Below are 115,343 nucleotides of genomic sequence, written 5' to 3' on the forward strand. Positions count from 1 at the left end.
TCGGGTCCGCCGATGTCGAAGGTGCGGTTCACCTCCCGGGGCATGCCTGCCCCGCCCACCAGGTAGCGCAGCACGTCGCGCACCGCGATCGGCTGGATCCGGGTCGACACCCAGCTCGGCGTCACCATGACCGGCAGCCGCTCCGTGAGGTAGCGCAGCATCTCGAACGAGGCCGACCCGGAACCGATGATGACCGCGGCGCGCAGGGCGGTGGTCGGGACGCCGGAATCCAGCAGGATGCGGCCCACCTCCGCCCGCGAGCGCAGATGCGGCGACAGCTCACGCGCCGGCGTGCCCTCGGGCGTGAGCCCGCCGAGGTAGACGATGCGGCCGACGTCCGCCGCCCGCGCCTGCTCCGCGAACGCCGAGGCGGCCCGCCGGTCGGTCTCCTCGAAGCCGGCCCCGGTCGTCAGGGCGTGCACCAGGTAGTAGGCGACGTCGATGCCGCGCATCGCCGGGGCCAGGGACTCCGCGTCCGTGACATCGCCCCGGACGACTTCCACCTCCCCGGCCCACGGATAGTCCCGGAGCTTCTCCGGGGTGCGGGCCAGACACCGCACCCGGTGCCCCGCCGCGAGGAGTTCCGGCACCAGCCGGCCGCCGATGTACCCGGTGGCGCCGGTGACCAGACAGCGCAGCGGCGCGTTCGCGTGGTCGCCCGTCATAGGACCTCCGCATCGGTTCGTTTCCCGCCGGACGCGCCGGCCTTCCGCGACCGGCCCACTGCGACCAGTCTGACGTCCGGATCCGGTCCCCGCACGGCCGCGCCGGGAGTGGCCCAGGCCTTCCGGGGCATCCGGGCTCCATGGACGCAGCAGCCGCGAGAGGTGAACGCGACACGACCCGGTCCAGGGGATGGGGGCGGCTTCTGCTGCGGGTCTGCCTACTGGTCCTGGCCTTCCTGGCCCTGGTCGGATTCTCCGTCGTCCTGGCGAAGGTGACGCTCACCCCGTCGCCCGCGTCCGAGGATCTCGTCACGTCGAACCTGCGACCGGGACGCTCCCTGCGCCAGTACGCCGAGGACTACACCTTCCTCGCCGCGTGCAAGCAGGCCGGGGGCAACCTTCTGCTGGGCATGCCGTTCGGTGTCCTGCTGCCCGTCCTCGTACCGCGACGGCTGCGGATGATCCGCATGATCCTGCTGACGGTGCTGGTCATCGCCTTCGTCGAACTGGCGCAGGGAGCACTCGTCGCGGGCCGCGCCTTCGACGTGGACGACGTCATCCTCAACACCGCGGGCGCGGCCCTGGCCTATCTGCTGATCGGGCGCCGCCTGAGCCACCGCTACCACGTCCTCGCGGACGGGCCCGGCCGTACGGCGAAGCCCGCCCCGGGGCCCCGCCCGAAGACGGCCCGCCGCCGTGCCCGGCCGAAGTCACGCAGCGGGCGGACCGGTTCGCGCTGGTCACGGATGCGGCAGGGCGTACGGGCCGCGGCCGCCCGCGGCCGTCGGCGCAAGCGCTGACCGGGACGAGCGGCGGGAGCCGGCGGATACCTCGATCGGCCCGTGGCCGATTGCGGAGGGCCTTCCCCGGGCCGACGGTGACAGGACACCGGGCGTGACATGAACAGGGGCCGCGCCGGTCACCGCCGAAGGGGAGCGACATGACGGACGCCCAGTGGAGCCCGGGGCGACGAGCCGGAGACGCCGCCGAATTCCTGCCCGTGCTGGACGTGGCCGAACCCGCGCGCCAGCGCAGGCTCACCGTCCTGTTCCGGCTGCTCCTGCTGATCCCGCACGCCGTCGTGCTGTTCTTCCTGGAGATCGCGGCCTTCTTCACCGTCGTGTTCGGCTGGTTCGCCGCCCTGGCGCTCGGCCGGCTGCCCGCTCCCGTCTACCGCTTCCTCGCCGGGGTCCTGGCCTACCGGACGCGGGTGGGCGCGAGCGGCATGCTGCTCATCGACAGCTACCCGCCCTTCACCCTGACCCAGCCGCCGCACTACCCGGTACGCATCGATGTCCGGCCGACCCGGCTCAACCGGCTCGCCATCCTCTTCCGCCTGATCCTGGTGATCCCCGCGGCGATCGTGCAGGGGCTCGCCACATCCGGCTGGTCCGCCCTGGCGATCCTGTGGTGGCTGATCACGCTGATCCTCGGGCGCATGCCCCGGCCCCTGTTCGAGGCCACGGCGGCCACCCTGCGCTACGAGATGCGGGTGTCCGCCTATCTGTCGATGCTCAGCCCCGCCTACCCCAAGGGCCTGTTCGGTGAGGACGCCGCCCTGGTACCGCAGGAGGAACCGCGCTCCGCCACCAGGCCGCTGGTCATGAGCACCGCGGGAAAGGCGCTGCTGGTCCTCTTCCTCGTCATCGGGGTCATCAGCGGCGTCACGACGTCCGTGACCCGCTCCTCCCCGGACGACAGCGGCTACAGCATGCGGCCGTAAAGGGTTCGTGCGCACGCCCGCTGCCCGGGCATGATCGCCGGATGACATGGACAGCCCCTGAGGCCACACGGACGCCCGGCTCGCTCGTCGCCGGAGAGCGGGAGACGCTCACCGGATTCCTGAACTGGTTCCGCTCCACCCTGCTCCAGAAGTGCGCCGGCCTGACCGGTGAGCAGCTCGCCGAGCGGACCGTCCCGCCGTCGAACCTCGCGCTCCTGGGGCTCGTACGCCACATGGCCAAGGTCGAACGCACCTGGTTCCGGCAGCGGTTCGCCGGCCAGGAGCTGGAGCCGATGTACGACCCCGCGAAGGGCAAGGACGCGGACTTCGAGGACCTCGACCCGGCCCGAGCCGCCGAGGACTACGCCCGGCTGGTCGAGGAGTGCCGGCTCGCCGACGAGATCGTGGCGGGCGCCTCACTGGACGACACCTTCACCCACAACGGCGAGGTCCACTCCCTGCGCTTGGTCCACGTCCACATGATCGGCGAGTACGCGCGCCACATCGGCCACGCCGACCTGGTACGGGAGCGGCTGGACGGCGTCACCGGGGCGTGAGGCAGGCGGGTGACGGCGTGCGGTGACCGGACCGTACGCTCCCTCGTGCAGCGGCCGGCGCAGGTGTTGCGGCCTCCGGCGTGAATCCGGCCGGCCCCGCCCGCCCCTGGCCCCGCCGCCCCAACTCGCGCCTCCGGCAGGGCTCTTGACGCCCACTGCTCCCTGGGTATGGTCTAGTCCAAGTGCAGGGCCCGGCCCCGGCCACCCCCTACGCAGGGGTGTCCGGTCATGGTTCTGCCGTGCCCTTCGCGCCTCTTGGCCCCACACCTGAGAGGCCGGTCTGCCGCTTTCGGGCTCCCCACAGTCCGGGCGCGCAGCGACGCCTCATGTGAAGGAGAAGCATGCACGCGAAAAGGAAGACCGCCGCGGCCGTCGGAGCCGTACTCGCCCCGGTGCTCGCGCTCACCCTGCCGACCGGCTCCGCCAGCGCCCACGGCTACATCTCGTCACCGCCCAGCCGGCAGGCCCAGTGCGCCGCCGGGACCGTCAGCTGCGGCTCCATCACGTACGAACCGCAGAGCGTGGAGGGTCCCAAGGGGCTGACCAGCTGCAGCGGCGGCAACAGCGGCTTCGCCGAGCTGGACGACGACTCCAAGGGCTGGCAGGTCACCCCGGTGAGCCGGAGCACCTCGTTCCAGTGGGTACTGACCGCACGCCACGCCACCAGTACCTGGCAGTACTTCGCGTCCGGCCAGAAGATCGCGGAGTTCAACGACAACGGCGCCCAGCCCGGCGCGACCGTCACCCACCAGGTGGACTTCGGCAACCTCTCGGGCAAGCAGAAGGTACTCGCGGTCTGGAACATCGCCGACACCGCCAACGCCTTCTACGCGTGCATCGACGTCAACGTCAGCTGACGACATCCGTCACCGGAACCCACCGGGAACAGGAGCCCCCGCCCTGCATAGGGTGGGGGCTTCAGCGGTCGCACGGAATCCGGCACGGGTGGAGGGCGGAACATGACGGACCACTGGGTGCGGCTCGAACTCGACACCACGACCTTCGACGCCGAGCGGTTCGGCGCCTACGTCACCCGGTGCCGGGACCAGGGCATCCGGCTCACCACGCTCGCGGAGCTGGGCGACACCCCGGAGCACCGCCGCGCGCTGTACGAGCTCAACAAGGAGTGCTCCGCCGACATTCCGGAGCGGGGCGAGTTCTTCACGTACGAGGAATTCTGCGCACGCCGGTTCGGCGTACCGTCGTACGACCCGCGCGGTGTCGTGATCGCCCTCGACGGCGAGGACTGGATCGGACTGGCGGCCACGTCCCGCCACACCGGCTTCGTGTTCAACGAGATGACCGGGGTGAGGGCCCCCTACCGGGGCCGTGGCATCTCCATCGCCATGAAGACGTTCGGGATGGACTTCGCGCGCCTGTGCGGTCTGCACCGGATCCGTACGTTCCACCACCCCGCGAACGCGAGCGCGATCGGGATGAACCGCACCATGGGTTTCGTCGACACCGAGTGAACCCGGCCGATCCGTGCGACACGTCGACCGGGCGGACTTTCGCGGAGGCCGAAGTCGTTGAAGCCATGATGAGGTGCCGCGGCCGATGAGATGCCCCGGCCGGATGTCGACGATGGGAAAGACGCATGCCTCTTCAGGGCGAGTACCAGCCGAGCCCCGCACAGTGGGTCCGTGACCAGGTCGAGCAGTACGAGAGCTCGGGGGGAACGGAGGGGACGACGATGCGCGGCATGCCGGTCATCGTCCTGACGACCGTCGGCGCGAAGAGCGGGAAGATCCGCAAGACGCCCCTCATGCGCGTCGAGCACGACGGCCGGTACGCGGTGGTCGCCTCCCAGGGCGGCGCCCCGAAGCACCCGGTCTGGTACCACAACCTCGTCGCCGACCCGCGCGCGGAGCTCCAGGACGGGCCGGTGCGCCGGGACATGACCGCCCGTGAGGTGACCGGCGAGGAGAAGGCGCTCTGGTGGGAGCGCGCGGTCGAGGCGTTTCCCGACTACGCCGACTACCAGAAGAAGACGGACCGGGAGATCCCCGTCTTCGTACTGGAGCCGGTCGACGGCGGCCACTGAGGAGGCGGAATCACGGCGGCCGGTGGGCGCCGCCCCGGGGCGGCGCCCACCGGCCGGCGCGGGACCCGGACCGCGGGGCGCGGGCAGCTGCGGGACCTGGCGCGCGTGGCGGGATAGTGTCCAGCTCGGCCCCTGAGGGGTGGGGTCGAGCGGAAGGATGCAGAACCTATGACAGACAACTCCGGCCTCGTCGCGTTCGTCCGGGCACGCCTCGACGAGGAAGAGCAGGCAGCGCGGGCAGCGGGCGGCGAGGGGTGGCGCTGCCCGGCCGAGGTGCCCGGCGAGATCCACGACCGCGGCGGCGCGATCGCCTTCACCCTGCGCAACCACGGCTACGACCGTCACATCGCCCGGCAGGACCCGGCCCGGACCCTCCAGCGCATCGAGACCAACCGGGTCCTCCTGGACGAGTACACCGAGGTCGCCGCCCTCGACATCGACCGGCCGCAGCGCGATTTCGCCTCGGGCCGGGCCTTCGGCCTGGGCTTCGCGGTCCGGCAGATGGCCGCCGAACACGCGGGTCACCCCGACTACCAGGTGAAATGGCTGCCCCGTTTCACCCAGTGACCCCCGGGCCGCCGGGCCGCTCCGGCGGCACCCCGGGTCAGAGCGGGTTCGTTCCGTGATCGCCCTTGGTGGTCACCTGGTCGCTCCGCTCCCGGAGCCGGCGCGCCTTGTCCTGGAGGCGCCGGCGCTCCTGCGGGTCGGATGCGCGATCGGCGGCCTCCTGCATCTCCCGCGCCTTGGCCCGGATCCGCTCGGCGCGGCCGCCGGTTTCGTCCGCAACGCTCATGATCACTCCTGGTTCTCGATGGAGAGCCGACCACTCCAGCGAATCAGCGCCGCCCCGCACCCGCATCTCGAACGGCCGCCGCCCCGGGGCCGCCCGGGTGCCCGGCCGCCCGGTGTCCGCATGTCCGGATGTGACAGTCAACCGTCATTGCGGCCACCCCGGATCCTGACGACGATGGGTCCATGCCCACCCCACACCGTGTCGTCATCGCGGTCTTCCCAGGCGTCGACCTCCTCGACGTCGCCGGCCCCGCCGAGGTCTTCGCCCTGGCCAACCGGTCCGGCGGGGACCGCGCCGGCTACGGGGTCCGGCTCGCCGCCCCCGAAGCGGGCGCGGTGCGGACATCGGCGGGTGTCCGGCTGGTCCCCGACCTGACCTTCGACGAGGTCGGCGGGCAGGTGGACACCCTGCTGGTGCCGGGCGCGGTCGACATGACCGACGACGGCCCCGTCGCCCGGATCGACCAGGACATCGTGGCGTGGGTCAAGGAGACCGCCCGGCACGCCCGTCGGGTGGCGTCCGTGTGCGTGGGCGCACACCTGCTGGCCGCGGCCGGACTCCTCGACGGCAGAAGGGCGACCACCCACTGGTCGACGGCCGCCCAGCTCGCCGCCGCGCACCCGGAGGTCACCGTCGACGCGGACCCGATCTTCGTCCGTGCCGACCGGGGCCGGGTGTGGACCGGGGCCGGCATCAGCGCCTGCCTGGATCTCGCACTCGCCCTGGTGGCCGAGGACCGGGGCGAGGACGTCGCGCTGGCCGTGGCGCGGCAACTGGTGATGTACCTCAAGCGGCAGGGCGGGCAGAGCCAGTTCTCCGTCCCCCTCAGCAGGCCGGCCTCCTCGCGGCGCGACATCGACGACCTGCGGCTGTGGATCGCCGACCACCTCGACGCGGACCTCCGTGCGGAGGTGCTCGCCGGGCGGATGTGTCTGAGCGAGCGGCATTTCGCCCGGGTCTTCAAACAGGAGACCGGCGTCTCCGCGGCCGCCTATGTGGAGGCCGCCCGGGTCGAGGCGGCCCGCCGGCTGCTGGAGACGACCGATGACCCGCTCGACCGTGTCGCGGCAACGGCCGGGCTCGGCTCGGCGGAGACCCTGCACCGGGTGTTCCGACGGCAGCTCGCCACCACCCCCGCCGCCTACCGCCGTCGCTTTCGCACCGGGCCGGCCTGAAGCGCCCGCCGCCTACCGCCGCCGCTTCCGCGCCGGGCCGGCCCGAAGCGCCGGCCCTCCCACCGTCACCTGCGACTTCCTCCCGCCCACGCGGGGAGGACAGCTCCGCCCTGCCCGCATCCCCGAGAAAGGCACACCATGAACACCGCCACCCACCAGCCGTCCCCGACGCTGCGCGAGGTCACGGGCGCGGAAACCCGGCTGCCCCGGCTGAGTGAGTCCGTCCTGATCCTCATCGACGTCCAGAACACCTACCGCACCGGCGTCATGGCCCTGGAGGGCGCCGAGGAGGCCGTCGCCGCCTGCGCCCGCCTGCTGGAACGGGCCAGGGCCGCCGGCACCCCCGTCATCCACGTCGTCCACGACGGCGGTGAGGGCTCCGCGTACGACATTCGCGCCCGCATCGGCGCCATCAGCGACGAGGTGGCTCCCAGGGAGGGCGAGGCGGTGGTGGTCAAGCACTTCCCCGACTCCTTCCACCGGACCGGACTGGAGAGGACCCTGACCGCTCTGGGCGCGGCGCCCGGCAGCGGCAAGGAGCTGGTCCTCGCCGGCTTCATGACCCACATGTGCGTCAACTACACCGCTCAGGGGGCCTTCAACCTCGGCTACCGGCCCGCCGTCGTCGCCGAGGCCACCGCCACCCGCAGCCTCACCGCACCCGACGGCACGGTCCTGCCGGCCGCCGCCCTCAAGGCCGCGGCCCTCACCGCCATCGGCGACCTCTTCGCCCCCGTCGCCCTCACCGTCGACGCACTCCCCGGCTGACGGGCGCACGGGAGAGGAAGGGGGCCGCCGAGCCCGCACCGGCGGCAAGACCCGCTACGGGGACGTCCGACGTCCTCGGGCGGCTCCGGCGGCGTGGAAGGTCAGGGCCCGCGCCACACGTTGGCGAAGGCGGCGTTCTCGATGGAGCGCCTCTGGCGCACGGCCTCCAGCTCCATCACCGCGTCATGGACGCCGGCGACCACGACCGTCACCTCGTCACCGAGATCGGTCTCCTCGTCGGACCCCTCGCTCTCGATACCCACGGCCGAGGCGAGAGCGGTCAGGACGGGCTCCCTCTCCTCCCAGCGGGCGGCCGCCCGGCGGCGCGCGGGCGTATCGGCGGCCTCCACGCGTTCCGCGCCGAAGGACAGCCGGCGGCCCCGCTTCGGGTTCAGCTCGCCCTCCGCCTCCAGGGCGGCCTGGTACGCGGCCGCGAGATCCCGGCCCCGGCGCCACAGCCAGTCGTCGATCCGCTCGTGGGGCTCCTGCCGGGTGAGCGCGGCGGCGGCCTCGGCAAGGAGCCGGTCCTCCGGCTCCGGCGGACCGCCCGCCACGATGCGGTCACCGTCCAGGCCGGCCGCTCCCGCGTCGATGAGGTCGATCAGTTCCGCTCCCGCGAGTGCGAGTGAGAGGTCCCCCTGTCCGACGGGGTGTTCCGCCTTCGGGTTCATGGCGGTGATGAACAGGTCTTTCGCCGTGGTCATGAACGGCTCCCCTCAGAGACGTCGGCAGAGCTCTGTCCCAGTCGGTCCAGCCGGCATCCGAACCCGGTCCACCGGCGGGACGACCGTCACGATCAGTATCGCCCCACCGGGCGGCGAGCCACCCCGTACGGCGTCACGTCGAGGGCGAGGTAAGCGGAAGGACCAATCGATGGTGTGAGAAGGAAGTCCTTCCATGGCCTCGCCGGGGCCGACGCTACCAGTCACGTGGGGAGCAGGTCGCGCTGGTTGCCGGAGTGACGATCACGGAGTCCGGGTGCACGCCGTCCGGGCGTTCCGGACGGGTGTACGTGACCGGGCCGTCCGCAACGTTACCCCGTTCCACAGCGCGGTGGCCGCTCCACGCCCCGCGGCCTCGCAGCCGGCACACCGTCTCGTAGCCGGCGCCGAGCATCAGAAGCGGAGCAGTTGCTCGATCGCGCCGGCGCCCGAGGCGCCGGCGGTTCACCGCGTGGCGGGTTCCCAGGCGAAGCCGTCCGGGTCGGTGAACGAGTCGCTGCCGCCACCGACGACCAGCCGGTGCGAACCGGTGCCCTCCGGAGGCACACCGGCGTCCTTGGCGAGGGCGCGGCGCGGGTAGAGAGCCAGCTTGACCGCGCTCTGCGGCGTCGCGAACTCGACGTACTTGCGCCCGTAGCTCTTGCCGACGGTGAACCCGCGGCCGATGTAGAACTGCTTGCTCGCGACCATGTCCCCGACCCCGAGCAGGAGCACGAACTGGTCGATCCTCCCGGTGTCCGGGCCCTTGTCCTTCTTCGCCGAGCTCGCGACCTTCCACAGCGCGCCGTCGGGAGCCCGTACGACCCCGCCGTAGCCCCAGAACGACTTGCCGGCCGGCTTCACCGGTGTGGCCCCGGCGTCGAGCGCCGCGTCGATGAGGCTTCGCACGGTGGCCGGCTGGGCGACGGTGAGTGACAGGGTGCAACCGCGGAAGCCGGTCGTCGGTGCTTCTGCGGCCCGCGCCCGGATCTGCGAGTCGAGACCGAAGGCCGCCTTGTAGAAGCGGAGGGCGGCGGCCGGGTCCTCGGCCTCAAGGGTGATGTGTTCGATGGAGGTCATGCGTCGAGGCTATTTCCGCCCCGCGCGCCACGCTTCTCGATTCCTGACCGGTCGCGTCCACCGGGGGTCAGCCACCCACCGAGCTGGTCGTGAAGCGGTCGCCGCAGATCCGGAGCTGCGGGTCGCGCAGGGTGAGCGCCTCCTTGGAACCGGGCGGGTACACGCGGAGGTAGTCGGCGCCGGCCCAGCACCCGGAACCGTTGATGTGCTGGTTGAGTGTGTGCAGGGTGACGTTCGCCGCCTTGCCCGGGGCGATCACCCTGCGCCCCTGCGCCGCGCCTTCGCGCTTCGCGGGGACGCCGATGACGCTGCCGTCGCGCTTGATCAGGGAGACCCCCGGGAAGCCGGTGAGGGTGCAGGAGTGTGCGGACTTGTTCACGAAGGTGAGCCGGTAGTAGAGGTGGCCCGCGCCCGCGTCGGCGCGTCGCACACTCATGGTCAGGCCCTCGGCCGTGCACCGTGCGGAGCCCGAAGCGGAACCGGGGCCGCCGGCCGTGGCGGTGGCGGAGCCGGGCGTCGTGGCGGGCGTGGTGCCGGGGGAGGACGGCGGTGTGGCGGGTGCCGACGAGGCCGCGTCCGGAGGGGGCGCCGGGGTCTGCTCGGAGCCGGGGCTTCCGGTGTGGGCCGCGGTCCCGGCCGGGGCGCCGGACGACGAGGTGCCGCCGCAGGCCGCCGCGACGAGCGCGAACGACATCACGGCGACCGGGGCCAGGAGGCGTCGGCGGAGCGTCCGGGCTCTCCCGGAGGCCGTGCGGCCCCGTGGACGGAGCGCGCGCTCGGACGGTGAGGGGGTGGCGGTGGCGCGTGAGAGTGAACCCATGACGGACGGCTGCTCGATTTCCGGCGGTCCGAACCTGATGATCTTACGAAATTGTCGCGGCCGGTGCCGTCCGGCCCCGAGCGGTGGCCGGCCTACTCCGGGGCGGACCCTACGACGGGCAGCCCGGCCGTCCGGGCCGCCTCGGCGAGCACCTCGCGGAACATCGCCGCGGTGAGCCGGCCGGTGAAGACATTGCGCTGGCTGACGTGGTAGCAGCCGAACACCGTCAGCGCGTCGCCCGCCCCGTCGGCGGGTGCGAGCGTCGTACGGACACCGTGGCCGAACACCGGCCGAGGCTTCGGCACCTGACGGCCGGCCCGCTCCAGGGCCGCGAGCGCCGCCTGCCAGCCGAAGCCGCCCAGCACGACCACGGAACGCACCGTCGGCCGCAGCAGTTCGAATTCCCGGGCCAGCCAGGGCCGGCAGGTGTCCCGCTCGCCGGGTGTCGGGCGGTTGGCGGGCGGTGCGCAGTGCACGGGCGACGTGACCCTCACCCCGTACAGTTCGAGGCCGTCACCCGGACCCGTCACCGTCGGCCTGGAGGCCAGACCGAGTTCGTACAGCGTCGCGTACAGGAGGTCGCCGGCCCGGTCCCCGGTGAACATCCGCCCCGTCCGGTTCCCACCGTGCGCGGCGGGTGCGAGGCCCGTGATCGCCAGGGAGGCGTCGGAGGGCCCGAAACCGGGCACCGGACGTCCCCAGTACTCCAGGTCGCGGTACGCCGGACGCTTGGCGCGGGCTGTCTCCTCCCGCCATTCCACGAGGCGGGGGCAGGCGCGGCACCGGATCAGCTCCGCGTCGAGGCCGGCCAGCGTGCGGGAGCGGGCCGCGGCCCGTACGGGGTAGTCCTCGGCGGTGCACATGCCCGACCCGCTTCCCGTCCGTGCCGACGCTCCTCGGGGCTCGCCCGGTGGCGGGCCCTTCGAAATGAGCGTACCCAGGGCTGAGGCGGCGAAGGCCACGGACCTGGCCCGCGTACCGCGAGAAGAAGTGACCTGGGCGAGGTGGCGTGAGGTGGCGCGGTGAACAGGATCTGCACGGTCGGGCACTCGACGCGCGAGTTCGACGAGCTGCTGGAGCTGCTGCGCGAAAACGACGTCACCTGTCTCGCCGACGTGCGCTCGTTCCCGTCGTCGAGAAGGCTGCCGCAGTGGAACCAGCAGGCAATCATCGATGCCCTGCCGCCCGGCATCGGATACCGGTGGATGCCGAAGCTCGGAGGACGGCGGCACACCCCGAAGGGCGTGGAAAGCGTGAACGGCGCCTGGCGGGTCAAAGCCTTCCGCGATTACGCCGACTACATGGCGACCGGTGAATTCCGGGAAGGTCTCGACGCATTGCTGGAACTCGCGGCGCACGAACGGCCCGCGATCATGTGCAGCGAGGCCGTCCCCTGGCGCTGCCACCGCAGACTGATCACCGACGCACTGATCGTCGCGGGCGCGGAGGTCGTCGACATCCTGTCGCCCACCTCGACGCGGCCCGCGGTCCTGAACAAGGACGCGCGGGTCCGCGACGGCCGTCTCGTCTACCCGCCCCACGACTGAGGCGGCCCGCCTGCGCCGGGCGCGCCGGCGCCGTTCCCGGGCCAGGGCCGCAGTTTCTCCGGGTTGCGCACCGCCCAGACGCGGTGGACGCGGTCCCCGGCCAGGCCGAACGCGGCCACCGTGACGGTGGCGCCCGCGTGCTGGGCGACCAGCCCCGGCCGGCCGTTGACCGTCCGCTCCAGGAGCACCAGCCCGGGAGCCTTCTCCGCGAAGTGGACCAGGTACCGGGCGACGCGCTCGCCGCCCTCCACCGGACGCAGGGCCGCCCCGGCCAGTCCGCCCCCGTCGGTGATCAATGCGGCCTCCGGGTCGAGCAGACCGACCAGCGCCTCGATGTCCTTCGCCTCCCACGCCTCCTTGAAGTCCCGCACCAGCACGGCCTGCTCAGCCGACGGACCCGTCTGCGCCCGCGCTTCACGGACACGCCGACGGGCCGAAGCGGCGAGCTGCCGGCAGGCCGGGGCGCTCCGGCCGACGATGCCGGCGACCTCGGCGAACGGGTAGCGGAAGACGTCGTGCAGGATGAACGCCACCCGCTCGGCCGGTGTCATCGACTCCAGCACGACGAGGAACGCCATGTTCACGGACTCGTCCAGGGTGACCCGGTCCGCGGGGTCCACCGGTCCGTCCCCACCGCCCGCGGCGCCCCCGCCGACCCACTCCGTACGGTCGGGCAGCGGTTCGGGGATCCACTCGCCGACGTAGCGCTCGCGCCTGACACGCGCCGAGCCGAGCACGTCCAGGCAGACCCGGGCGGCCACGGTCGTCAGCCACGCGCCGGGGGACGCGATGGCCTCCTGCCGGCTCCGGGGCATCGCGTACCAGCGGGCGTACGTCTCCTGCACGGCGTCCTCCGCCTCGGCGAGCGAACCGAGCATCCGGTAGGCGAGGTTGATGAGCCGGCGGCGTTCGCCGACGACCGCGCTCAGGCTCGGCTCCGGGCGTGCGTCGGACCGCTCGCCGCCCGGCTCGGATGGTGTGCTCATGATCGTGACCGTCCCTGATTCATCTCGTCCGATTCCGTCCCCCCCCCGCCGGTTCGACGGAACAGCGCACCCGAATGTGAGGTCCACGCCGGTCCACGCCTCACAGCCGGGTGCGGCGCCGCCCGTTGATCCGGACGATGGCGGTACGCGCGGTGGGCCCCCACGAAAGGACGCCGCGTGTCCCCACAGCGCAAGAACATCCTCGTACTGGGCCTGGACGATGCGAACCTGCCGTCGTCGGCGACCGGTGGCGCGAGATGTGGCACGAACGGCTGGACCCGGCGCGCTCTGGCTCCTGGAACGGTTGCGTCCCAGGAACGCGAAGACTGCTGGCGCCATGCCTCGCTCAGCGAGGACTATGGGGCGCTCGGCTGCCCCGTACTCGCCTCCAGCGGCTGGGCTTGTGCGACCGGGGCCCGATCAGCCCCCTGGCGCAAGCCGGGGGAGCGGAGGCGGAGGAACGCGTCCACACGCCCCAGTCACCGCTGTCCGTGGGCCGGTCCGGCGGGAAGGGGGCCTCGTGCAACACCCCGCCGGACCTGCCCACGACCAGCGGGATGAGGACGGCGGCTCCCTCGTCTTCGAGACCGAGCCGCTCGCGGGACGCGTGGAGATCCTCGGCGCACCCTCGGCGGACCTGCTGGTGTCCTCGTCCAGGGAGACCGCCCAGGTCGCCGTGCGGCTGTCCGACGTGGCACCCGACGGCAGCGCCACCCGGGTCACCTACGGGGTGCTCGACCTGGCCTGTCGCTCTCCACCTCCTACTGGCCGCGTGCCGCGCGTCGGCCCTAGGGAGCGGGAGCGGGCCGGCGCCACTCCAGCATCAGGATGGTGGCGTCGTCGTTCAGCCTGTCGTGCTGGGACTCCCTGATGGAGTGGATGAGCTGCCGGAGGGCTTCCGACGCGGGCTCTCCGGCAGCGGTGGCCCGGATGACGAAGGCCGTGAAGCGGTTCAGCCCGAACTGGCTGCCGTCCGCCATGCGGGCCTCGGTCACCCCGTCCGTGTAGAGCAGGATGCGGTCGCCGGGCCGCAGGGGCACCTGGTGCACCCTCCGGTCCGCTCCGGCGAGCTTTCCCGGTGTGCCCATGGGGGGTTCGCCGGGGCGGTCGAGCACGTTGTCCAGGACGCGGTTGTCCCGGATGAGCAGAGGAGGCGGGTGGCCACAGTTGACCCAGCTCAGAATCCCGCTGGACATGTCCAGTTGCAGGGTGATGCCGGTGCAGAACTGGTCGGGCAGCCACTCGGCCAGGACATCGTCGACGGTCTCGACGAGTTCCCGCAGCCCCGCGCCCTTGCGGCGGGCACTGCGGCAGCCGGCCATGGCGATGGCGCTGGTCATTCCCGACGCGAGGTTGTGGCCCATCGCGTCGAGGATCACGGCGTGCAGGGTGGACTCCGTGAGGGAGTGGTCGAAGGCGTCCCCGCCGAGCTCGTAGGCCGGTTCGAGAACCGCTGTCGACACCGCGCGCTCCTCACCCACCGCGCGCGGGGGCAGAAGGGCCCGCACCATTTCCGCGGGCAGCGTCATGGCTTCGGTACGCGCCCGCTCCACGAAGCGGTCGCTGAACGCACGTTTCGACGTGACGGCCATCGCGATGACGGTCGCGAGACTGTTGCACCGCTCCAGTCGCGTCTTGTCCAGCGTGTCCACGGACACGCCGATCACGCCCAGCCGCTCCACCCCGTCCACGAGGGGCAGCCACGCGATCAGCGTGCCGGTCTCGGTGGTCTCGACGCGCAACTCCAGGGAACGGTAGGCCGCTCCTGCCAGCGACGCGTCCACACGCAGCTCCGTTTCGCCGGAGAGCGGTGTCAGGAGTTGCTGCTGAAGGTCGACGAGGTAGATCTCGACGCGGCGCATCCCCAGCAGCCCAGCGTACCGGTCGACGAGCGCGGGCAGGTCGGTCGGAGCGGTGGCGTGCACCTGCGCCAGGAACCCGTGCAGCAGCCGCTCGCCGCCGCTGGTGGGGGAGTGCGTCATGGGGGTATCACCCGTCCGGCAGATGTGCGCGCTGGGGACAAGCCAACCGTCCAGGGGCCGGGGGGTGCCAGTCCGGGACGCCATTCGGCTGACGGTCCGAGTGAAGGACGACGGAAAGGAGGGGCCGTCCGGGAATTCCCGGACGGCCCCTCCTTTCCGCGTACGAGCTCCGTACGGACCGGTCAGATGCCACGGTGCCCGTGGTAGTAGCCACCGATCTGCTCGTGGTATCCCGGGTCGTCGGTGTGCTTTTCCTTGTCGAATTCGGGCGAATCCTTGATCTGGGCCTTGGTGAGGTCGACGAAGATCTTGCGCTCGTCCGGATCGACACTGCGTACGGTTCCGGCCGGCAGCAGGACGTGCCTGCCGAATATCCATACACCGGTGTCCACGACCAGGTACGAGGAGTCGACTTCGTCCGAGTGCTTGTCGACCTTGCCGATGCTCCCGTCGGTGGCTTCGACCTTGAATCCGATCAGGTCGGCGCCGGCGGTGTGGCCCGCGGTCGGCTGGTAGCCCCAGATGTTGTCACTCATGAAATGGCTCCTTCGTCGAGATGCAGTGCTTCTCGGAACTCCACGTGCCCGGCATCCCGGGAGTCACACACAGGGGCCGAGAACAAGAAAATGGGCTGGGACATGACCGGCGGTCATGTCCCAGCCCATTTTTGTTGGCTGCGGGAATTATTTACCAGCGGTACCAGCGGCCGCGCTTTCCACCGCCGCCCGCCGGGCGTACGACGAAGCCGAGCAGCCACACCACGAGGACGGCGATGGCTATCCACCACAGAGCCTTCAGGGCGAAGCCGGCCCCGAAGAGAATGAGCGCAAGCAGAAGAACCAGAATGATGGGAACCATGGGTATCAACCTCCGAGGCTTCACGTGCCCCGGCCTCCGTTCTGTATTCCTGGAGAATTTCACGACTTTCCTGTGCGCGAACGGGAAGGCGACGTCCCCACCCGCTGTGCCGGGCGGGCAGCACGTGGAACACCCATAGTGGAAAGGGTCCCCGTACCCCCGTACCCCCGTACCCCCGTACTTCCGTACAGAAGGAGACCGATCATGACCCGAGCATTCGCGCTCGTCTGCACCCTCTCCCCCTCCCCGAAGCCGTCGAGCAGCCAGCTCCTGGCCGACCAGATCATGGCCGAACTCGTCGGACTGGGTGTGCGGGGGGAGACCGTGCGGGTCGTCGACCACGACATCCGGCCGGGAATCGCCCCGGACATGGGGGACGGGGACGAGTGGCCCCAGCTGCGCGAGAAGGTGCTGGCGGCGGACATCCTGCTGCTGGCCACCCCGATCTGGCTCGGGCATCCGTCGAGCCTGTGCCAGCGGGTGCTGGAGCGGCTGAACGCCGACATTTCCGAAACCGACGGCGAGGGAAGGCAGTTGCCTTACGGAAAGGTGGCCATGGTGGCCGTTGTGGGCAACGAGGACGGCGCCCACAAGGTGAGCGCCGATGTTTTCCAGGGCCTCAACGACCTGGGCTTCACCCTGGCCCCCGGGGCGGTGAGTTATTGGGTCGGAGAGGCCCAGCACGGGACCGACTACCAGGACCTCGACGAGACGCCCGAGGCCGTCAGGTCCACCACGCATTCGATGGCCGTCAACGCCGTTCACCTGGCCCGGGTCCTGGCCGACGCCCCTTATCCGCCGCGCTGACCGGTGTCCGTCCGGCCTTCGTCCCCGTCCTTGCCGCCGTCGTGTCGGAGAACGGCAGCGGCACACCGTTCGGCCGCCGCGGGTGTGGAACGCATGGCTCCGGGTAGTCGCAGCTTCGCGTATGCGAAAGCATGTGCCGCTCGACGGAAGGGGAATGATCGCGATGTCGATACCCGTATCTGTGCAGGTGCCGGGGACCACAACAGGTGCGCCGGCGGAACTCCCGGAGATCGCCGACCCGTTGAAGGTCGCACCCAAGGACGCCCGCGCGCTCAGCAAGCTGTTCTTCGACCGGCTGCAGAATCTCGAAGAAGGCACGGCGGAGTACCAGTACGCCCGTAACACACTGATCGAAATGAACCTGACCCTGGTTCATTTCGCGTCCGCCCGCTACCGCAACCGCGGCAACGGCCAGATGGAAGACATCATCCAGGTGGGGACCATCGGGCTGATCAAGGCCATCGACCGTTTCGAACTCACCCGCGAAGTCGAGTTCACCTCGTTCGCGATCCCCTACATCGTGGGGGAGATCAAGCGCTTCTTCCGCGACACCACCTGGTCCGTACATGTGCCGAGGCGGCTCCAGGAGCTGAGGGTCACCCTCGCCAAGACCAAGGAGGAACTGGCCACCGCCCAGGGCCGGGAGGCCACGGTCGCCGAACTCGCCGAGCGCCTGGAGATCAGCGAGGAGGAGGTCATCGAGGGCCTCGTCGCCTCCAACGGCTACACCGCGCACTCGCTGGACGTGCCCCTTGACGGGGCGGAGACCGACAGCCCCAGCGGGGTGAGCCGCACCCACGCGGACATCACCGGCGAGTGCGACCCGGGCATCGAACTGGTCGAGAACCTGCACGCCCTGGCGCCTCTCCTGGAGACGCTGGACGACAGGGAGCGCGCCATCGTGGAGATGCGCTTCGGGCAGGAGATGACGCAGTCCCAGATAGGCGAACGGCTGGGGTTGTCCCAGATGCACGTCTCACGGCTCATCGCCCGCATACTCGGCAGGCTCCGCGAAGGCATCCTCACCGAGGACTGAACCGAGGACTGAACCGAGGACTGACCGGAGAACCGGGCAGGGGTCGAGCGGCCTCACCTACTGGACGCGCGAGGTGCTCCCGGACGACTCGTCCTCGTCCTCGTCGTCGTCCGATCCCGGCACGTGGACGTCCGTGACGTTGATGTTGATCTCGACCACTTCGAGACCGGTCATGGTCTCGACCGCGTCCGTGACGTCCGTACGGATGTTGTGCGCGGTGTCCAGGATGGGGATGCCGTAGTCGACGACGATGTCGACATCGATGGCGGTCTGCTTCTCGCCGACCTCCACCTTGATGCCTCGCCCGGGATCGTTGGAGCGGGAGACCTTGTCCTTGACGGCACCGAGTGCCCGCGACGGTCCCGAGCCGACGGAATGGACACCGTCCGTCTCCCGTACCGCGATGCCGGCGATCGTGGAGACCACGCTGTCCGCGATGGTGGTCGTTCCTCGGGAACCGCTCGAATTGCCGCTTTCCAGCCGGGTGCCGCTGACACTTTCGTTGGTCGCCATGAGTTCCTCACATGGAAGCTTGTCGGGAGGGGGATTCGTCCGGGCGGATCACCTTCCGCCACGGTCCGGCCCGTCTTCCACTCTCCTCCGGCCCCCGCCGACCCGCCATTCGGGTGGCCGGCGAGATCTGTAGACAGTGTCTACGGCGACCTGGTAGACACGGTCCATGGATTCTGGAAACCCCTTGCGGGAACGGCTGATCGACGCCGGTGTGGAACTCGTCATGACCGAGGGCTCCGCGTCGCTCGGGCTGCGCGAGATCGCGCGGCGGGCCGGCGTGTCCCACGGGGCCCCGCGCCGCCACTTCCCCACGCACCACTCCCTGCTCTCCGCCATCGCGCGACGGGGCTTCGCCGATCTCGCCCACCGCTTCGCGACGGCGGCCGACCCGGCGGATTCCCCGCGAGCCCGGCTGCGGGCCCTCGCGGACGCCTACCTCGGCTACGCGTGGGAGCACCACGGCATGTTCGAGCTGATGTTCCGTCACGACCTGCTCGACAGCGAGAGTCAGGAGCCGTCCGGCGGGATCCGGGACCCGGAGCGGCCCCGCCTGCGCGAGTCGACCCTCCCGCTCTTCGCGCATCTGGTCGAACTCGTCGCCCAGGACCGCGAGGAGAACGCGGAACGCGGGACCGGCCCCTCCCGCGAGGCCGCCCCGCCGCCGGCCGTGACCGCCGCCGCGCTGTGGACCAACCTGCACGGCTTCGCCGAACTCCGTGCCCGGCGCAGCCTCCAACTCGCCCTGGGCGCCTCGTCGTCCGACGGCGGCGACCTGCTGGAGCCCCTCGTCGCGGCGGTGCTCGACGCCCACCTCGGCCGGGTGAGTCCGTGACGGTGACCGCCGCCCCCGCCCTGCGGCCCCGCGTCGCGCTCGTGGCCTCGGTGGCGGGTGCCATGATCGTGGCGCTGGACGGCACGGTGCTGCTCGTCGCGCAGCCGGATCTGCAACGCGACCTCGGGGCGGACGTGACCCAGGTCCAGTGGACCAGCACCGGCTACCTGCTCGCGGTCGCCGCCTTCCTCGTCATCGCCGGGCGGCTGGGCGACCGGTACGGGCACAAGCGGCTGCTGTTCATCGGCGTGCTCGGCTTCGGCGCGGCCTCGGCGGGCATCACCCTCGCCCCGGGAGTCGGCTGGGTGATCGGCCTGCGTGCCGCCCAAGGCGTGTTCGGGGCGCTCCTGCAACCGGCGACGCTGGCCCTGCTCAGGCTGGTGTACCCGGCCGACCGGCTCGGCGCGGCGGTCGCCGCCCGCACCAGTGCGATCGGGGTGGCCGCGGGGGCCGGCCCGGTGCTCGGGGGAGTGCTCGTCGCGCACTGGGGCTGGCGTGCCGTGTTCCTGATCAACATCCCAGCAGCCCTCGCCATCGCCGCGCTCACCCTCGCCGTACGGACACCTGCGTCGCCGCGCACCGCGTTCCGGCGGTTCGACCTGGCTGCCGGCGCCCTGCTCGCCGCCGCGCTCGCCGTCCTGGTCCACACCCTGGCCGGCGTCCCGGACCACGGGTGGACCGGCGTGCGGACGGTCCTCGGGCTGCTGCTGGCCGTGGTGTTCGCGGCCGGGCTCGTCGCGTACGAACGCCGCAGCGCACAGCCGGTCGTGCCCGCGGTGGTGACGCGCTCGGTGCCCGTGATGGCGTCGATGGCGCTTCTGCTCGTCACCTCGGGCGGCATGTTCGGCGCGCTGTTCGTAGCCACGTTCTTCCTGCAGCAGGGGCTCGGCCTCGACCCGCTCACCACAGGTCTGCGCGTCCTCCCGCTCACCGTGCTCATGGTCCTCGGAGCGCCGGCCGCCGCGGCCGGGGCCCGCAGATTCGGGCCGCGCCGCACCGCCGTCGCGGGTCAGGCGGGCGTCGTCCTCGCCGTCATCGGTCTCTCCCGGCTCTCCCCGGACAGTGCCTGGCCGGAGACCGGCGTGCTCTTCGCGGTGCTGGGCGCCGGGTTCGCCACCGTGATGGTCACCGCCACCGGCACCGTCGTGGGGGACGCGCCGCCCGGCCACGCCGGGGTCGTCGGCGGGCTCAAACAGACGGCCATGAACGTGGGTCCGACCCTCGGGATCGCCGTCGCGGCCGGTCTGATGCCCCTCACCTCGTCCGCCGTCGCCGCCCCGGCGGAGCCGGCCCTCGCGATGTCGGGGCCTGCCATGGGCCAGGCCTTGATGGCGGTGGCGGCACTCGCCGCGCTCGGCCTGGTCCCGGCGTCGGTGCTGCCCGGACGGTGACGTCGCCCGAACGCGCGGTGTCCGGGCGGGGGCACACGGCCCTGCCCGGCCCGTGCCCCGCCCGCGCGGGGCCGTCACCGCGCGGCCCGACCCGCGGCACTCCGCGAAGCGCTCGCGTCGTCGCCCGAGCCGTGCGCCAGTACGCTGCCAGAGGATCACGGCCCGTGAACGAGGAGCAGACCGATGGACCTCCGTTTGAGGACGATCAGCCGGGACGAGCACATGGCGTTCATCGACGGCCTGCCGTCGGCGAGCCACATGCAGGTTCCGTCCTGGGGCGGGGTGAAACCCGACTGGCGGGCGGAGAGCCTCGGATGGGTCGACGCCGAGGACCGGATCACCGGCGCGGCCCTCGTGCTGTACCGGCCGCTGCCGAAGCTCGGCCGTCACCTCGCCTACCTGCCCGAGGGTCCGGTCATCGACTGGTACGACGACGACCTCGGCCGGTGGCTGGATCCGCTGCTGGGCCACCTCAAGAAGCAGGGCGCGTTCACCGTGAAGATGGGTCCACCGGTCGTCGCCCGGCGCTGGGACGCGGCCACGGTGAAGGACGCGATCGCCGACCCGCGGGCCCACCGGCTCGGCGAGGTCGAACCCACCACCCGCGATCCCCGCGCCTTCGCGCTCATGGACCGCCTGCGCTCCCTGGGCTGGCAGCAGTCCGGCGGAGCCGGCGCGGACGGATTCGCCGCCGGACAGCCGCGCTACGTCTTCCAGCTCTCCCTCGCCGGCCGCTCCCCGGACGACATCCAGCGCGGCTTCAACCAACTGTGGCGCCGCAACGTCAGGAAGGCCGAGAAAGCCGGCGTCAAGGTGGTCCAGGGCGACTACGCCGACCTCGACACCTTCTACGCGCTCTACACCGAGACCGCCGCCAGGGACCGGTTCGTCCCGCGCCCGCCGGAGTACTTCCGGCGCATGTGGAAGGCCCTGACCGCCGAGGACCCCGACCGCATGCGGCTCTACCTCGCCGAACACGACGGGGAGGTGCTGGCCGCCGCCACCATGCTCACCGTCGGGCAGCACGTCTGGTACTCCTACGGTGCCTCGACCAGCCGAAGGCGCGAAGTCCAGCCCAACAACGCCATCCAGTGGCAGATGATCCGCGACGCCCACGCCATGGGCGCACACGTCTACGACTTCCGCGGCACGACCGACACGCTGGACGAGAGCGACCACCTGCTCGGTCTGCTCCGCTTCAAGGTGGGCACCGGCGGGGAGGCGGCCGAGTACGTGGGCGAGTGGGACTACCCGATCAGCAAGATCCTGCACAAGGCGTTCAGCCTCTACATGGCGCGGCGCTGAGCTTCACCCCGGGGGGCCGAACGTGCCCTGGGTCATACGGGTCCGGCGCGGCGGCGCAGTAGTCTGCTCGGCGATCCAGCACCCGAGGGGACGCCCCGATGCCCGCAGACCTTGCTCCGCTCATATCCGCCACCACCCAGTGGCTGACCCGCGCGTTCCCGTCCGGCGGCGGCGCGCTCACCGCTGCGCTGGCCGAGGCGCAGGCCCGCCAGGCCGTCACCGTCGCCGCCTGGCTGCGCTACCCCACGGACCTGGATGCCGCCCTGGTGACACTGGTCGGTCCCGGCGGCTCGGCGCGCCTCGACGCGCTCACCGGGGCCCGGGGCGACGGGGCGGCCGACCAGCGGGAGCCGGCCTGGCGGAGCTGGGTCGACGAGGTCGTCGCCAGCTGGGCGGCCCATCTGCTCACCGCACCGGAAGCCGCCGGGGAAGCGGTGCGGGCCCTCGAAACGTGCGAGCACACCTGTGCCGGACCCGCCGAGTTCCGCCGGCTGACCGAACCGAGCGCCCACGATCTGGCGGCCACGGCACTGCTGCGCCACCCCGATCTGCTGGAGCCGATGGCCCGCCTCCACTACGCCGGCCTGCTCGACCGCCTGGAGCGGGCCCGCACCTGCTGACCGCCCGGCGCGGCCACGGCGGGGTCAGCCCTTGCCGCGGCCGGAAAGAAGATCGCGGGCCCGGTCGACCAGCCCGGCACCGGGGCCGAGGACCTTGTTGCCGGGCGGGGTGTCGGGGGCGGAGGGGTGCGGACGGGTCGGGGCGGTCTTCTTGGCCGCACGGACCCTTTCCCCCAGCGTGTCCAGGGCCTCCGGGGAGCAGGCCGCCGCGAGCAGCGGGAACAGCCGGCCCTCCTCGTCGCGCACGTGCTCGCTGACCTCGAGCTTCAGCTTCGCCACCAGGTGGTCGAACTGCGGGTCGTCCGCGGGCAGCCCCTCCAGCTCCTTGAGGTGCTGCTCCACCTTCGCGTGGTCGGACAGCTCCTTGTCCGCCATGTCGTCCCCGTCGTCCACGAACCTGCGCACGGCCGGGTAGAGGTGCATCTCCTCCGCCACGGAATGGCGGACCAGTTCGATGGTCAGCTGGTCGGCCAGCTTCCTGCGCCGTTCGTCACCGACCGGCTGCTTCTCGATCTCCGCGAACAGTTCGTCGACCTCGCGGTGGTCCGTGGTGAGTTCCGCGATCACGTTGCCGCCGTGTCCCATCAGAGAAAACCCTCTCCGCTTGTGTGGTGCCCGTCGTGTTGGTGCGAGCCGAAGCCAGCTCACCGTTCCACAGGGGTACCCCCGAACCCCTCCAACACACGGAGCCACGCCTCACGCTGGGCAGCCTGGCGTAACCGCACCCGCCCGGGTCGCGTACGCGGGACGAACCCACCGGCCGGGAACGGCGTCGGCGCCTGCGCGGCGGATCAGTGCCGGGGCACGGCGTCCGTGGCCACGGCTTCCCTCAGCGCCGTGGCCGCCGTCCGCAGACACGACGGGAAATCGAGCTGTCCCCGGGCGTCGATCCATCGGCCGAACGCGTTCTGGAAGGCGACCACGGCGATCTGAGCGACCAGACCGGCCCTGTCGGGTGGTACGCCGCGCCGCGTCAGCCCGTCGCGTATCGCCATGGTGAGGGTGGCGAGCTTGGTGCGCTCGCGTTCCTGCAGCTCCGCGCTGCTGTCGATCACGGCGCGGCGCTCCGCGGCCTGATCGACGTGGGCGACGAGCCGGGAGCCGACCCGGGAGAGGGCGTCGAGGGCCGCGGCCAGCGGGGAGGCCGCCTCGTCGGCGTCGAGCAGCGCGTCCGAGACTGCGACGGGCAGCTGTTCGGATCCCGCGAACAGCACTTCGCGCTTGTCGGGGAAATAGCGGAAGTACGACCGCCGGGTGATCCCGGCGCGTTCGGCGATCTGGGTCACCGTCACGCCCTCGTAGCCATGCTCCTGGAAGAGTTCCAGCGCGGCCTTCTTGAGGCGCTCCTGCGTACCGGGATCCCATCTCGCCATGCCCCGACCCTAAGGGCTGTCCCGCAATTCCTGGCGGATCAGCGCGCGGCGTCAGATGCGGTGCATCGCAAGGCGGAGAGGCGCCCGCATACTGGATGTATTCGGGCGTTTCGACAACGCGGCGAGGTGCCGTAGCTGACGTCGTGCGCCCGCCAGGAATTGCGGGACAGCCCTTAGTGCCGTGGCAGCCAAGGTGTGCCCCGTCGCGACGCCCGGCACGCACTCTCGCCGCACCGGACGAAAGCCCGAGTGCGGTCCAGCACGAGGGCTTCCGGCCGGCACGCCGGGAGCACGCACCGGACGCCGCTCCCTCCGGGCAAACCTTGGCTGCCACGGCACTGGCAAGTGATGTCTCAGTGTGTCATCGGTGCTAGCCTGGGTGATGACACAGTGAGACATCACTTGGTGCGGGACGTGTGGGGCCCGGACCGGCGGAAGGAGCCGGCATGACACCGGACACGAGGACCGATGAGGTGTGGATTCTGGGAGCCACGGGCCGGATCGGCCGCGCGGTCGCCGCTCGGCTGGCGGCCAGGGGCATCGATCCCGTCCTGGTCGGGCGGGACCTCGGGCGCCTGCGCGAGGCCGCGACGGCCCTCGGCCGGGGCGGCGATTCGAGGATCGTGCAGGCCGATACGGCGGAGCGCATCGCCGCCCGGATCGGCCAGGAGCGTCCCGGGGTGGTCGTCAACACCATCGGCGACTACGCGGCGACGGCCGCACCGATCGCCCGCGCTGGCATGCCGGGCGGCCACTATGTGGATCTGGCCGCCGACCTGGTCGCCGTTCCCCGGCTGCTCGGCCTGCACCAGGACGCGACGGAGGCCGGCAGCGCACTGGTGACCGGCGCGGGCTTCGGCGTCCTGGCGACCGAGGCCGTGGTGGTGAAACTGTGCGAGGGCCGGCCCACCCCGCGCGAGGTGCGCGTCGACGCGCTCGCCTCGGTGGCCATGGAAGCCGGAGCCGTCGGTGCCGCCTTCGCGGCCACCTCCGTCGATGTGCTGACCAGCGGCGGACGCCGCTACCGCGAGGGCCGGCCGGTCAGGGCCCGGCTCGGCGCCGGCCCGCTCACCCACACCCTCCCGGACGGGCAGACGGTGAGGTCCGCCGGCCTGCCCTCGGGAGAGCTCCTGGCCGCCCAGCGGGCCAGCGGGTCTCCTTCCGTCACCGCGACCTCCGCTCTCGCTCCCGCCTCACCCGCCGTGCGGGCCGTGCTCCCCGTTCTCGGGGCCCTCCTGTCCATCCCGGCCCTGCGGCGTCTCGCTGTCAGCCGGATGGCCGGGATGCGCATGAAGGCCGCCCCGATGCCCCGGCGGCACTCCTGGGGACACGCCGTGATCACCTGGCCCGACGGCACAAGCCGCGAGGGCTGGCTGCGCGCCGGTGACGGCATGGACTACACGGCCGATGTCGCCACCGAGGCCGCCGTGCGGCTGGTGCGGGGCGAGGGCCGGCCCGGTGCGCACACGCCGGCCGCCGCGTTCGGCCCGGACCTCGCCACCGCGGCGGGCGGCGACTTCATTCTCGACTGAAGCCTCAGCCGAAGGTGAAGCTGAAGCAGAGGGTGAGGTGAGCTCGCGGCCGTCCGGCCGGTGCCGATGCCCGGGGCGTGGTCCGCGTGTCCGGTCCTCCCGTTTCAGCCCTCGACGCTCCGCGTACCACCGAGCGGCCACGCCGCCATGTCGCGGTAGCGGATCTGCTCCTGGCCGCGCCCCGCGTTGCCGCCGACCAGGTGGAGCCGCTCGGCGTGCCAGGTGTGGCCGCGAAACCCGTCGAGCCGCGCGGCGATCTCGGACGCCGAGGTGTGGTCGCCCCGGCGGACGCGGGCCAGGGTCAGGTGGGGCCGCAGGGGCCGGTCCTCCAGGGTGACGCCGCAGTCCTTGACCACGGACCTGACGCCGGCGGCGAGGAGATGCAGGGCGTCGAGGTCTCCGGCGATCCCGCTCCACGCCACCCGCTCGTCGAACGTCCCGCCGCCGTGCAGCGACAGACGGGGAGAGCGGTGGGCCGCCGCGAGGTCCGCGAGTGGAGGGCGGAGCAGCGGAACGGTCCGGACCGGGAGTTCGCCCAGGAACGCCAGGGTGATGTGCCAGTCCTCGACACGGTTCCACCGCACGTGGGGGTGTGTGCCGTACAAGGGGCGCAGCTCCTGGGCGAGTTCCTCCTTCGCCGGGTCGGGCGGGGCGAGGGCGATGAACACGCGAACGGTCGCGGGCGGGTTCTGTTCGTTCACACGGCATTCGTATCCCATGCTCTCCGAGCCGCTTCCGCCGGGCAGGCGGCACCACCACAGAGAACCTTACGCACGGTGATGGAAATGGCCATTGATTCGGAGCGGGGCGCGCAACCGGCGCACGGGAGCGCGATGTGATCGGCGTGTGTCCGAGGGTCTGGGGGCGTACGCCGGCGGTTATCCGGATTTGCGCGGGTCGTATTCAGCGAAACGTGAACAATCAGGACACGGGGTGGCTGAATGTTTTCGTAGAAGTGGGCCTGGCATATGTCTCCGGCCGGCCTGGGTGCGTGTCGCGGCCGTGTGCGGCCATAAGTAATGGGCTGAATTTGTCCCTTTGGCTGTCGGGCGTCATCTATGGTGATTGGCGTGAACGGGCGAAGCCGGGAAGCCGGCTCGGCCATCGGTGTTACGCCGGTATCCCGAGACGTAACGTATCTCCGCCCGTGCGGCCGAGATCGTGGCGGAAGGGGCGGGCGGCTCGGCGGTGGGCCGGGGGAAATCCGTACGGCAGGCCCGTATCCGTCCGAAGAAAATGTCGTGGCATGTGTGAAACAAGTGGGGGACGGTCGTGGCCAATCCTTTCGATGACGAGTCGGGTCGGTTCGTGACGCTGGTGAATGGCGAGGGTCAGTACTCGCTGTGGCCCGCGCACATCGAGATCCCGGGCGGCTGGAGCGTCGGCGGTCCGGAAGGATCGCGGCAGGAGTGTCTTGACGCGATCGAGGCCGCGTGGACCGACATGCGGCCCGCCGGCCTGGTGCGGGCGATGGAGGCCGACGCCGGATAGGGCGGTCTCGGGGGCTGTCGAGGGTGCGCAGGCCGCCCGGTCCGGGGCGGTCCCGCTACTTCTCCTTGATCTGATCGACACTGCTCGCATTCGAGCAAAATCGATCAAGTGAGCGTGCTGATCGGTCGCGCCTCGGCTGAAAATGTTCATGCCGCCTTCATGCGGCTTTCTCGAATCACTGATGGACTGCCCAGGGGCATGTCCTCAATACGCGAAGACAGCGGAGTTTCCTCGCGGGTACCGGAGCCGGAGGGTGCTCCGTCGGTGCCCGATGCCCGGGGCGGCGATGTCTCTCTTCGCTTTACCCGCCCGTTGTCGGCGAAGGGTGCCACACCGGCAAGACCGGCTTCGTCCTGCCCTCTTCGTCCCCCTGAAAACTCTCCCCAAAGGTGTGTCCCGGCATGCGCGAAAACAGATCTGTCGCCTCGGAATCGGTTCTCGATGAGTTCTTCGGTACGACCATCGCCCAGCGGGGCGTCTGGTACGGGCAGCTGGTCGACCCCGGAAGCCCGAAATACAACATCGGTGAATGCTTCGAGATCCGGGGCGACCTCGACGAGACGCTATTCGCCGCAGCGGTCGACCGGGCGGCCGACCTGTGCGACAGCCTGAACCTCGAGTTCGTCACGGAGAGCGACACCGTCCGCCAGCGCGTCGTCCGCCACCCCCGGGCCGACACCGGCCGGCTCCGTACCGTGGACCTGTCCCGCGCCGCCGACCCCGCCGCCGAGGTCGAGCGCTATCTCGCCGAGGACATGGCATCCGCCGACACACTCCACCGCCCGCAGCACCACTTCGCACTGCTGCGCGCCGGAGACGGGCTGCGCTACTGGTACGTACGCTTCCACCACATAGCCGTCGACGGTCTCGGCGGCGCCGTCTTCACCCGCACCGTGGCCGACCTCTACGGCCGGGCCGTCCGGGGCGAGGACCTCGCCCGGGTCACCCTGCCCGCCGCGCCCCTGCGCGAACTCGTCGCCGACGAGGCCGCCTACCGCGACTCCGGCCGTTACGAGGCCGACCGCGCCTACTGGACCGGCAGGTTCGCCGACCTGGCACCCGGCGCCGCCGGGGAAGGCGACGACGCGCACAGCGGCAGGACCCTCATCCGCCGGCGCACCGACACGCCCGCGACACCCGGCCCCGACGGAACGGACGTACGGCTGCACACGGGCGAGACACTGCCCGTGAGCGTCCTCGACGGCCTGCGCCGGCTCGCCGCCGCCCACCGCACCACCTGGAGCGCGGTCATGGTGAGCGCCGTCGCCGCCTACACCGCCAGGGTCACCGGAAACCGCGACGTCACCGTGGGCCTGGCCTCCAACGGCCGGCACGGCGGACTGCGCCACATCGTCGGCATGACGTCCAACATCCTGCCGCTGCGCCTGACCCTCCCCGCCGACATGACCGTCGGCGCCCTGATCCGCGAGGTCGCCGCCGAGATGCGCGGCGCCCTGCGCCACCGCCGCTTCTCACGCGAACAACTCGCCCGTGAACTCGGCATGAGCGACGACGCGTCCCGCCTGACCGGCGTCGTCGTCAACATCATGGGCTACGACTACGACCTCGACCTCGCCGGTGTGCCCGCCCCTTCCCGGGTGCTGTCCATCGGCCCGGTGGACGACGTGTCGCTCTTCGTCTCCGAACGGGCCGAGGGGAAGGGGCCGCTGATCGGGTTCGACGCCAACCCCGAGCTGTACCGCCCCGAGGACGTCCAGCTGCACGAGCGGGCCGTGGTGTCCTTCGTGTCGGCCCTGGCCGACGCCGACCCCGGCCTCCTCCTGCGCGACCTGCCGCTCCTGGACGACACCGCCGTCCGGGTACTGCGCGACCAGGGGCGCGGCACAGCCCTGCGCGCACAGGCCGCCGGCCCGGATCTGTCCCGGGCGTTCCGCGCGCAGGTGCGCCGCACGCCGGACGCCCCGGCCGTCGTGGACGCGACCCTCATCGTCTCGTACCGGCAGCTGGAGCGGGCCGCCGACGTCCTCGCGGGCGCCCTGACCGGCCTGGGCATCGCCCGCGAGGACGGAGTCGGCGTGCTCGTGGGCCGTTCGGCCGCCGTGCTGACCGCCACCCTCGGCGCGGTCGCCGCCGGCGCGGCCTATGTGCCGATGGACGCCGCCTGGCCCGCCGAACGGCTCGACCGCGTCGTGGAAGCGGCCCGCGTCCGCGCCCTGATCGCCGACGAGGCGACCGCCCGCACGCCCTGGGTGCGGGCGGCGGCCGCTGCCGGTCTCCCGCTCCTCGTCGTGGACGCGCGCGGCCACGTGCTGCGCGGAACGCCACCCCGGCCGGGCCCGCTGCCCCGGACCGGCCGAGCCGACCGGCTCGCGTACGTCATGTTCACCTCCGGCTCCACCGGCCTGCCCAAGGGCGTCGGCGTCACCCACGCCGACATCCTCGCGCTGGCCGCCGACCGCACCTGGACCGGCGGCGTGTCCGACGCGGTGCTGATGCACTCCGCGTACGTCTTCGACGCCTCCACCTTCGAGATCTGGGTGCCGCTCCTCAACGGCGGCCGCGTGGTCGTCGCACCCCCCGGCGTCCTGGAGGCACGCGTCGTCCACGACATGGCGGACACGTACGGTGTCACCGCGCTGTTCCTGACGACCGCCCTGTTCAACGTGATGGCCGAGGCGGACCCGGCGGTGTTCTCCGGCCTGCGGCTGGTCGCCGCCGGCGGCGAGGCCGCGACGCCGGACCTGATGCAGCGGGCCGCCGCCGCCTCGCCCCGCACGCTCGTCCTGCACGTGTACGGCCCCACCGAGACCACCACGTTCGCCGCCCGGCACCCCGTCACCGCCGACAGCAGCGGGGTACCGCCCATCGGCCGCGCACTGGACGGCATGAGCCTGTACGTCCTGGACGACACCCTCGGCATGGTGCCGCCCGGCGTCGTGGGGGAGCTGTACGTGAGCGGTCACGGCGTCGCCCGCGGATACCAGGGCCGGCCCGCGCTGACCGCCGGCCGCTTCGTCGCCGACCCGTACGGGCTGCCGGGCTCACGCATGTACCGCACCGGCGACCTCGTGCGCTGGACCGCCGGGGGCGACATCGAGTACGTGGGGCGGGCGGACGGCCAGATCAAGCTCCGCGGATTCCGCATCGAGCCCGCGGAGACCGAGCACGTCCTGCTCACCGACCCGGACGTGCGCGGCGCCTGCGTCGTCGTACGCGAGGACGCCCCCGGCGACCGCCGGCTCGTCGCCTACGTGGTGCCCGCCCCCGGCGCCCGCCCGGACACCGCCGCCCTGGCCCGCCGGATCGGCCGCGCGCTGCCCGCGTACATGGTGCCCTCCGCCTTCGTGACGCTCGACGCCCTGCCCCTGAACCCCAACGGCAAGGTCGACCGCCGCGCGCTGCCCGCGCCGCGCACCGCCACCGGTACGGGCCGGGCCCCGCGCACCGCGTACGAGGAGGTCCTCGCCGGGCTGTTCGCCGACGTCCTCGGGGTGCACGCGGTCGGTGTGGACGACAGCTTCTTCGCCCTGGGCGGCCACTCGCTGCTCGCCGCCCGCCTCACCGGCCGGGTGCGGGCGGCCCTGGGCGTCGAACTCGCCCTGGGCACCCTCTTCGCCCACCCCACGGTCGCCTCCCTCGCCGCCGTCCTGGACACCTCCGGCCCGGCCCGGCCGGTTCTCGCGCCGCAGCCGAGACCGGACGTACTCCCGCTGTCCTTCGCGCAGCAGCGCCTCTGGTTCCTCAACCGGGCCGAGGGCCCGAGCGACACGTACAACGTGCCGCTCGTCCTCGAACTCGAAGGCCCCGTGGACACCGACGCGCTGCGCGCCGCGCTGGCCGACGTGGTCGCCCGGCACGAGAGCCTGCGCACCGTCTTCGCCGAACACGACGGCGTCCCCCGCCAGCACATCATCGACGCGGAGTCCGCCGCCTCCCTCGTACCGCTCCGCGTCGAACACCCTCCGGCCGGCGAGGCCGCCGATGACTGGGTGCGCGAGGCGGTACGCCGCCTGAGCACCGCCCCCTTCGACCTCACCGAGGACGCCGCCCTCCGCGCCCACCTGCTGTGCCCGGGACCCGCCCGGCACGTCCTGGTCCTCGTCCTGCACCACATCGTCGCCGACGGCTGGTCCCTCGCCCCGCTCAGCCGTGACCTCTCCGCCGCCTACCGGGCCAGGAGCGAGGGCACGGGCACACCCGGCTGGGCGCCGCTGCGGGCGCAGTACGCCGACTACACCCTCTGGCAGCGCCGGCTGCTCGGCGAGGACGGGGAGGCCGGCAGCCTGGCGGCCCGCCAGCTCACCTTCTGGCAGGAGGCGTTGCGCGGCAGCCCCGACCTGCTCGACCTGCCCCTGGACCGGCCCCGCCCGGCCGTGCCCAGCCACCGGGGCGCCTGCGTACCCTTCGAGCTGCCCGCGCCCGCGCACGCCGCGCTCGTCCGGCTCGCCCGCGACGCAGGGTGCACCCCGTTCATGGTGCTCCGGGCCGCCCTCGCCGTGACGCTCCGCGCCCATGGCGCCGGCACCGACATCCCGCTCGGCACGGCGGTCGCCGGGCGCACCGACGAGGTCCTGGACGATCTGGTCGGCTTCTTCGTCAACACCGTGGTTCTGCGCACGGACCTCTCCGGCGACCCGACGTTCCGCGAACTGCTCGACCGGGTCAAGGAGTTCGACATCGCGGCCCTCGGCCACAGCGACCTCCCCTTCGAGCGGATCGTGGAGGCCGTCAACCCGGAGCGGTCCGGCGACCACCACCCGCTCTTCCAGACGATGCTGGTCCTCCAGAACCAGGAGCGGGCCGAACTGGACCTGCCGGGCGTCACGGTCCACGACCGGTCCCGCCACCGCGGAGGCAGCAAGTTCGACCTGACCTTCTCACTGACCGAAGCCACCGAAGCCACCGAAGCCACCGAACCCGCCGGGACCGCCGGGACCGCCGGGGGCGACGAGCGGGGTGCGGGCCCCGGTGCCCGGGGCATCGGCGGCTATCTGGAGTACGCCACCGACCTCTTCGACGCCGCGACCGCCCGCGCTCTGTGCGCCCGCTTCGCCCACGTGCTCACCCAGGCCGTGGCCGACGCCGGCCGCCCCGTCAGCGGCCTGGACCCGCTCACCCCACCGGAGCGCGACGAACTCCTCGCCCGGGGACGCGGCGCGCCCCGCACGCCGCAGGCGCCGACCGCCCCCGAAGCCGTCCGCGAACAGGCCCGGCGCACGCCCGGCGCCGTCGCCGTGCGCGACGCGGACACCCACCTCACCTACGCCGAACTCGACGCCCGCGCCGACGCCCTCGCCCAGGTGCTGCGCGCGCGGGGCGCGGCACGGGGGACCAGGGTCGCCATCGCCGCACCGCCCTCCGTGCACACCGTGGCCGCCACGCTGGCCGTGCTGCGGGCCGGCGCCGCCCACCTGCCGGTCGACCCGCGGTACCCGCACGCCCGCATCCGCCACATGCTGGACGACGCCCGTCCCGTCCTCCTCCTCACCACCGGGGACGTACACCCGGACCTGCCCGCCGGGGACATCCCCCGGCTCGCCCTCGACGACCCGGCGCTGTGGACCGCACCCCCCACGACGCCGCTGACGGCCGCACCGCACCCGGCGGACCCCGCCTACGTCATCTACACCTCCGGGTCCACCGGCCGCCCCAAGGGCGTGGTCGTCCCGCACGCCGCCCTCGCCAACCACATGGCCTGGATGGCACGGCACCTGGCGATCACCCCGCAGGACCGCGTCCTCGCCCGCACCTCCACCAGCTTCGACGCGTCCGTCTGGGAGCTCTGGCTCCCCCTGATGAACGGCGCCGAGGTCTGCGTGCTGCCGCCCGGGGCCAACACCGAGCCGGACACGCTGGTCACCTGGATGAGCCGGTTCGGCGTCACCGTCGCCCAGTTCGTCCCCTCCCACCTGAGCCTCGTCCTGTCCGAAGCGGCCCACGCCGCGCCCCTGCCCGGCCTGCGCGCCGTCCTGTGCGGCGGCGAACCACTGCCGAACGCCCTGGCACGCGACACGGCCACGCTGTGGCAGGCCCAGGTGCACAACCTCTACGGCCCGACCGAGGCCACCATCGACGCGACCGCCCACCGAGTCCCCGCCACCGCCGGCACCCCGCACGACACGGTGCCGGTCGGCCGGCCCGTCGACACCATGCGCGCCTACGTCCTGGACGACCGGCTGCGGCCCGTACCGGCCGGGGTCACCGGCGAGCTGTACCTCTCCGGCCCCAACCTGGCCCACGGCTACCTGGGCCGGCCCGGTCTGACCGCCGCACGGTTCGTCGCCGACCCCTTCGACGGCGCCGGCGCCCGCATGTACCGCACGGGCGATCTCGTACGGTGGAACCGGGACGGGCTGCTCGCCTACGTCTCCCGCGCCGACGACCAGGTCAAACTGCGCGGCTTCCGCATCGAACCCGGCGAGATCGAGGCCGCCCTGCTGGCACGGCCCGGCGTCACCGCCGCCTGCGCCGTCATCCGGGAGGACATACCCGGCGACCTCCGCCTCGTCGCCTACGCCGTCACCACGGCCCCCGGCAGCCGACCCGCCGCGCTGCGCGACGCCCTCGCCGAAACGCTTCCGCACTACATGGTGCCCGCAGCCGTCGTCGTCCTGGACGCACTGCCGCTCCTGCCCAACGGGAAGACGGACCGGCGCGCCCTGCCCCGGCCCGAAGCGGACGCCGGGACCACCGCCGAAGGCCCGGGGCAGCACACCCCGCGCGAGGACCTGCTCGCCGGAATCCTCGCCGATGTGCTGGGACGTGCGGAGGTCCGCCCGCACGACAGCTTCTTCGACCTCGGCGGACACTCCCTCCTCGCCATGCGCGTCGTCAGCCGCGTCCGCGCGGTCCTCGGCGCCGACATCGCCGTACGCACCCTGTTCGAGCACCCGACCGTCGCCGGGCTCGCCCGGTCACTCGACTCCCAGGGACGCTCCCGCCCACCGGTGCTGCCCGTCGCGGACCGGCCCGACCCGCTTCCCCTGTCCCACGCACAGCAGCGGCTCTGGTTCCTGAACCGGCTCGAAGGCCCCAGCTCCTCCTACAACATTCCGCTCGTCCTCGACATCGGCGGCCCCCTGGACACCGTCGCCCTGCGCGCCGCACTGCGGGACGTCGTGGAACGGCACGAGTCGCTGCGCACCGTCTTCCCCGAACGCGACGGCGTGCCGCACCAGGTGGTCCTTCCCACCGAAGCGGTCGTCCCGCGCCTGCCGCTGCTCCGCACGGCCCCCGCCGAGCTGGAAGCGGCGGTCCTGGACGCCGTGGGCGAGCCGTTCGACGTGCTCACCGACCCGCCGCTGCGCGCCCTGCTCCTGCGCACCGCACCCGGCCGCCACGTCCTCGTGCTCGTCCTGCACCACATCGCGGGCGACGGCTGGTCCCTGGCCCCGCTCGCCCGCCATCTCGGCGACGCCTACCGGGCCCGGCTCGCCGGCCACCGGCCCGAGGCGGCCAGCCCGCTCCAGTACGCCGACTACACCCTGTGGCAGCACACCGTCCTGGGTGACGCGGACGCCCCCGGAAGCGTGCTGCGCGAGCAGCTCGACCACTGGCACACCGCGCTCGCCGGCCTGCCCGGCCTGATCGACCTGCCGCTGGACCGGCCGCGTCCCGTCACCACCGACCCCTCGGGGGCCGTCCACAGCTTCGACGTACCGCCCGAACTGCACGCACGGCTCCTGCGCCTGGCGAGGGAGTCCGGCAGCACCCTGTTCATGGTGCTCCAGGCGGCGGTCGCCACCCTGCTGCACCGGCACGGCGCGGGTGACGACATCCCGCTCGGCACCCCCGTCGCCGGCCGCACGGACGAGGCGCTGGAGGACCTGGTCGGCTTCTTCGTCAACACCCTGGTCCTGCGCAACGATCTCGCGGGCAACCCGACCTTCGGTGAACTCCTCGCCCGCGTCCGGGAGTTCGACCTCTCGGCCTACGCGCATCAGGACGTGCCCTTCGAGCGGCTCGTCGAGAGCCTCAACCCGGTCAGGGCACGCAACCACCACCCCCTCTTCCAGACCATGCTGGTCCTGCAGAACCAGGAGGCGGTCCGGCCCGAACTGCCGGGCCTCACGGTCGAGGACCGGCTCGTCCACAACGGCCTGAGCAAGTTCGACCTGACCTTCGCGTTCGGCGAGGAGAACGGCGGCGGTCTGACCGCCGGGATCGAGTACGCGACCGCCCTCTTCGACCGCGCCACCGCCGAAGCCCTCGCGGACCGTCTGCTCATCCTCCTCGGACAGGTGACGGCCGACGCCGGCCTGCCGCTGGCGGACTACGACCTGCTGACGGCGGAGGAACACGGCCGCGTCACCCACTGGGGCACCGGCCGCGAGCTCCCCGCCCCCGCACCGCAGACCACCCTGCCCGCGCTCTTCGCCGCGCAGGCACACCGCACCCCGGACGCCGTGGCCGTATCGGACGACGGCACCTGCCTCACGTACACCGGACTCGACCAGGCATCCCTGGCACTCGCCCATGCCCTGGCGGGTCTGGGGGCCGGACCCGAGACCGGCGTCGGCGTACTGCTCGGCCGCTCCCCGGCCGTCGTGACCGTGTCGCTCGGCGCTGTCCGCGCGGCCGCCGCGTACGTCCCGATGGACGCGCGCTGGCCCCGGGAACGGCTCGAACAGGTCACCGACGTGGCGGACGTGCGGGTCCTCGTCGTGGACGAACAGGCCGCGGCCACCGCCTGGGTGCGGGAGACGGCCCAGCGGATCCCGGTCCTGGTCGTGGACCGGACCGGCCGCGTCCTGCGCGGCGCGCCCCCGGCACCCGGCCGCCCCGCCGGCGTACCGGGGCCCGACAGCCTCGCGTACGTCATGTTCACCTCCGGCTCGACCGGCCTGCCCAAGGGCGTCGGCGTCACCCACGCCGACGTGGCGGCGCTGACGGCGGACTCCGCCTGGCGGGACGGCGCGGCCGACGCGGTCCTGATGCACTCCGCGTACGTCTTCGACGCCTCCACCTTCGAGATCTGGGCCCCGCTCCTGCACGGCGGCAAGGTCGTCGTCGCACCCGACGGCGTCCTGGAGGCCCGCGTCCTTGGCGACGCCGTCCGTGAACAGGGGGTGACCGCGGTCTTCCTGACGACGGCCCTGCTCAACGTGATCGCCGACACCGGACCCGGCGCGTTCGCCGGCCTCCGCCTCGTCTGCGCCGGAGGCGAACTGGCCTCACCGGACGCCATGCAGCGGGTCGCGGGCGCCGCACCCGGCGTACGCGTCCTCCATGTGTACGGGCCCACCGAGACCACCACCTTCGCCACCCGCTACGACGTGACCGCCGACCTGCCGTCGGGGCCGCCGCCCATCGGGCGCCCCCTGGACGGCATGCGGCTGTACGTCCTCGACGACTCCCTCGGGCCGGTGCCCGCAGGGGTCACGGGCGAGCTGTACCTCGCGGGGCGCGGCCTCGCCCGTGGATACACCGGGCTGCCGGCCCTGACCGCGACCCGGTTCGTCGCCGACCCGTTCGACCCGGCGGGCGGGCGCATGTACCGCACCGGCGACCTCGTCCGGTGGACCGGGGACGGGCAGATCGCCTACGTCTCCCGCGCCGACAGCCAGGTCAAACTGCGCGGCTACCGCATCGAGCCCGGCGAGATCGAATCCGTGCTGGCCTGCTGCGAAGGCGTCGCCGACTCCTACACCGTCGTCCGCGAGGACGTCCCCGGCGACCGCCGGCTCGTCGCCTACGTGGTGCCCACGGACTCCGCCCGCCCCGACCCCGCCGACCTCGCCGAAGCCGTCGCCCGGTCCCTGCCCGCCTACATGGTGCCCGCCGCGTTCGTCCTGCTCGACGCGCTGCCGCTCACCGTCAACGGCAAGGTGGACCGCCGCGCCCTGCCCGCGCCCGAGCACCGCGCCGCGCCACGCGGGCGCGCCGCCCGCACCCCGCGCGAGGAGATCCTCTGCGGGCTCTTCGCCGATGTGCTCGGCATCCGGGAGGCGGGCGTGGACGACGACTTCTTCGCCCTGGGCGGCCACTCCCTGCTCGCCACCCGGCTCGTCGCCCGCATCCGGACCGCGCTCGCCGTCGAGGTCCAGGTCAAGGCCGTCTTCGAACACCCCACGCCGGCCGCGCTCGCCGCCACGCTGGCCGGCGCCGAACCGGCCGGCAGCGCGTTGGAGCCGGCCCGGCACCGGCCCGATCCGCTGCCGCTGTCCTTCGCGCAGCAACGCCTGTGGTTCCTCAACAGATTCGAGGGACCCAGCGCCACCTACAACGTGCCGCTGGTGCTCCGCCTGGACGGACCGCTCGACGCGAAGGCCCTGGAGCGCGCACTCGGGGACGTCGTGGAACGCCACGAGAGCCTGCGTACCGTCTTCCCCGAGACCGACGGGGTGGCCCGTCAGCTTGTCCTCGACGCGGCCGGCGCCGACCTGGACCTGACACCCCGGGACATCGACCCGTCCCGCCTGGAGGAGGTGCTGACCGCCGAGGTGGCGCACGCCTTCGACGTGCGCACCGACCTCCCGGTGCGCGCCAGGCTGCTCGGGATCGGCGCCGACTCCCACGTCCTGGTCCTTCTCGTCCACCACATCGCCGGAGACGGCTGGTCGCTCGCCCCGCTGGCCCGCGACCTCGGCGACGCCTACCGTTCCCGGATCCACGGCGAGGAGCCCACCTGGCCACAACTGCGCGTCCAGTACGCCGACTACACCCTGTGGCAGCGCGCCCTCCTCGGCGAGGCGGACGACACCGCCGGCAGGGGCGCGCGCCAGCTGGACTTCTGGCGCACCGCCCTGGCGGACGCACCCGGTCTGCTCGCCCTGCCCCTGGACCGGCCGCGCCCCGCCGTCATGACCTACCGCGGGGACGCGTTCACCTTCCCCGTCGGCGCGGACACGCACCGGGCACTCGCGGAGCTGGCCCACGCCCGTGGGTGCAGCCTCTTCATGGTGCTCCAGGCCGCCCTGTCGGTCCTGCTCTCCCGGCACGGGGCGGGCGAGGACATCCCGCTGGGCACCGCCGTCGCCGGGCGCACCGACGAAGCGCTGGACGACCTGGTGGGCTTCTTCGTCAACACCCTCGTCCTGCGCGCCGACCTGACGGGCGACCCCGCCTTCACCGAAGTGCTCGACCGCGTACGGGCGTTCGACCTGGCCGCCTACGCCCACCAGGACGTGCCGTTCGAGCGGCTGGTGGACGCGCTCAGCCCGGACCGGGCGCAGGACCACCACCCGCTGTTCCAGACGATGATCGTCCTCCAGAACCAGGCGGACACCTCGCTCGGCCTGCACGGTCTCACCGTGACCGAACAGCCCGTACGCACCGGCATCAGCAAGTTCGACCTCACCTTCACCTTCACCGAGACCCGCGACGAGGCGGGCCGGCCCGCCGGTCTCGACGGAGTCCTGGAGTTCTCCACCGACCTCTTCACCCACACCACCGCACACGCCCTGGCCGCACGCCTGACCCGCCTGCTCGCCTCGCTCGCCGCCGACCCCGACGGACCCGTCCGCACCGCCGCGTTCCTCGACACGGACGAACGCGCGGCGCTGGAGCGGGCCTCCCACGGCCCGGTCCGGCCCATCCACACACGTACCGCCCCCGAGGCGTTCCGCGCACAGACCGCCCGGACCCCCGGGCGGACCGCCGTCCGGGCCGGCGCGCGGCGGCTCACCTTCGGCGAACTGGACGCCCTGTCCGACGCCCTGGCCGGGCACCTGCACGCGCGGGGCATCGGCCGCGGCGATCTCGTCGCCCTCGCCGCCGAAGGGACCGTCGAGCAGGTCGTCGCGATGCTCGCGGTGGCCAAGGCCGGGGCCGCCTGCCTGCCCGTCGACCTCGACTACCCCGAGGCACGCGTCACCCACATGCTGGACGACGCGCGCCCGGCGCTGTTCCTCGTCCACGGCGCCGCCCGCTTCACCGACGTGCCCCTCCTCGCGCTCGACGACCGGACCGCCTGGGCCACCGGAAGCGCCCCGCCCCCCGCGGCCGCGCCGGAGCCGGACGACGCGGCGTACGTCATCTACACCTCGGGCTCCACCGGGCGGCCCAAGGGTGTCGTCGTCACCCACGCCGCCCTGGCCAACCACATGGCGTGGATGGCCCGCCATCTGGCCCTGACCGACGAGGACCGGGTCCTCGCGCGCACCTCGCCCAGCTTCGACGCCTCGGTGTGGGAGACCTGGCTGCCCCTGCTCCACGGCGGCGCGACCTGCCCCGTCCCGCCCGCGCTCAACCACGACCCCGCCGGGCTGCTGGCGCGGATGCGCGAGGAGGGCGTGACCATCGCCCAGTTCGTGCCCTCGCACCTGTCCCTGCTGCTCACCGAGACCGGCCCCGACGACGCGCCCACCACCCTGCGGGCCGTCGCCTGCGGCGGCGAACCCCTGCCCCGGGCCCTGGCCGTACGAGCCGGCCGCACCTGGCGGGCCGCCGTGCACAACCTCTACGGGCCCACCGAGACCACCATCGACGCCACCGCCCACCACCTCCGCGCCGAGGCGGACGACAGCACGGCGGACGAGGGCGGCGTCCCCCTCGGCCGCCCCGTCGACAACACCCGCGCCTACGTCCTGGACGCCGCGCTGCGGCCGGTCCCGCCGGGAGTCACCGGCGAACTCCACATCGCGGGCGACGGCCTCGCCCGCGGCTACCTGGGCCGCCCCGCCCTGACCGCGACCCGGTTCGTCGCCGACCCCTTCGGCCCGGCGGGAAGCCGCATGTACCGCACCGGCGACCTCGTCAGACAGGACACCGGGGGACTGCTCCACTACGTCTCCCGCGCCGACGACCAGGTCAAGCTGCACGGTTTCCGCATCGAACTCGGCGAGATCGAGGCCGCCCTCACCGCGGTCGACGGCATCACCGCCGCCTGCGCACTCGTCCGCGAGGACCGGCCGGGCGAACGGCGCCTGGTCGCCTACACCGTGGCCAGCGCCCCGCTCACCGACGGGGCACTGCGCGGCCGGCTGACGTCGGCACTGCCGCCCTACATGGTGCCCGCCGCCTTCGTGGCCCTCGACGCGCTGCCGCTCCTGCCGAACGGCAAGACGGACCGCGCCGCCCTGCCCGCCCCGGCGCTCCCCGCCCCCGGCCGGCCCGGCGGGCAGCCGCGCACCGCCGCGGAACGCGCCCTGTGCGACGCCTTCGCCTCCGTACTGCGCGCCGCCGCCGTCCGCACCGACGACGACTTCTTCGCGCTCGGCGGCGACAGCATCCTGTCCATCCAGCTCGTCAGCCGCGTACGGGAAGCAGGGCTCGCCGTCACACCCCGCGACGTCTTCGCCCACCGCACCCCCGAGGCCATCGCGGCCGTCGCCGCCCCGCTCGACAGCAGCACCACCGAACCGGCCGGCCACGGTACCGGCGAGATGCCGCCGACCCCCATCGCCGCCTGGCTCCTGGAGCGCCCCGGCACGACGGACGGCTACAACCAGTCCGGGGTCCTGAGCACCCCCGCCGGAGCCGACGAGGACACCCTCGCCGCAGCCCTCCAACTGCTCGCCGACCACCACGACATGCTCCGCCTGCGCGTCACCCGCACCGCCGGGGGCGACCCCGTCCTGCGCACGCTGCCGCCCGGCACCGTGCCGGCCCGGCGCCGCCTGACCCGCGTCGACATCACCGGGCTCGACGCGGACGCCGTCCGCGGCGTCCTCACCGAGGCGGGCGAACGGGCCCGCAGGCGCCTGCGGCCCTCGGCCGGGTCCGTGTTCGAAGCCGTGTGGGCCGACGCCGGACCCCGGGAACGCGGCCGGCTGCTCCTGGTCGTGCACCACCTGGCCGTCGACGCGGTCTCCTGGCGCGTCCTCGCCGAGGACCTGGCCCGCGCCTGGCAGGCGGCCAACCGGGCGACGGCCGCCGGGACGGCACCCGGCCCGGACACCGCGCTGCCCGCCGCGACCACCTCCTACCGGCGCTGGGCGCAGCTCCTCACCGAGCAGGCCACCGGCACGGAACGGCAGGCCGAACTCCCGTTCTGGGAGGAGGCACTGAAAACACCCGACCCGCAGCTCGGATACCGGCCGCTCGACCCCTACCTGGACACCGCCGACGGGACGCGCACCCTCGTCGCCCATCTGCCCGCCACCTGGACGAAGCCCCTGCTCACCACAGTGCCGGGCGCCTTCCACGCCGGAGTCGACGACATCCTGCTCACCGGACTCGCCCTCGCCGTCAACGCCTGGCGGGCCCAGCGGCCCGGCTCCCCCCGGCCGGACACCGCCGTCCTGCTCGACCTGGAGAGCCACGGCCGTGAACAGATCGCCGGCCACATCGACCTGTCCCGCACGGTCGGCTGGTTCACCAGTCTCCACCCGGTCCGGCTCGACCCCGGACCGCTCGACGGACGTGACCCGGCACGCTTCGGCGCCGCGCTCGTTGAACGTGCAGTGAAGCGTGTCAAGGAGCAACTGCGGGCCGTCCCCGACCACGGCGTCGGCTACGGCATGCTGCGCCACCTCAACCCCGCTACCGGCCCCCGGCTGGCCGCCGCCGCACCCCAGATCGGCTTCAACTACCTGGGGCGGTACGCGGCGGCCGGGACGGCGGCGGCCGGCGACTGGGACGTCCTGCTCGACGCGGGCGGGCCGCGCAGCCAGGATCCCGACATGCCTGTCCACCACGTCCTGGACATCAACGCGCACACCGAGGACCTGCCGGACGGCCCCCGCCTGGTGGCCCGCTGGACCTGGCCCAGCGACCTCCTGAAGGAGGAGGACGTGGGCGCCCTGGCCGACGCCTTCACGCGCGCCCTGCGAGCCATCGCGGAGCATGCCGAACAGCCCGGAGCAGGCGGCTACACGCCGTCCGACCTTCCTCTGGTCTCGCTCAACCAGAACCAGATCGACCGACTGCAGAACAAGTGGGGTGGACGCAAGTGAACGGGTTCCAACTGGAGGACGTACTCCCCCTGACGCCGTTGCAGGCCGGCATGTACTTCCACGCCCTCTACGACTCCCACGCCGTGGACGTCTACACCGCGCAGTTCGTCTTCGACGTCGAGGGCCCCGTCGACGTCCCCGCCCTGCGCGCCGCCATCGGAGCCCTGCTGCGCCGCCACGCCAACCTCCGCGTGGGCTTCCTCCACGAGGACCTGGACGAGCCCGTGCAGGCGGTCGCGGCCGAGGTCCCCGTCCCCCTGGAAGAACTGGACCTGACCGGCCCGGACCCGGACGCCGACGCGCCACAGCGGCTGACGGCCTTCCTCGCCGCCGACCGCACGCGCCGCTTCGACCTGGCCACCCCGCCCCTGATGCGGTTCACCCTCGTGCGCACCGCACCGGGGCGGCACCGCCTGGTCATGACGAGCCATCACATCCTGTTCGACGGCTGGTCGCTGCCCCTGCTCGTACGGGAGCTGTTCGAGCTGTACGCCTCCGGCGGCGACGACAGCGCCCTGCCCCGCGTCACCCCCTACCGCACCTACCTCGTGTGGCTCTCCCAGCAGGACCGCGCCGCCGCCCTCGAAACCTGGACCGCCGCCCTGGCGGGAATCGAGACGCCGACCCTCCTCGCCGGTCCGGGCGCCGGGGAAGGCCCCGGCTCGGCCGAGCTGCCCGAGACGCTCGTCCTCGACCTGGACACGGAGACGACGCACCGCCTGCGCGAGACGGCCCGCGCCCACCGCCTCACCCTCAACACCCTCGTGCAGGGCGCCTGGGGGCTGCTGCTCGGCCACCTCACCGGCCGGTCCGACGTGGTGTTCGGCGCCACCGTCTCCGGACGCCCGCCGGAGATCCCCGGCATCGAGTCCATGGTCGGCCTGTTCATCAACACCGTCCCCGTACGGCTCTGCCCCGCACCCGGCGAGACCCTGGCCGGGCTGCTGACCCGGCTCCAGGAGGAGCAGGGCCGGCTCCTGGACAGCCGGCACGTGGGCCTGAGCGACATCCGGGGCGTCACCCACCTGGACGAACTCTTCGACACACTGGTCGTGTTCGAGAACTACCCGATGGACGACGAGGCCCTGCGCACCGCCCAGCGCGGACTGCCCGGACTCACCGTCACCGGATTCAGCGGCACCGACGCCGCCCACTACCCCCTCACCCTCACCGTCGCGCCGGGGGAGACCCTGCGGATCACCTTCGGCTACCGGCCCGCCGTGCTCGACCGGCAGGAGGTGGCCCACACCGTCTCCCGCCTGCGGCACCTGCTGACCGCCATGGCCCGGGGCCTCGACGGCCGCGCCGACACCGCGCCCGTCCTGCTGGACGGCGAGCACGAGCACCTGATCGCCCAGGGGACGGGCGACGGACTCCCCAGCGGGACAACGGCCGTGAGCATCCCCGCGGCCGTCGCCGAGCGCGCCCGCCGCCACCCGGACGCGGTGGCCGTGTCCGGGGCGGGCGAGCGGCTGACGTACGGGCAGCTCCAGAGCCTCGCGGACGACCTCGCGGGCGCGCTCACCGGGCTGGGGACCGGCCCCGAGGACGGCGTCGGCATCCTCGTCGCCCGCTCGGCCGCCACCGTCACCGCCTCGCTCGCCGCCCTGCGCGCGGGCGCCGCCTACGTCCCGCTCGACCCGCGCTGGCCCACCGAACGGCTCAACCGCGTCACCGAGGTCGTCCCCCTGAAGGTCCTCGTCGTCGACGAGACGACCCGCACCCTCCCGTGGGTCCGCCGGCTCGGCGCCGGGACCGCCGTGCTGAGCGTCGACGCGGCGGGCCGGGTCCACACCGGGGGCCCGGCCGCCCCCGGCGCGCTCCCCGAGGCCACGGGCGGCCACCGCCTGGCGTACGTGATGTTCACCTCCGGCTCCACCGGACTGCCCAAGGGCGTCGGCGTCACCCACGGCGACGTCGCCGCCCTGGCGGCCCACCGGGGCTGGGGCGACGGCGCCGCCGACGCCGTCCTGCTGCACTCCGCGTACGTCTTCGACGCCTCCACCTTCGAGATCTGGACCCCGCTCCTCAACGGAGGCCGCGTCGTCGTGGCACCCGAAGGACCGCTCCAGCCCTCCGCGCTCCGGGACCTGGTGGCCCGGCACGGCGTCACCGCCGCCTTCCTGACGACGGCCCTGTTCAACGTCCTGGCCGACACCGACCCGGACTGCCTCGGCCAACTGCGCCTGGTCGCCGCCGGAGGCGAGGCCGCCGCCCCCGGAGCCATGCAGCGCCTCGCCGCCGACCACCCCGGCACCACCGTCCTGCACGTCTACGGGCCCACCGAGACCACCACCTTCGCCACCGCCCACCACGTACGCCCCGACGACGCCCCCGGTGGCGCGGCCCCCATCGGACGCCCGCTCGACGGCATGCGCGCCTACGTCCTGGACGCCGGGATGCGGCCCGTGCCGCCCGGAGCCGAGGGCGAGCTGTACCTCGCGGGCCCCGGCGTCGCCCGCGGCTACCTGGGCCGGCCCGCCCTGACCGCCACCCGCTTCGTCGCCGACCCCTTCGACCGGGCGGGCGGCCGGATGTACCGCACCGGCGACCTGGTGCGCCGCGACGGCGACGGCGGCCTGACCTACGTGGCGCGCGCCGACCAGCAGATCAAACTGCGCGGCCACCGCATCGAACCCGCCGAGATCGAAACGGTCCTGCGCGACCACCCGGCGGTGCGCGCCGCCTGCGTCCTCGTACGCGAGGACCTGCCGGGCGACCGCACCCTCACCGCCTACGTCGTCCCCGCCGACGGCGAGACGCCCGACCCGGGACTGCTCGCCGCCCACGTCGGCCGCCTGCTGCCCGCGTACATGGTGCCCGCCGTCATCCAGCCCCTCGACGCACTGCCCCTGACCCCCAACGGCAAGATCGACCGGGCCGCCCTGCCCGCCCCCACGGGACCGCGCACCGTCGCCGGACGCGCGCCGCGCAGCGCGATGGAGGAGATCCTCGCCGGGCTGTTCGCCGACGTGCTCGGCGTGCCCCGCGTCGGCACCGACGACAGCTTCTTCGCCCTCGGCGGCCACTCCCTGCTCGCCACCCGTCTCGTGGGCCGCATCCGCACCGCCCTGCACACCGAGACCGACATCCGCACCCTCTTCGAACACCCCACCGTCGCCGCGCTCGCCACCGCGCTGGAGGGCGCGGACGGCACCACCCGCCCGGCCCTCGTCCCGCAGCCGCGCCCCGCCACGCTCCCGCTGTCCTACGCCCAGCAGCGCCTGTGGTTCCTGCACCGGCTCGACGGCCCCTCCGCCACGTACAACATCCCGCTCGCCGTGCGCATCGACGGACCGCTCGACGCGGACGCGCTGTGCCGGGCCGTGGCCGACATCATCGGCCGGCACGCCGCCCTGCGCACCGTCTTCCCCGAGGGCGACGACGGACCGCACCAGCACATCACCGCACCCGACGACGTCCTCATCCCGTTCGCGATGGAGGCCGTCGACGAGGCCAAGCTCCGCCACCGGGTCGCGGCGGCCACCGCCGAACCCATCGACATCGAGCGCAGCCTGCCCCTGCGGGCCACCCTCCTGCGGCTGACCCCCGACGCCCACGTCCTGGTCCTCGTGGTCCACCACATCGCCGCCGACGGCACCTCCCTGGCCCCTCTCGCCCACGACCTGGGCGCCGCCTACCGGGCCCGCGTCCGCGGCGAGGAACCCTCCTGGGCGCCGCTGCCCGTCGACTACGCCGACCACACCCTGTGGCAGCGCGACCTGCTCGGCGAGGAACAGGACGCCGACAGCCTCGTATGCCGTCAGCTCGCCCACTGGAAACACGCGCTGGACGGGCTCCCGGAAGCCGTCGAGCTGCCCTGGGACCGGCCGCGCCCCGCCACCTCCCGGCACACCGGGGCCACCCTCGGCTTCTCGGTCGACCCCGCCACGGCCCGCCAGGTCACCGAACTCGCCCGCGCCTGCGGATGCAGCGTCTTCATGGTGCTCCAGGCCGCCCTGGCGACGGTCCTGTCCCGGCACGGCGCCGGGGACGACATCCCCCTGGGCACCGCCGTCGCCGGACGCACCGACGAAGCCGCGTCGGGTCTCGTCGGCTTCTTCGTCAACACGCTCGTCCTGCGCACCGACCTCAGCGGCGACCCGACCTTCCGCGAACTCCTCGGCCGCGTGAGGGAATTCGACCTGGCGGCGTACGCCCACCAGGACGTGCCCTTCGAGCGCCTGGTCGAACTGCTCAACCCCGCGCGCGCCCAGAGCCACCACCCGCTCTTCCAGACCATGCTGGTCCTCCAGAACCAGGCGTCCGCCGCCGTCGACCTGCCGGGCCTCACCGTCTCCGGGGTGCCCGCCGAGGCCGAAGTCAGCAAGTTCGACCTGTCGTTCGCCTTCACCGAGACCTACGACGAGACCGGCGCCCTCGACGGCATGCGGGCCACCGTCGACTACGCGACCGAACTGTTCGACGCGCCGACCGTCCACGGCCTCGCGGACCGCCTCGTCCTGCTGCTCGGCGCCGTCACCGCCGACCCGGACCGGCCCGTGCACACGTACGACCTGCTCACCCCCGCCGAGCACCGCCGCCTCACCGCCCTCGGCACCGGGCCCGACGACGGCCTGCCCGCCGCCACCGTCCCCGCGCTCTTCGAGGAGTGGGCCCGGCGCACCCCCGACGCCCCGGCGGTCCGCGACGCGCACACCACCCTCAGCTACGGCGAACTCGACGCACGCGCCGACGCCCTCGCCCGGCACCTCGCCGACCGGGGCGTCGGCCCCGAGGACCGGGTCGCCGTCGCCCTGCCCCGCACCCATCACCTCGTCGTGGCCCTGCTCGCCGTCCTCAAGGCCGGCGCCGCCTACGTGCCACTGGACCCCGACTACCCGGCCAAGCGCCTGTCCTACATGCTCGACGACGCGAACCCGCGCCTGCTCCTCACCACCCCCGCGATCCACGACCGCCTCCCCGGGAGCGCGGTGCCGCACCTGTACACCGACGACCTCGGCACCGACGGGCGCACACCCACGGGAGCCCGCGCCCACCCGGCCAACCCGGCGTACGTCATCTACACCTCCGGCTCCACCGGCCGCCCCAAGGGTGTCGTCGTCACCCACCGCGGCGTCCGGGCCATGGCCAGGACCCAGAGCGAGCGGCTGCGCGTCGGGCCCGGCAGCCGGGTGCTGCACATGGCGTCGGTCAGCTTCGACGCCGCGTTCTGGGAGCTGTGCATGGGCCTGCTCTCCGGAGCCTGCCTGGAGATCGACACACGCGAAGCCCTGCTGCCCGGCCCTGCCCTGGCCGCACTCGTACGCGAACGGGGCGTCACCCACCTGACCATCCCGCCCGCCGCACTGGCCGTGATGCCGCCGGACTCCCTGCCCACCGGCCTCACGATGGTGCTCGCGGGCGAGGCGTGCCCGCCCGCCCTGGTGCACGCCTGGGCCAAGGACCGCTTCCTCGTCAACGCCTACGGCCCGACGGAGACCACCGTCTGCGCCACCATGAGCGCGTTCCAGCACGCGGAGGGGCCGCTCGCCCCCGACCGCACCGTCCCCATCGGCGCCCCCGTCGACGGCACCCGCGTCCACGTCCTGGACGACCGGCTGGCCCCCGTACCGCCCGGCGTCGTCGGCGAGCTGTACGTATCGGGCGAGGGAATCGCACGCGGCTACCTCGGCCGGGCCGGCCTCACCGCGACCCGCTTCGTCGCCGACCCCTTCGACCGAGCCGGCGGCCGCATGTACCGCACCGGCGACCTCGTGCGGTGGACGACGGACGGCCGCCTCCTGTACGTCTCCCGCGTCGACGACCAGGTCAAGCTCCGCGGCTTCCGCATCGAACTCGGCGAGATCGAGGCCGCGCTCACCGCCCTGCCCGGCGTGGCCGCGGCCTGCGTCACCGTCCGCGAGGACCGTCCGGGCGACCGGCGCCTCGTCGCGTACACCGTCGCCGACGAGGACACACCAGACCCGGACTGGGCCGAGCTGCGCGGCCATCTCGCCGCCGTCCTGCCCGACCACATGGTCCCCGCCGCCCACGTCCGCCTCGACGCCCTCCCCGTGACCCCCAACGGCAAGACCGACCGGCGCGCGCTGCCCGCCCCCGGCAGCCCGGTGGCGGCCGGCGGCCGGGCTCCCCGCACCGCCCGGGAACGCGCCCTGTGCGAGGTCTTCGCCCAGACGCTCGGCCTGCCCGAAGTGGGTGTCACGGACGACTTCTTCGCCCTGGGCGGCCACTCCCTGCTCGCCGTGACCCTGGCCCGCCGGATCGGGGAGCGGTGCGGCCGGCGACCCTCCCTGCGGGCCCTGTTCGCGACGCCCACCGTCGAGGGCGTCGACCGTCTGCTGGGCCGAGCGCCGGGGGAGGGGGAGCAGGAGGACGCCCCTGCCCCCGACCTCGCCGCCGAGGTCGCGCTCGCCCCCGACATCACCGGCGCCCGCCGGAGCCCCGCTCGGCCCGACCCCGCACGCCGGCCCGCCCGCCCCGCCGCCCGGCCCCTGCTCACCGGAGCCTCCGGCTTCCTCGGCGCGTTCCTCCTGCGGGACCTGATCGAGGCCACCGAAGGACCCGTCGACTGCCTCGTACGGGCTGCGAGCCCCGAGAGCGCGGCGCAGCGGCTCCGGGCCAATCTGGAGCACTACGGCCTGTGGCGCCCCCGGTACGAGGACCTGATCCACCCCGTCCCAGGCGACCTCGCCGCCCCCGGTCTCGGCATCGAACCCGACGAGCGGACCGCCCTGGCCCGCCGGCTCGGCCCCGTCCTGCACAACGGGGCACGCGTCAACTTCGCCGCCCCGTACGGCGATCTGCGCGCCCCCAACGTGGCCGGCACCGAGGAACTGCTGCGCCTCCTCGCCGACTCCGACTCGCCAGGGATGCACTACATCTCCACCACCGGAGTGTTCGCCCCGGCGCGCGGCACCGACCCCGCCCCCCTCACCGAGGCGTCCCCGACCGGCCCGGCGGCCGACCTGCCCGACGGGTACGCCCGGAGCAAGTGGGTCGCCGAGCAACTCGTCGGCCTCGCCCGTGACCGGGGGCTGCCGGTGACCGTCCACCGCCCCGGCCGGATCAGCGGTGACACCGCGACCGGAGCCTGCCAGGACCGCGACCTGCTGTGGCAGCTCATCAAGGGCTGCCTCCAGGCCGGAGCGGTGCCGGACCTGCCGTACGGGACGACCGACTGGGTGCCCGTGGACTACGTGAGCGCGGCGGTCGTCGCACTCGGCGCGTCCGGTGGGGGTGCGGCGGAGACCTACCACTACACCAACCCGGACGCGCCGTCCCTGGACCGGGTCTTCGAGGTGGCGGCCGGCCTCGGCTACGCGCTGCGCACCGTGTCCCCCGAGGAGTGGCGGGCCCGCGTGGCGGAGCACCCCGACAACGCCGCGCAGCTGTTCCTCGGGGACGACGGTCAGTCCGGGAACGACGAGGCGGACCACCGCCGCTTCGACTCGCGCCGCACCAGCCGGGCGGCCGAGGCGGCGGGCGTGAGCCAACCGCCCCTCACCGACGACGTCCTGGGCCGCTACCTGACGTACTTCCAGGTCTCGGGCTTCCTGCCGACCCCCGGAGCACGGCCCTAGGTGTTCCGTCCGGCGGACGCGTTCGTACGCGCGGCGGCGAGGCGGACGGACAGCCGTCGCGCCGCGACGGGGGCCCGCGGTGCCGGCCCGCCTCGCGATGGCGCGGGTGCGGTGCCGGCCCCCGGGTTACCGGCCTTGGGTTACCGGCCTCGGCGCTGCTGCACCGGGGCGAGCTTGGCGGTGAGCGCCGCGAGGAAGACCGGGAGCTTGTCGACCATGGCTCTGGGGACCGGTGTGGTCTGGACGGTGCCCTTCCGCACGTCCTCGACGACGAGGGCGTAGGTGCCGTTCTCCTCGACGAGTTCGGCGGCGAACAGCACTGTCTGCGTGGTGGTTTCCATCAGAGTCCCTGGGTCCGGGTGTCGTCGTTGAGCCAGGCGTTCCACGCCTTGGTGGCCTGCTCCTCGTCGGTGTCCTCGGCGTACAGATGGTGGGCGAGCCGGATCGGCACGTTCCACGTACTGCCGTTGAAGAACCGGTACAGGGCGTCCGGGCCGCGCAGGCCGACGAAGTCGGTGCTGAGCCAGTCGACGGTCACCTCCACGGGTTCGTACTCCGGGCCCGGGGCGAGCAGTGTGAACCGGTCGCCGACGACGGCGTCGTCCGCGAGGCCGAGGCGGCGGCGCAGGGTCGCGAAGTCGCCCGGGTCCGAGGTCGGTTCGGGGCAGTGCGCAGGGACGTAGGCGGCCCGGCGGCCGGCGAAGTGCCGGAGGTACTCGTCCAGCGCGTGCTGATGGAAGTCGACGTACTTCTCGGCCACTTCGGTCTTGGCCTCCCAGTTCCAGGCATCGTCGACCACGCCCGTGTGCACCCAGTGGATGCCCATCCGCAGGCGGCTCGTGCCGTCGTCCGCCGCCTCGACGCGGTAGCTGAGCGTGTTGGAGAACCCGTCGTCCTGCACCGCCCGGACCGCCAGGTGGTGCGGCGGCTCCCAGGCCACGACGGTGGCGTCGCCCCGGGTGACCTTTCCGCCGACGCGCGGCTCGATCTCCATCGGGTAGAGCCAGCCGAGGTTGCCGGCGCCGGTGGCCACGGCGTTCCAGACCTGCTCGGGTGTGGCGGGCAGGTCCTGTTGTCTGCGGACCTCGAACTCTCGGGCCATGGTGGGTACTGCTCCTTCGTCGTCGTGCACGGTCAGTGGGTGAGCGGGAGGGCGCTCAGGCGCCGTTGCAGCGGATTGGGCCGCCAGTCGAGCACCGCCCCCTCGGCGAGGCGCAGACCGGGCAGCCGGCGCACCAGCGTGCCGACGGCCACCTCCGCCTGGAGCTTGGCCAGCGGGCCGCCGAGGCAGAAGTGCGGGCCGTGGCCGAAACTGAGGTGCCGGTTGCCGGGGCGGGTCAGGTCGAGCCGGTCGGGGTTCTCGAAGCGTTCGGGGTCGCGGTTGGTGGCGCCGAGGAACAGGTACACCAGCTCGCCCTCCCGCAGAGTCCGGCCGCCGATCTCCAGGTCCTCGGCGACGACCCGGACGATCGCCTGGGTCACCGTGTCGTAGCGGGCCAGTTCCTCGACGGCCCTGCGGGTCAGGCCGGGGTCGGCGCGGAGCCGGGCCAGCTGGTCCGGGTGGCGCAGCAGGGCCAGCACGCCGTTGGCGATCAGGTGCGTGGTGGTCTCGTCGCCGGCGGTGATCAGGACGAAGCAGGTGGACAGCAGTTCGGAGTCGGTGAGCCGGTCGTCCTGCGACTGGGTGGCGACCAGGGCGCTGATCAGGTCGTCGCCCGGCTCACGCCTGCGCTGTCGGATGAGTCCGGACAGGTATTCCTCGTACTGGTCGATCGCCGCCTCGGACTTGTCGATGTCCTCGCCGAGCCGGCCGAAGCGGCGGAACCACGCCTTGACCCGCGGCCGGTCCTCGTCGGGGATGCCGAACAGCTCGCAGACGACGGACATGGGCAGGGGGGAGGCGACCGCCTCGATCAGGTCCATGGCCGGCCCGGCGGCGACCGCCTCGTCGATGAGCCGGTCCACGATCTGCTGGACACGGTCGCGCAGGGCCTCGACGCGGCGGGCGGTGAAGGCCCTGTTGGCCAGTTTGCGCAGCCGGGCGTGGTCGGGCGGGTCGGTGTTGGTCATCACCCGGCCGAGTCGCTCGGTGAGCCGGCTGAGGGCCTTCATGTCGCCGCCGAGCGCGCTGCACGCGCGCGTCATCCTGTCCCGGTCGTTGGACAGCCGCAGGTCGCAGAGCGCCGCCTCGACATCGGCGTACCGGGTGAGGTACCAGACGCCCTGGGGGCTGCGGTGGACCGGGTCCTCGCGCCGCATGCGGGCGTAGAAGGGATACGGGTCCCGCCGGGCCCCGGGAGTGAGCAGGGCCGCGGCGAGGTCGTCGGACCGGGCGGGGCCCGCGGTGTCGCGGGTCCCGCCCAGTGTTTCGGTGGTGGTCACGTCGGCCGCGTTACCGCTGCGCGTCCATGGCGACGGCGAGGCTCCTGGGCCGCATGTCGGTCCAGGTCCGCTCGATGTGCTCCAGGCAGGCGGCGTGGGTGGCGGGACCGTGGGAGACGGTCCAGCCGGCCGGTACGTCCGCGAACTGCGGCCAGAGCGAGTGCTGGTTCTCGTCGTTGACGAGGACGAGGAAGGTGCCGTCCTGGTCGTCGAAGGGATTGGTCATGGGTCAGTCCTCCTGAAGGGGAAGGGTGGTGTCACCGGCGTCACCGGTGGCCTCGGCGATCCTGGCGGCCAGGATCGGCCCGATCTGGGCCAGTGATCCCGCTTGGGTCATCTGGTCGTGCCGGGTGGTGATCTCGTGGGATTCGATCCGGCCCGCGATGTACGGACGCCAGACCTGCGGACCGGCGTCGTCGTCGCCCCGGTCGATCGTGGAGTTGAACAGAAGGAGGTCGCCGTCGTACCTGCCGGGGACGAAGTCGACCGCCAGCTTCGCGTTGTTGATCATGATCTGGACGATCACCTCGACCTGCCGCTCGTCGAGTCCGGCCAGGGCGCTGCCCCGCCGGTTCAGGACCTCGGCGACCTCGGAGTAGGCGATGTCCCGGTCGCCCAGTTCGTCGGGGTCGACGTCGAGCACGCCGACGAGCACGTCCCGGACGGTGGGTACCGGCTCCTCCTCGAACCGCACGTCCTTGACCGGGTAGGCGTCGAGGACCGCCAGCAGCGCGGTCCGTTCACCGCGCGCCTGGAGTTCGCAGGCCAGCGCGTGGGCGATCAGCCCTCCCGCGGACCAGCCGAGCAGCAGGTACGGGCCCTGTGGCTGGACCTTCTGGACGTGGTCGGCGTAGTCGGCCGCCATCTCCTCGTACGACGCCGGCAGCGGCTCGGGCCGGCCGAGTCCGCGTGCCTGGAGGGCGTAGACGGGGTGCTGGCGGCCGAGGTGGTTCAGCAGCCCGCTGTACGACCAGCTGATGCCACCGCCGGGATGGACACAGAAGAGAGGCGTCTCCGTCCCGGTCGAACGCAGGGGCAGCAGCACGTCCAGGGCGTCGTTCGGGTTGTCCATGGCCAGTCGTTCGGTGAGCCCGGCCACGGTCGGCGCCTCGAACAGCAGGCGCAGTCCCAGTTCGACACCGAGGGTCTCGCGGACCCGGGAAGCCAGCCGGGCGGCCAGCAGCGAGTGCCCGCCCAGGTCGAAGAAGCCGTCGTCGATACCCACCCGCTCCCGGCCCAGGACCTCGGCGAACAGGCCGCACAGCAGCTGTTCCTGCGGTGTCCGGGGACCGCGCCCGGCGTCCGCGACCCGGTAGTCGGGGGCGGGCAGCGCGGCCCGGTCCAGCTTGCCGTTGGCGGTCAGCGGCAGGGCTTCCAGGGTGACGAAAGCCGCCGGCACCATGTAGTCGGGCAGTTCGCGGCGCAGCCGGGCGGACAGCTCGGCGGTCTCGGGTACGGCACCGGGCGCGGGCACCAGGTAGGCGACCAACTGCTTGTCGCCCGGCCGGTCCTCACGAGCGACCACGGCCGCCTGTGCGACGTCCGGGCAGCTCGCGAGGACGGCCTCGACCTCTCCGGGCTCGATCCGCTGACCGCGCAGCTTGACCTGGTGGTCGACGCGTCCGGCGAACTCCAGCGTGCCGTCGGGAAGCCACCAGGCCAGGTCGCCGGTGCGGTACATGCGACTCCCGGCCGGACCGTACGGGTCGGCGGTGAAGCGCTCCGCCGTCAGGCCGGGCCGGCCGAAGTAGCCGCGGGCCACGCCCGTCCCCGCGAGATACAGCTCACCGACCATCCCGGCCGGCAGCGGACGCAGCCGGTCATCGAGCACGTAGGCGCGCATGTTCGCCATCGGCCCGCCGATCGGTACGGTGGCGGCGCCCTCGGGGAGGCCGTGCACCGGGTGACAGGTGGCCAGGGTGGTGGCCTCCGTGGGTCCGTAGCCGTTGACGACCTCGATTCCGGGGCAGGCCGCCAGAACCCGGGCGGCGGCGGCCGGGGAGACCACGTCGCCCCCGGTCCACACCTCGCGCACCCCGGCGAGCAGACCCGGGCGCTCCTCGGCGACCAGCCGGAACAGCCCGGCGGTCAGCCACAGCCCGGTCACGCCGTGCGTGGCGATCGTGTGCTGCAACAGGTCGAGATCGAGTCGCTCGGGCGGTGCGACCACGATCCGGCCGCCGTTGAGCAGCGGAACCCACAGCTCGTACGTCGAGAGGTCGAAGGCCGTCGGGGAGTGCATCAGCACCCGCTCGTGTCCGCCGCCGCGCCACTCGGGGGTCAGCGCGAGCCCCACGACGTCCCGGTGGGTGACGGCCACCCCCTTCGGCCGTCCCGTCGAACCGGAGGTGTACATGATGTACGCCAACTGCCCGGCCTCGCACGGGACGTCCACAGGAACCGGGTCGTCGTCCCTGGACCGCAGCAGCGCGGTGAGCACTTCCCGGGTGAGGACCAGCGCGGCTCCGCTCTCCCGCAGGATCAGCTCGATCCGGGAAGAGGGGAAACGCGGGTCCAGCGGTACGTAGGCGCCGCCCGCCTTGACGACCGCCAGGATCGCCACGACCAGCTCAGCGGAGCGGTCCAGCATGACCGCGACCGGGGTCTCCGGCCGTACGCCCTGGCGGATCAGCGCCCGCGCCAGGCGGTCGGCCCGCTGGTCGAGTTCCGCGTAGGTCAGCTCGGCGCCGTCCGCCACGACCGCGACCGCGTCCGGGGCGGTCCGCACCTGGCGGGCGAAGAGCGCGGGTACCGCGTCCGCCGGCAGCTCCGCGGCCCTGTCGTTGAACTCGTGGAGCAGCCGGTGGCGTTCCGCGTCGGACATGAGGTCGATCCGGCTGATCGGCCGGTCCGGGTCGGTGACCGCCGCGTGCAGCAGCCGGGCCCAGCGCTCGAACAGCAGCTCCACGGTCGACGCGTCGAAGAGGTCGGTGGCGTACTCCACCGCGCCGACCAGTCCGGCGGCTCCGCCGTCCGGGCGGAACTGCTCGGCGAGGCTGAACGTCAGGTCGACCCGTGAGGTACCGGTCGGTGCCTCCACGTGCCCCGTCTCCAGACCCGGCAGCGCGAACTCGCCGAGCGGCGCGTTCTGCAGCGCGAGCATGACCTGGAACAGCGGATGGTGGGCCAGCGACCGCACCGGGTTGGCCACCTCGACCAGGTACTCGAACGGTACGTCCTGGTGGTCGTAGGCGGTGAGTGCCTTCTGCCGCACCCGGCCGAGCAGTTCGGCGAAGCCCGGGTCACCGCTGGTGTCGGTGCGCAGCACGAGGGTGTTGACGAAGAACCCCACGAGCTCGTCCAGCGCCTGATCGGTCCGGCCCGCGATCGGACTGCCGATCGGAATGTCGGTACCGGCACCCAGCCTGCTCAGCAGAGCGGCGAGGCCGGCCTGCAGCACCATGAACATGCTGGCGCCGCGCGCGGTGGCCAGCTCGCGCAGTGCCTGGTGCAGCTCGGGGTCCAGGGCGACCACGACCCGGTCGCCCCGCTGGGAGGCCACCGGCGGCCGGGGCCGGTCGGCCGGCAGCTGAAGCTGCTGCGGAATGTCCGCCAGCTCCGCCTTCCAGTAGGCCAGCTGGCGGGCGAAGAGGCTGTCCGGGTCGGCGGTGTCGCCGAGCAGGTCGCGCTGCCACCGGGTGTAGTCGGCGTACTGCACCGGCAGCGGGGACCACTGCGGTTCCTCGCCCCGGCAGCGTGCCGCGTAGGCCGACGCGAGGTCCCCGGAGAGCGGTCCCATGGACCAGCCGTCGGCGGCGATGTGGTGCACGACGACCAGGAGCACGTGCCGGTCGGGGGCGAGCGCGTACAACTCGGCCCGGACCGGTGGCTCCGCCGCGAGGTCGAAGCCCCGGCGGGCCGTGTCCGCGAGCCGCTCGGCCAGCCGGCGCTCGTCGATCTCGGCCACGGGCAGCGCCGGACGTGTCTCCGCGGCGCTCAGCACCACCTGGTACGGGACACCGTCGGTCTCCCGGAAGACCGTCCGAAGGCTCTCGTGCCGGGCGATCACGTCCGCGAGCGCGGCGTGCAGGGCCGACCGGTCGAGTGCGCCGTCCAGACTGAGCGCGAGCGGCATGTTGTACGTGGCGCTCGGGCCGTCCATCCGGTGCAGGAACCACAGGCGGCGCTGGGCGAAGGACAGCTCCACCCGCTCCTGGCGGGGCCGGGCGGTCAGGGCGGGGCGAGCGGCACCGGCACCGTCCAGCCGGGCCGCCAGTCCGGCCACGGTCGGGGCCTCGAACAGGGTCCGGACCTCCAGTTCCGCGCCCAGGGTGGCACGGACCCTGGAGGCCAGACGGGTCGCCAGCAACGAGTGCCCCCCGAGGTCGAAGAAGCTGTCGTCGACCCCGACCTGGGCCAGCCCGAGCACCTCCGCGAACAGCTCCACGAGGACCTGCTCCTGCGGGGTGCGCGGGGCCCGCCCGGCGACGGCCGGGCCGGGGCCGGGGGCGGGCAGCGCACGGCGGTCGAGCTTGCCGCTCGCCGTCAGCGGCAGCGAGTCCAGGGCCACGAACGCCGACGGGACCAGATAGTCGGGCAGCCGCCCGCGCAGCCAGTCGCGGAGTTCACCGATGAGGGCGCCGGTGCTGCGGCTGCCGGTCGGGCGGTTGGTCAGCGAGGACAGCGCCGTCCCGGCGCTGCCGGCCGGCCGGCACAGCCGGGCGGGGGAGCCGTGGCACGTCCGGGGGTCGGTGAGGACGACGTCCACGGCGTCGGCGGCGAGCGCCGACCAGGTGACGGTCACGGTCCGGCCGAACTCCTGCCCGAGGGCGTGGAAATCCTCCGGGTCGGGCAGGCCGCTCATCTCCTCCGGGGCGTGCAGCCGCCGCAGCAACTCGGCGAGCGTCCCCTCCCCGTCCCGCACCGCTCGGGCCAAGGAGGCCTCCGCCACCACACGGCGGTTCGGTACTCCGGTGATCCGCAGTACCTCGGGCGGCTGTCCGCCGAGCAGTTCGCGCAGGCCGGCGGGCCCGTCGATCTGCCGGCCCCACTCCAGCTCGACGACCCGGCCCGGGGCCTCCGGGCCGGCCGGCGCCTTGCGCAGCGTCACGTCGTAGCGGTAGCGGGTCAGCTCGTTGTGGTGGCGACCGCGCTTGACCTCCACGGACACCGCACCGATGTCCGTACCCCGCTCGCGCAGGACGGCGAAGAAGTCCGGGTCGACCAGGAGCTCCTTCTCCACCCTGACCGCCTGTTCCACCGCACGGCGGACGGCCGCGAGGTCGGCGCCGTCGGCGGTCCGGTGCAGTTGGACGGCGGTGGCCAGCGGGCGCAGCAGCCGCAGGTTGCGGACGTCACCGATGAAGAGCGCCCCGCCGGGGGCGAGCAGCCCCATCAGCTTCCCGATCACGTCCGCGAGGTAGTCCGCGGACGGGAAGTACTGCACCACGGAGTTGATGACAATGGTGTCGAACTCACCGGCCGGCAGCCCCTCGGTGTCGTGCGCCGGCCGGGTCTGGAGCACCACGCGCCCGGTCAGCCGCTCCTCCTTCGCCACCTGGGTGGTGAGGGAACCGATCGCGGTGGCGGAGAAGTCCGTCGCCCAGTAGCTGTCGCAGTGGGGTGCGATCCGCGAGAGCAGCAGCCCGGTGCCGACCCCGACTTCCAGCACCCGGCGGGGGCGCAGGGCCAGGATGCGGTCCACTGTGGCGTCGCGCCACTCCCGCATCTGTTCGACCGGGATCGGTGCGGCGTCGTAACTGCTGTTCCAGCCGACGAAGTCATGCCCGAAGACCGCCTCCTCGGGGGCGATCGGCAGGGCGTCGTAGATGTCCTGCCACTCGCCCACGTGGTCCGCTTCCAGCCCGTCGTCGCGGGACGGGTCCTGATGCGGAACGACGTAGCCGACGAGCCGGTCGTCCCCGGCCACGACAGCGGCCTGGGCGACGGCGGGGTGTTCGGTGAGCGCGGCCTCGATCTCGCCGGGCTCGACCCGGAAGCCGCGGACCTTCACCTGGTCGTCGGCTCGGCCGGCGTACTCCAACTGGCCGTCACCCAGCCGGCGGACCAGGTCACCGGTGCGGTACATGCGCTCCCCGGCCGCGAACGGGCAGGCGATGAACCGTCCCGCCGTCAGGCCCGGCCGGTTCAGGTAGCCGCGCGCGAGACCCGCGCCGGCCACGTACAGCTCCCCGGTCACGCCCGGCGGCACCGGGCGCAGCCGGTCGTCCAGCACATAGACCCGGGCGTTGGCGATCGGCCGCCCGATCGGCGGCACGCCGGTTCCGGGGGACAGCGGGTCGCTCATGGTCGCGCACACGGTGGTCTCGGTCGGGCCGTAGGCGTTGATCATCCGGCGTCCGGGTGCCCAGCGTTCCACCAGGTCCGGCGGGCACGCCTCGCCCGCGACGACGAGCGTCGACGCGGTCACCGCACCGTCGGCCACGGCGGCCAGGACGGACGGGGGCACCGTCACATGGGTGATGCCGAGGCCCTGATCGGTCAGCGCGGCGAGCGGCCCGGCCCCGGCGGGCAGCACCAGGGCGGCTCCGCACAGCAGGGCCGTGCAGATTTCCGACACCGAGGCGTCGAAGCTGGGGGAGGCGAACTGGAGCACCCGGCTGTCGGGGTCGATCGCGAAGCGCTCGATCTGTCCGGCGACGAGACTCGCCAGACCGCCGTGGCCGACCACGACGCCCTTGGGGCGGCCGGTCGAACCCGAGGTGTAGATCACGTATGCCGGGTGCCGGGTGTCGATCGTGGCCTGTGGGTCGGTGTCCGGCCAGTGGTCTTCCGTGACCATGGCGGGGTTGTCGACCACGAGTGCGGGGTGGGCGTCGTCCAGCATGTATGTGATGCGGGCGGCCGGGTAGTCGGGGTCGACCGGGAGGTAGGCCGCTCCTGCCTTCAGTACGCCGAGGACGGCGACCACGGATTCCACCGAGCGCGGCAGTGCCACGGCCACGACCTGCTCGGGTCCGACACCTCGTGCGATCAGCGCGTGCGCGAACCGGTTTGCCTGTGCGTTCAGTTGTCGATATGTCAGTTCTGTTGCGCCGTGGACGAGTGCGACCGCGTCCGGGGTCGCGGCCACCCGCGCCGCGAAGGCCTCCGGCAGCGGGAGGGTGCCCACGTCGCGCGCGGTCGCGTTGTCCTGTTCCAGCATCCGGTGCCGCTCATCGGCGTCCAGGAGGTCGATCCCTCCGATCGGCTGCTCCGGGTCGGCGGTGACGGCCTTCAGCAGGAGTGTCCAGCGCCGGACGAGGGCGTCGACCGTCGAGCGGTCGAACAGGTCGGTGGCGTACTCGACCGCGCCGACGATTCCGGCCGGCGCCCCGTCCGCGCCGAACCGTTCGACCATGCTCACGCCGAGGTCGAACTTGGCGGTCCCGGTCGCGACCGCGTAGGTGGAGACCTCCAGGCCGGGCAGCGAGAACCGGCCGGTCGGGGCGTTCTGGACGGCCAGAATGGTCTGGAAGAGGGGGTGGTGGGACAGGGACCGGGACGGGTTCAGTGTCTCCACCAGGTGCTCGAACGGTACGTCCTGGTGTGCGTACGCGGAGAGCGCCGTTTCGCGTACCCGGCTCAGGAGTTCGGCGAAGCTGGGGTCGCCGCTCGTGTCCGTGCGCAGGACGAGGGTGTTGACGAAGAACCCGACCAGGTCGTCCAGTGCCTCGTCCGTGCGCCCCGCGATCGGGCTCCCGATCGCGATGTCNGTACCCGCGCCCAGCCGGGTGTACAACGCGGCCAACGCGGCCTGCAACACCATGAAGAGGCTCGTCCCGGTGCTCCGGGCCAACTGCGCGAGGCAAGCGTGCAGTGCGGGGTCGAGTTCCAGGCCGATGTGGTCGCCCTGCCGGCCGGCGACGGCCGGGCGCGGCCGGTCGGCCGGCAGCTGGAGCAGCTCGGGCAGTCCGGCCAACTGCTGCTTCCAGTAGGCGAGCTGCTCGGCGAACCGGCTCTGCGGGTCGGCTGCGTCACCGAGCAGCTCGCGCTGCCACAGCGTGTAGTCGGCGTACTGGGCCGGCAGCGCCGGCCGGCTCACCGCCCGGCCGGCGCAACGGGCCGCGTACGCCTCGGCCAGGTCACGGGCCAGCGGCCCGGTGGACCAGCCGTCGGCGGCGATGTGGTGCATGACGAGCAGCAGCACGTGCTCATCAGGAGCGACCGTGAACAGGTCCGCGCGCAGCGGCGGCTCCACCCCCAGGTCGAAGGGGCGCCGGGCGGACTCGGAGAGGCGCTGCGGCAGTTCGGCCCGCGACACCTCGGCCGGCCGGGCCCGCACATGGACCGCGGCCGGTTCCAGCACGTGCTGGCACGGCACGCCGTCGACCTCCGGGAACACCGTCCGCAGACTCTCGTGCCGGGCCACCACGTCGGCCAGCGCCAGGTCCAGGGCGGCCCGGTCGAGCGTTCCGGTCAGCTCCAGAGCCAGCGGAATGTGATACGTCGCGGCTGCGGCGTCCATGCGGTGCAGGAACCACAGACGGCGCTGGGCGAACGACAGCGGCACCACCTCGGGCCGCTGGTACGGAGTCAGTGCCGGGCGGACCCGGCCTTCCTCGCCCAGCGCCTCGGCCAGGCCCGCCACGGTGGGCGTGCGGAACAGCGCGCGCAGCCCCAGCTCCGCGCCGAGCACGGAGCGCACCCTGGCGACCAGCCTGGTGGCCAGCAGGGAGTGCCCGCCCAGGCCGAAGAAGTCGTCGTCGACCGAGACCAGCGGCACGCCGAGCACCTCGGCGAACAACTCGGCGAGGATCTGCTCCTGCGGCGTGCGCGGTGCCCGGCCGCTCCCGGCGGGAGCGGCTTCGGGCGTGGGCAGCGCCGCGCGGTCCAGCTTCCCGTTCGGAGTCAGCGGCAGTGTGTCCAGCATGGTGAGGACGCTCGGCACCAGGTAGTCCGGCAGGCGTTCGCGCAGATGCGCCGCCAGCTCCGCGGGGCGCACGGGGCGGCCCGGACGGGCGGCCACGTAGCCGACGAGCCGGTCGTCCTGGCCGAGTACGGCGGCCTGGGCGACGGCGGGGTGTTCGGTGAGCGCTGCCTCGATCTCGCCGGGCTCGACCCGGAAGCCGCGGACCTTCACCTGCTGGTCGGCTCGGCCGGCGTACTCCAGCTCGCCGTCGGCCCGGCGCCGCACCAGGTCGCCTGTGCGGTACATCCGCGCGCCCGGCGGCCCGAAGGGGCAGGCCGTGAACCGTCCCGCCGTCAGGCCCGGCCGGTTCAGGTAGCCGCGGGCCAGCCCCGGCCCGGAGACGTACAACTCCCCGGTGACGCCCGGTGGTACGACGCGCAGTCGCTCGTCCAGTACGTACACCCGGAAGCCGGCGACCGGCCGCCCGATCGGTGGTACGCCGGTTCCGGGGGACAGCGGATCGCTCATGGTCGCGCACACGGTGGTCTCGGTCGGGCCGTACGCGTTGATCATCCGGCGTCCGGGTGCCCAGCGTTCCACCAGGTCCGGCGGGCACGCCTCGCCCGCCACCACCAGGGTGGTGGCGGTGAGTCCCGTGCCGTCGAGCGCGGCGAGGGCCGAGGGCGGCAGCGTGACATGGGTGACGGAGAGCCCGCCGTCCGTGAGGGCCTCAAGCGGGGCCTCGGCGGGGGCCAGGACGAGGGCCGCGCCGGTGAGCAACGCGCTGCAGAGGTCCCAGAAGGACGCGTCGAAGCTGGGGGAGGCGAACTGGAGCACCCGGCTCCCCGGCGCCACGCCGAGCCGGTCGCGCTGCATCGCCACCAGACGGGACACGCCGGCATGGCTCACGACGACGCCCTTGGGGCGGCCGGTCGAACCCGAGGTGTAGATCACGTAGGCCGGGTGCCGGGTGTCGATCGTGGCCTGTGGGTCGGTGTCCGGCCAGTGGTCTTCCGTGACCATGGCGGGGTTGTCGACCACGAGTGCGGGGTGGGCGTCGTCCAGCATGTATGTGATGCGGGCGGCCGGGTAGTCGGGGTCGACCGGGAGGTAGGCCGCTCCTGCCTTCAGTACGCCGAGGACGGCGACCACGGATTCCACCGAGCGCGGCAGTGCCACGGCCACGACCTGCTCGGGTCCGACACCTCGTGCGATCAGCGCGTGCGCGAACCGGTTTGCCTGTGCGTTCAGTTGCCGATACGTCAGTTCTGTTGCGCCGTGGACGAGTGCGACCGCGTCCGGGGCCGCGGCCACCCGCGCCGCGAACAGCTCTGGCAGGCTCGCCCCCACCGCCTCTTCCCCGACGGGCGGCAGCAGCTCGCCGCGTTCCTCGGCGGACAGCAGGTCGATCCCGCCGATCGGCCGGTCGGGTGCGGCGGCGACCTCGGCCAGCAGCCTGGTCCACCGGGCTGCCAGAGCCTGGACCGTCGAGCGGTCGAACAGGTCGGTGCTGTACTCGATCGCGCCGCTCAGCCCGGCCGGGGCACCGTCGGGTCCGTGCTCCTCCGCCATGCCGAAGGTCAGGTCGAGTCGCGCGGTCCCGGTGAGCACGGCCATCCCGGAGACCTGGATGCCCGGCAGCTCGAAGCCGCCCCCCGGCGCGTTCTGCACCACCAGACCGGTCTGGAAGAGGGGGTGGTGGGACAGGGACCGGGACGGGTTCAGTGTCTCCACCAGGTGCTCGAACGGTACGTCCTGGTGTGCGTACGCGGAGAGCGCCGTTTCNCGTACNCGGCTCAGGAGTTCGGCGAAGCTGGGGTCGCCGCTCGTGTCCGTGCGCAGGACGAGGGTGTTGACGAAGAACCCGACCAGGTCGTCCAGTGCCTCGTCCGTGCGCCCCGCGATCGGGCTCCCGATCGCGATGTCCGTACCCGCGCCCAGCCGGGTGTACAACGCGGCCAACGCGGCCTGCAACACCATGAAGAGCGTCGCCCCGGAACGCCGGGCCAACTCCGCCAGAGAGGCATGCAGTTCCGCGTCGATGCGGAGTTCCAGCAGGTCGCCGCCGTACGACATGACGGCCGGACGCGGCCGGTCGGCCGGCAGTTGCAGCTGCTCGGGCAACCCGGCGAGCGCCTTCTCCCAGTAGGCGACCTGCCGGGAGAACAGGCTGTCGGCGTCGTCCTCGTCGCCCAGGATCTCGTGCTGCCAGAGGGTGTAGTCGCCGTAGGTCACCGGCAGCGGTGGCCATTGCGGTTCCGCGCCACCCAGCCGGTGCGTGTAGGCGGCGGCCAGGTCACGGGCCAGCGGACCCATGGACCAGCCGTCGCCGACGATGTGGTGCATCACCAACAGCAGCACGTGCTCGTCCGGTGCGATCGCGAACAGCTCCGCCCGCAGCGGCACTTGCGTGGTCAGGTCGAAGGCGCGCACCGCCGCGTCGCGCAGCAGCGCCGGCACCTCGGTCCCACCGGCCGTGCGCACGGTCAGCGGGACTCCGGCCTCGGCGGTGTCCAGCACCCGCTGGTGCGGGATTCCGCCCGTCTGCGGGAAGACCGTACGCAGGGTCTCGTGCCGCGCCACCACGTCCACGAGCGCGGCGCTCAGCGCCCCCCGGTCGAGGTCCCCGGACAGCCGCAGGGCGAGCGGCATGTGATAGGTGGCGCTCGGTGCCCCGAACTGCTGGAGGAACCAGAGCCGGCGCTGGGCGAAGGACAGCGGCATCAGTTCGCGGCGGGGCCGGGGCACGAGAGCCCGCCGCGCGGTGCCGGCGCCGTGCAGCCCGGCTGCCAGCCCGGCCGGGGTCGGGCTCCGGAACAGGGCACGCAGCTCCAGTTCGACGCCCAGGGTGGCCCGTACCCGCGAGACCAGCCGGGTGGCGAGCAGCGAGTGGCCGCCCAGCTCGAAGAAGTCGTCGTCTGCCCCGACCCGCCCGGCGCCAAGCACCTCCGCGAACAGCTCGCACAGGATCTGCTCCTGCGGGGTGCGCGGCGCCCGGCCACCGCCGGCCGCATCCGGCTCGGGCGCGGGCAGCGCCGCGCGGTCCAGCTTTCCGTTCGGCGTCAGCGGCAGGGCGTCCAGCAGCACGAACGCGGACGGCACCAGGTACTCCGGCACCCGGTCGCGCAGAAACGCGGCCAGCTCGGCCCCGGTCGTCGCGGTCCTGTCCGGGGGCACGACGTAGGCAACGAGCCGGTCCTCCCGGGCGAGTACGGCGACCTGGGCGACGCCCGAGTGCGCGGTCAGCTCGGCCTCGATCTCGCCGGGCTCGACCCGGAAGCCGCGCACCTTGACCTGGTGGTCGATCCGGCCGGCGTATTCCAGCTCGCCGTCGGCCCGCCAGCGCACCAGGTCGCCGGTGCGGTACATCCGCGTACCGGCCGGCCCGTACGGGTCGGCCACGAATCGCGTCGCGCTCGGACCGGGCCGGTTCAGGTAGCCGCGGGCCAGCCCCGCGCCGGCCAGGTACAGCTCGCCCAGCACTCCGGGGGCCACCGGACGCAGTGCCGCGTCCAGCACGTACGCCCGGCAGTTGGCGATCGGGCGGCCGACCGGCACGGGCAGCGGGCAGTCGGCGGAGTCGGCCGGAAGCGCGTAGGCGGTGATCACGTGGGTCTCGGCGGGCCCGTAGTGGTTGTGCAGCACCCGGCCCGGACGGCGGGCCCGGAAGCGGCGGACGGCACCACCCAGCCGCATCGCCTCCCCGGCCTGCGCGACCAGCCGCAGATGGGGCAGGTCGAGACCGGCCTCCTCGGCGGCCTCGGCCAGCGCCTCGACCACCAGGTTCGGCGCGAACAGCTCCTCGACCCGGTGCCGGTCGAGCCAGCGCGCGAACAGTTCGGCACTGCGGCGCTGCTCCTCGGTGGGCACCACCAGCGTCTTGCCGTACAGCAGCGCGGACAGTACCTCCTGCACCGAGACGTCGAAGCTGATCGCGGTGAACTGCGCGGTCCGGGTGCCGGGTTCGCCGCCGACGGCCCGGTGGTGCCAGGTCAGCAGGTTCAGCAGTCCGGCCGCGGGCATCGTCACGGCCTTGGGCCGGCCGGTGGAACCGGAGGTGTAGATGACGTAGGCGGGGTGGCGGCCGTCCACGGGGACGGCCGGATCGTGCTCCGGCCGGTGGCCGGGCGGTGTGACGTCGGCGAGGTCGTCGAGCACCACCGCAGGGCGCGCGTCCTCCAGCATGTACGCGATGCGCGCGGCCGGATAGTCGGGGTCGACCGGCAGGTAGGCCGCACCCGTCTTGAGCACCGCGAGAACGGCGACCACCAGCTCGGCCGAACGCGGCAGCCGCAGCGCGACGACCTGCTCGGGTCCGACGCCCCGCGCGATCAGCGCATGGGCCAGGCGGTTGGCCCGGCGGTTCAGCTCGCCGTAGGTCAGCACGGTGCTCTCGAACACCACCGCCGGGGCCTCCGGCATCGACCGGACCTGCGCCTCGAACAGCGCGGACAGGGCGGCGTCGGGGACCGGGGAGGCCGTGTCGTTGCGGGTGACGAGCAGCTCGCGCCGCTCCTCGGCGGTGAGGACGTCGATCCGGCTCAGCGGACGCTCCGGCTCGGCGACGACCGCCCCCAGCAGCCCCAGCCACCGGGCGACGAGGGTTTCCACCGTGGCGGGGTCGAACAGGTCGGTGCTGTACTCGACCCGCCCGACGATGCCCTCGGCCCGGCCCCCGGCACCGCCGCGCTCCAGCAGGTGGAAGCCGAGGTCGAACATCGTCGTCGGCGTCCGCACCAGGACGGCCTCGGTGGCCAGACCGCTCAGCGCGAACTCGGTGCGCGGCACGTTCTGCAACGCGAGCAGCACCTGGAACAGCGGCTGGCGGGTGAGCGACCGGGCCGGGTTGAGGGCCTCCACGACCTGCTCGAAGGGCAGGTCCTGGTGCGCGTACGCGCCGAGCGAGCTCTCCCGGACGCGGACCAGCAACTCCGCGAAGGAGGGGTCACCACTGGTGTCCGTGCGGAGCACCAGGGTGTTGACGAAGAACCCGATGAGGTCGTCCAGCGCCTGGTCGGTCCGGCCGGCGATCAGGCTGCCGACCGGGATGTCCGTGCCGGCCCCGAGCTTGTGCAGCAGGGATGCCAGAGAGGCCTGGAGCACCATGTACACGCTGGCGCCGTGCTCCCGGCCGAGCCGGAGCAGCCCCGCGTGGAGTTCCGCGTCCAGTTCGATCGGGAGTCGGCCGCCGGAGCAGGAAGAGGTGGCGGGACGGTGGCGGTCGGCGGGGAGCCGGATCTGCTCCGGCAGGTCGGCGAGCGTCCGCGTCCAGTAGGCGGTCTGCCGGGCGGACAGGCTGTCCTCGTCGGCAGGGTCGCCGAGCAGCTCGTGCTGCCAGAGGGTGTAGTCGGCGTACTGGACGGGCAGCGGTGCCCACTGCGGCTCCTCGCCCCGGCCGCGTGCCGCATAGGCGGTGGCCAGATCAGCGGCCAGCGGGCCCAGCGACCAGCCGTCACCGGCGATGTGGTGCATCACCAGGAGCAGCACATGCTCGTCCGCCGAGACCTCGAACAGCTCGGCGCGCAGCGGAGGTTCGGACGCGAGGTCGAATCCGCGCGCGGCGGCGCCCGTGAGCAGTTCCGGCAGGACCGACTCGTCGGCCGGGGTCACCGGCAGGGTCGGGCGCACCGCCTCACCCGCGGCCAGCACCCGCTGGTGGGGGACGCCGTCCGAGGCGGGGAAGACCGTACGCAGGGTCTCGTGCCGGTCCACGAGGTCGCCCAGCGCCGATTCCAGAGCCGCCAGGTCCAGCGGGCCCGAGAGCCGCCAGGCAAGCGGCATGTTGTAGACCGAGTCGGCGCCCTCCAGTTGGCGCAGGAACCAGAGCCTGCGCTGAGCGGACGACAGCGGCACGACCTCGGGCCGCTCGGTGCGTTCCAGGGCGAGCCGGGCCCGGTCCGCGCCACCGAGACCGGCGGCCAGCCCGGCCACGGTCGGCGTGCGGAACAGGGCGGGGAGGGCCAGTTCCACGCCCAGCACCGACCGGGCCCGTGCGATGAGCCGGGTGGCGAGCAGGGAGTGCCCGCCGAGGTCGAAGAAGTCGTCGTCGGCACCGACCTGCGGGAGGCCCAGCACCTCCGCGAACAGCCCTGCCAGCACCTGCTCCTGGGGAGTGTGCGGTGCCCGGCCGCCCGAGGACGCGGCGGACTCCGGCTCGGGCAGGGCGCGCCGGTCCAGCTTGCCGTTCGGCGTCAGCGGCAGAGCGTCGAGGCGGACGAAGGCGGCCGGCACCATGTGTTCCGGCAGCCGTTCACGCAGGTGAGCCCGGAGTTCTTCCGTCCGGGGCTCCGCCCCGGTGGCGGGCCGCAGATAGGCGACCAGCCGGGAGCCCTGCGCCCGGTCCTGCCGGACACTCACGGCGGCGTCTGCGACGTCGGGGTGTTCGGTGAGGGCTGCCTCGATCTCGCCGGGTTCGATGCGGAAGCCGCGTACCTTGACCTGGTCGTCGGCGCGGCCGAGGAAATCGAGGTTCTTGTCGGTGTTCCACCGGACGAGGTCGCCGGTGCGGTACATCCGCGAGCCGTCCGGACCGAACGGGTCGGCGACGAACCGCCCCGCCGTGAGACCCGGCCGGTTGAGGTAGCCGCGTGCGAGTCCGGCACCCGCGATGTACAGCTCGCCCGTCACGCCTTCGGGTACGGGNCGCAGCGTGTGGTCGAGTACGTGGAGGCGGGCGTTGGTGACGGGCCGGCCGATGACGGGGTGAGGGCTTGAGGTGAGGGGTGCGGTGACCGAGTTGACGGTGCACTCGGAGGGTCCGTACAGGTTGAGGCAGGACGTTGCCTCGGCGGCCCGCAGCCGCTCCCACAGCCGCTCGGGAACGGCTTCCCCGCCGGCCGCGACCAGCGCGGGGCGATGCCGGGGGTCGTCCAACAGGCCGTGATCGACCAGAACCCGGAGGTAGGAGGGGGTGGCCTCGATGTAGTCGAGGCCATGGCGGGCCGCGTAGTCGACGAAGACCTCGGGATCGGTCCACGTCATGTGATCGATGACGTGCAGTTCATGACCCGCGAACAGGGCCATCAGCTGGTTCCAGGAGGCGTCGAAGGACACCGAGGTGGTCAGCGCCATCCGCAGCCGCTCTCCCGCGCGGGAGAGCAGTGGGCGCTGGTCGGTGAACAGGTTGGCCAGGCCGCCGTGTGTCGCCACGACGCCCTTGGGCCGGCCGGTGGAACCCGAGGTGTGGATCACATACGCAGGGTGGCCGGGATCGACCGTCACCATCGGATCGGCCGCCGGGCAGCCGGCCACCAGCTCCGCCGTCTCCGGGTCGTCCAGGACCAGCCGGCCGACGGGAGTGCCGTCGGGCAGACGCTCACCGCTACGGCCGTCGGTGACCACCACGTCCGGGCGGGCGTCGTCGAGCAGGTACGCGATCCGGGCGGCCGGATACTCGGGGTCCACCGGCACGTACGCCGCACCGGACTTCAGGACCGCGAGGATCGCCACCACCAACTCGGCCGACCTCGGCAACGCCACCGCCACCAGCCGCTCCGGCCCCGCACCCCGCGCGATCAACGCGTGCGCCAGCCGGTTCGCCCGCGCGTCCAGCTCCGCGTACGTCAGCGCCACATCACCGCACACCACCGCGACGCTCTCGGGAACCGCGCGGACCTGAGCCCGGAACAGCTCCGGCAGACCCCCGGNGGGAGCCTCCGCCGCCGGCCCGGTGCCCAGTGCCGTCAGCTCGTCGCGCTCCTCGGCGGTGAGCAGGTCGAGCCGGCTGAGCCGCCGTCGCGGGTCGGCGACCGCGGTGCGGAGCAACCGCTCCCACCGGGCGATCATCGTCTCGACGGCGGCGGGGTCGTAGAGGTCGTCGGCGTACTCGACGGACCCCTCGATCCCGTCCGGGGTGCCGTCCTCCGCGTGGCGTTCGGACATCGTGAAGGTCAGGTCGAGCTTGGCGGTGGTCGAGGCCGGAGCCATCTCGCCGACGCGCAACCCGGGCGGCGCGAAGTCGGCCCGGGGCGCGTTCTGCAGCACCAGCATCACTTGGAAGAGCGGATGGTGCGCCAGCGACCGGGACGGGTTCAGCACCTCGACCAGGTATTCGAAAGGCAGCTCCTGATGGGCGTACCCGGCCAGCGCCGTGTCCCGGACCCGGTCCAGCAACTCGGCGAACGTCGGATCGCCGGAGGTGTCCGTACGGAACACCAGGGTGTTGACGAAGTAGCCGACAAGCTCGTCCTGCGCCTGGTCGGTCCGGCCGGCGACCGGACTGCCGACCGGGATGTCGTCGCCCGCGCCCAGCTTGCTGAGCAACGCCGCGAGCCCGGCCTGGAGCACCATGAACAGACTGGTCCCGTGCGCGCGGGCGAGCTCCCGCAGCCCGCTGTGCAGCCCGGCGTCCAGCCCGGCGCGCACGGAGCCGCCCCGGTGCGAGGCGACCGCCGGACGGGGCCGGTCGGTGGGCAGCCGGATGAGCTCCGGGAGACCGGCCAGCTGCCGGGTCCAGTAGTCCGCCTGGCCGGCGAGCAGACTGCTTCGGTCGGTGGAGTCGCCCAGCAGTTCGTGCTGCCAGAGGGTGTAGTCGGCGTACTGCACGGGCAGCAGCGCCCACTGCGGCCTCTCGCCGCGGCGGCGCGCCGTGTAGGCGTCGGTCAGCCCCTTCGTGAGCGGGCCCAGTGACCAGCCGTCGCCGGCGATGTGGTGGAGCACCAGCTGGAAGACGTGCTCGTCCGGGGCCAGCTCGAACAGTTCGGCCCGCAGCGGTACGTCCACCGCCAGGTCGAACCGCCGGTCCTTCGCCGCCGCCATCAGGGCCGGCAGCCCCGCCTCGGTGGTCCGGCTCACGAGCAGCCGCGGTCCGGCCGCCTCCGCGTCCAGCACCAGCTGGTGCGGCACGCCGTCCACCGCGGGAAAGACGGTGCGCAGGCTCTCGTGCCGGGCCACCACGTCCGCCACGGCGGCCTCCAGGGCCGACCGGTCCAGATCGCCGGAGAGCCGCCAGGCCAGGGAGATGTGGTAGTTCGCACCGGCCGCTTCCAGCTGGTGCAGGAACCACAGCCGCCGTTGCGCGAACGACAGCGGGACGACCGCGGGGCGCTCGCGCCGTGCCAGGGCGGCCTGCGCGGGCCCTGCCGCCACCAGCGCGGCGGCCAGACCGGCCGGGGTCGGCGCCTCGAACAGTGTGCGCAGCGGCATCTCCACGCCGAGCGTCGCACGCACCCGGGCAGCCAGGCGGGTGGCCAGGAGGGAGTGCCCGCCCAGGTCGAAGAAACCGTCCTCCACACCGGCCGACGGCGCGCCCAGGACCTCCGCGAACAGCTCGCAGAGGATCTGCTCCTGCGGAGTGCGCGGTGCACGGGAGGCGGCCGTCGGGGTGAGGCCGGGGGAAGGCAGGGCCCGGTGATCCAGCTTGCCGTTGACGGTCAGCGGCAGGGCGTCCAGCGTGACGAACGCCGAGGGCACCATGTACTGCGGCAACCGCTCGCGCAGGTGCTCCCGCAGGTCGGCGGGGCGCGGTGCGGCACCGGCGGCCGGTACGAGGTACGCGGCCAGCCGGGTGTCGTCGGCCCGGTCCTGCCGGGCCAGGACGGCGACCTGGGCGATGCCGGGATGCGCGGCCAGGGCGGCTTCGATCTCGCCAAGCTCGATCCGGAACCCGCGCACCTTGACCTGCTGGTCGGCCCGGCCGACGTAGCGCAGGGTGCCGTCGGCGCCACGGCGCACCACGTCCCCACTGCGGTACATCCGTGACCCCGGCGGTCCGAACGGGTCCGCGACGAACCGCCCGGCGGTCAGGCCCGGGCGGTTCAGGTAGCCCCGCGCCGGCCCCGCACCCGCGACGTACAGCTCCCCGGGAACGCCCGGGGCCACCGGCCGCAGGCCGGCGTCGAGCACGTAGGCCCGCAGGTCCGGGAGGGGGGTGCCGATCTCACCGGCGGCGGTGCCGGTCCGGTCGAGAGCCGCGTAGGTGACGTGCACGGTGGTCTCGGTGATGCCGTACATGTTGACCAGTCGTGGCGCGTCCTGGGGGTGCCGCCCGTACCAGCCCGACAGCCGGGCGTGCTCCAGCGCCTCCCCGCCGAAGACCACCGTGCGCAGGGCGAGCCGGTCGCCGGTCGCCGGGTCCTCCGCGTCCGCCTGCATCAGTTGGTAGAAGGCGGACGGCGTCTGGTTGAGCACCGTCACCCGCTCGCGGGCGAGCAGTTCCAGGAACCGGCCGGGCGAGCGGCTGGTCTCGTGGTCCACGACCACCAGGCGGCCGCCGTGCAGCAGCGGACCCCACAGCTCCCACACCGAGAAGTCGAAGGCGTAGGAGTGGAAGAGGGTCCATACGTCGTCGGCGCCGAAGCCGAACAGCTCACGTGTGGTGTCGAAGAGGCGCACCACGTTGCGATGGGGGACCACCACGCCCTTGGGGTCGCCGGTGGAGCCGGAGGTGTGGATGACATAGGCGGCGTGGGCCGGGTCGATGGCGACGCCCGGGTCCGTGTCCGGCATTCCTGCCAGGTCACAGGTGTCGAGCAGCAGCCGGTCCAGGTCCTCCGCGTCCAGCCGCTCACCCGCCCGGTTCGTCGTCACGAGCAGCGCCGGCCGGGTGTCGTGGAGGAGGTAGGCGATGCGGGCAGCGGGGTACTCCGGGTCCACCGGCACATAGGCGGCACCGGACTTGAGTACCGCGAGCACCGCGACGACCAGTTCCGCCGACCGCGGCAGGGCCAGCGCGACCAACTGCTCCGGCCCGACCCCCCGGTCGATGAGGGCGTGCGCCAGCCGGTTGGCCCGAGCGTTCAGCTCCCCGTACGTCAGGGAGGCTTCGCCGCTCGTGAGGGCGGTCGCGTCCGGGTTCGCCCTCACCTGCTGTTCGAACAGCGTGGGCAGGCCGCTCCGAGGCGGTTCTCCCGTCTGCCCGGTGCCGGCCGGCAGCAGCGCCGCGAGCTCCGCGGCGGACAGCACGTCGACCTGGCCGATCCGCCGGCTCGGGGCGGCGACGACAGCGCGCAGCAGCCGCAGCCACCGCTCGACGATCCCGGTGACGGTGGCCGCGTCGAACAGGTCGGTGCTGTACTCCACGACCCCCGACAGACCGCCTGCGCCGGGGTGTTCGGCCAGGACGAAGGTCAGATCGCACTTGGCCGTTCCGGTGGGTACCAGGTCCGCCACCACCCGCATCCCCGGCAGGTCGAAGGCGCCTGACGGCGCGTTCTGCAGGGTGAGCATGGTCTGGAACAACGGGTGGTGCGCGAGCGTCCGGGTCGGGTTCAGCGCCTCCACGAGGTGCTCGAACGGCACGTCCTGGTGTGTGTACGCGGCCAGCGCGTCGGAGCGCACCCGGCCGAGGAGCTCGGTGAACGACGGGTCGCCGGAGACGTCGGTGCGGAGCACCAGTGTGTTGACGAAGAAGCCCACCAGGTCGTCCAGTGCCTGGTCGGCGCGTCCCGCGACCGGCGCGCCGATCGGAATGTCGGTCCCGGCGCCCAGCTTGCCGAGCAGGGCTGCCAGACCGGCCTGGAGCACCATGAAGAGACTGGCCCCGCCGTCACGGGCGAGGGCGCGGAGCCCCTGGTGCAACTCGGCGTCGATGTGTACCGGCAGCTGGACGCCCTGGTAGGACATGGACGCGGGGCGGGGCCGGTCGAAGGGCAGTTCGAGCTGGTCGGGCAGGCCCGCGAGCCGCTGCCTCCAGTACGTGAGCTGGCCGTTGAGCAGGCTGTCGGGGTGGGCGCCGTCGCCCAGCAGCTCCTGCTGCCAGAGGGCGTAGTCGGCGTACTGGACGGGCAGCGGCGACCACTGCGGCTTCGCACCCTTGCCCCGGGCCGCGTACGCGGTCGTCAGATCCCGCGAGAGCGGACCGGTCGACCAGCCGTCACCGGCGATGTGGTGCACCACCAGCAGCAGCACGTGCTCCTCGGCGCCGAGCCGGAACAGTTCGGCCCGCAGCGGCGGCTCGTCGGAGAGCTCGAAGCCCCGCCCGGCGGCCTCGGCCAGCCGGCCGGGCAGCTCGCTCTCGCACACCTCGGTCGTCCGCAGCCGCGGCCGCGCCGCGTCCGGGTCCAGGACTCGCTGGCACGGCTCGCCCGCGACCACCGGGAAGACGGTGCGCAGGCTCTCGTGCCGCTCGACGACGTCCGCCAGTGAGGCTTCCAGGGCGCGCTCGTCCAGAGGCCCAGACAGCCGCAGGGCCAACGGGATGTTGTAGGTGGCGCTCGGGCCCTCCATCCGGTGGAGGAACCACAGCCGGCGCTGCGCGAAGGACAGCGGCACTGTCTCAAGCCGGTCCCGCCGTTCCAGCGCGGGACGTGCCCGGCCCGCGGCATCCACCCTGGCCGCCAGCCGCGTCACAGTCGGTGCGTCGAACAGATCGCTGAGCCGCAGTTCCACGCCCAGCACCGACCGGGCCCGTGCGATGAGCCGGGTGGCGAGCAGGGAGTGCCCGCCGAGGTCGAAGAAGCTGTCGTCAACACCGGCCTCGGCGACCCCCAGCACCTCGGCGAACAGCCCGGCGAGCAGGTGCTCGACCGCGGAGCGGGGAGCGCGGCCCGGTGCGGCGGCCCGGTGCTCGGGGGCGGGGAGGGCACGCCGGTCGAGCTTGCCGTTCGGGGTCAGCGGCAGTGCGTCCAGCACCATGAGTGCCGACGGCACCATGTACTGCGGCAGTCGTTCCCGCAGCCGATCCCGCAGTTCGTCCGTGGTGACGGTCTGTCCCGTGGCGGGGACGACATAGCCGACCAGCCGGACTTCCTCGTCGTTGCGGACCGTGACGACGGCCCGTGCGATGTGGGGGTGTTCGGTGAGGGCTGTTTCGATTTCGCCGGGTTCGATGCGGAAGCCGCGTACCTTGACCTGGTCGTCGGTGCGGCCGAGGAATTCGAGGTTTCTGTCGGTGTTCCAGCGGACGAGGTCGCCGGTGCGGTACATCCGCGAGCCGCTCGGGCCGAAGGGATTGGCCACGAATCGCCCGGCGGTCAGGTCCGGTCGGTTGAGGTAGCCGCGTGCGAGTCCGGCACCCGCGATGTACAGCTCGCCCGTCACGCCTTCGGGTACGGGNCGCAGCGTGTGGTCGAGTACGTGGAGGCGGGCGTTGGTGACGGGCCGGCCGATGACGGGGTGAGGGCTTGAGGTGAGGGGTGCGGTGACCGAGTTGACGGTGCACTCGGAGGGTCCGTACAGGTTGAGGCAGGACGTTGCCTCGGCGGCCCGCAGCCGCTCCCACAGCCGCTCGGGAACGGCTTCCCCGCCGGCCGCGACCAGCGCGGGGCGATGCCGGGGATCGTCCAACAGCCCGTGACCCACGAGGTCCTGTAGGTAGGAGGGGGTGGCCTCGATGTAGTCGAGGCCATGGCGGGCCGCGTAGTCGACGAAGACCTCGGGATCGGTCCACGTCATGTGATCGATGACGTGCAGTTCATGACCCGCGAACAGGGCCATCAGCTGGTTCCAGGAGGCGTCGAAGGACACCGAGGTGGTCAGCGCCATCCGCAGCCGCTCGCCGGCGCGGGAGAGCAGTGGGCGCTGGTCGGTGAACAGGTTGGCCAGGCCGCCGTGTGTCGCCACGACGCCCTTGGGCCGGCCGGTGGAACCCGAGGTGTGGATCACATACGCAGGGTGGCCGGGATCGACCGTCACCATCGGATCGGCCGCCGGGCAGCCGGCCACCAGCTCCGCCGTCTCCGGGTCGTCCAGGACCAGCCGGCCGACGGGAGTGCCGTCGGGCAGACGCTCACCGCTACGGCCGTCGGTGACCACCACGTCCGGGCGGGCGTCGTCGAGCAGGTACGCGATCCGGGCGGCCGGATACTCGGGGTCCACCGGCACGTACGCCGCACCGGACTTCAGGACCGCGAGGATCGCCACCACCAACTCGGCCGACCTCGGCAACGCCACCGCCACCAGCCGCTCCGGCCCCGCACCCCGCGCGATCAACGCGTGCGCCAGCCGGTTCGCCCGCGCGTCCAGCTCCGCGTACGTCAGCGCCACATCACCGCACACCACCGCGACGCTCTCGGGAACCGCGCGGACCTGAGCCCGGAACAGCTCCGGCAGACCCCCGGTGGGAGCCTCCGCCGCCGGCCCGGTACCGAGGGCCGCCACCGCGCGGTGCTCCTCGGCGGTGAGCAGGTCGACCCGGCCCACGGCTTCGTCCGGGCCGAGCTCCGCGACGGCGTCGAGCAGGGCGAGCAGCCTTCGCTGGTGCGCGGCCAGGTCGTCGTCGCCGTACGCCTCGGGGGCGCCGTGCAGCCTGAGGAGCGGAGGGTTGCCGTCCCGGTAGTCGAACAGCCAGATCGCCAGGTCGGAGGTCGAGCCCGATACGAAGTGGTGCACGGATGCGGGGTGCCCGGCGAAGCTCGGCCTGGCGTGGAAGGCCATGATGTTGACGATCAGCGGGAACGCCGTTCCGATGCCGCCCGGCGCGCCGAGGTCGCGCAGCAGGTCCTCGCTGCGGTAGCGCTCGTGCGCGACGGCCGACTCGACCTCGCGCGCCACCTGGGCGACGAGGTCGCCCCACGTCGTGTCCGGCCGTACGGTCAGCCTCAGGGGAACCACGTTGGACATCGTGCCGGGAATCGACATCAGATCGCGGTCGGAGTTGCGGCGGCCGGTGACGGGAAGGGCGAGCACCACGTCCTGGGTGCCGGTCAGCCGGTGGGCGTAGAGCGCCGTCGCCGCGATCACGACCCGCGACCACCTGACACCCGCCCGAGCCGCCGCGGCACGCAGCGCCTCGGGGCTTCGCAGCTCCAGTTCGCCGGCCATGCGCAGGGTCCGGTGCGGGTCGGTCGCGGAGTCCGTGAGCCGTGTGGGGGCGGGCAGGTCGGTGAAGCGCTCGGTCCAGTAGGCGCGGTCCGCCGTGAAATCGGCGGACGAACGGTAGACGGCGTCGACTTCGACCAGGTCCCGCAGCGCGCCGAACGGCGAGGACGGGACGACACCCCCCTCGGCCAGTGCCGAATACACCTCGCCGACCCGCTCCCGGACCATCGAGCTGCTGATCGCGTCCAGTACCACGTGGTGGTAGTTCAGGTACCAGAGGAACTCCGTCGAGGACAGGCGGATCAGCGCATGGCCGAACAGCGGATCACGGGCGAGGTCCAGTGGACGGGCGAGATCCCGTTCCATCCATTCCATGGCGGCCGCCCGGGGGTCCGGCTCCGCCCCGAGATCGAGGTGCGTGGGAGCCCAGTCCCAGGTCTCGCGGAGAATCTGACGCGGGCCTTCACCTTCGTCGACGAAGGTGACGTGCAGGGCGTCGACCTCGTCGACCACCCGGCGCAACGCGGCTTCGAACAGCTCCGCGTCGACCGGCCCGTGGATCTCCAGGCACTCGCCGATGCGGTAGCCGGGGACCGGAGTGGGGGAGCTCTGCTCGGCGAGCCAGATCTCCCGTTGGGCCGCGCTGAGGGGAAGGACGTCGCCGTCGCGACGGGACATGGGGGTACCTCCAGAGGTGTGGGTGGCATGCGCGCAGGGCTCGCCGACCGCGGTGGTGTCACGCGGTCGGCGGGGGGTGGATTCCTGCGGTCAGGCGGCGAGTTCGCCGGCCTGGAGCTGCCAGAGGGATGCGTAGAGTCCGTGCTGGGCGAGGAGTTCGTCGTGGGTGCCCTGTTCGGCGACGACGCCGCCCTTGTCCATGACGTAGATCCGGTCGGCGTGGCGGACCGTGGAGAGACGGTGGGCGATGACGACCATCGTCCGGTCGGCCGCGAAGCTCTGCAGCGTGCGCTGGATTGCGGCCTCGGTCTCGTTGTCCACGGCGGAGGTGGCCTCGTCGAGGATGACGACCGGCGAGTCCTTGAGGATCGCGCGTGCCAGGGCGATCCGCTGCCGCTGGCCGCCGGAGAGCGCGGCCCCGCGCTCACCGATCAGGGTGTCGTAGCCGTCGGGCAGCGCCGCGATGAAGGGGTGCGCCTCGGCCATCGCCGATGCTTGCACCACGGCCTCGTCCGAGGCGTCGAAGCTCCCGTAGCGGATGTTGTCGGCGACGCTGCCGTCGAAGAGGAAGGGGTCCTGCGCGACGAAGCCGATGGCGTGGCGCAGGTCGTGTCGTCGCAGGTCCCGGACGTCCTGACCGTCGAGGAGCACCCTGCCGGATTCGGCGTCCTGGAAGCGCATCAGGAGTCTGGCGATCGTCGTCTTTCCCGAGCCGGTGGCGCCCACCAGGGCGGTGACCCGGCCGGCCGGGATGGTCAGCGAGAGGTTCTCCAGCGTGGCCGGCCGGCCGGGGTAGGCGAAGGTGACGCCGTCGAGGACGATCTCGCCGCGCACCTCGGCGGGGTCGAGTGTCCCGTCGCCGCCGTCGGCCTCGACAGGCAGCTCGCGCAGCCGCTGGATCCGGTCGTACGAGGCGAGGGTGCGCTGGTACTGGTCGGCGATGCCGCCGAGCCGGCTCATCCGCATCAGCAGCATCTGGGGGAGTCCGATGAGGGGACTGAACACCTCAAAACGCAGGGTGCCGTTGAGGACGGAACGGCCGCCGATCAGCAGGGTGCCGGCCATGGACGCGGTGGTGCAGGCCCGGATGGTCTCGGCGTGGTGGATCGTGCTCCGGTCGGTCTGCCGGCTGCTCTCCTGGACCGCTTCGCTCAGCTCGTCGACGCGCTCCGCCTCGTAGCCCTCGGTGCAGAAGCTCTTGACGGTCGCACCCGCCTCCAGCGAGTTGATCACCTGGCTGCCCAGCCTGGCACGGTGTTCGCCGGTGGCGGCGTAGTCCGCGGCGGCCTTGTCCTGGTGGCGCAGCGACAGCCAGGCGATGACCGGGATCGGGAGGAACGCGATCCAGGCGATCTGCGGTGCCAGCAGGAGGAACGCCGGCACCAGGAGGGCGAGACTCGTGCCGAGTTGCAGCACGTCGTTGGCCGGGCCCGCGAAGAAGGCGCCCAACTGGCCGACGTCGTTGGTGAGTGTGCCGGCCACCCGGCTGGTCCGCTCGCCCTCCAACTGTCCCAGGTCGAGGTGCTGGACGTGCCGGTACGTGCGGCCGCGCCAGTCGTGCTCGATGTCCTGTCCGAGCCGGCGCCACTGGAGGTTGGAGGCGTACGAGAGGCCCGCCACCGCGGCGCAGGCGGCGGCCACCAGCCCGGCCAGCCCCCAGAGTTGGGCGGAGGCCGTGGTCAGACCGAGGAGGGCCAGTGGGGCCGCCTCGCCCTTGATGAGCACCAGGCCGGTCCAGCCGAGGAAGGTGCCGAGCGCCATCTCCGCGGCCTGGCAGGCGACGGACAGAGCCGCGGCGCGGTAGAGGCGGCGGCGGTGCGGACCGGCGATCTCCAGGAGGGGATGGCGTTCGGAACCGGGCCCGGCCGCGGCCTGCGCGGCGTCGGCCGTTCTGCGCCAGGCCTTGCGGAGGACGACCGCGGTCGCCACGGCCACCCCGCCCGCGGCCACCAACTGCCTGCTCAGTGCCGGCCCCTTGAGCAGCGCGGTGCCGGCCGCGACCCCGCCGCCGACGGCGAGCACCGGGCGCACGGCCAGGCCGCGGTCCGCCGGCGGGGCGGGCCGGGCCGTGCGCCCGGTGCTCGCCGTCTCCTCCGCGACCCGGGCGACGGCTCTGCGGATGATCCGGCCGATGTCCGTGGCCCGCAGGCGCGCGTCATGCCGGACGAGCACCCCTCCGGTGACCGAACTGGCCTGGGCCTCGGTGATCCCGGGAATGTGGCGCAGCGCGGAGGCCAGGAGTTCGGCCGTCCGGGGGCGTCCGACGACGAGCCTGACGTCCCAGCGCTGGCGGCCCGGTGTGACCGAGCGAGGGCTCGCACCCGGTTCCACGGAGCGGAATCCGGATGCGGCACCCAGTAGCGATGGCATGTGTACGTTCACCTGTTTGCGGAGGTCGCGGAAATTCCGTTACGGATACGACGGATCGCGGCGACGGAGCGGGAAATGCTGAAAGGAATTCGCTGCGGCCGATCGGCCTGAGAACGGCCGCCACCCTGACGCGTTCCGCCGATATCGATCGGCGGACGCGCCCGGTGGCGGCCGCGGGTTCACACGGACTGTCAGTTCGTCTTGCCGACGGCGCTCTCGGCGGTCGCGCGGATCTTCGGGGCCCTCCGGTCCCCCTTGGTGCCGCTCCCGGTCGTGTGCTGTCCGGGAACGGAGTGGCCCTCGGCGTCACCGGCGGCGATCTGGGCGGCCACCACGTCGGCGGCCACCTCGGCCGCGAGGTCATGGATGTTCTCCCCGGCCTCGTGGGCCGCCTTCTTCACCTCCATCGCGATGCCGACGGACGCTTTGACGACTCCGCCCACCAGTGGCTTGAGCAGACGCTTGGCCAGTGGCGCGACGATGAGTCCGACCAGAAAGGGCGGTACTACAGGCGGCATGATGCTCCATCCTCTCCACGCATACGTATGACAGGGAACCCGGGCGCGAGAACCGGAGCAGCGCACAGCCGGGCGGGTATGAAGCATTCCGTCTCGAAATCCGGAACTCACTCGGAATCGAATCCCTGGACACCGGAACGCGCCGTCCCGTGATCACGGTAGTCCAACCGTGCCCGCCTGGGCCAAATGGCTGCCGCTTGATTCACTCGTGTGAGTGTCGGTGAACTTTTCGCGTGTCCTGAATTGGACGCACCCGAACATTCAGTCGCACGATAATCTGATTATCATGCCTTGATGTATTTCAAGTGCCTTTCCCGTCCGCCGCCGCACCGCCCGACCCCTCGGCCCCGCGACGAGGGGGCGGGCGTGACTCATATGGGTGAATCAGGATCAGCCGCCCCGATCGCTCCCAACGGCTCGCGGCCAAGCGGCCGGGCGGCTCTCCGGGTTCGAACACGCTTTCCGGGCAAGGGAGTTGGCTCATCACGGGTGAGTCCCGGTGGCACCATGACTCCATGCTCCGACGCACACCGCCGGTCGCCCTGGCGGCCGCCCTCACCGCCTCGGCCCTCACGCTGAGCGGCTGCGGCGGCGTCGCCACCTCCTCGACGACCACCCCCCTGGTGCACCGCGGCACCGTCAGGATCGCCGAGTCCAGCGAGACGCCCAGCTTCGATCCGTACTCCGCCTTCGGCGCCTCCCAGGCCCGCTACGCCTACGACTCCCTGGTCAACCTCGCCCCGGACGGCGCCCTGGTCACCGGCCTGGCCTCCTCCTGGCATGCCACGGCCACCGAGGCCGCCTTCACCCTCCGCCCGGGTATCACCTGTTCCGACGGCACCGCCCTCACCGCCTCCGCGGTGGCCCGGTCGCTCACCTACGCGGGGGACCCGGACAAGCAGCTCGCCGGCGCCCTGACCGTCCTCCCGAACGTCCCGTTCACGGCGAGCGCCGACGACGGGACCGGCACGGTGTCGGTGACCGCCGCCGCCCCCTTCCCCTTCCTCACCCGCACGATCGGCCTGCTGCCCATCGTCTGCCCCGCCGGACTCGACCGGCCCCAAGCGCTGGAACGCGCCAGCCAGGGCACCGGCCCCTATGTGCTGACCCGCTACACCCCCGGAGGCCCGTACGAGTTCACCGTCCGGGACGACTACGCCTGGGGGCCCGCCGGGGCGACGGCCTCGGAGCCAGGTCTTCCCGAGCACATCGAGATCTCGGTGGTGCCCCAAGCCTCCACGGCGGCGAACCTGCTGATCACCGGGGGCATCGACATCGCGCACGTCAGCGGGCCGGACCGCGCCCGGCTCACCGGCCGCGGCCTGGCCACCACCGACGTGGCGACCGTGATCGGGCTGACGTTCTTCAACCAGCGCCCCGGCCGGGTGCTCGCCGACCGGGCGCTCCGCCGCGCCCTGGTCTCCGCCCTCGACCGCCAGGGACTCGCCAACGTCGCCGTCGGCGGCACCGGCAGCCCCGCCACCGACCTCGGCGCCGAGGGCTCCGTCTGCCACACCGGCCTCGCCGACGCCGACCTGCCCGCGGGGAACGCCGCCGAGGCCCTGCGCGCCGCCGGCTGGACCCGTACCGCCGGCGGCCCACTGACCAAGGACGGGCAGCCGTTACGGCTCCGGCTGATCACCAGCCCGGACCTCGGCCCGACGCTGGCCTCCGTCGCCGAGCTGATGGCCCGGGAGTGGACGGCGCTCGGCGCCGGGGTCGACCTGGTCAGCGAGAGCCTGCCCGCCCTCGTCAACGCCATGTACGAGACCGCGGACTTCGACGTCGTGGTCGGCAGCACACCGGGCCTGGCCCTGCCGACCGGCTTCATCCCCTTCTTCTCAGGCCCCGCCCAGGGCCTCAACTTCGCCGGGGTCGACAACCCCGAATACGACGCCCTTGTCGCCCGAGCACTCCGGGAGACCGGCACCACGGGGTGCGGGACCTGGAACAGGGCGGCCGCCGCGCTCTTCCGCTCGGCCGACGCGCTGCCGATCGCCGAGGGCAGGAGCGGCGTGTACGGCTACCGCACCACCTTCACCACCACCTTCGGCGGACAGCTCGTACCCACCAGCATCCGCCTCCACCAGTGACCCGGGGTCCACCATGTCCGTTCCCCAGCTGCTCCGGCACCCCTGGACCGTGTTCCTCGGCCGCCGCGGCCTCAGGCTCGTCGTCTCCCTGGGCATCGTGCTCACCGCGTCCTTCGCGATGGTCCGCCTCATCCCCGGCGACCCGGTCAGGGCGGCGCTCGGCGTCGACGCCGCCCCCGAATTGGTGGCCGCCCGCAGGCACGCCCTCGGGCTCGACACGCCCTTCCTGTCCCAGTACCGGCACTACGTGGACGGCCTCCTGCACGGCGACCTCGGTACCTCGCTGGTCACCGGAGCACCGGTCGCGGAACTGATCCGCACCCGGCTGCCGGCCACGCTGGAGATCGCCGGTCTCGCCTTCCTCACCGCTCTCGCCGTCGCCCTGCCCGGCGGCCTGCTGGCCGCCCTCCGCACCCGCGACGGCCGCCGCCCGCGCACCGAGCTGGTGTTCACCTCGGTCACGGCCGGGCTGACGGGGGTGCCGGACTTCGTGCTCGCGTCCGGGCTCACCGCGCTGCTCGCCGTCGGCCTTCCCCTGTTCCCCGTGGCCGGGGCGGCGGGTGTCGCGTCCCTCGTCCTCCCCGTCCTCGCGCTCTCCCTCACTCCCACCGCGATGCTGTTACGCCTGGTCAGAGTGGAGGCGCTGAAGGTGCTCGACGAGGACTACCTGCGCACCGCCCGGAGCAAGCGGCTGTCGTCCGCACGCCGCTGTCTCCACGCGGCACCGAACATGGCCGCCGCCACGCTCACCGTCGCCGGGAGCCTGCTGCCCGCCCTCATCGCGGGCACCGTGCTGGTCGAGAAGGTCTTCGCCTGGCCCGGCATCGGCTCCGCCATGGCCCAGTCCGTGGTCGCGCAGGACTACCCGGTGATCCAGGCCATGGTGCTGGTGCTCGGCACCACCGTGCTGCTCGCCGGTCTCCTGGTCGACGTGCTGCTCGCCGTGCTCGACCCCCGCTCGGCGATCAGGGAGTCGTGACCATGCCCCGTCCCTCCGCGCTCAGGCGCTCACCCATGGCCTGGGTCACCGGGGTCATGCTGGCGTCGCTCGTCGTGCTCGCCCTGGCCGGCCCGCTCCTGTGGGGCGCGGCGGCCGACCGCCCGAATCCCTCAGCCGTGCTCCAGGGCCCCTCGGCAGCGCACCCGATCGGCACGGACGGACTCGGCCGGGACCTGCTGGCCCGGGTCCTGACGGCCACCCGGCCCTCGCTGCTGCTCGCGCTGGCGTCGGTTGTGCTCGGTGCGACCGCGGGTGTGCTCCTCGGGGCGTGCACCGCTGTACTCGGGCGGCGCGCCCGCCGGCTGACCGCCGGGCTGATCAACCTCCTGCTCGCCTTCCCGGCGCTCCTGCTCGCGATGTTCCTCGCGGTGGTGTTCGGCGCGGGCACGACGGGTGCGGTGCTGGCCCTCTCCGCCGCGGCCGTACCCGGGTTCGCCCGGCTCGCCCAGACCCTCGCCGCGGGCGTCGCCGGCACCGACCACCTGGCCGCGGCCCGGGTCCTCGGCCTGCGCCGCCACCGGCTGCTGTGGCGCCACGTCCTGCCCAACATCGCCGAGCCGCTGCTCCTGAGCGTCACCACGGCGGCGGGCACCGCCCTGGTCGCACTCTCCGGGCTGAGCTTCCTCGGCCTGGGCGTCCAGCCACCCGGCTACGACTGGGGGCAGCTGCTCAGCCAGGGGCTCGACCGGATCTACGCCGAACCGTTGCCCGCACTCGCCCCGGGCCTGGCCCTGCTGTATGCCGCCCTGGCCTTCCAACTGCTCGGCGAGGTCCTGGCCGGCAGCGCCGCCGGGCGCGGCCCTGTGGTGCGCATCCCCGCGCAGAGGACCGCCCCGAGCGGCCCCGCCGAGGGTGGAACGGTCCTCCAGGTCGACGATCTCACCGTCGAACTGCCGACCCCCGGCGGCACGATCCGGCCGGTGCGCGGTGTGAGCCTCTCACTGCGGCCGGGCGAGATCGTCGGCCTCGTCGGCGAGTCGGGATCGGGCAAGTCGCTCACCGCGCTGGCCATCGCCGACCTGCTGCCGTACGGCGCCCGGGTGTCCCGGCGCACACTGCGTCTGCTCGGGGCCGACCTCGCCGCCCTGACACCGAAGGAACGGGACCGGCACCTCGCGACGGGGCTGTCGGTGATCTTCCAGAACCCGGCTTCGGCGCTCAACCCGGCCCTGCGGATCGGCACCCAGCTCACCGAGGCCGTCCGCACCCACCGCGGTGCGAGCCGCGCCCAGGCCACCGCTCAGGCCGTCGATGCCCTGCGCCGGGTCGGGCTGCCCCCGGCGGTGCTGCGCTCACGTCCCCACCAGCTCTCCGGCGGCCAGCGCCAACGCGTGATGATCGCCGCCGGGCTGATGGTGCGGCCGGGACTGATCATCGCCGACGAACCGACCACCGCCCTCGACGTCACCGTCCAGCGGCAGATCACCCGGCTGCTCACCGACATCCGGCGGGACACCTCCGCCGCGATCCTGTTCATCAGCCATGACATCGCGCTCGTGGGCGAGTTCTGCGAACGGGTCCTGGTGATGTACGCGGGTACCGTCGTCGAGGCGCTGCCCGCCGCCCGCCTCGCCGACCGCACCCGGCACCCCTACACCCGGGCCCTGGTCACATCGGTGCCGGACCTCACGGCCGACCGCGACCGGCCCCTGCCGACGGTCGAGGGCGCGCCGCCCGATCCGCTCGCACCCGCGCCGGGGTGCCCGTTCGAGCCCCGCTGCCCACGCCGCCAGGATCTCTGCGCCGAGCAGGCTCCGCCTCTCGACGACCTCGGTGCGGGCCACCGGGTCGCCTGCTGGTATCCGCTGCCGGTGACAGCGGGCACGAAGCCGGTGACCGCGTCGTGACGGCCCTTCAGGTGAGTGGGCTCACCGTCCGCCGCACCGGCCCCCGGGGCTCCTTCGCCGCGGTGGACGGCGTCTCGCTGAAGGTCCCGTCCGGCACCACCCTCGGGCTCGTGGGGGAGTCCGGCTCGGGCAAGTCCAGCCTGGCCGGAGCGATCGTCGGCCTCGTCCCCGTACAGAGCGGCCGGATCCTGATCGACGGCCGGGGGAGCCGAGCCCGGACCATCCGCGACCGGCGGCGCCTCGGCCGACAGGTCCAGATCGTCCTCCAGGACCCGGACACGGCGCTCGACCCGCGGATGACGGCAGGTCAGGCACTCGCCGAGGCCGCCACCGTCTACCGCCGGCTCGACCGGACCGCGCGCGCCGAGCGCGTCACCGAACTGCTCGGCCTCGTCGGCCTGGACCCCCGGCTCGCCGGCCGCCTGCCGCGGCAGCTGTCCGGCGGCCAGCGCCAGCGGGTGGCCCTCGCCCGCGCCCTGGCCGTCGAGCCGGGGCTGCTGATCGCCGACGAGATCACCTCGGCACTCGACGTATCGGTGCAGGCATCCGTACTCAACACGATCCGCGAACTCCAGCGACGGCTCGGGCTCTCCATGCTGTTCATCGGCCACAACCTGCCCGCGGTCTGCCACGTCTCCGACGCCGTGGCGGTCATGCGGCACGGGCGGATCGTGGAGACCGCTCCCACCGAGACGCTCCTGCGCACGCCGAGGCACCCGTACACCCGGACGCTGCTCGCCTCCGTGCCGTCGCTCCGCACACCCCCGTCCGAGGAAAGGACGTCGTGACCGGCGGGCACTCCCGGATCGTCCGTGCGCGCATTCGAAAAGCGTTCGCCGCCGGTTCCGCATGGCACACCTGAGTAATTCCGGTATCGCGATGTCAAGTGGTCGAACAATTCCTCACGCTCACGGATTACCGCGCGATATTCTTGCTTGATTTCCGTGAGACGATGCGGCGGCTTTGGAATCCGACGGGCCCGGCGCCGCCGGTCCTTTCTCGAATAGATATCGAAAGGTGTGGAATATGGGAGCTCCCCGAAAAGCATCGATCACGCCCGAACGGAGCGACGTGGCATGACCGTCGCCCTGGACCAGACCCTGTTCCACCAGACGGGCGTCGGCCTGTCCGTGCCGTTCGCCATCGCCGGGACGGGGGTGCACCTGCCGCCGGCGGTCGTCACCAACCAGGAGCTCACCCGCACCCTGGACACGAGCGACGAGTGGATCACCAGCCGCACCGGCATCCGTGAACGTCGCCGTCTGGCTCCGGACCTGGCGACCTCCGACATGTGCGTCGCCGCCGCCCACCCGGCCCTGGCCGCCGCCGGTATCGAGCCCGCCCAACTGGACGCGGTCGTCGTCGCCAGCTACACGGGGGACCAGCCGCTCCTTTCTACCGCGCTGATCGTCAAGGACGCCCTGGGCGCCCACCGGGCCCTGTCCCTCGACGTCACCCAGGCCGCCTGCGCCTCCGGCATCCAGGCGATGCTGATCGCCGCCCACCTCCTGCAGAACCCCTCCATCAGCACGATCCTCCTCGTCGCGGCCGACTGCGCCTCCCGGATCACCGGCCCCACCGACCGCACCACCAGGGTCTTCTTCGGAGACGCCGCGGCAGCCGTCGTCCTCACCCGGTCGGACACCCCTGGCGCGGGCCTGCTGTCCTACGACCTCGGCTCCCAGCTGTCCTACGACGTCCAGATCCCCGCCGGCGGCTCCCGGCTGCCCGCCAGCGCCGCCACCGTCGCCGCCGGGGACCACTACCTGTACATGGACGGCCGCGCCGTCTGGAACGCGGCGACCACACGCCTGCCGGAGAGCATCACCCGCGCCGCCCAGCGCGCCGCCGTGCCGATCGACGAGGTCGGGCACTTCTTCCTGCACCAGGCGAACCTGAACATCCTCACCGAGACCCTGGCCGCTCTGGGCGTTCCCCGGGAACGGGCCACCGTCACCATCGACCGACTCGGCAACACCGGATCGGCGGGCCTGTTCACGGCACTTCACGCCACCGTCGCCGAAGGTGCCCTGCTCCCGGGAGACACCTACGTGCTGGCCGGGATCGGCGCGGGCTTCCAGTGGGGAACCCTCTGCCTGCGCCACGCCTGACCGTTCGTCGCCCAGCCCGCAGGAAAGACGATTCGCGCACAACCATCCGCGCCCTTCGGAGGTCACAACAAGTGGGAGCAAACCGCTCCTGAGGACGCAAGGGGGAAATATGCGAAAGATCCGTAATATCGCGACCGCCGGAGCACTGACCACGCTGATGGTGGGCGCGACCGCCGCGTTCGGCCCGTCCGCCTCGGCGGCGCCCAACGTCACACCCCAGGGCGTCTGCGGGAGCTCGTACAAGACGGTGAACTCGGCCGCCGTGGGCTCCCTCGGCACGCTCTACCTCACGTACAACGCCTCGAACGGCAAGAACTGTGTGGTGACCATCCGCTCCAATCCGGGCGCCGCACTGGACATGAGCGCGTCCATCTACATCCCCGACACCGACGCCTGGGCGGACGACACCGGGAAGTTCACGTCGTACGCCGGTCCGGTCTACGCCTACGGCAAGGGCCACTGCGTCAGCTGGAGCGGCCACATCGACAACGTGTACGTGTCGGTGGACAACAGCAACTGCGCCTCGCTCAAGGAGCACCGGGTCCTCGAAGTCCGCTGACCCCGCACCGCGCGCCGAAGCCGTGCCCGGCACCCGCCGGGCACGGCTTCGGCATGTACGGGACGCGTCCCGAGGGCCCGCCCGGTCAGCGCAGGAGCCGGCGGATGACGACGGCGGCGGCGTCGATGTCGGCCGGCTCGCCGGTGATCAGTTCCCGGTAGTAGAAGGACTCGCCGACGCGGGTGACGGCGTACGCGAGGGTGGCCGCGTCGGTGTCGTCGGGTTCGCCGATCTCGGCCCGGACGATGCGGGTGAGCGTCGAGATGAGCCGGTGCTGCATGACGCCGTCGCGCGAGGTCATGACCCGCAGGGCGGTCTCCGGATGGTCGGCCAGGAACCGGCGCATCGAAGGCAGTTGCGCGCTGGTGTGCAGTATCGCGTGGACCAGGTCGGCGATCCCCTCGGCGCCCCGCCCGCGGCACCGGGGGTGGACCCGGGCGAACTCGGCCGTGGCGATCGACCAGATCACCTCCCCGAGCAGGCGGTCCCGGTCGCCGTACCTCCGGTAGAGCGTCGCGCGGCCGATTCCGGCCTCCTGGGCCAGCGCGCGGGCGTCGATCCAGCCGTCCCGGTCGAACATGGCGACCGCCGCGCGCAGCACCGGGTCGTCCACGGGGAGGGGATCGGGGATCTCTTGCGGTCGAGACATCATGCACCTAATGTCTCACGCGAGACACCTGGATGCATGTGTCTCAGGCGAGGGGAGTCGTTATGGCCGTCGTGAGGCGCATCGCGCCGTTCGCGATCTATGCCGTGTTGTTCGCCGGGCTGGTGGCCCAGCCCGGTCCCGCCCGGTTCGCGGTCGTCAATCTGGCCGTGCAACTGGTCGTCTTCGGGGTGGGTGCCTGCCTGCCGGCCCATCGCACCGGCTTCATGTCCTACGTGGACGTGGCCTGGCCCTGGGGGCTGGTCGCGCTGGGCGCCCAGGTGCTGGTCTTCGGGGACGCCGGGTCGCCCGCCATCATGGCCACAGCGGTGATCTATCTGCTGATGGGGCTTCGGATGGGGGCCTGGTCCCTGCGGTTCATGGTGCTCGCCCGGCTGCCGGTCGAGCTGCCGCGCTACCGCTACCAGCGGCGGCGCTGGGAGCGGGACGGCTTCCGGGGCGAGAGGCTGTCCCTCCAGGTCGAGATCCTGGTCCAGTGCGGGGCCAACGCCACCGTCCTGGCGATTCCCGCCCTGCTCGCCGCGGAACGGTCCGGGCCGTTCGACGCCCTGAGCGTCACGGCGGCCGCCCTGTGGGCCCTTGCCTGGGTGGCCGAATCGGCCGCCGACCGGCAGAAGGCCCGCTTCACCCGCCGGAGCCGCCGCGAGGGTGTGCACCGCACCTGCGACGCCGGAATGTGGCGCTACAGCCGGCACCCCAACTACTTCGCCCAGTGGATGCAGTGGAACTGTCTGATCCTGCTCTCGCTGCCGGTGCTGACGGCCCGTTGGGGCGAGGAGCCCCTGGTGCCGGATCTTCTGACGGCGTTCGGTCTGGCCTGGGTCTCCTGGACCATGTACCACACGCTCGTGTACTACACGGGTGCCGTTCCCGCGGAACACTTCAGCCTGAGGAAGCGCCCCGACTACGACCTGTACCGGCGCACGACCAACCGCTTCTTCCCCGGCCCCCGGCGCCCCGCGCCGGCCGCGGCCGGAACGCCCGCTGCCCTCGGCCCCCGGAGGGACGGCGAAAGCCTGCCGGACCGGCGGTGAAGACGCCGGACGCGGGATCCGCTGCCCCGCGTCCGGTACGGCCGGGTGCGGGCGGCGCCGGGGAGAAGCGGCGCCGCCCGCACCCGCCGAACACGAGCGTCACGGGTTCGGCGGCGTCACCGACACGTGGAACTCGACGGCCGCGTCCGAGGCGTTGCGGTAACGGTGGGGCTGCCGCGCGTCGAAGGTGATGGCCTCCCCGGCGGCGACCACGTGGGAGTCGGAGCCGAGATCGACGGTGAGGGTGCCCACGACCACCACGGTGCACTCCAGCGAGGGGTGCGCCCACATCTCGTCGGCGGTCGTCTCGCCGGGGGCGAGCACGCCCCGCAGCACCTCCATCTGGCCGTTGCTCGGCGTCAGGCGCTCGTAGCGGAGTCTGCCGCGCGGCCCCGTGATGGTCGAGCGGTTGCCCGGCCTGCTCACCCACACCGCCGGGCTGTGCTGATCGTCGAAGAGCGCGGAGACGGACTCCCCGAAGAATCCGGCGAGACGGCGCAACGTCGCCAGGCTCGGCTCGGTCACGTCGCGCTCGATCTGGCTGAGCAGTGTGGCGGACACACCGGTCTCCGCGGCGAGCGCGCGCAGGCTCAGGCCGCGCTGGGTCCGGAGCATCCGCAATTGTTGACTGATCATGACCCCTCGTAAAGCCTCACTGCACGGATGTCATCAGAACGTACCGTTGGGCGGGTAAATAATCGGCACGTTGTAAAGCTTGACTGCACACTCGGGCTCGCTTAGCGTCCCGGCAACGGGCAGAGCGAAGGACGTGGAGAACACTCCGGCCGCCCGTCCCCCCAAGCGTGATCACCAGCCGTCTAGGAGTCTACGTATGGCAGTTCCGGCGCACATCGAATCCCCGGTCGGCCGGTCGCTGGGGCGGGTCGTGGTGTCGAGCTCGATCGGCACGGCCATGGAGTGGTACGACTACTTCCTGTACGTGGCCGGCGGCACCCTGCTCTTCGACAAGCTCTTCTTCCCGCAGCTCAGCCCCGCGGTCGGCACCATCGCAGCCCTCGGAACCCTGGCCGTCGGATCGGTGAGCAAGCCCCTGGGCGGAATGCTGTTCGGGCACCTCGGAGACCGGCTGGGCCGCAAGACCGTACTGGTGCTGACCTTGGTGATCATGGGTGTGTCGACCACGGTGGTCGGCCTGCTGCCGACGGCGGCGACCATCGGTGGCTGGGCTCCGGTCCTCCTGGTCGTCCTGCGCTTCGTGCAGGGCCTGGCGGCAGGCGGTGAGTGGGGCGGTTCGGTGCTGCTGGTGGCCGAACACACCCCGGCGCACCGCCGCGGGTTCTTCACCAGCATGACCCAGTCCGGCATCGCGCTGGGCTTCCTCGCCGCCACCGGGATCTTCGCCCTGTTCTCCGGTGTCCTCTCGCAGCAGCAGTTCGAGTCCTGGGGGTGGCGGGTTCCGTTCCTGGCCAGCGTCGTGCTCGTCGCCGTGGGGCTCTACATGAGGCTCAAGGTCGACGAGAGCCCCGAGTTCGCCGCGCTCCAGGCGCGTGGCAAGCAGGCCCGCGCCCCCATCGCCGAAGTCTTCCGCCACCACCGCAAGAGCGCCCTGGTCACGATCGGTGCCCGACTCGGCGAATCCGGCTTCTCCTCGCTCGTGCAGCTGGCGGTCCTCGTCTACGGCGTCGACGTCCTGCACGTCAGCCCGACGATGGCCCTGGTCGCCCTCATGGTCGGATTCGCGGTCGAGATGGTGACCATGGTCGGCTTCGGACGGCTCAGCGACCGCGTCGGCCGGCGACCCGTGTACATGTTGGGTGCGACGGCGGCCGCCGTACTGGCCTTCCCGCTGATCTGGATGCTCGGCAGCGAGAACGGCCTGCTCCTCATTCTGGCGGTGTCGCTCGCCTTCGGAACCGGCCACGCGGGGATGATCGGCGTCGTGCCGAGCTTCTTCACCGAGCTCTTCCCCGCCGACCTCCGCTACAGCGGCATGTCGGTCAACCTCATCTCGGGCGGTATCACGGCCGTCTTCCCGCTGGCCGTCTCGGCGCTGATCCTCTGGTCCGGCGGCTCGCTGTGGCCCCTGGCCGGCCTCCTCGTCGTCATCGCCCTCATAGGCCTGGCGTCCGTGTACTGGGCGGAGGAGACCCACCACCTCGACCGCACCGACGGCACCCACCCCGAACAGGCACACGCCCTGGCCGCCGACACACAGAGCTGAGCGGCAGCCGACCCGTACACCCGTCCCACCGACCGCTGAAACAACCGACGAACAACACACAGGAGAAGTGCCATGCAGACACAGCAGAGGGATCTCGTCATCGCCGGAGCCCGCGTCTTCGACGGCCGCTCGGAGCAGGTGGCCGAGAACCAGGGCGTCTGGGTGAGCGGGGACCGTATCCGCCGGGTGGGTCCCGTGGACGAGGTGCTGCGCGAGGCATCCACCGCCGCCGACCCGCGCGTCCTGGACGCCGCCGGTGCCACCGTGGTCCCCGGCCTGATCAACATGCACGTCCACCTCGACCTCGCCCTCCCCGGCGACCTGGCCCGCGTCGCGATGCTCGACGACCCCGCACTCGCCCTGCACATGGCCGAGGAGGCGCGGCTGTCCCTGCTCGCGGGCGTCACCTCCGTACGACTCACCGGCACCTACGGGCACATCGACTTCGCCCTGCGCGACTCCATCGACAGCGGCCGCACCCTCGGCCCGCGCATCTTCACCGCCGGCCAGCTCGTCTGCTCCACGGGCGGACACGGCTGGCAGCGCAGCCGTGAGGCCGACGGCCCCGCCGGCTTCGCCGCCGCCGTCCGCGACCAGATCAAGCACGGCGCCGACTTCATCAAGCTGTCGCTGTCCGGCGGGATGGCCGGCGAGCACGAGAAGGTCACGACGTCCCAGCTGCGCGACGACGAACTCGACGCGGTCCTGGAGATCGCCCACGCGTGGGGGCGGAAGGTGACCGCGCACGCCGGCCCCGCCATTCCCACCATGGAGGCGATCCGGCGCGGGCTCGACTGCGTGGAGCACGGCTACGAGCTGACCGACGAGCTCTGCCGGCTGATGGTCGAGCGCGGCGTCACCTACGTCCCCACCATCACCGTCACCCGGTGCAGGGAGTTCTTCGACCGCCACCGCATGCCGGTCTGGATGCAGGACCGCGCCCTCGCCTGGGGCGACCGCCACTGGGAGAGCCTGGAGACGGCGATCCGGCACGGCGTCAGCATCGCCCTGGGCAGCGACATGCCCCCGCACGCCGAGTTCGACGGCACATCGGCGACCGTGCGCGAACTCGAATTCATGGTGCAGGCGGGCATGACTCCGCACGCCGCGCTCACGGCCGCCACCTCCACGGGCGCCGACTGGCTGGGCAAGGGGGCCATGATCGGCTGCGTCCGCGAAGGCGCGTTCGCCGACCTCCTGCTCGTCGCCGGCGACCCGCTCGCCGACATCTCCGCCATGCGCGAGCTGAGCCTGATCGTCAAGGGCGGCCGCACGGTCCTCGACCAGCACGCGTGACGACCGCGGTCACCCCCGACCGACAAGGACCGAAGAAAGGACCGAAGATGAGTTCCGAACAAGAAGTGACCTCCCTGATCCAGGGCCTCTACCACGCACTCGGCGACTGGCAGGCGTTCGCGCGGTGCCTCGATCCGGGCGTCACCGTCTGGGAGAGCGACGCCGACCGCATGCTGCACAGCACCGCAGAGGTGGACGCACTGCGCACGAGGCGGCGGGCCGGCATGACCCCCGCCACCGTGCCGGTGTCCGTCGCCCCCGAGGACCTGCTGGTCGATGCCTGGGGGGACAGCGCCGTCGCACGCTACGTCCTGCGCGCCGTCTACCCCGGGACGGATCCCGACCGCTGCTACCGCGTCAGCGACGTACTGCGGCGAGGAGAGCAGGGGTGGCGGATCGTCCACCACCACTCGGAGGCCATGTCACCCCACGACCGCGCCGCCGCGCCGCCCCCGTCCTCGCGCCCGGCCGGAACACCGCCGGCCGGCCGGTGACTACTCGCGATGGCTGAACGCTACGACGTCGTGGTCGTCGGCGGCGGTCTCCTGGGATGCCTCACGGCCTGGATGGCCGCCCGCGACGGCGCACGGGTCCTGCTGGCCGACAAGGACCAGATCAACCAGCACGCCTCGGGCCGGAACGCGGGCAGCCTCCACTTCCAACTCGAATACCGGATGGTCGAGCGGGGAAAGGAGGCCGCCCGTGTCGCGGCCGAGGCCATGCCGTTGCACCTGGACGCCGCCGCCCTGTGGGCGCGCATGGAGGACGAGGTCGGGGAGCCGCTCGGGGTACGCCGTAGCGGCGGGCTCATGATCGCCGAGAGCGCGGACCAGGTCGGCACGCTCGAATTCAAGGCCGGCCTCGAACGCTCCTGGGGGCTTGCCGTGCGCACGCTCGACCGCGCCGAACTCGACACCGTCGCCCCCTACCTCGCCCCCACCGTCGTGGCGGCCAACCTCAGCGCGCTGGAGGGAAAGGCGGACGCCCGCCTCGCGGCTCCGGCGGTCGCCCGCGCGGCCTCGGCCGCCGGGGCCACCGTCCGCACCCGGTCCCGGCTGGACCGCGCGGACCGGGTGCCCGGCGGCTGGCACCTCACCTTCCGGGAGACGGACCACGCAGGAGGCGAGCACGACCGCACTGTCCGGGCGGCGGCGGTCGTGCTCGCCACCGGGGTGTGGACGACCGGGCTCGGGCGGCTCTTCCACGCACGACTGCCCACCGTGCCCCTCGCCCTCACCATGACCGTCACCGCGAAGGTCCCCCCGCTCATCCCGCATCTCGTCCAGCACGCGGGCGCACGCCTGTCCCTCAAACAGTCACTGGACCGCACCGTGCTCATAGGGGGCGGCTGGCCGGCCCGGCTGATCACGAACGCGGACGGGACCCCGGCGTTCGACCTCAAGCACCAGCCCACCGCACCCTCCGTCGCGGGCAACGCCCGCGCCGCCGTGAACGCCGTACCCGCGCTGGAACGCATCCCCGTGGTGCGCACCTGGGTCGGCACGACCACGGTCGCCCCCGACCAGCTCCCGCTGGTCGGCGCGGTCAAGGACACGCCCGGGGTCTTCGTGGCCACCGGGGGATCGGCGTTCACGCTCGGCCCCAGCTTCGCCCGGCTGCTGACCGGCCTCATCGCCGGCCGCGCGCCCGACATCGACCTCGCCCCGTACGACCCCGCCCGATTCGAGGAAGGGAGCACATCATGACCACACCCTCCACCTGGCGCCGCACGACCCGGGGCCCCGGCGCCGACGTCACCATCGAGGTCGACGGCCGCCGGGTCCGCGCCCGTACCGGCGATACGGTGGCCACCGCCATGCTCGTCGCGGGAGCCCCCTTCGACCGGGACCGGAGCGGCGCCGCACGGGCACCCCTGTGCAACCTGGGTTCCTGCTTCGAGTGCGCGGCCACCGTCGACGGCCGGCCGCTGACCCGCACCTGCCTCGTGGCCGTGCGCGAGGGCATGGCCGTCGAGACGTCGGGAAGACTGTGATGTTCGATCTCGCAGTCGTGGGCGCGGGCCCGGCAGGCATGTCGGCGGCCCTCCACGCGGCCGACCACGGCCTGGAGGCCGTCGTCATCGACGAGCAGCAGAGAGCGGGCGGCCAGATCTTCCGCAGGCCGCCGCAGGACCACACCACCGGCACCCCGCGGCCCACCGCCGGCTACGCCTGGGCCACCGGCCTCATCCGGCGGTTCGAGCAGGACCCGCGGCTGACGACGAAGTTCGGCTGGTCGGCGATCGGCGTGCTGCCGGGCGGCACCGGCCCCGACAGCCTGGGGGTGGCGGTCAGCCACCCGCGCCACGGGGCCCGGCAGATCGCCGCGCGCTGCCTCCTGATCGCCACCGGGGCCTACGACCTGCCGGTCGCCTTCCCCGGCTGGACGCTGCCCGGAGTGATGACCGCCGGCGGAGTGCAGACCCTCGTCAAGGCGCAGCACATCGCTCCCGTCGGAGACGTGGTGCTCGCCGGGGCGCACCCGCTGCTCCTCCTCGTGGCCGACCGCCTCGTCCGCGACGGTGTCCGGGTGCGCGAGGTCGCTTTCGCGCAAGGTGTTCCGACCCCCGCCGAACTGCTTCGCGCGCTCGGTGCCGTACCCGGTCATGTCCGCATGCTCGCCGAGTCGGGCATGATCCTCACCCGGCTCGTGCGCGGGGGCGTGCGCGTCTCCTCGCGGACGGTCGTGACCGCCGCGCACGGCACCGGCCGCCCCGGCCGTCTCACCAGCGTCCGGCTCGCCCGGGTCGACCGGCGGTGGAACGTCACGGGTGGCGCCCGTGACGTCGCCGCCTCCCATCTCGTGCTCGGGTACGGCTTCTCGGCGTCCACGGAACTGGCCCGCCAGGCCGGATGCGAGGTCGTCCACGACGCCCGGCGCGGTGGATGGGTGGTCACCCATGACACCCGGCAGCGGACATCGGTGCCCGGGGTGTTCGTCGCCGGTGAGCCGGCAGGCGTGGCAGGGGCAGATCAGGCGCGCGCCGAAGGCGCCCTCGCCGGCCTCGCCGCCGCCGCCGACCTCGGACGGACGGTGCCCTGCGCCGCCTTCGCCGCGGCCGAACGCGCCCTACGCGGAGCGAGACGCTTCTCCGCCGTGGTGCAGCGCCTGTTCGAGCCCGAGCTCACCGCTCTCGGCGACCTCGCCACACGGGGGACGACCGTCTGCCGATGCGAAATGGTCACCCGGGGCACCCTCGACGACTTCCTGGCCGAGTCGCCCTTCGTCAGCAGCGTCAACGCCGTCAAGCTCTCCTGCCGGCCCGGCATGGGCCCCTGCCAGGGCCGGTACTGCGAAGGCGGTGTCGCCGCGGCCCTCGCCTCCGCACGCGGCCTGCCGGTCGGGCACGGCGGCTGCTTCTCCGCCCAACTGCCCATCAGACCCGTGCTCCTGGGCGACCTCTGCGGCCTCGACCCGGCAGGCGCCGAACGGCCCGCGACCGGTACGGAGACGCACCGGAACGGGGCCGGGGCTACGCCGGCGGGTTGAGCTTGCGGAAATACGTCCAGCTGGTCTCGTTCGGCTCGCTCCAGCACTCCGGGGCGTGGGCGAATTCCGGGTGGTGGGCGGCGATGTAGGCGCGGGTGCGTTCGGGAACCTCGGCGTACGAGCCCAGCTTCCGGCCCCGGCAGTGGAAGGCGAGGCCGCCGGGCGCCCGGCCCCGGGCCATCCACGGCAGCCACGGGGACATCCGCGTCCACGACATCGTGGCGGGGACGCTGGGCGCCGGTCCCGCCAGATCGACACGGTCGGCGAAGAACTGGAAGAGTTCCAGGGCCTTGTACGTGTCCCCGGCCGAGTGGACGGGGTAATCGGCCACGGGCAGCGGCGAGGGGTAGGCCAGCGGGATCTCCAGGCTGAAGCACACCTGCGCACCCAGGTCGGTGGCCGGGACCGGGAACGGCCGCCACCTCTGGTTGGCGGGGTCGTTCCAGACGTGGATCACCGGCAGGCCGTTCCAGGTCTCCAGGATCTCGCGGGTGCCGGGGTCCAGATAGAAGGCGGCCTCGCGGGTCAGTAACTGGTAGGCGTCCGGGCCCGTCTCGGCATCCTGGACGAGGCGGGCGACGTTGACACCCTCGAAGCCGAAGAGCCGCTCATAGGGCTGGTCGGGCGCCCACGCGTACACATCGCCCGTCCACCAGTACGTGACCTCCTCGCCGTCGAGGGAGGCCCGGGTGCGGGCGAGGGACCGGAGCAGCTCAGCGGGTGTCGTCATGCCGAGCACTCTGCGCGAGCGCCGCCCGGGGCGGGCGCGAAACACTGCGCCCGGGGCGGAAACGGCCGAAAACCACTGCTGCGGGGCGCGGGCCGGACCGGGGCGCGGGGTCCGTCGCGAAGGCCGGTGAATTCACCGATGGCGAGGGCCCCTGCGGCCCCGAACCTTGTCCGGGCAGGCATCCACATCCCCGCGTCCCCCTCAGGAGTGCTCCATGCGTCGTCGTTCACCGCGCCGGCTTCTCGGCATCCTCGCGGCCCTCACGGTCGCGTTCACCCTGTTCTCCCCGGCGTCCGCGGCCGGTGCCGCCGAGCCGGCCGCCCCGGCCACCACGGCCGCCGTTCAGCCCCTGTCGACCAGCACCCCGGTCGTCTTCGTCCACGGATACACCGGGAGCGCCTCCAACTGGGTCACCGCGATGAGCGTCTTCCGGCTCAACGGCTGGTCCAGCTCCAACCTCTTCGCCTACGAGTACAACTCCTACGGCAACAACATCACCAACGCCCAGGGCCTGGCCACCTTCGTCAACGACGTGAAGTCCAGGACCGGTGCGAGCAAGGTCGCGATCGTCAACCACTCCATGGGCGGCCTCGTCAGCCAGTACTACCTGAAGGTGCTGGGCGGCAACACCAGCGTCAGCCACCTGGCCTCGATCGCCGGCGCGAACCACGGCACCACCTACGCCGGCGCGTGCCTGATCTACACGACCTGCCAGCAGATGTACCCCGGCTCCTCGTTCATCTCCCAGATCACCTCCGGTGACGAGACACCGGGCGACACCAAGTACGCCACCTGGTACTCGGCGTGCGACGGCATCATCCTCCCCTACACCAGCACCCGGCTGGACGGCGCGACGAACAACAACGTGATCTGCCAGACCCACATCGGGTATCTGGCGGACACGGTCGTGCTGGGCCAGGTCGCGCGCTTCATCGCCTCCTGACCCCGCACGATCCGGACCGGCCCGGTCCCCGGCATCCCGATGCCGGGGACCGGACGCGTCACGTACGGCTGCGAGAACCGCCCACGCCCCGCGCCGCGCCCGCGTGCGCCGCGGCCAGTACCGCCATCGCCGCGGTGGCCGCGGCAGCGACCGTGAAGCCGCCCTGTGCCCCGTACGTGTCCACCGTGTGCCCCGCCACCGCCGCGGCCCCGGCCGCTCCCGCGGCACTCGCCGAGTTCAGCCAGGTGAACGCCTGGGTCAGAGCGGCCGGACTCACCGACGCCGTGGTGAGCACCGAGGAGAGAACCAGGATCGGCGGGACCGCCAGCCCGGTGGCCGCAAGCGCGAGACCCAGGCCCGCGAAGGAGTCGGCGGCGAGCACCGGCAGACAGCACACCGCCAGCCCCGCCGCCGCGAAGGCCAGTTGTATCCGCGGCGCGGCACGCCACCGGCGCAGCCCGTAGAGCCAGCCCGCCAGCAGGCCGGCGCAGTTCGACACCGCGTAGAGCGGCGCTGCCGCCTGCGCCGCCCCGTGCTCCACCGCGAAGGCCGTCACCGAGACCTGCGTCGCGCCGAAGTACACCCCGAGGCCGAGGTTCACCCCGAACTGTGCGGCGAAGGCCGGCCGCAGCAACGAACGGCCCGCGTGCCTGCGCTCGGTGTCGCCCGCCGCCCCGGGCGCTGTGCGGCGCTGGGCGGCGAAGGCAAGTCCGCCACCCACCACCAGCGCCGTGGCGAGGCCCATGCCGTACGCCGGATCGAGCCCCGCCCCGACCCCGGCGACGAGGGCCGGTCCGGCCAGGTAGCAGACCCCGTTGGCCAGCGATTCCAGGGCGAAAGCGGTGGGCAGCGCCTCGGCCCGCCGGCCGCTGAGCAGAGCCGTCCAGCGGGCCGCCGACAGCGCCCCCAGTTGCGGGATCGTCGCCCCCACCAGCGCTCCGGCCACCGCCAGCAGCCCGTGCGGACCGCCGGTCCCGGCCAGGGCCAGCAGCGACGCCACCGCGGCCGCGTGCGCCAGGAGCGCGGGTGGCAGCACCCGGGTCTGGCCGAACCGGTCGATCAGCCGGGCGAGTTGGGGCCCGACGCATGCCTCGGTGACGGCGAAGCAACCGGTGACCAGTCCGGCCACGGTGTAGGAGCCGGTGCGGTCGTGCACCAGCCAGACGATGCCGAGGCTCGTCATGGCGATGCCCGTGCGGCCCGCGGTGGCGGTGAGGAAGAAGGCCGCGGCACCCCGGGTGCGCAGCAGCGTGCGATAGGTCGCCGATGACACGGCGCGTCCCTTTCGCTGCCCGGCGGGGCGGACCACCCGGGGTCGTCGGCGTCCTGACATGCCGACCCGTGGTCATCGCCTGGAACCGTCCAGTGTCGGCGTGGAGCGGGGACGCGCACCCCACGCCGGCTCCGTCACCGAGCAGTGGTCGGTCGAAATGGTTTCGGTAGGAGATACGGATGTGAAAGCGGTCCGAGCCTAGGCTCCTCGGACGGATCGCGTCCAGGTCTCCGCGCCGTCGCGCGCGGCAGCCCGGCAGCGGGGGAGAGACGGCCCGCCCGCCCCGGGGGCCTCGCGACGGGGCGGGCACACAGGCACCCCCGGGTGCCGGCGCTCAACCCCGGCCGCGGCGGCGACGTATCGCGGTGAAGCCCAGCGCGCCCGCTCCCGTCGCGACGAGGCCCGCCGCCACCACCGCGGTCGCCGAACTCCCGCTGCTCCCGGTGCTGGCCGGCGAGCGGTCGTGCCCGCCGCCTCACACGGTTGGACGGGCCGTCCGGGCTTCGATTCGTGGCCTCCTTCGCGACAGTTCCGTGTCAGAAGCGGTCCACGTCCGTCACGGCTCGGGCGAAGGCGTCGGGTGCCTCCTGCGGGACGTTGTGGCCGATGCCCGCCAGCGTGCGGTGGTCGTACGGGCCGGTGAACTGGTGACGGTAGGAAGTCCCGTCATCCGTCGGGGCGAACGGGTCCTGGTCGGCGTCGAGCGTGATGGTGGGGACGGCGATCGTCGGCATCGTGAACAGCACCCGTTCGTAACGGTCGTAACGGCGCTCACCGTCGGCGAGGCCGAGCCGCCAGCGGTAGTTGTGGATCACGATGTCCGCGTAGTCGGGGTTCTCGAAGGCCGCGGCCGTGCGCGCGAATGTGGCGTCGTCGAAGTCCCAGGTCGGGGACACGGTGTCCCAGACCAGCCGGCACAGCTCGGGCCGGGTCTTCTCGTCCTTCATGGCGCTGCGCCCCCGCTCCGTGGCGAAGTAGTACTGATACCACCAGGTGTGCTCCGCCTTTGGGGCCAGAGGGGTCTTCTGGGCCTCCACATCGGTGATGAGGTATCCGCTCACCGATACGAGCGCCTTGACGCGCTCGGGCCACAGGACCGCCATGATGTCGGCGGTGCGCGACCCCCAGTCGAAGCCGGCCAGCACGGCCTTCTCGATCTTGAGCGCGTCCATCAGCGCGATGATGTCGAGGGCGACCGCCGACTGCTGGGCGTTGCGGAAGGTACGGGAGGAAAGGAAGCGCGTCGAGCCGTGGCCGCGCAGGTAGGGGACGATCACTCGGTACCCCTGGGAGGCGAGGAGGGGCGCCACATCGACGTAGCTGTGGATGTCGTAGGGCCAGCCGTGCAGACAGATGACCACGGGGCCGTGGGCCGGTCCTGCCTCGGCGTAGCCCACGTTCAGCAGACCTGCCCTGACGTGCTTCAGCTCGCCGAAGGACGTGTGGCCGCCGGCAGTCGTCGGGCGCACCGCCGGCGCCGGAGCCCCGCTTCCCGTCCGTGAGACGGCCGAGGCGGCCGGTGCTGTCCGGAGCCCGGCAGCCATGGAAGCGGCTGCCGCGCCGGTGCCGAGACCGACGGCCGTGCCGAAACTGCGCCTGTTGATCATGCGAAACCTCCGTCGTGCGCGGGCCGAAAGAGACCGTGGACCTATGCGGACCCAAGGGTCCACTTGGTGTTCACAGCGTAAACGGGTCCGGACCGTGGGTGGTTCCCCGCCGCGCGACGCATTTCCGCCGGCTTTCCACCGGGCCCGAACAGACGGGGCCCGACGGCTGCCGCGAAGCGGGAACGGGCACAATGGGCGGGTGAGTTCCGCAGAGACGAGTCCCCGCCCCGGTGCGTCGGGTACGCCCTTGCGCAGGGCCGACGCCCGCCGCAACCACGAGCGGGTCTTCGCGGCGGCGCTCGACGTCTTCCAGGAATCCGGCCTCCAGGGCACCGTTCCGCAGATCGCCGAGCGCGCCGACGTGGGCAAGGCGACCGTCTACCGCAGCTACCCCACCAAGGACGACCTCGTCGCGGCCGCCGTGAACCACCGGCTGACGGAGCTGGAGCGGGTGACGGCCGCCGCGCTGAGCGAGGCGGACCCGTACCGGGCCTTCGCCGACTACGTGCTCCGCCTCTTCGAGGCGCTCGCCGGGGACCGGCTGCTGTCGGAGGTCCTCGCCGACGCCGGCGTCCGGAACGGCTCCGGACTGCTGATCCAGCTGTCGGAGCTGATGGAGGCGGCCAAGGCCACCGGGAAGGTCCGGGCTGACGCCTCGGTGCTCGATCTGCGCATCGTGCTCTGCGGCCTCGCCGTCCAGCTGATCAGGATCGCCGACCGGGACCCCGCACTCTGGCGCCGGTACGGCGAACTGACCCTCCAGGCACTGCGCCCCTGACCGCACCCGGGAGCCGGTCCGGCCGACCGCACACGCGGCCCGGGACCGGCGTCACTCCTTCAGGCCGTAGAAGCGCATGGCCGAATTGGGGGTGAAGCCGATCCGCGGATACACCGGCGCCCCCGCGGCGGTCGCGTGCAGCGTGGCACGGGTCAGGCCGGTCGCCCTGGCACCCTCGTACAGCGCCTTGCGCGTCACCGCCTCCCCGTACCCCCGGCGCTCCCACCGCGGATCGGTGGCGACGAGCACCACGAAGAGACGGCCCTGTGCCTCCACGGTCGCCGCACACGTCACGGGTACGCCCTGCCGCAGTCCCAGGTAGGCGTGCACCCCGCTCTTCCACAGCGAGGACCCCGCGATCCCGTCGCGGCCCGCCTCCAGGGGGAACCCGTAGGCGCGCGAGTTGAGGTCGGCGTAGGCGAGCAGCTGCTCGTCACTGCTCACCCGCACGAACTCCAGCTCGGGATGGGCCGGTTCGGGCAGTGGGAACAGGTTTCCGGCCATACCCGTGCCGGGAAAGGCGTACGCCAGCCCCGCCCGCTCGGCCGCATCGTCAAGGGCCGCTCGCCCCTCCTCATGGAGGACGTCCTCGAAGACCCACAGGAAGCCGGGCCGCCTCTTCGCCCGCATGATGTCCGCCGCCTGCCCCATCCGCCGGCCGACGAGGAGCGCGTCCGCGCCGACATCGGTCAGCGTGACGCAGTTCCAGAACGCGAAGCCGCAGTCGGCCCAGCGGACAGCGATCCCGGGCAGGTCCCGCACGTCCGCGCCCGCGTCCCGGTCGAGCACCATCGTCCGCCAGGCCACGGAGAGCTGCTCCATCGATTCGACCGACTCCGCGAGATCCGCCACCACAACTCCCGAAAGGTATTGAGCGCACAAAGAGCGGGCCGGATGCGGCCCGAGGCCCGCTGTCGCTGGGATCATAGGGTCCGTCCGGGAGTTCACGGGGTGGTTCTGTGAACATGTGCACCTTTCGAGGGGATGCCGAGTGGCGCATGCGGAAGGACGGGACGGGGACAAGGCCGCCGGCAGGGGCGCCGACTGGGCCGTTTCTTCGCCCTGCGCACCCGGGTCTTCGACGACTTCCTGCTGGACCGGGCGGCGGCGGGAACCCGGCAGGCCGTCATCCTGGGCGCCGGTCTCGACTCCCGCGCCTACCGGCTGGCCCGGCCGCCCGGCTGCACGGTCTTCGAGATCGACCGGGCGGAGGTCCTCGCCTTCAAACGGACCGTCCTGGACGCGCTGGGCGCCGTACCGCCGGTCCAACGGCACGCGCTCGCGGCGGATATGCGCCACGCCTGGATCGAGCGGCTGATCGCGGCCGGGTTCGACCCCGGGGCCCCACCAGCTGGGTGGCCGAAGGGCTGCTTCCGTACCTGCCACCCACCGCGGAGCGCGCCCTGATCGACACCGTCGTCGCGCACAGCGCGGCGGGCAGCGCCCTGGCCTACGAGGTGAAGCACCCGGAGAAGCCGGCCGCGGACACCGTCGACCACCCCCTGCACACGGTGGTGCGCGAACGGATCGGCGTCGACCTGTCCGCCCTCTTCAACCGGGAGCCCCGGCCCGATTCGGCGGCCGGCCTCACCGCCCGGGGATGGACCACGACCGTCCGCACACCGTTCGACTTCACCCGGGAGTACGGCCGCGGCCCTCTCCCGCAGAACAACGACACGCCGGCCGCCAACCGGTGGATCTTCGCGTCCGCGCCGGCAGGACACTGACGCACGGTGAGGAGCGGAGTGTGCCGCCCGTCAGGACCGCCGTGCCGGTGGCCCGACCCCGCGCCGCGTACCGGGCTGCTCGCGGGTCCCCGCGTCGACCGGGGGCTCCGTGTGCGCCTCGGCGCTCTTCGTGTCCGCCCAGAGCCCGGCCAGCAGACGCAGCCCGTCCTCGGCGGGGCTGCCGGCGGCCGCGGACAGCACCAGCATCTCGCGGCCCGAGCCGTCCGGAAGCGCGAAGTTCTCCTGGTGCAGCTCCAGCAGCCCGACCAGTGGGTGCCGGTACACCTTGCGTCCATGCGTGCGGGCGCGGACGTCCGCACGCGCCCACAGGCGGCGGAAGCGCTCGCTGCCCATCGCCAACTCGCCGATCAGCGAGGCCAGGCGCGTGTCGTCGGGGTACTTGCCGGCGGCCAGCCGTAAATGCCCGACCGCGTCCAGCGTGCACTGCTCCCACTCCGCGTACAGACCGCGGTCGGTCTCCTCCATGAAGAGGTGCCGGGCGGTGTTCAGCCCCGGCACCGGCCGCCCGTACAGCAGCCCGGCGAGACGGTTGCCTGCGAGTACGTCCATGCGGTGGTCCATGATCATCGCGGGCGCGCCGGTCACCAGATCCAGGACGCGCAGCAGCTCCGGCCGGACCCGCCCGCCGGGCGTCCTCGCACGCGGACGGCGTTGTCTGGCCAGCCGGTAGAGATGCTCGCGCTCGATCTCGTCGAGGCCGAGGACACGGGCGAGCGCGTCCAGGACCTGCTCGGAGGGCTTGTTCGCCCGGCCCTGCTCCAGGCGTACGTAGTAGTCGACGCTGACCCCCGACAGGTGCGCGACCTCCTCGCGGCGCAGGCCGTCCACCCGCCGCCGGCTGTCGACGGCGATGCCGGCGGAGGCCGGGTCGACCCTGGAACGCCGGGTCCGCAGGAATCCCGCCAGATCGTCCATGCCTCCCAGTATGGCCTCGGCCGGGCCCCGCGAAGGTGGCCCTGCCGATACCAGGAAGTCCCGCCCTACGGAAGAAGCGTCCCTGAACGCCGTACGCCGTGGGCCCCAGGATCGAGAGCAACCGATCCCGAGGAGTTCCCCGTGAAGACGCTGATCGTCCACGCCCACCCCGAGCCGAAGTCGCTGAACGGCTCGCTGAAGGACCTCGCGGTGTCCACCCTGGAGGCAGCCGGGCACGAGGTGCGGGTGAGCGACCTGTACGCGATGAACTGGAAGGCGGTCGTCGACGCCACGGACTACGGCCCCGACGCCTCGGACCCGCTGAGGGTGGCCCGCGACTCCGGCCGCGCCTTCGACGCCGGGACGCTCACCGCGGACGTACGCGACGAGCAGGAGAAGCTGCTGTGGGCCGACACCGTCATCTTCCAGTTCCCGCTGTGGTGGTACACGATGCCCGCGATCCTGAAGGGCTGGGTGGACCGGGTGTTCACCTACCACTTCGCGTACGGCGTCGGCGAGCACAGCGACACCAAGTACGGCGAGCGCTACGGCGAGGGCACCCTAGCGGGCAGGCGGGCCCTGCTGTCGGTGACCATCGGCGGCCTGGAACCGCACTATGGCGCCCGCGGCATCAACGGACCCGTCGAGGACCTGCTCTTCCCGATCCAGCACGGCATCCTCCACTACCCGGGACTCGACGTACTGCCTCCGTTCGTGCTGTACGGCACCGACCGGATGACCGCCGACGACTACCCGGCGGCGGCCGAGGCCTGGGAGCAGCGCCTGCGCACTCTGGAGGCGACCGAACCGATCCCGTTCCGCCGGCAGAACTTCGGCGACTACGAGATCCCCTCCCTGCGCCTGAAGGAGGGCGTGGAGCCGGCCGGCCGGACCGGCTTCGGCCTGCACGTGCGCCCAGGCGCGACGACGACGGCACCGGGCACCCCCGGCGCCCGATGACCGTGCCCTGATCCGAAGGCGCGGAGGGTGGTCGTGCGCCGCAGGTGCGTCACTGCCGGAGCTTGTGCGCGAACACCCACCGGTTCCCTTCCAGCGCGTCGTCCGGCTCGGGGAGCGGGCCGCGTCCGTGTGCGCGGGTGAAGTCGAACGGGGTGTGCACCGACGCGGACCAGCCCCTGGCCGTGAGGTCGCCCGCCGAGTCGGGCCGCGGTCCCTTGTCGAAGAGGCGGAGCAGGTCGATGCCGATCTCCTCCCGCGTCGCCGTGTAGATCGCACTGTCCCGGTAGGCCAGCAGATCCGCCTCCAGTTTCGCTTCGAAGGCCAGCGCGCTGCCGCTCACGGTCAACCGGTCCACGGTGTCGACGAGAGCTGTCTCGACGGCGCTCGGCAGGTAGAAGAGCAGCCCCTCGGCCAGCCAGACGCTCGGCGCGGCCGGATCGAAGCCCGCCGAGGTCAGCGCGGTGACCCAGTCGTCACGCAGATCCACCGCAACGGGCACGCGCTTCACCTTCGGGGCGGCCGGCAGGCCCGTGAGCACCCGGTGCTTGAAGTCCAGCACACCCGCCCGGTCGACCTCGAAGACCGCGCAGTCCGACGCCCAGCCCAGCCGGAAGGCCCGCGTGTCCAGCCCCGCTCCCAGCAGCACCACCTGGCGGGTTCCCGCACCGACGGCCCCGAGGAGGAAGTCGTCCAGGACCCTGGTGCGCAGGCCGAAGTAGCGGGCGAACCGCCCCCACAACGCGTTGCGGTCCCCGTCCGGCACCTGCTCGATCCGCACCGGCCAGTCCGCGCACGCCGGCGCCGCGCGCACGAAGTGTTCCGCGTAGACGTCCTGAGCCAGGCTGTCGTGCCGGTGGGTCTCGATCGCCCGCGCCGCGGCCACCAGGAGCGCGGTGAGACCCACGCCCCCGTCGACTCCTCCCGCATCCGCGTTCCCCGGCGCCGGGCCGCCGGCCATGTCCGCGCCGGGATCGCGGTCGGGCTGCGGTGAGTCCGTGGTGCTGATCGCCTCGTTCATCGGCTTCTTCCCTCCGGGAGCAGGACGGGTTTGACGACGCGGCCCGCGTCGCAGTCGCGTTCGGCCTCGTTGATGTCGGCCAGTGGGTAGGTGCGGATCAGCTGGTCGAAGGGGAAGCGTCCGGCCTGCCACAACCCGGTCAGCACGGGTATCAGCAGCCCGGGTACGGCGTCCCCTTCGCAGATGTGGCGGATGCCGCGGCCCCGGTCCAGCGTTCCCGGTTCGAGCGGCAGCGGGGTGTGCAGCCGCGCCACCAGGCCGAGCGTGCCGGTGGGGCACAGGGCGCGGAGCGCGTCGTTGATGAGCGGGGGCGACGCCGTCGTGTCCAGCGCGTACCGCGCGCCGCCGCCGGTCAGCCGCCGGATCCGCTCGGGCAGCCCCGCCTCGTCGGCGTGCAGCGCGACCGCGCCGAATCGTTCCGCCAGAGCGAGCCGTCGCGGATGCCGGTCCACGGCCACGGCCGACGCGCCGCCGGCTCCGGCGGCCATCACGGCGGCCAGTCCCACCGCCCCCGCGCCGAGGACCACCAGCGTGTCACCGGGGCCGGCACGGAAGGTGTTCAGCACGGCCCCGGCCCCGGTGAGGAAGCCGCAGCCGAGCGGTCCGAGCAGTTCGAGGGGGAGCGCTGGGTCGACCCGGACGGCGTTGCGGGCCGGGACCAGCGCGTACTGGGCGAACGAGGACTGGCCGAACCAGCGCGGGGCCAGGGCCCGGCCGGCCGTGTCGGTGAGCCGGGGCGCGTCCTCCTCGCGGCCCCCGAAGAGGTTGAGCCGGGCGAAGGAGTCGCAGTACGCGGGGGCGGCGCCCAGGCAGTTGCGGCAGTGCCCGCAGGAGTCGAAGCTCAGCACGACGTGGTCGCCGACGCCGACCGAGGCGTCAGGGCCGCCGCCCGTGCGCACCACGACCCCGGCCCCCTCGTGACCGAGGACCGCGGGCAACGGGCTGCGGCCGGCCGACCGCCGGACGGCCAGATCGGTCCGGCACATCCCGCAGCCCGCGATCTCGACCAGGATCTCGCCGGCGGCGGGCTCCGTACCGAGGGCCACCTCCTCGACCGCGAAGGGGCCTTCGTACGAGCGGAGCACGGCCGCCCGGAAACGCGTCGTCATGTTCGCTCCGGGCGGTGGACGACGAACGGCCGGAGGTTGCCGTACAGACCCCACGGTCCGCCCGCGACGCCGACACCGCTGTCCCCGATGCCGGCGAAGGGCTGGGCGAGGGACAGCTCGGCATGGTGGTTGACCCAGGCCGTGCCGCATTCGAGGCGCTCGGCCACCGCCTCGGCACGGTCGGGGTCGGTGCCCCACACGGAGCCGCCCAGCCCGAACCCGGTGCCGTTGGCCGCGTCCACGGCTTCGTCGAGACTCCGGTACGGCAGCACGGGCAGGACAGGGCCGAACTGTTCCCCGGTCACCACCTCGCTGCCGGGGGAGACGTCGGTGAGGATCGTGGGAGCGAAGAAGTGGCCCGGACCGTCCAGCCGGTGGCCGCCGGCCGCCGCGCGGGCACCTTCCGCCACGGCCTGCCGGGTGACCTGTTCGACCCGGGCCAGCTGGGGCGCGTTGCTGACCGGGCCCAGCCGGGTGTCCGGGTCGAGCCCGTTTCCCACGACAACCGCTTTCGCCCGCCCGGCGAGCGCTTCGACCACGTCGGCGTGGAGCCGGGCGGGGACGTACACCCGCTTGACCGCCATGCAGACCTGCCCGCAGTTGCGGAACGCGGCCCAGAACAGCCGGTCCGCGATCCGCTCCACGTCGACGTCGTCCAGCAGGACGGCGGCGTCGTTGCCGCCGAGCTCCAGAGTGACCCGGGCGAGCGACACGGCCGCCCCGGCGGCGACGGCCCGCCCGGTGGGCACCGAGCCGGTGAAGGTGACGTGCCGGATGCCCGGGTGCGACACGAGACGGGCACCGAGCGGTTCACGGCCGGTGACGACGGTCAGTACGTCCTCGGGCAGGGCGGCGGCGAGGACGGAACCCAGCAGCCGGGTGGCGAGAGGAGTGAACGGGGAGGGTTTGAGGACGACGGTGTTGCCCGCCGCGAGCGCGGGAGCGAACTTCGCCGACGCGAGCTGGAGGGGGAAGTTCCACGGCACGATCGCGGCGACCGGACCGAGCGGACGCCAGCGGATCTCGCTGCGCACGGGCCGGCCGTCGCTGATCCGCCGCGTCCTTGGGACCAGGTCCGCGAAGTAGCGCAGCCGCGCAGATGTGCGCGCGATCTCCGCGTACGACTCGGCCAACGGTTTGCCCTGTTCCCGGGTGAGCAGCCGGGCGAGGCCGTCGCCGGCGGCCTCCACGGCCTCGGCCGCCCGGAGCAGCGCACGGGTCCGTGCGGCGGCGTCGGCGCGCCAGCCGTGCCAGGCCCGGTGGGCCCGGTCGACCACGGCGTCCAGCTCGTCCGGGTGCTGGTCGGGGGCCTCGTCGATGGTCTCCCCGGTGGCCGGGTCGAGGACGGGGAAGCGCGCGGACCCGCGTCCGGGCGCGCGGCCCGGACCGGCCGGATGGGAAGTCGGCATGCCGGCGGTCAGCCGACGGGCAGGGTGGCGGAGTGCTCCCGGGCCTGCCGGTCCATCTCCGCCCGGAAGGCGGCCACCAGAGGGGGCTGAATCCTTCCCGCATTGCGGTCGCCGCCCTCGCAGACCGCTCCGCGTACGCCCACGATGTCCGTTCCGATCCGGGTCAGCGGTGCGAGGTCGGCCTGTTTCACACTGCCCGCGAGGGCGGCGAGCAGACCGGACCCGTGGGCCAGCCGTACGAACTCGGCGCAGACGTCCGGCGGAACGTGGTCGAACAGTCGCGTCCCGTCCTTGACGGCGGTGTCGAGCATCGCCGCGTCGGCACCGGACCGGGCGGCGATGTCGGGGAGGGCGAGCGGGTTGACGCAGCCGACGCGGTGGGCGTCGGCATACCCGGAGGCGACGACGAGCGCTTCGGGCCGGTGGTCCTTCACGGCCCTGACGACCGCGCGCATGACCTCGATGCCCTGATCGGGCGTGGTGCACCCGTAGAGGCCGACCTTGATGTACGTGGCTCCGGAGACGACGGCGCCGAGCGCCGCCTGAGCCACCGTGCCGGGCTTGTAGGGGACATCGCCCACGGTCGCGGACACCGGTTTGGCTGCCGGGACCGCGTCACGGATCTCTCTGATGACCCAGGGAAAGTTGGCGCCGAGCGACCCTTCGTCGGGCTTCTTCACGTCGACGATGTCGAGATACTCCGCGGCCTTCGCGCAGTCGAGGGCTTCTTCGACGCTGTCCGGAGAGATGAGAAGCAACACCGTGGGCTCCTTCCGCCGCATCTCCGCCTGACCGAAGGACAGGGGGGTGCGGATCACCTGATTCACGTGCCGGTGTGCTCATCATTTCCACTGCTTTATGGGCGCCGGTAGGGCGTGCGAAGCTCCTGTGGAGCATGTGCGGCACAGTCAATGCGCCGCGCGCCCCGGCGCTAACGGGCCCATCGGCCGAAGACGTGCCCCTCTCCGGGAGAGGCCGCCTCCCGCGACCCGCGTGGGATCATCCGTCCATGAGCAGCGAGGTGGAAGTAAGCGCGTTGGCGGTCAACATCACCATCCCGGAGGCGCTCCGATGGACGGACACCCGGCGCGGTACGACGTTCCGGCTGACCACGCTCAACGTCCGGCTTCTCCCCGACGGTCACCTCGCCGCGAAGGCGTACGGCCGGCCGGTGGAGGGCGGCCGGGGCGCGTACGTCTCGTTCCCGGTGCCCGGCCGGCCCGAACTGGCGGCCCTGGTCGCCGCGGCCGCCGCCCGAGCCGGTGAGATGTGGGCAGGACACCGCGGCCTCGGCTGACGGCCAGGGCCCTTTCGCACCGCGCGAGCGCGATGCGAAAGGGCCGGTGGCGTCGGCGGTGTCAGTGCTCCAGCGAGAACGTCTGGGCCGGCGATCCGTCGCACTGCTGCTGCGACAGCCGGGCCCCATTGGCGGTGGACGCGCCGTCCACGGACAGGCACTTGCCGCTGTTGCGGGCGACGAAGCGGTACGTGCCGGCCGCGCCGGAGGGCTCCGCGCTCCACTGCTGGTTGGTGCCGCCCACGTACGACCACAGGTGCACCCGGGTGCCCGCGGCGGTGGCGCCGGGGCCCCCGTCGACGTCCCAGACCTTGGTGTTGTGCTGGTTGACGACCTGGTAGGTGCCGTCCCCAGCGGGTCGGAACTGCCAGCTCTGGTTGGCCCCGTCGCCGCAGCTCCACTGCTGGAGCGCGGTGCCGTCGGCGGTACCCCAGTCGGCCGCGTCGAGGCAGGCGCCGCTGTTGCCGTTCTTGACCCGGTACCAGGCGGCCGAGTCGATGGAGCCGTCGCCGGGCGGCTCGGTGGTCCCGCCGTCGGTGCCGTTCCACACGAAGGTGGCGACCGCGCCCGCGGGCAGGGTGTGGACGAGGGACCTGCCGTTGTCGGTCAGCGAGAACTGCTGGGCGTCCGAGGCCGTGTTGACGACGTACGCGGCGCGGGTGCCGTCCGGGTTCTGGAAGGCGACGTTCTCCACGCCGCCGTTGCCCTGGCTGGTGGAGCCGATGCGGGTGGCGCCGGGCTGGACGAACTTGCTGACGTGCCCGAGCACGTAGTACTCGGCGTTGCGCGTCACGTTGCCGTTCGCGATCTCCACGACACCGTTGCAACGGTCCGCGCAACCACCCTGGTGGGGGCCGCCGTTCTGGTCGAGGGCGAGGTTCCAGTCGACGACGGTCTCGCCGCCGTTGCGCATGTTCTGCACGACGAGGTTCTCGGCGTGCCACTTGAGGGTGTCGGCGAACGTGGTGGACCGGTTGTCGCTCTCGGTGCCGGAGCACTCGGTGAAGAAGACCCGCTTGCCGGCGTCGACGACCTGCTGCTGCGCGGAGGGGGAACCGCCGTAGCAGTGGAAGGCGGCCCCGATCACCCGGCTGATGCCCGGTGTCCCGTTGAACACGTCGACCGGGTAGTCGGGGTGGTCCCAGTTGTGGTCGAAGGCCAGGAGGTTCGTGGGCAGGCCCGCCGCGGTGAGGGCGGGGTCGAGCACCTTGAAGAAGTCGGCCTGCTGGGAGGCCGTCATGGTCATCGACGGATAACTGGCGGCGAACTCGGGTTCGTTCTGCACGGTGAGGTCCGTCAGCGTGATGCCCTGCTGCCCGTACGCCTGGATCGCCTTGACCAGGTAGTCGGCGTACGCCTGATAGCTATCGGGCTTGAGGCTGCCGCCGTTGAGCGCGTTGTTCGTCTTCATCCAGGCGGGCGGCGTCCAGGGGGTGCCCATGAAGCGGATCGCCGGGTTGACGGAGGTGGCCTGCTTCAGGACCGGGATGATCTCGGCCTTGTCCCGGTCGATGGAGAAGGACCCGGGGCTGTCCTCGTACGTGTAGAGGCTGCTGTCGGCGTTGAAGTCGCTGCTGCCGAGCGGCTGGCGCAGATAGCTGAGCCCGATTCCGTCGCCACCGGACGAGAACAGCGAGGTCATCAGCGCGTCGCGCTTGTCCTGCGGCAGGCTCTGGATGAGATGGGCCGACGCACCGGTCACCGAGGCGCCCGCCCCGGTGAACCGCTGGCCCTTGCTGTTGCCGTCGACCCGGATGTCGACGCTCTGCGGTGAGCCGGTGAAGGCGACGGTGCCCTCGGCGGAAAGCCTCTTCGCGCCGTCGGGCGTGGTGACCCATACCTGGGCCGTGGGATCGGCGGCCTGGGCGACCGTACCGCTGCCGGCCAGGCCGATGGCCGCGACGGCCATCGCCAGGGCGGCGCCGGCGGCGCGTGCGCGGGGACGCGGGGGACTGTTGTGGGACATGTGCGGCTCTCCTTCGGTCATACCTGGGGGGAGGACATGGCGCATCCCTTCGCGCCGTTGCGGGGCGTGTCTCCTTGGGATGACGGCGACATGAAAGCACACTCACTAAGTGGTTAGTAAGTAGTCGGTACGGCTTTGCTGCCCGGCGCCCGGGGCTGCGACGGCTCCCTGGTCAGCGCCCCGGACGCACCGCCCGCCCGGCATGGACGCCGGTCTAAGCTGACCCGGTGAGCAACCAGTCAGCGGGCAGGTCCGGCCGGACGGCCAAGCCCCGTACGCCCCGAAGCCCGGAAGCCCAGCAGCGGCAGCGGGACATCCTGCACATCGCGATGGACACCTTCGCCGCCCGCGGCTACAACAACGCCTCGCTCGCAGAGATCGCCGACCGGGCCGGCCTGACCCAGGCCGGTGTCCTGCACTACTTCCGGTCCAAGGCGCTCCTGCTCACCAGCGTCCTCGAACTCCGCGACCAGTCGGGCATCGAGCAGCTGGGCGCCGGCCGCCCACAGGGCCTCGCCTTCCTGCGCCACCTGGTCGACACCGCGCTGCGCAACGCCGAGCGCGAAGGGATCGTCCGCCTCTACGCCGTCCTGTCGGCCGAGTCCGTGACGGACGACCACCCGGCCCAGGACTACTTCCGAGACCGCTACGACGGACTGCGGGCGTTCGTCGCCGACGCCCTCCGCGAGGCGTGCGAACTCCCCGACGAGGACAGGCAGAAGGCCGAGAACGCCGCCAATGCCGTCATCGCCGTCATGGACGGACTCCAGGTGCAGTGGCTGCTCGCGCCCGGCTCGGTGGACATGGCCGCCTCGACCGACCTCGTGGTCACCGCCCTGCTGACGTCGCTCGCCCCCCACCGCTTCGGCCCGGACGGCGAGACCCGGCCAGGCGGCTGAGCGGTACAGAATTCGCTTGTACGACCTTCGCCCCTGCACCTAGCCTTCACGGCATCGGCGTGTAGCTCAGCAGCAGAGCACCGGGCTCTGGTCCCGGAGGGCGCAGGGGCAGAACCTGCCACGTCGGCTTATGAACGCCAACCACGCACGCGCCGAGCGGGAGTTCCCCGCGGGGGCCGACGGATCCGCCGCCTGTCCCGAAGCCATGCCGGCCCGCGCCTTCCTCACCGCGCACACCCACCACGACGCCGGCACCCGCGAACGCGCCGGCCACCGCGTCGACCGCTGGCGGGCCGTGCTCACCGGCATGGCGGACGGCACCCTGACGATCGGCTCCCGCACCCCCGTCGCCGGGCTGCCCGCCTGGGTGACACCGGAGGTCGTTAGGGGCGGATTCGTCACCTCCGAGCCGAGCGCCGGAGGCCCGCTCCAGCCGTACGAGCACGAACTCGCGTCCCACGCCGGGGTACCCGCCGAGCGCCGGGCCCTGTTCACGTACTGCCTGACCGAGGCGGGCCTCGCGCGGCTGTACGGCCTGCTCGACAGCGGCCGCTACGAGATCACCGTCCCCGAGGAGGGCGCCCTGCTGACCGTGGCCTGGCTGGTGCGGGCCCAGGACACCGCAGGTGCGCTCGGACTCGTCGAGACCCTGGCCCCCTTCGCCGACCGCCTGCGCTTCACACCCCGCCCCGCCGCCCTGCCGGCGCCCACGGCCCGAGCGGTCCACCGCCGCACGGTCGCCGAGGCACGCGCGACGCTCGCCCGCCGCCGCCCCAACACCGCGATCGAGACTCAGCGCGAAGCGCTCACCGTCTGGCAGCCCTTCGCCGACGAACTGCTCACCCACTGGCTGGAAACAGCCGGACCCGGCCCCGTTGCGGACCGGGCACCCGACGAAGCCTGGCGGGAGCGCGGCGCGGCCCTCCTGCGCCGCTACCGTGAACTCGCCGCGGCCCACACCCTGTGCACCGCCCACCGCGACCCGAAGGGGAACGCGGGCATTCTGCGCGGCGCCCTCGAAGAGACCGTCGCCGGCCGCCCGCTCACGCCCCGGCGGCTCGGACTGCTGCGGCACGCCGTGGAATCGATGGTCCGCAAGCGAGGCCGCCCCGGCTCCGCCGGGCACACCGAACTGCGCGCACAGCAGGCGGCCCAGGCCGCCCGGCCCTCGCACCACGCCTTCGCCCAGCTGGTCCTGCACCGCCTGTCGGCCCTCGCCCAGCACGCCGGCGCGGCCGACACCGCGCCGCTGGTCACCGCAGTGTCACCCGACGAGGCGCGGCACACCGCACTGCCCGCCGGGGCGGCGGTCCCGGCTCCCCTCCGGACCGTGGTCGAGAACGCGCTGAGCGCTCCTCTCGCCACCCTCGTGGAACGCGGGGTCGTCACCTCCGCCGAGGTCCTGGCCGAGCTCGTCCCGCAACTGGTCGCGGCGACCGGCGCGCAGTCCTACCGGGACGAGGCGCTGCGCACCTTGATGGCCGCGCACTACCGGGCCTTTCGCAACCGGCGCTCGCTGCTCCTGCTCGACCTCGCCCGGCAGGTGCGGGCCGACGAGCTTCCGTGGGTGCGCGCGACGGCCGCGTACCGGACGGGCGACGGCCGTCATCCCGCGCGAACGGCCCTGTGCGAACTCGGCGAACTGGCCGTGCAGGCCTTCCCCGGGACCCTTCTGCCCAACCCCCTGATCCGTGAACTCGGCGTGCTGGCACGGCAGGCCGAGACCGACGCGCCGTTCGTCGAGGAACTGGCCGTCGACATCTTCATGGGCACCTTCACCCCCAAGTTCCTGGCTGCCGCAGGCGTCGCTGCGGGGCTGCTCGAAGGCACCCTGTACGAGCGCTACTACGGCATCGACTACGCCGCGGTCCGCGACCTCGCGGCCACCCGGGCGGGCGGAGCACGGACCAGGACCGCGCCGGACTTCGCGAAGCTGTGCACCGAGCGGGCCGGGCAGATCCCTGGCAGCCGCAGTTCCTCCCTGGCCGCGAGCGGCGGCGTCATCGAGCAGGCGCAGATCCTCACCACGCACAACCTGGCCACGCTGGTCAGCCGCGTCGGCATCAGGCCGGAGCCCGGCTGGGAGCACCTCGCGGGAGTCTGCTTCCGTACCGTGTGCAAGGTGACGGCCCGCGTCCACGGCAACCCCCGCCCGCTGGCGATGATCAAGGACGCGGCATACGCCTGGCGCCAGATGATCTTCCACCTGTCGCTGTGCGCCCCCGCGGCGCAGGCCCGTGCGATCAGCCGCCTGGACGAGGATGCCGCCCGGCACCCCGGCCACGTCTCGGCCCGGCTGGCACCAGCCCTGACCGGCCTGCGGCAGACCGTGGCCGGCGGTGTCCCGGACACCGGGGAGGGCCGGCTCCTCCTCGGCTGGAGCACTCAGCGCCACTGGCTCCGTCCGGCCCGGCCCGCCTGACCGGACCGGGCGAGTGGTGGAGCCCCGCGTTCGTGCGTTCCAGTGAATCGCGGGCGTGAGGCGAACCGTTCCGCCGCGCGGGCCCGTTACCCGTGGGGTGCGAGCGCACCCCACGCACACGACGAGCAAGGGTGTGAAACAGGCGATGACGAACATGGACCGCAGGAGCATTCTGCAGCTGACCTCGGTGGCGGCCATGGCCGGGGGAGTGGTGGCCGGGGCCGGCGGGACGGCCCACGCGGCGCGCCGGGCCGACCGCCGGATCACCCTGAAGGGCAAGCGCACGGGCGCGAACCTCCCGGACGTGCTCACGGCCGGCGTCCCGTACTTCGTCCGCTACGACCTGTCGGACGAGGAGGGCCGCGGCGTGGGCACCGAGAACGCGCACTGCCTGCCCGTCACCGTGGGCACGGACGGCGCGTACGTCATGGCGACCCTGGTCCTGAGCCTGGACGACGGCATGATCACCGCGGCCACCGCCTTCCAGCGTCCGCTCCCCGCCGTGACCGAGCTGCCGGCCGGCTCGCCCCGGTGGACCCACGAGTTCGCGATCACCGGAGGCACCCGCGGCCATGTGGGTGCGGCGGGTTCGATCACGATCGAGCACCCGACCCGGGACGACGACGTGCTCACCATCGACCTGACCGACGCGACGCAGTAGCGAGCCCGCACAGCTCGTCGTCCAGGACCGGTCACGGCGGCCCGTGGCCGCCGGGCGTCAGCCCCGCCCGTCCGCCGTGCCGCGGACCGTCACCAGGACCTCGTCCCTGACCGCGCGCATGAGTGAATCGGTGCGCGCCTCCACGTTCAGCCGCAGCAGCGGTTCCGTGTTGGACGGGCGGAGGTTGAACCACCAGTCCGGGCCGCTGACGGTGAGGCCGTCCAGGTCGTTGGCCACCGTGTCCGGGCGGAACTCCCACACCGCGCGTACGGCGGCGGTGCGGGCGGACTGGTCGGTGACGGTGGAGTTGATCTCGCCGGAGGCGGCGTAACGCTCGAAGCGGCTGGTGAGCGCGGACAGCGGGCCGCTCTGCGTGCCGAGGGCGGCGAGGACGTGGAGGGCGGCCAGCATGCCGGTGTCCGCGTTCCAGAAGTCGCGGAAGTAGTAGTGCGCCGAGTGCTCGCCGCCGAACACGGCACCGGTCCGGGCCATCTCGGCCTTGATGAAGGAGTGGCCGACGCGGGTACGGACCGGGGTGCCGCCCGCCTCACGGATCACCTCGGGGACCGCGCGCGAGGTGATGAGGTTGTGGATGACGCTCGCGCCCGGGTGCCGGTCCAGTTCGCGCGAGGCGACCAGTGCCGTGACGGCGGACGGCGAGACCGGGTCGCCGTTCTCGTCCACGACGAAGCAGCGGTCGGCGTCCCCGTCGAAGGCGAGCCCGAGATCGGCGCGCTCGGCGCGCACCCGGGCCTGGAGGTCCACGATGTTGGCCGGCTCCAGCGGGTTGGCCTCGTGGTTCGGGAACGTACCGTCGAGCTCGAAGTACATCGGGACGACCGTCAGGGGCAGCCCGGCGAGGACCGTGGGCACGGTGTGTCCGCCCATGCCGTTGCCCGCGTCGACCACGACCTTCAGCGGCCGGACGGACGACAGGTCCACCAGGGAGTGCA

At 72.8% G+C, this 115,343-nt stretch carries 76 protein-coding genes, 1 tRNA gene and 1 pseudogene (2 of these 78 cut by a window edge); 44 read left to right on the forward strand and 34 right to left on the reverse strand.

All coding sequences use genetic code 11. From position 1 onward, the window contains the following. Positions 1-665, reverse strand: the beginning of a protein-coding gene (locus B082_RS0105195; protein ID WP_018550743.1) for an SDR family oxidoreductase. Its footprint begins 865 nt before the window's first position; 665 of the gene's 1,530 nt are visible here — the first part of the coding sequence; the start codon lies at positions 663-665; its stop codon lies off the left edge, out of view. Positions 666-805: 140 nt separating this feature from the next. Between B082_RS0105195 and B082_RS0105200 the strand changes: the two genes are divergently transcribed. The 7 genes from B082_RS0105200 to B082_RS0105230 all read left to right on the forward strand — a co-directional run bounded on the left by B082_RS0105200 (position 806) and on the right by B082_RS0105230 (position 5,556). Continuing rightward, complete coding sequence (locus tag B082_RS0105200; protein ID WP_018550744.1) at positions 806-1,465, forward strand: VanZ family protein; 660 nt, start codon at positions 806-808, stop codon at positions 1,463-1,465. Between the two features lie 140 nt (positions 1,466-1,605). Next, positions 1,606-2,388, forward strand: coding sequence for a DUF4389 domain-containing protein (locus B082_RS0105205; protein ID WP_018550745.1), 783 nt, complete (start codon positions 1,606-1,608; stop codon positions 2,386-2,388). A gap of 41 nt (positions 2,389-2,429) precedes the next feature. Then, on the forward strand, positions 2,430-2,945 hold the full coding sequence (locus B082_RS0105210; RefSeq protein ID WP_018550746.1) for a DinB family protein: 516 nt from the start codon (positions 2,430-2,432) through the stop codon (positions 2,943-2,945). Between the two features lie 341 nt (positions 2,946-3,286). After that, positions 3,287-3,802 carry a lytic polysaccharide monooxygenase auxiliary activity family 9 protein gene (locus tag B082_RS0105215; RefSeq protein WP_018550747.1) on the forward strand — a complete coding sequence of 172 codons (516 nt, stop codon included), beginning with the start codon at positions 3,287-3,289 and terminating at the stop codon, positions 3,800-3,802. Between the two features lie 102 nt (positions 3,803-3,904). Then, on the forward strand, positions 3,905-4,417 hold the full coding sequence (locus B082_RS39140) for a GNAT family N-acetyltransferase (RefSeq protein ID WP_018550748.1): 513 nt from the start codon (positions 3,905-3,907) through the stop codon (positions 4,415-4,417). Positions 4,418-4,542: 125 nt separating this feature from the next. Continuing rightward, entirely contained in the window at positions 4,543-4,989 is a 447-nt protein-coding gene (locus B082_RS0105225; RefSeq protein ID WP_018550749.1) for a nitroreductase family deazaflavin-dependent oxidoreductase, read from the forward strand. Positions 4,990-5,157: 168 nt separating this feature from the next. Next, positions 5,158-5,556, forward strand: coding sequence for a DUF6221 family protein (locus B082_RS0105230; protein WP_018550750.1), 399 nt, complete (start codon positions 5,158-5,160; stop codon positions 5,554-5,556). 37 nt (positions 5,557-5,593) lie between these two features. Here B082_RS0105230 and B082_RS0105235 read toward each other — a convergent pair whose 3' ends face one another. Then, positions 5,594-5,782 (reverse strand): DUF6381 family protein, encoded by a 189-nt coding sequence (locus B082_RS0105235; RefSeq protein ID WP_018550751.1) that lies wholly within the window; start codon positions 5,780-5,782, stop codon positions 5,594-5,596. Between the two features lie 182 nt (positions 5,783-5,964). Here B082_RS0105235 and B082_RS0105240 point away from each other — a divergent pair, with 182 nt between their 5' ends. Both B082_RS0105240 and B082_RS0105245 read left to right on the forward strand, forming a co-directional pair. Further along, entirely contained in the window at positions 5,965-6,957 is a 993-nt protein-coding gene (locus tag B082_RS0105240; protein WP_018550752.1) for a GlxA family transcriptional regulator, read from the forward strand. Positions 6,958-7,095: 138 nt separating this feature from the next. Then, a complete protein-coding gene (locus B082_RS0105245) occupies positions 7,096-7,725 on the forward strand; it encodes a cysteine hydrolase family protein (RefSeq protein WP_018550753.1) in 630 nt (209 codons plus the stop codon). A 101-nt stretch (positions 7,726-7,826) separates the two neighbouring features. Here B082_RS0105245 and B082_RS0105250 read toward each other — a convergent pair whose 3' ends face one another. From B082_RS0105250 to B082_RS0105265, 4 genes are all read right to left on the reverse strand, one after another. Continuing rightward, positions 7,827-8,429, reverse strand: coding sequence for a GPP34 family phosphoprotein (locus B082_RS0105250; RefSeq protein WP_018550754.1), 603 nt, complete (start codon positions 8,427-8,429; stop codon positions 7,827-7,829). Positions 8,430-8,891: 462 nt separating this feature from the next. Next, complete coding sequence (locus tag B082_RS0105255; RefSeq protein ID WP_018550755.1) at positions 8,892-9,506, reverse strand: VOC family protein; 615 nt, start codon at positions 9,504-9,506, stop codon at positions 8,892-8,894. Between the two features lie 67 nt (positions 9,507-9,573). After that, on the reverse strand, positions 9,574-10,200 hold the full coding sequence (locus B082_RS0105260) for a DUF4232 domain-containing protein (RefSeq protein WP_018550756.1): 627 nt from the start codon (positions 10,198-10,200) through the stop codon (positions 9,574-9,576). 218 nt (positions 10,201-10,418) lie between these two features. After that, positions 10,419-11,189, reverse strand: coding sequence for a uracil-DNA glycosylase (locus B082_RS0105265; RefSeq protein ID WP_018550757.1), 771 nt, complete (start codon positions 11,187-11,189; stop codon positions 10,419-10,421). A gap of 159 nt (positions 11,190-11,348) precedes the next feature. Here B082_RS0105265 and B082_RS0105270 point away from each other — a divergent pair, with 159 nt between their 5' ends. Beyond that, on the forward strand, positions 11,349-11,873 hold the full coding sequence (locus tag B082_RS0105270; RefSeq protein WP_018550758.1) for a DUF488 family protein: 525 nt from the start codon (positions 11,349-11,351) through the stop codon (positions 11,871-11,873). On the opposite strand, the gene sigJ is transcribed toward B082_RS0105270, so the two are convergent. Then, complete coding sequence (sigJ, locus tag B082_RS0105275) at positions 11,855-12,859, reverse strand: RNA polymerase sigma factor SigJ (RefSeq protein ID WP_018550759.1); 1,005 nt, start codon at positions 12,857-12,859, stop codon at positions 11,855-11,857. The genes B082_RS0105270 and sigJ overlap by 19 nt on opposite strands. A 224-nt stretch (positions 12,860-13,083) precedes the next feature. Here sigJ and B082_RS37775 point away from each other — a divergent pair. Continuing rightward, a pseudogene (locus B082_RS37775) lies at positions 13,084-13,613 on the forward strand (CocE/NonD family hydrolase C-terminal non-catalytic domain-containing protein); the annotation flags it as partial. Positions 13,614-13,647: 34 nt separating this feature from the next. Here the strand turns inward: B082_RS37775 and B082_RS0105280 are convergent. From B082_RS0105280 to B082_RS0105290, 3 genes are all read right to left on the reverse strand, one after another. After that, positions 13,648-14,841 carry a PP2C family protein-serine/threonine phosphatase gene (locus B082_RS0105280; protein WP_018550760.1) on the reverse strand — a complete coding sequence of 398 codons (1,194 nt, stop codon included), beginning with the start codon at positions 14,839-14,841 and terminating at the stop codon, positions 13,648-13,650. A gap of 182 nt (positions 14,842-15,023) precedes the next feature. Further along, positions 15,024-15,377 (reverse strand): PRC-barrel domain-containing protein, encoded by a 354-nt coding sequence (locus tag B082_RS0105285; RefSeq protein WP_018550761.1) that lies wholly within the window; start codon positions 15,375-15,377, stop codon positions 15,024-15,026. A gap of 151 nt (positions 15,378-15,528) precedes the next feature. Next, on the reverse strand, positions 15,529-15,699 hold the full coding sequence (locus tag B082_RS0105290; RefSeq protein WP_018550762.1) for a hypothetical protein: 171 nt from the start codon (positions 15,697-15,699) through the stop codon (positions 15,529-15,531). A gap of 204 nt (positions 15,700-15,903) precedes the next feature. Here B082_RS0105290 and B082_RS0105295 point away from each other — a divergent pair, with 204 nt between their 5' ends. Together B082_RS0105295 and B082_RS0105300 are read left to right on the forward strand one after the other, a co-directional pair. Next, entirely contained in the window at positions 15,904-16,506 is a 603-nt protein-coding gene (locus B082_RS0105295) for a flavodoxin family protein (protein WP_018550763.1), read from the forward strand. 154 nt (positions 16,507-16,660) lie between these two features. Further along, positions 16,661-17,542, forward strand: a complete 882-nt coding sequence (locus B082_RS0105300; RefSeq protein ID WP_018550764.1) for an RNA polymerase sigma factor SigF — start codon at positions 16,661-16,663, stop codon at positions 17,540-17,542. A gap of 57 nt (positions 17,543-17,599) precedes the next feature. Here B082_RS0105300 and B082_RS0105305 read toward each other — a convergent pair whose 3' ends face one another. Further along, positions 17,600-18,055, reverse strand: a complete 456-nt coding sequence (locus B082_RS0105305; RefSeq protein WP_018550765.1) for an Asp23/Gls24 family envelope stress response protein — start codon at positions 18,053-18,055, stop codon at positions 17,600-17,602. A 166-nt stretch (positions 18,056-18,221) separates the two neighbouring features. Between B082_RS0105305 and B082_RS0105310 the strand changes: the two genes are divergently transcribed. The 4 genes from B082_RS0105310 to B082_RS0105325 all read left to right on the forward strand — a co-directional run bounded on the left by B082_RS0105310 (position 18,222) and on the right by B082_RS0105325 (position 22,203). Further along, positions 18,222-18,887: a TetR/AcrR family transcriptional regulator gene (locus B082_RS0105310; RefSeq protein ID WP_026249444.1), complete on the forward strand. Its 666-nt coding sequence runs from the start codon at positions 18,222-18,224 to the stop codon at positions 18,885-18,887. A 62-nt stretch (positions 18,888-18,949) separates the two neighbouring features. Then, complete coding sequence (locus tag B082_RS0105315; protein ID WP_051094585.1) at positions 18,950-20,278, forward strand: MFS transporter; 1,329 nt, start codon at positions 18,950-18,952, stop codon at positions 20,276-20,278. Positions 20,279-20,461: 183 nt separating this feature from the next. Continuing rightward, a complete protein-coding gene (locus B082_RS0105320; RefSeq protein WP_018550768.1) occupies positions 20,462-21,583 on the forward strand; it encodes a lipid II:glycine glycyltransferase FemX in 1,122 nt (373 codons plus the stop codon). Positions 21,584-21,681: 98 nt separating this feature from the next. Then, positions 21,682-22,203: a hypothetical protein gene (locus B082_RS0105325; protein ID WP_018550769.1), complete on the forward strand. Its 522-nt coding sequence runs from the start codon at positions 21,682-21,684 to the stop codon at positions 22,201-22,203. A gap of 24 nt (positions 22,204-22,227) precedes the next feature. On the opposite strand, the gene B082_RS0105330 is transcribed toward B082_RS0105325, so the two are convergent. Both B082_RS0105330 and B082_RS0105335 read right to left on the reverse strand, forming a co-directional pair. Then, entirely contained in the window at positions 22,228-22,788 is a 561-nt protein-coding gene (locus B082_RS0105330) for a hemerythrin domain-containing protein (protein WP_018550770.1), read from the reverse strand. Between the two features lie 206 nt (positions 22,789-22,994). Next, the gene (locus B082_RS0105335; protein WP_018550771.1) at positions 22,995-23,576 is read right to left on the reverse strand and encodes a TetR/AcrR family transcriptional regulator; all 582 of its coding nucleotides are present in this window, start codon (positions 23,574-23,576) and stop codon (positions 22,995-22,997) included. Between the two features lie 446 nt (positions 23,577-24,022). Here B082_RS0105335 and B082_RS0105340 point away from each other — a divergent pair, with 446 nt between their 5' ends. Beyond that, on the forward strand, positions 24,023-25,108 hold the full coding sequence (locus tag B082_RS0105340; RefSeq protein ID WP_018550772.1) for a saccharopine dehydrogenase NADP-binding domain-containing protein: 1,086 nt from the start codon (positions 24,023-24,025) through the stop codon (positions 25,106-25,108). Positions 25,109-25,212: 104 nt separating this feature from the next. Here the strand turns inward: B082_RS0105340 and thpR are convergent, their stop codons facing one another. Further along, positions 25,213-25,827, reverse strand: a complete 615-nt coding sequence (thpR, locus tag B082_RS0105345; RefSeq protein ID WP_018550773.1) for an RNA 2',3'-cyclic phosphodiesterase — start codon at positions 25,825-25,827, stop codon at positions 25,213-25,215. A 553-nt stretch (positions 25,828-26,380) separates the two neighbouring features. Between thpR and B082_RS0105350 the strand changes: the two genes are divergently transcribed. The 3 genes from B082_RS0105350 (at position 26,381) to B082_RS0105360 (ending at position 48,941) form a co-directional block, all read left to right on the forward strand. Beyond that, entirely contained in the window at positions 26,381-26,599 is a 219-nt protein-coding gene (locus B082_RS0105350; RefSeq protein ID WP_026249445.1) for an MbtH family protein, read from the forward strand. A gap of 401 nt (positions 26,600-27,000) precedes the next feature. Then, entirely contained in the window at positions 27,001-41,397 is a 14,397-nt protein-coding gene (locus tag B082_RS0105355) for a non-ribosomal peptide synthetase (RefSeq protein WP_018550775.1), read from the forward strand. Further along, a complete protein-coding gene (locus B082_RS0105360) occupies positions 41,394-48,941 on the forward strand; it encodes a non-ribosomal peptide synthetase (protein WP_018550776.1) in 7,548 nt (2,515 codons plus the stop codon). Before B082_RS0105355 ends, B082_RS0105360 begins: the two co-directional genes overlap by 4 nt. Before the next feature lie 140 nt (positions 48,942-49,081). Here the strand turns inward: B082_RS0105360 and B082_RS0105365 are convergent, their stop codons facing one another. The 7 genes from B082_RS0105365 to B082_RS0105395 all read right to left on the reverse strand — a co-directional run bounded on the left by B082_RS0105365 (position 49,082) and on the right by B082_RS0105395 (position 78,377). Continuing rightward, positions 49,082-49,282 (reverse strand): hypothetical protein, encoded by a 201-nt coding sequence (locus B082_RS0105365; protein ID WP_018550777.1) that lies wholly within the window; start codon positions 49,280-49,282, stop codon positions 49,082-49,084. Beyond that, positions 49,282-50,043 (reverse strand): hypothetical protein, encoded by a 762-nt coding sequence (locus tag B082_RS0105370; RefSeq protein ID WP_018550778.1) that lies wholly within the window; start codon positions 50,041-50,043, stop codon positions 49,282-49,284. Before B082_RS0105370 ends, B082_RS0105365 begins: the two co-directional genes overlap by 1 nt. 32 nt (positions 50,044-50,075) lie before the next feature. Further along, positions 50,076-51,323: a cytochrome P450 gene (locus B082_RS0105375; protein WP_018550779.1), complete on the reverse strand. Its 1,248-nt coding sequence runs from the start codon at positions 51,321-51,323 to the stop codon at positions 50,076-50,078. A gap of 10 nt (positions 51,324-51,333) precedes the next feature. Continuing rightward, on the reverse strand, positions 51,334-51,549 hold the full coding sequence (locus tag B082_RS0105380; protein ID WP_018550780.1) for an MbtH family protein: 216 nt from the start codon (positions 51,547-51,549) through the stop codon (positions 51,334-51,336). Between the two features lie 3 nt (positions 51,550-51,552). After that, entirely contained in the window at positions 51,553-75,489 is a 23,937-nt protein-coding gene (locus B082_RS0105385) for a non-ribosomal peptide synthase/polyketide synthase (RefSeq protein WP_018550781.1), read from the reverse strand. Between the two features lie 90 nt (positions 75,490-75,579). Continuing rightward, on the reverse strand, positions 75,580-77,859 hold the full coding sequence (locus B082_RS0105390; protein WP_202453777.1) for an ABC transporter ATP-binding protein/permease: 2,280 nt from the start codon (positions 77,857-77,859) through the stop codon (positions 75,580-75,582). A gap of 191 nt (positions 77,860-78,050) precedes the next feature. Further along, positions 78,051-78,377, reverse strand: coding sequence for a DUF5132 domain-containing protein (locus B082_RS0105395; RefSeq protein WP_018550783.1), 327 nt, complete (start codon positions 78,375-78,377; stop codon positions 78,051-78,053). A 515-nt stretch (positions 78,378-78,892) separates the two neighbouring features. Between B082_RS0105395 and B082_RS0105400 the strand changes: the two genes are divergently transcribed. The 6 genes from B082_RS0105400 to B082_RS0105425 all read left to right on the forward strand — a co-directional run bounded on the left by B082_RS0105400 (position 78,893) and on the right by B082_RS0105425 (position 85,987). Continuing rightward, positions 78,893-80,470: an ABC transporter substrate-binding protein gene (locus B082_RS0105400; protein WP_018550784.1), complete on the forward strand. Its 1,578-nt coding sequence runs from the start codon at positions 78,893-78,895 to the stop codon at positions 80,468-80,470. Positions 80,471-80,483: 13 nt separating this feature from the next. Beyond that, on the forward strand, positions 80,484-81,449 hold the full coding sequence (locus tag B082_RS0105405) for an ABC transporter permease (RefSeq protein ID WP_018550785.1): 966 nt from the start codon (positions 80,484-80,486) through the stop codon (positions 81,447-81,449). 2 nt (positions 81,450-81,451) lie between these two features. After that, positions 81,452-83,317, forward strand: a complete 1,866-nt coding sequence (locus tag B082_RS0105410; protein ID WP_234018116.1) for a dipeptide/oligopeptide/nickel ABC transporter permease/ATP-binding protein — start codon at positions 81,452-81,454, stop codon at positions 83,315-83,317. After that, positions 83,314-84,105: an ABC transporter ATP-binding protein gene (locus B082_RS0105415; RefSeq protein WP_018550787.1), complete on the forward strand. Its 792-nt coding sequence runs from the start codon at positions 83,314-83,316 to the stop codon at positions 84,103-84,105. Before B082_RS0105410 ends, B082_RS0105415 begins: the two co-directional genes overlap by 4 nt. Before the next feature lie 288 nt (positions 84,106-84,393). Beyond that, positions 84,394-85,428, forward strand: coding sequence for a 3-oxoacyl-ACP synthase III family protein (locus B082_RS0105420; protein ID WP_018550788.1), 1,035 nt, complete (start codon positions 84,394-84,396; stop codon positions 85,426-85,428). A gap of 109 nt (positions 85,429-85,537) precedes the next feature. Further along, positions 85,538-85,987 (forward strand): hypothetical protein, encoded by a 450-nt coding sequence (locus tag B082_RS0105425; RefSeq protein ID WP_026249447.1) that lies wholly within the window; start codon positions 85,538-85,540, stop codon positions 85,985-85,987. An 85-nt stretch (positions 85,988-86,072) separates the two neighbouring features. Here the strand turns inward: B082_RS0105425 and B082_RS0105430 are convergent, their stop codons facing one another. Beyond that, positions 86,073-86,639 carry a QsdR family transcriptional regulator gene (locus B082_RS0105430; protein ID WP_199783759.1) on the reverse strand — a complete coding sequence of 189 codons (567 nt, stop codon included), beginning with the start codon at positions 86,637-86,639 and terminating at the stop codon, positions 86,073-86,075. Between the two features lie 59 nt (positions 86,640-86,698). On the opposite strand from B082_RS0105430, the gene B082_RS35620 reads away from it, so the two are divergent. Then, entirely contained in the window at positions 86,699-87,688 is a 990-nt protein-coding gene (locus tag B082_RS35620; RefSeq protein WP_018550791.1) for a DUF1295 domain-containing protein, read from the forward strand. Between the two features lie 99 nt (positions 87,689-87,787). Here B082_RS35620 and B082_RS0105440 read toward each other — a convergent pair whose 3' ends face one another. Beyond that, positions 87,788-88,324 carry a helix-turn-helix domain-containing protein gene (locus tag B082_RS0105440; protein ID WP_018550792.1) on the reverse strand — a complete coding sequence of 179 codons (537 nt, stop codon included), beginning with the start codon at positions 88,322-88,324 and terminating at the stop codon, positions 87,788-87,790. A gap of 196 nt (positions 88,325-88,520) precedes the next feature. Here B082_RS0105440 and B082_RS35625 point away from each other — a divergent pair, with 196 nt between their 5' ends. From B082_RS35625 to B082_RS35635, 6 genes are all read left to right on the forward strand, one after another. Further along, positions 88,521-89,870, forward strand: a complete 1,350-nt coding sequence (locus tag B082_RS35625) for an MFS transporter (protein ID WP_018550793.1) — start codon at positions 88,521-88,523, stop codon at positions 89,868-89,870. A gap of 72 nt (positions 89,871-89,942) precedes the next feature. Then, positions 89,943-91,166, forward strand: coding sequence for an amidohydrolase family protein (locus B082_RS0105450; RefSeq protein WP_018550794.1), 1,224 nt, complete (start codon positions 89,943-89,945; stop codon positions 91,164-91,166). Between the two features lie 47 nt (positions 91,167-91,213). Beyond that, positions 91,214-91,660, forward strand: coding sequence for a YybH family protein (locus B082_RS35630; protein WP_078622500.1), 447 nt, complete (start codon positions 91,214-91,216; stop codon positions 91,658-91,660). Between the two features lie 9 nt (positions 91,661-91,669). Then, entirely contained in the window at positions 91,670-92,872 is a 1,203-nt protein-coding gene (locus tag B082_RS0105460; RefSeq protein WP_018550796.1) for an NAD(P)/FAD-dependent oxidoreductase, read from the forward strand. Then, positions 92,869-93,159, forward strand: a complete 291-nt coding sequence (locus B082_RS0105465; protein WP_018550797.1) for a (2Fe-2S)-binding protein — start codon at positions 92,869-92,871, stop codon at positions 93,157-93,159. Before B082_RS0105460 ends, B082_RS0105465 begins: the two co-directional genes overlap by 4 nt. Continuing rightward, positions 93,159-94,655, forward strand: a complete 1,497-nt coding sequence (locus B082_RS35635) for an NAD(P)/FAD-dependent oxidoreductase (protein ID WP_018550798.1) — start codon at positions 93,159-93,161, stop codon at positions 94,653-94,655. The genes B082_RS0105465 and B082_RS35635 overlap by 1 nt, the downstream gene beginning before the upstream one ends. On the opposite strand, the gene B082_RS0105475 is transcribed toward B082_RS35635, so the two are convergent. Then, positions 94,639-95,385: a DUF1838 family protein gene (locus B082_RS0105475; protein ID WP_026249448.1), complete on the reverse strand. Its 747-nt coding sequence runs from the start codon at positions 95,383-95,385 to the stop codon at positions 94,639-94,641. The two genes, B082_RS35635 and B082_RS0105475, sit on opposite strands and share 17 nt — an antisense overlap. 214 nt (positions 95,386-95,599) lie before the next feature. Here B082_RS0105475 and B082_RS0105480 point away from each other — a divergent pair, with 214 nt between their 5' ends. Next, positions 95,600-96,328 (forward strand): esterase/lipase family protein, encoded by a 729-nt coding sequence (locus tag B082_RS0105480; RefSeq protein ID WP_018550800.1) that lies wholly within the window; start codon positions 95,600-95,602, stop codon positions 96,326-96,328. Positions 96,329-96,386: 58 nt separating this feature from the next. On the opposite strand, the gene B082_RS0105485 is transcribed toward B082_RS0105480, so the two are convergent. Beyond that, on the reverse strand, positions 96,387-97,601 hold the full coding sequence (locus B082_RS0105485) for an MFS transporter (RefSeq protein WP_018550801.1): 1,215 nt from the start codon (positions 97,599-97,601) through the stop codon (positions 96,387-96,389). 536 nt (positions 97,602-98,137) lie between these two features. Further along, positions 98,138-99,208, reverse strand: a complete 1,071-nt coding sequence (locus tag B082_RS0105490; protein ID WP_018550802.1) for an alpha/beta fold hydrolase — start codon at positions 99,206-99,208, stop codon at positions 98,138-98,140. Between the two features lie 199 nt (positions 99,209-99,407). Between B082_RS0105490 and B082_RS0105495 the strand changes: the two genes are divergently transcribed. Beyond that, positions 99,408-99,986: a TetR/AcrR family transcriptional regulator gene (locus B082_RS0105495; RefSeq protein WP_026249449.1), complete on the forward strand. Its 579-nt coding sequence runs from the start codon at positions 99,408-99,410 to the stop codon at positions 99,984-99,986. Positions 99,987-100,037: 51 nt separating this feature from the next. Here the strand turns inward: B082_RS0105495 and B082_RS0105500 are convergent, their stop codons facing one another. Further along, positions 100,038-100,838 carry a GNAT family N-acetyltransferase gene (locus B082_RS0105500; protein ID WP_018550804.1) on the reverse strand — a complete coding sequence of 267 codons (801 nt, stop codon included), beginning with the start codon at positions 100,836-100,838 and terminating at the stop codon, positions 100,038-100,040. A 132-nt stretch (positions 100,839-100,970) separates the two neighbouring features. Between B082_RS0105500 and B082_RS40360 the strand changes: the two genes are divergently transcribed. Together B082_RS40360 and B082_RS40365 are read left to right on the forward strand one after the other, a co-directional pair. Next, the gene (locus tag B082_RS40360; protein ID WP_051094581.1) at positions 100,971-101,393 is read left to right on the forward strand and encodes an SAM-dependent methyltransferase; all 423 of its coding nucleotides are present in this window, start codon (positions 100,971-100,973) and stop codon (positions 101,391-101,393) included. After that, positions 101,342-101,713, forward strand: a complete 372-nt coding sequence (locus B082_RS40365; RefSeq protein ID WP_051094582.1) for a hypothetical protein — start codon at positions 101,342-101,344, stop codon at positions 101,711-101,713. Before B082_RS40360 ends, B082_RS40365 begins: the two co-directional genes overlap by 52 nt. Positions 101,714-101,743: 30 nt before the next feature. Here B082_RS40365 and B082_RS0105510 read toward each other — a convergent pair whose 3' ends face one another. Further along, positions 101,744-102,649, reverse strand: a complete 906-nt coding sequence (locus B082_RS0105510; RefSeq protein ID WP_018550805.1) for a helix-turn-helix transcriptional regulator — start codon at positions 102,647-102,649, stop codon at positions 101,744-101,746. 141 nt (positions 102,650-102,790) lie between these two features. Between B082_RS0105510 and B082_RS35645 the strand changes: the two genes are divergently transcribed. Then, on the forward strand, positions 102,791-103,609 hold the full coding sequence (locus B082_RS35645; RefSeq protein ID WP_018550806.1) for an NAD(P)H-dependent oxidoreductase: 819 nt from the start codon (positions 102,791-102,793) through the stop codon (positions 103,607-103,609). A 49-nt stretch (positions 103,610-103,658) separates the two neighbouring features. On the opposite strand, the gene B082_RS0105520 is transcribed toward B082_RS35645, so the two are convergent. Genes B082_RS0105520 through B082_RS0105535 form a run of 4 tightly spaced genes read right to left on the reverse strand, consistent with a single transcriptional unit; the run spans position 103,659 to position 107,906 of the window. Next, positions 103,659-104,567 (reverse strand): SAM-dependent methyltransferase, encoded by a 909-nt coding sequence (locus B082_RS0105520; RefSeq protein ID WP_026249450.1) that lies wholly within the window; start codon positions 104,565-104,567, stop codon positions 103,659-103,661. 56 nt (positions 104,568-104,623) lie between these two features. After that, complete coding sequence (locus B082_RS0105525; RefSeq protein WP_018550808.1) at positions 104,624-105,736, reverse strand: NAD(P)-dependent alcohol dehydrogenase; 1,113 nt, start codon at positions 105,734-105,736, stop codon at positions 104,624-104,626. Next, positions 105,733-107,145, reverse strand: coding sequence for an aldehyde dehydrogenase family protein (locus B082_RS0105530; RefSeq protein ID WP_018550809.1), 1,413 nt, complete (start codon positions 107,143-107,145; stop codon positions 105,733-105,735). The genes B082_RS0105525 and B082_RS0105530 overlap by 4 nt, the downstream gene beginning before the upstream one ends. Positions 107,146-107,153: 8 nt before the next feature. Then, the gene (locus B082_RS0105535; RefSeq protein WP_026249452.1) at positions 107,154-107,906 is read right to left on the reverse strand and encodes a (5-formylfuran-3-yl)methyl phosphate synthase; all 753 of its coding nucleotides are present in this window, start codon (positions 107,904-107,906) and stop codon (positions 107,154-107,156) included. 248 nt (positions 107,907-108,154) lie between these two features. On the opposite strand from B082_RS0105535, the gene B082_RS0105540 reads away from it, so the two are divergent. After that, a complete protein-coding gene (locus tag B082_RS0105540; protein ID WP_026249453.1) occupies positions 108,155-108,442 on the forward strand; it encodes a hypothetical protein in 288 nt (95 codons plus the stop codon). 61 nt (positions 108,443-108,503) lie between these two features. Here B082_RS0105540 and B082_RS0105545 read toward each other — a convergent pair whose 3' ends face one another. Further along, positions 108,504-110,408 carry an RICIN domain-containing protein gene (locus B082_RS0105545; RefSeq protein ID WP_018550812.1) on the reverse strand — a complete coding sequence of 635 codons (1,905 nt, stop codon included), beginning with the start codon at positions 110,406-110,408 and terminating at the stop codon, positions 108,504-108,506. A gap of 227 nt (positions 110,409-110,635) precedes the next feature. Between B082_RS0105545 and B082_RS0105550 the strand changes: the two genes are divergently transcribed. The 4 genes from B082_RS0105550 (at position 110,636) to B082_RS0105565 (ending at position 114,390) form a co-directional block, all read left to right on the forward strand. Further along, complete coding sequence (locus tag B082_RS0105550; RefSeq protein WP_267885829.1) at positions 110,636-111,307, forward strand: TetR/AcrR family transcriptional regulator; 672 nt, start codon at positions 110,636-110,638, stop codon at positions 111,305-111,307. Between the two features lie 55 nt (positions 111,308-111,362). Beyond that, positions 111,363-111,434, forward strand: a tRNA-Gln gene (locus tag B082_RS0105555). A 3-nt stretch (positions 111,435-111,437) separates the two neighbouring features. Then, entirely contained in the window at positions 111,438-113,729 is a 2,292-nt protein-coding gene (locus B082_RS0105560) for a hypothetical protein (protein WP_018550814.1), read from the forward strand. Positions 113,730-113,874: 145 nt separating this feature from the next. Next, positions 113,875-114,390: a hypothetical protein gene (locus B082_RS0105565; protein WP_199783760.1), complete on the forward strand. Its 516-nt coding sequence runs from the start codon at positions 113,875-113,877 to the stop codon at positions 114,388-114,390. 57 nt (positions 114,391-114,447) lie between these two features. On the opposite strand, the gene B082_RS0105570 is transcribed toward B082_RS0105565, so the two are convergent. Further along, on the reverse strand, positions 114,448-115,343 hold the 3' portion of the coding sequence (locus B082_RS0105570; RefSeq protein WP_051094583.1) for a phosphomannomutase/phosphoglucomutase. Its footprint extends 511 nt past the window's final position; the window shows 896 of its 1,407 coding nt (coding positions 512-1,407); its start codon lies beyond the right edge, outside the window — the gene reads right to left on this strand; the stop codon is at positions 114,448-114,450.

The sequence above is a fragment of the Streptomyces sp. ATexAB-D23 genome, from assembly GCF_000373645.1.
GTDB lineage: Bacteria > Actinomycetota > Actinomycetes > Streptomycetales > Streptomycetaceae > Streptomyces > Streptomyces castrisilvae.

Excerpts from the sequence above, each read along its gene's own strand:
- B082_RS0105200 (WP_018550744.1), top strand. The coding sequence starts at position 806 with ATGGACGCAGCAGCCGCGAGAGGTGAACGCGACACGACCCGGTCCAGG.
- B082_RS0105205 (WP_018550745.1), top strand. The coding sequence starts at position 1,606 with ATGACGGACGCCCAGTGGAGCCCGGGGCGACGAGCCGGAGACGCCGCC.
- B082_RS0105210 (WP_018550746.1), top strand. The coding sequence starts at position 2,430 with ATGACATGGACAGCCCCTGAGGCCACACGGACGCCCGGCTCGCTCGTC.
- B082_RS0105215 (WP_018550747.1), top strand. The coding sequence starts at position 3,287 with ATGCACGCGAAAAGGAAGACCGCCGCGGCCGTCGGAGCCGTACTCGCC.
- B082_RS39140 (WP_018550748.1), top strand. The coding sequence starts at position 3,905 with ATGACGGACCACTGGGTGCGGCTCGAACTCGACACCACGACCTTCGAC.
- B082_RS0105225 (WP_018550749.1), top strand. The coding sequence starts at position 4,543 with ATGCCTCTTCAGGGCGAGTACCAGCCGAGCCCCGCACAGTGGGTCCGT.
- B082_RS0105230 (WP_018550750.1), top strand. The coding sequence starts at position 5,158 with ATGACAGACAACTCCGGCCTCGTCGCGTTCGTCCGGGCACGCCTCGAC.
- B082_RS0105235 (WP_018550751.1), bottom strand. The coding sequence starts at position 5,782 with ATGAGCGTTGCGGACGAAACCGGCGGCCGCGCCGAGCGGATCCGGGCC.
- B082_RS0105240 (WP_018550752.1), top strand. The coding sequence starts at position 5,965 with ATGCCCACCCCACACCGTGTCGTCATCGCGGTCTTCCCAGGCGTCGAC.
- B082_RS0105245 (WP_018550753.1), top strand. The coding sequence starts at position 7,096 with ATGAACACCGCCACCCACCAGCCGTCCCCGACGCTGCGCGAGGTCACG.
- B082_RS0105250 (WP_018550754.1), bottom strand. The coding sequence starts at position 8,429 with ATGACCACGGCGAAAGACCTGTTCATCACCGCCATGAACCCGAAGGCG.
- B082_RS0105255 (WP_018550755.1), bottom strand. The coding sequence starts at position 9,506 with ATGACCTCCATCGAACACATCACCCTTGAGGCCGAGGACCCGGCCGCC.
- B082_RS0105260 (WP_018550756.1), bottom strand. The coding sequence starts at position 10,200 with ATGTCGTTCGCGCTCGTCGCGGCGGCCTGCGGCGGCACCTCGTCGTCC.
- B082_RS0105265 (WP_018550757.1), bottom strand. The coding sequence starts at position 11,189 with ATGTGCACCGCCGAGGACTACCCCGTACGGGCCGCGGCCCGCTCCCGC.
- sigJ (WP_018550759.1), bottom strand. The coding sequence starts at position 12,859 with ATGAGCACACCATCCGAGCCGGGCGGCGAGCGGTCCGACGCACGCCCG.
- B082_RS0105280 (WP_018550760.1), bottom strand. The coding sequence starts at position 14,841 with ATGACGCACTCCCCCACCAGCGGCGGCGAGCGGCTGCTGCACGGGTTC.
- B082_RS0105285 (WP_018550761.1), bottom strand. The coding sequence starts at position 15,377 with ATGAGTGACAACATCTGGGGCTACCAGCCGACCGCGGGCCACACCGCC.
- B082_RS0105290 (WP_018550762.1), bottom strand. The coding sequence starts at position 15,699 with ATGGTTCCCATCATTCTGGTTCTTCTGCTTGCGCTCATTCTCTTCGGG.
- B082_RS0105295 (WP_018550763.1), top strand. The coding sequence starts at position 15,904 with ATGACCCGAGCATTCGCGCTCGTCTGCACCCTCTCCCCCTCCCCGAAG.
- B082_RS0105300 (WP_018550764.1), top strand. The coding sequence starts at position 16,661 with ATGATCGCGATGTCGATACCCGTATCTGTGCAGGTGCCGGGGACCACA.
- B082_RS0105305 (WP_018550765.1), bottom strand. The coding sequence starts at position 18,055 with ATGGCGACCAACGAAAGTGTCAGCGGCACCCGGCTGGAAAGCGGCAAT.
- B082_RS0105310 (WP_026249444.1), top strand. The coding sequence starts at position 18,222 with ATGGATTCTGGAAACCCCTTGCGGGAACGGCTGATCGACGCCGGTGTG.
- B082_RS0105315 (WP_051094585.1), top strand. The coding sequence starts at position 18,950 with ATGATCGTGGCGCTGGACGGCACGGTGCTGCTCGTCGCGCAGCCGGAT.
- B082_RS0105320 (WP_018550768.1), top strand. The coding sequence starts at position 20,462 with ATGGACCTCCGTTTGAGGACGATCAGCCGGGACGAGCACATGGCGTTC.
- B082_RS0105325 (WP_018550769.1), top strand. The coding sequence starts at position 21,682 with ATGCCCGCAGACCTTGCTCCGCTCATATCCGCCACCACCCAGTGGCTG.
- B082_RS0105330 (WP_018550770.1), bottom strand. The coding sequence starts at position 22,788 with ATGGGACACGGCGGCAACGTGATCGCGGAACTCACCACGGACCACCGC.
- B082_RS0105335 (WP_018550771.1), bottom strand. The coding sequence starts at position 23,576 with ATGGCGAGATGGGATCCCGGTACGCAGGAGCGCCTCAAGAAGGCCGCG.
- B082_RS0105340 (WP_018550772.1), top strand. The coding sequence starts at position 24,023 with ATGACACCGGACACGAGGACCGATGAGGTGTGGATTCTGGGAGCCACG.
- thpR (WP_018550773.1), bottom strand. The coding sequence starts at position 25,827 with ATGGGATACGAATGCCGTGTGAACGAACAGAACCCGCCCGCGACCGTT.
- B082_RS0105355 (WP_018550775.1), top strand. The coding sequence starts at position 27,001 with ATGCGCGAAAACAGATCTGTCGCCTCGGAATCGGTTCTCGATGAGTTC.
- B082_RS0105365 (WP_018550777.1), bottom strand. The coding sequence starts at position 49,282 with ATGGAAACCACCACGCAGACAGTGCTGTTCGCCGCCGAACTCGTCGAG.
- B082_RS0105370 (WP_018550778.1), bottom strand. The coding sequence starts at position 50,043 with ATGGCCCGAGAGTTCGAGGTCCGCAGACAACAGGACCTGCCCGCCACA.
- B082_RS0105380 (WP_018550780.1), bottom strand. The coding sequence starts at position 51,549 with ATGACCAATCCCTTCGACGACCAGGACGGCACCTTCCTCGTCCTCGTC.
- B082_RS0105390 (WP_202453777.1), bottom strand. The coding sequence starts at position 77,859 with ATGCCATCGCTACTGGGTGCCGCATCCGGATTCCGCTCCGTGGAACCG.
- B082_RS0105395 (WP_018550783.1), bottom strand. The coding sequence starts at position 78,377 with ATGCCGCCTGTAGTACCGCCCTTTCTGGTCGGACTCATCGTCGCGCCA.
- B082_RS0105400 (WP_018550784.1), top strand. The coding sequence starts at position 78,893 with ATGCTCCGACGCACACCGCCGGTCGCCCTGGCGGCCGCCCTCACCGCC.
- B082_RS0105405 (WP_018550785.1), top strand. The coding sequence starts at position 80,484 with ATGTCCGTTCCCCAGCTGCTCCGGCACCCCTGGACCGTGTTCCTCGGC.
- B082_RS0105410 (WP_234018116.1), top strand. The coding sequence starts at position 81,452 with ATGCCCCGTCCCTCCGCGCTCAGGCGCTCACCCATGGCCTGGGTCACC.
- B082_RS0105420 (WP_018550788.1), top strand. The coding sequence starts at position 84,394 with ATGACCGTCGCCCTGGACCAGACCCTGTTCCACCAGACGGGCGTCGGC.
- B082_RS0105425 (WP_026249447.1), top strand. The coding sequence starts at position 85,538 with ATGCGAAAGATCCGTAATATCGCGACCGCCGGAGCACTGACCACGCTG.
- B082_RS0105430 (WP_199783759.1), bottom strand. The coding sequence starts at position 86,639 with ATGATGTCTCGACCGCAAGAGATCCCCGATCCCCTCCCCGTGGACGAC.
- B082_RS35620 (WP_018550791.1), top strand. The coding sequence starts at position 86,699 with ATGGCCGTCGTGAGGCGCATCGCGCCGTTCGCGATCTATGCCGTGTTG.
- B082_RS0105440 (WP_018550792.1), bottom strand. The coding sequence starts at position 88,324 with ATGATCAGTCAACAATTGCGGATGCTCCGGACCCAGCGCGGCCTGAGC.
- B082_RS35625 (WP_018550793.1), top strand. The coding sequence starts at position 88,521 with ATGGCAGTTCCGGCGCACATCGAATCCCCGGTCGGCCGGTCGCTGGGG.
- B082_RS0105450 (WP_018550794.1), top strand. The coding sequence starts at position 89,943 with ATGCAGACACAGCAGAGGGATCTCGTCATCGCCGGAGCCCGCGTCTTC.
- B082_RS35630 (WP_078622500.1), top strand. The coding sequence starts at position 91,214 with ATGAGTTCCGAACAAGAAGTGACCTCCCTGATCCAGGGCCTCTACCAC.
- B082_RS0105460 (WP_018550796.1), top strand. The coding sequence starts at position 91,670 with ATGGCTGAACGCTACGACGTCGTGGTCGTCGGCGGCGGTCTCCTGGGA.
- B082_RS0105465 (WP_018550797.1), top strand. The coding sequence starts at position 92,869 with ATGACCACACCCTCCACCTGGCGCCGCACGACCCGGGGCCCCGGCGCC.
- B082_RS35635 (WP_018550798.1), top strand. The coding sequence starts at position 93,159 with ATGTTCGATCTCGCAGTCGTGGGCGCGGGCCCGGCAGGCATGTCGGCG.
- B082_RS0105475 (WP_026249448.1), bottom strand. The coding sequence starts at position 95,385 with ATGACGACACCCGCTGAGCTGCTCCGGTCCCTCGCCCGCACCCGGGCC.
- B082_RS0105480 (WP_018550800.1), top strand. The coding sequence starts at position 95,600 with ATGCGTCGTCGTTCACCGCGCCGGCTTCTCGGCATCCTCGCGGCCCTC.
- B082_RS0105490 (WP_018550802.1), bottom strand. The coding sequence starts at position 99,208 with ATGATCAACAGGCGCAGTTTCGGCACGGCCGTCGGTCTCGGCACCGGC.
- B082_RS40360 (WP_051094581.1), top strand. The coding sequence starts at position 100,971 with ATGCCGAGTGGCGCATGCGGAAGGACGGGACGGGGACAAGGCCGCCGG.
- B082_RS0105510 (WP_018550805.1), bottom strand. The coding sequence starts at position 102,649 with ATGGACGATCTGGCGGGATTCCTGCGGACCCGGCGTTCCAGGGTCGAC.
- B082_RS0105520 (WP_026249450.1), bottom strand. The coding sequence starts at position 104,567 with ATGGCCGGCGGCCCGGCGCCGGGGAACGCGGATGCGGGAGGAGTCGAC.
- B082_RS0105525 (WP_018550808.1), bottom strand. The coding sequence starts at position 105,736 with ATGACGACGCGTTTCCGGGCGGCCGTGCTCCGCTCGTACGAAGGCCCC.
- B082_RS0105530 (WP_018550809.1), bottom strand. The coding sequence starts at position 107,145 with ATGCCGACTTCCCATCCGGCCGGTCCGGGCCGCGCGCCCGGACGCGGG.
- B082_RS0105540 (WP_026249453.1), top strand. The coding sequence starts at position 108,155 with ATGAGCAGCGAGGTGGAAGTAAGCGCGTTGGCGGTCAACATCACCATC.
- B082_RS0105545 (WP_018550812.1), bottom strand. The coding sequence starts at position 110,408 with ATGTCCCACAACAGTCCCCCGCGTCCCCGCGCACGCGCCGCCGGCGCC.
- B082_RS0105560 (WP_018550814.1), top strand. The coding sequence starts at position 111,438 with ATGAACGCCAACCACGCACGCGCCGAGCGGGAGTTCCCCGCGGGGGCC.
- B082_RS0105565 (WP_199783760.1), top strand. The coding sequence starts at position 113,875 with ATGACGAACATGGACCGCAGGAGCATTCTGCAGCTGACCTCGGTGGCG.